Consider the following 93,036-nt stretch of genomic DNA (forward strand, 5'->3'; position numbering starts at 1 on the left):
TACCCCCCTTCGGATGCTCGCGTGCCCCCGCTAACCGGTCACTTGTCTTTTATGATGACCTTGGTGCCGAGCGGGATGTGCCGGTATAGCCATTCAACGTCCCTATTGTGCATGCGCACACAGCCGGAAGACGCGTGGCTGCCGATTGAGTAGGGCCTGTTTGTGCCGTGAATGCCGTAGGTATAGCCGCCCGTACCTGGGACACTGAGGCCGATCCACCTGGTGCCCAACGGATTTTTCGGATGCCCGCCGGGAATTTGCTTGCGTATATACCATGGCTTTACTATTTTTGCAATCACATGAAACTCGCCCACCGGCGTCAGCTCCACCCGGCGCCCGGTCGCAACCCTAAAACCGTATACCGGCACGCCGTTCGCGAACACGGTAAGTCGATTCGCCGTTTTGTTAATTTCTATGTACACTCCTTCTTCCTGCACCGCCTCGAGCGGCACTGGAGCGATGCTGGCAAGCGTCTGACTGCTGCCGGATAGACATAGTGCCACGCTGAGAACAAAGGTAATAAATATTGCACGCATAATTTTTATCTCATCCTTGTCGAGTTAATGGCAGCATTAGTGTTTGCATACACGCCTGTTCTATGTGCGGAGTACTCCGTATTAAATGAAAAAGCATAAGCGTCAAGAGAGCGTGCGATCCCCTGCAGCTTATGCCTTTGCCTCGTACCGGTCTAAATCGTGTCGCCAAAATGTATTAATTGTCCCGTGATCCCTGGCCGAGCCAGGGCCGCCAGCTGCACTATATCAGGCGCCACTAAATCCGGATCCGTCCCTGTCGCGTGCATCTCCGTTTTGATCGTGCCTGGGTCGAACATGCTTGCAAGGATCTGAGAATGGCTCTCTTCCTCGGCCACGGTGCGCGTGAGCGCCTCCAATCCCGCTTTGCTCACACCGTATGCCGCAAACCCTCCGGCACCATTCACGGCCAAGCCTGAAGTGATGTTGATAATCCGTCCATACCGCTGCGACCTCATGTGAGGCAGCACCTCTCTCGTCAGTAAAAACGCGCCCGTCAAGTTGTTCGCCAGCTGATAATTCCAGGATTCCAGCGTTGTATCTATCACGCCACCCGTCTCCAGCACCGCTGCGTTGTTCACCAAGATATCGATTTTCCCATGCAGCTCAATCGCCTGCTTCACCAACGCTTGCACCTGTGCCTCCTGTGAGACATCGGCCACAACGGCCTCCGCTGTGCCGCCGTTTCGGACAATGCCGCCGGCAACAGCATCAATTTTGTCTTTTCTGCGCCCCGCTAGAACAACGGCTGCTCCATCGTTCGCCATCGCTCTGGCAATGGCTTTGCCTAAACCCGTCCCGGCGCCTGTTATAATCGCTGTTTTGTCCGATAAAACGCCCATAGTCGACCCCCCCCGTTTCCGTTTGCCCCCATCATAACAGATACGGCAGCGCTCGGGAACGTGTGCAGTTATCAGACTTTTTTATGACGGATACTGCTGCTGCCAATGCAAACCACATCTGCTCCTGCGGCGTATTATCTGCCTTTTTCCTCGGTTCTCTTGCGTTCATGATAAATCACCAAGGCGAGCAGCCCGACCCCACAGCCTATCGTTCCAAGAAATCCAAATGTTTGCAGTCCGTTCGCCAACATCTGTTCGCGTTCAAACACATTCCCATACACCATACAACCAAGAGAAATTAAGAACAGAATGAACAGCACGACCATAGGCATTTTCATACTTTGCATGATTTCTTCACCTCCTATGAATTCTTAATACATTCCGCTGATTAAGAAACAACTTCCATTTGAGGTGAGTGCATGATCGAGTTTACTCGTGGAGCTCCTCATCCTGCCCGGTCCGACTGCCACAGCGTGAGCTGCTGTCACAGAAAAAAAACGAACCACAGGCAAGCTGCCCGCAGTCCGTCCTTCGCTTGAATTATACCACCGTGCATATTACACAGGGTGGCCTTCGTTGGTGCTCATCCCTTGAAAACCCGATAGCCCGCGAGGTCTACGGCTTTCGCCTCAGCAGCCCATTTCGCGCCCGCTTGCGCAGGCAGCTGCCATTTGTCATAACATAGCCAGAGCGTTTCCTCCAGACTCTCTACCCAGATCGCATCGGTGTCCTCGTCGTGGTGAACCAGATGCGGTTCAAATCCAGGCACCTCCGGTATGGCATCCATCACTGCGTTAACACAGAGCAGCTGCGGATAAGCCGCTTCAAGTCCGCAAGGAATTTCATCCGCCCCGGTTGCCGCCGCCGCAATGCACGTGCGCAGTTTGTCCGCTAGAGCCGAAGTGTTGGTGCTCGGGTACACCTTTTCCGTGCCGTCATGGAACACTGCAGTGATTTTGTTGTCGTCTTTGCCTTCATAGAACGTAATGACTGCCTTCTCGAACTCCAACGTGAAAACCGGGCCGGCATTGCCGAGAATCGTGTGCGACGCGTAGAAAAAGATATCAACGCCCTGATCCGTGTTCACTTTCAACGCGCATGTATCAAAGGTTTCGATGTCGTTGGCACGATACAGTTCTGCAGTCACTTCGACCGGCTTGGCGCTTTCATTAGGCCTTGGACCGATGAGATAAAACATGTTATGCAGAAAATGCGACGTAGCATTGTGCACCACGCTGTCCAAAATCCACTCGCCGTTAGCGCCTTTTTTGCGGCCCTTCCAGCCGCTGCCGAAATAATCGAGACCTCGCCTCCAAAGCACGAGCGTTTTCATCCGCTTCGGTCTGCCGAACAGCCCGGCTGCGATATGACGTTTCAGCTCCTGGATCTGGGCGTTGAACGACAGATTGTAGCCGACGGCAACGAACTTGCCGGTTTTCTTTTGCATCTCCATCATTTTTTGCGCGTCTTGCACCGTGGCTGCTATGGGTTTTTCGCACAGAACATGGCTGCCTTGGGAAAGAGCCAAACATACCTGCTCGCTGTGATACTGTATCGGGGTGGAAATGATCGCAAGGTCCGCACGAGAGGATTCATAAAAACTAGCCATATCCGTATAAAAAGGTATGCTTCGGTCTTTCAATTCCTGAACATAGCTGCATCGCTCAGGATTGATATCGACCACGCCGGCAATCTCGAATGTACTTCTATCCTGATGATACAGCAGCTCTTCCACGTATTTGTTCCCGTAGCCGCCAATACCAACCAGCAAAACGGAAATCTTGTTACCGCTCATTTCAGTCACCACCTCCATGACGATGTGTCGGGTCAGCCTTTACTCTGCTGCCGGAACATGTTAGGGGACATTTTCACAATATTTTTGAATGCCCGGTAAAATGTAGGCAGCGTCTCATAGCCGACTTCGAAGCAGACGGACGCGATGTCCTTATCCGTTTCCGCCAGCAGCTTTTTCGCTAACCCGATCCTAACCTCGGTCAAATATTGAATCGGTGTGATACGGTAATGTTCTTTGAAAATATTATTGACGTGTCTTGCGCCCATGCCCAGTCTGGCAGCGATATCCCCGGCAGTGAGCGGCGCGAAAAAATGTGTGTCAATGTAACTGCGTATGCGCTCGGCCCGGAGGCTGTTCGAATCCGTTATCGTGGCTGATTGACTCGTTCGTGCCAAGACGAGCAAAATTTCAAGGATATAGATCTGCTGAGCCCATCTGCCCAACGCATCCGGATGGGTTTGCTCGAACAGCATTTTTCGCAGAAGCTGCCTTAGGTCTGCGGCCGCAAACGGGCTGAGCTGCAAGAAAGCGGACGTCGGAAAGCTCGTGTGAAGCAGACCTGAGCGGGCGAACGAGTCGATCGCCGTGTCTTCAAAGGCGAGGACCAGTAATGTCAGCTTCGACTCCGAAAAAACGGAGTGATTCGAATGCGGTACGATTAACGCGGCTGTGTCCTGCTTGAACTCGTATTGCCTGCCGTCCAGCGTGATGCTGCCTTCGCCTTCCAGAGCATACAGAATCTGATGAATGGCATGATGATGGTCATCGATTATATCACCATCGAGATGCTTGCTCTCGTACAGATGTACGCCATGAAATAGCGAGTCCACTGTGTGCAATTTCATAAAAGGCCCCCAAATTGCCCGGAAATAACGGTTTTAAACCCATCTTACCGCTTTGGGAACCGGCTCGGCAAGCTATTTTGCCGACTGTATCCGACGTCATTGCAATGGTCCCGGATGCGGTCGGCTGCTGTTTTCTTCTTGTGGCCTGGCTCTTCTCACACGTGCTCGAGATAGCGCTCTTTCATCAGCGCGAGCACTTCGTCGCCCGGCGCATCCCATACGGCACGGTTAAATATTTCAACCTCAATCGGGCCGTTGTATCCTGCCGCTTCAACCGCTTCACGTATCCGGCGGATCTCTATCACCCCGTCGCCCATCATGCCGCGGCCCAGCACCATATCCGGCGTAGGCACGATCCAGTCCGACACGTGGAAACCCAGGATACGTTCGCCGGCACGGGCGATTTGACTGTATAGCTCGGGATCCCACCATACATGAAACACATCAACCACCACTCCTACATCCTGTGCTGCGAACTGTTCGGCCAGCGTGTTGGCCTGCCCCAATGTGACGACCACCGACCTTTCGGCCGCCTGCATCGGATGGAGCGGCTCAATGCCGAGCCTCACACCGTGTTCGCGAGCGAACGGCACCAGCTGATCGATGCCTTCCGCCACCCAGCCTCGTGCTCTGTCAATATCGCGATCCGGGGACGGTCCGCAGACGAGCACCAGCACCTGCGCGCCCAGCTCGGCAGCTTCTTCCACAGCACGACGGTTGTCGTCGATCCGCGCCTGCCGTTCCGCCGCAGTGGCCGCGGGAAACATACCGCCGCGGCATAGGCTCGACACTTGCAGGCCCGCGTCTTGGATCATCCGTCTGCTCTCGCTTAGTCCTGCTTCGGCAACCTTGTTCCGCCAAGGGGCGATCCAAGGCACACCTGCGCGCACACAGCCTTCCACCGCCTCGCGCAAACTCCACCGCTCCGTCGTAATCTGGTTCAGACTTAGACGGTCAAATGACCCAAGCCTTGCCATTTTTTTACCCCCTCTATGCGAATTGAATCAATATTCGCTCACTGCACACAACTTCGTACGGACTCCATGACTCCGCATTGAGTTGTCGCTCACCGTTCGTAAGCATCAGTGTTACCTCACTCCTGCCAGCTTCAGTACCAACTGCATACGCTCCACAGCCAGATCCGGATTGGTCAGTAAGCCCGCTTGGTCGGCCATGACGAACAGATCCGCCAAATGCACCGCCGAGCGTGCCCCTTCTGCGCCGCCGATCATACGGAAGTGGCTCTGATGTCCGTTTAGGTAGGCCATGAACACGATACCCGTTTTATACGCGTAAGTCGGCGTCTGGAAAATGTGCCGGGATAACGGAACCGTTTTGTCTAGGATTTCATGGAAGCGGTTTGTATCTCCCTCATCCAGCGCGTGAAGGCCCGCGGCGGCGGCCGGGGCTATCGCGTCGAAGATACCTAGCAAAGCATGACTGTAGCCCTGCTCATCGCCGCGGATCAACTCCGGATAGTTAAAATCATCGCCGGTGTACATTTTTACGCCTTCCGGCAGCAGACGGCGCATCTTGATTTCCTTGCTTGCGTCTAACAGTGAAATTTTGATGCCGTCTACTTTGGCAGCGCTTGCACGGATAATCCGCAAGCAAACCTCCATCGCAGCGTCCGGATCCCGATGTCCCCAATATCCGGCTAACGCGGGATCGAACATGTCCCCAAGCCAGTGTAAAATGACCGGCTGTGACACCTGGCTTAACATTTTTCCGTACACCCGCTCATAATCTTCCGGGCTCCTGGCGCACGCAGCCAGTGCACGGCTGGCCATCAGAATGATCCGCCCACCCTCGCCTTCGATAAAGGAACACTGCTCCTCGTAAGCGGCTTCAACCTGCTCGAGCGTCACGCTGCTGCCCGGAGCGAGATGGTCGGTGCCGGCGCCGGACGCCATATTGCCTCCGACGGACCGCGCCTCCACGATGGAGTGTCTGATCAGCTCTTTGGAGCTTTCCCAGTTGAGGCCCATCCCGCGCTGAGCCGTATCCATCGCTTCCGCAACGGATAGACCGAGAGACCACAGATAGTGGCGGTATTCCATCGTCGCTTTAAAGTCGATTTTCGAGTGCTGCAGAGGATCGCTGTCAGCGAATGGATCGGCCACTACGTGTGCGGCGGAAAATGCGATACGGCTTTTCAGCGGCCCCTTCGGAATCTCAAACGCTTGATTGCGTCCGGGCTCGTACGAATAAAGAGCGCCTCCGGCGCGCGGCAGTTGGATAGATTGAGCCACAATGATCTCCTCCTTACAATGTTAATTCCGGCACATCGACCCAGCGGCGTTCTTTCCAAGATTGCAGTCCGAGCTCCGACAACTGCGTGCCCTTGGCACCTTCAAGCAAATCCCACGGGAACGGTGTGTCGATCACCACATGCTTCAGGAACAGTTCCCACTGAATTTTGAAGCCGTTATCGAACACTTGGTTGTCCGGGACATTTTCCCATTGCTCAAGAAAGTTGAAGGGGTTTGGAATATCCGGATTCCATACCGGCTTCGGCGTGTTCACTCTATGCTGCGTCTTGCAGTCGCGAAGTCCGGCCACGGCACTGCCTTCCGTACCGTCCACGTGAATCGTTACCAAATCATCTCTGTTGACGCGTACCGCCCAAGACGAATTCACTTGTGCGATAATACCGCCCTCAATTTCGAAAGTCGCGTATGCCGCATCATCGGCTGTGCAATCGTAAGTATTGCCCTGCTCGTCGACACGCTGTGGAATGTGAGTTACGCCCAAGCAGGAGACGGATTTGACATCGCCGAACAAGTTGTCCAAAACATAACGCCAGTGCGCGAACATATCTACGATAATACCGCCGCCGTCCTCTTTGCGATAGTTCCACGAAGGACGCTGGCCCGGCTGCCAATCCCCCTCGAACACCCAGTAGCCGAACTCCATGCGGACTGCTAAAATACGGCCGAAGAAGCCGGAATCGACCAACCGTTTCAATTTGATAAGTCCGGGCAAGAACAATTTGTCCTGCACGACTCCGTTTTTGATGCCTTTGTCCCGCGCCAGCTTTGCCAGCTCTAACGACTCAGCCAAACTGCCCGCTGTCGGCTTTTCGCAATAGATATGCTTGCCGGCGGCGATGGCTTTTCGAACACCCGCAGCACGAAGCACAGTGGTCTGGGAATCGAAGTATATCTGGTTGTGGGCATCAGCTAATGCCTCATCTAGGTTGGTACTCCAGCGCCCAATACCATTAGCCTCGGCCAAAGCCTTTAGCTTACTCTCTTGGCGGCCGACCAGAATCGGGTCCGGCATAATGACGTCCCCATTAGGAAGCGCCACGCCTCCCTGCTTGCGGATAGCTGCAATGGAACGGATTAAGTGCTGATTTGTTCCCATCCTGCCTGTGACGCCATTCATGATAATGCCGACATTAATAGTTGCCATCGTTGTTACTCCTTTCGATTGTGCAATTGAGAAAATTGTCTCATTTACCCACATTGTAAACAGCGAGCCGCATAGTCGTCTTATAAATATCAGAAGTGAGTTATCAATTTTGGAACCGTTCGTTTGTTCAGCATGAATAAAAAAACCTCCCGATTGGGGAGGCATCCTGAGGGATCATCTGGAGCCAGCGAGCCCGCTACGGCTCGGACGCCACTCCTCAATCATTGCGCCACGCTGTTGGTCTCAGCCTGGGCGGCTGTGGATGCGGCGTAACGTTTCACATACCAGCTGAAAGCTAGCATTGCCACAGCGCAGAGGCCAGCGCACACGGCGAAGCCCGAGCCGATACCGAATACACTGGCGTAAGCGCCGCCTGCCAAGCCTCCAAAAATTCGGCTGATGCCGAGCGTCATGATGGAGTTCATCATCTGGCCGCTCGCCTTTAATTCCTTGCGCACGTGCCGATTGACGTACTCGGCCAGGCACAGGTAGAACAAAATAAACGTACCGCCGTGCAGTGCCCACGATAGAATCACGGTGAACTCCGTCACCGTGACAGCGTAGAGCAGCCATCGAAGCAGATGAATCAAGCCGGAGAACAGCAAAATTTTATATACTCCAAAACGCGCATACAGCCGGTCAAAAAAGATCATAAACGGAAACTGGCTGATGGACCCGATCATGACGCCGATGCCAAGCAAGCTGGTGCTGATGCCCTGCTCCTGGCAGTACACTGCATGGTAAGTGAAGAAGAAGCCGATGGTCGATTCAATGATGAATGTGTATATGTATATCACGGTCAAGGCTCTACTGTTGAATAGTTCCTTCAAGCGTACCTTCTGTTTCCTCTGGTGTCCCTCCACTCGCGGAATCGTACAGGCGCACACGAAGGCCAGCAGCATCATCGCTGAAAACAGAGGGAACATATAATTGATGTCACGGTCAAGTATCCAACCGGCGATAGCCGACATCCCTGCGAAGCCGACGGAACCGTAGGTGCGCACGCGTGAAAAATTAAACTGCGATTTGCCTGCGAGCTCCAGCGTTATCGTGTCGCTGAGCGGATTGACCACACACTGGAACACATAAAACAAAGCAGTCGATGCGAGCAGCAGCCAAAAATGCTCGCCGGAAGCCGGCATAAGCCAGATGGAGGCAGAAGTAAGCAGCAAGCTGAGCAGGAGCACGCTATTCTTCGATTTCGCCCGATCGGCGGCCAACCCCCACAACGGCTGTACGCATAGCGCGGTGATTAATCCTACCGAGGTAAGCAGACCGATAGTAAACGTATCCAAATTGATCTTGCTGTAATACAAGCCAATGTACGATGAGAACGCTCCATTGCCCATGAAAACAAGCGCGTAATAAATGCAAACGTATACATATGCAGCCGAGGCCGATTTGAACATGCCCGAATTCCCGCTTTCGGAAAAATAAATGTGTGCTGCCACGTTGCAAAAACCTTCCTTTGCTATGGTACTACATGACGCTGCGATTTGTCCCGCGTTTTTTCTCTTAACACTCACCCGATGAACTAACCCAAAGCTGATTTCCCGCAACCGTTGTCGCTCCTACTCTGTTGCACTGGTCCCTCCAGTGATTTCGCACGCAGCAGCGAAACCAAAAGGCAGGCTGCCTGCGCAGCTTGCCTTCTCTTCGGGATTTTGCGCAATATCTTTTCTCGGAAATTTTGGACGGACCTGCATCAGCAGGCCGACAAGCTGAATGATATATATTTTTACTGAGCCTGCTGCTGCTTTTTCTTTCTGCCCGCACGTTTTTTTTGCATCCACCCTGCGAGCAGTACGCCGCCGATCAGCACGAGAATAACACCCCATCGGATAAATGGATGTTCCACGAAAAATTCCTCAACCAGTGGTTCTTCGACGATCATTTTGCCTGCCGTCCACGCCAGCACACCGGATCCCACGAAAATAATGATCGGGAAGCGGTCCACCCAGCGCAGAATAATCGTGCTGCCCCACACAACGATAGGCACACTAATGATTAAGCCTAACACCACCATTAGAAAATTTCCATGTGCAGCTCCTGCCACAGCGAGAACGTTGTCCAATCCCATTGCCGTGTCCGCCACAATGATCGTCCAAATCGCCGCATACACGTTCGCAGCTGTCTTTACCTCGTGTTCCTTCTCCTCCGCTAGGAGCTTGTACGCGATCCAAATAAGCAACAGACCCCCGAGGATGAGGAGGCCCGGTATTCTGAGTAACCAGACTACCACCAGCGTTAAAATTGAGCGAATGACGATCGCGCCGAGCGTGCCCCAAAAAATGACCCTCTTTTGTTGGGCCTTCGGCAGATTTCGTGCGGCTAAACCAATGACGATGGCGTTGTCGCCGGCTAAAACCAAATCAATCACCACGATTGAGAATAACGTTGACCAAAATTCGGGTGTGAATAAATCCATCCGCTTCACTCCTTTATTCGAATCTTGGTATATTGTTCCCAATATTCCTTAAATGAATCTGCCCGTCGCAGAAATCTGTGTGAAGGCAAAAAAATAATCCCTGGCCGGAGTCGGCCAAAGATCTCGTTATTACACAACTAAAACATAGCTCTACATATGGCGAGATAAAAATTTCAGCGTGCAGTTCACCGCCTGTTCCAGCTGTAGTGTGGTCGCATCGAATGGATGTGCCGCCCCGAACGTATGTGTACCGCCTTCGATGGTCACGGTCTCATGCTGCGGCGCCGCCGCACTGAGCTGCCTGAAGCTTGCTTTCAAACGCGGAGCATCCTGGTCCCCCTGCACTTGAAGCACAGGTATGCGGAGCTCGGTCAAGCGTCGCACAATATCATACCGCTCCCGGTTTTGCTCCAAATCTTCATAGAATGCTGCGCTAATGGGCATATTCTGTTTGGTACGGGCGTTCGGCACATAAGCGACTCCCCGCTCCGCGACCTGCGCTCGGAACGCTTCGTCGAACAAATCCGCCCGGGCAATCCCGTTCCAGGTCACCACTCCGGCGATTTGCGGGTGCTCCGCGGCGAAAATGATACTGTTACCTCCGCCCCGGCTGTGTCCCAACAAGTAGACTCTGCCGGCATCCGCGCGTTCTGCAGCCGGCAGCGAGCGGTCATTGATCGCTTGCAGCACCAATGCCAGGTCCTGCTGCTCCCGCGAGTAGGTATTGTGAGCGAATCGATCCAATTCATCGAAATCCTCTACCCTAACCCCGTTACACGAAAAATTGAACGTAACCGCGTAAAAGCCCTGCTCGGCGAACCGCTCCGCCATGTATGGGAAGAATCCCCAATCCTTAAATCCCTTAAAGCCATGTACGAAAATAAGCACCGGCCGGGCCTCGACAGGTTCGGACGCATACCGGACGTCACCCCGGATGTACAACGGCTCACCGGTGCCGAGCTGCCCGGCGTCGAGCACAAACGTTTGGCTGGATATCGATGCGCTGCTCAATCAAAACACTCCCTTTTGAGTTGAAATGCAATGTCAAAAGCTCAGTGCGGACACGGTTATAATAGCATACAAAGTTGGTGCGGAATAGAGAAACACTGCCTGGTTTTGCCACATTGCGCGAACCTACCGCTCATGCCTCAGCTGCATGAACAAGCCCTTGCTGTCCGTCCATTCCGCATACACGACCTCCTCGCTGCTCCGCGCCCCTGCCTCGCGCAGCTCGCTCAACAGCCAATCCTCAGACCGGCCGATGTCTGTCAGCCGTTGATGTATGAGCCTGCCGTTTTCAATGAGGACGACGGGAAGCTCGTCCGGTTCGGCCGCCAGGGCCAGATCGCGGCGAGTGACACTCTCATCCGACGACTTCTTTTTCACACTGATGTTTCCGTTCGTCTCGAATACGGCGAATGCCACTTCACGCACACTGAAAATATTTTGTTCCCGCAGCAGCGTATGCAGCTGTTCGAAATCAAGATGATTTCGTTTCATCGCCTTTACATCTATATTCCCATTAACAATGATCAAGTCCGCAGAGCCGTTCAAAAACTTTGACAGCCCCGGTATCAGCTGCACCAGTTTTTCCAGCAAAAGCGAGAGCCCCGCCCATACGATCAATGCGTACAGCAGCTGTGTTAAAGAGACCTCTTTATCATAGAGTGTTTCGCCTACGATTTCACTCAGCATCAAGGAGGAAACGAAGTCAAAAGCGGTCAGCTGGGAAATTTCCTTTTTCCCCAGTACCCTCGTGATCAACCATAAACCCAGCATTGCGGTGACCAGCTTCACCGTAATGTAATAATAGTCCATGTGACCCCTCCTCCAAAATGTTGATTTTTTTTACCCTGCCGAGATTCCGGTGAAACCGGTATAGATTGGTAGTGCGGTAGTGCAATCCTGAAGTAAATTTTACTTCCGCGGTGGGGATGAAGCTGTGCCCATACCCGTGATTATTTAACAATTAGTTCAATGATCGTGCTATACTTTAGCGTATATATAAATGGAATGGGAGTGTTCAGATGATAACAAAAACCAGCGTTTCTCCCGCTCGTGCAGGAGGCACCTTGTTCAGCATCCTGTTCGCCGTCAGTTTGGTACACTTGCTGAATGACACCATTCAATCCGTGGTGCCTGCCATCTTTCCTATTGTAAAAGAGTCATTGCAGCTGTCGTATACCCAGCTTGGCTTGATCGCGTTTGCGTTAAACGCAACCGCTTCCATTTTGCAGCCGGCCATTGGCTTTTACAGCGACAGCAAGCCGAAGCCTTATCTGCTCCCGCTCGGGATGGCCGCCACGCTGGTTGGCGTACTCGGCTTGGCACTGGCCGGCAGCTTCTCGGTGATGCTGCTCTCGGTTGCACTAGTCGGCATCGGCTCCGCCGTGTTCCATCCGGAGTCGGCCAAGATCGCCTACATGGCCGCAGGCCAAAGAAGGGGCTTGGCTCAATCGATATTTCAGGTTGGCGGAAGCACAGGCCAAGCGTTGGCTCCTATCATGACTGCGTTGATCTTCGTGCCGTTAGGGCAGTTCGGCATCATATGGTTTACCATCGCTGCAGCGGCGGCGATCGCCATTCAAACATATACCGCCCGCTGGTACAGCAGTCAACTGCGGCTGCGGCCGGCCAAGAGAAAACTGCAGCAGACAGCTCCAACGACAACGGGGAGCCGCAGGCAAGTTCGCTTCGCAGTCTCCATCCTGCTGCTGTTGGTCTCCACCAAGATGGCGTATCTTGCGGCCATCACAAGCTTTTATTCTTTTTACCTCATTGAGCATTTTCAGCTGCCGATCGGGCAAGCGCAGTGGATCGTCTTCGGATTCCTGTTCGCCGGGGCTGTCGGTACATTTTTCGGCGGAGCGATCGCCGACTTGTGGGGACGCAGGAATATGATTTGGTTCTCGATTATAGCGGCACTGCCCTTTGCATTAGCTCTTCCATACGTTAACGTGCAGCTGAGTGTTTTATTTTCCATTATCATTGGACTCACTATTATGTCGAGCGGTTCTGTCACCGTAGTGTATGCGCAGGAGCTGCTGCCCGGCAAAGTGGGCACCGTGTCCGGTTTATTCTTCGGATTGTCCTTCGGCATGGGGGGCCTTAGCGCAGCTGCGCTAGGCATGCTGGCGGATGCCACCAGCATCGGCTTTGTTATTAAGCTGTGCGCGCTGCTGCCGCTGCTTGGATTGATGACCATCCTGCTTCCGTCGGACACAAAGCTCAAGCAGTGGTCATCTCAAGCGGAACAAAGCCAAGTTAATTTGTAACGAACACAAAAACCTGGTCTAGGCCAGGTTTTTTTCATAGATGGGGATAAAACAACCACTGTAAGAGTAAATAAACACATACTACGTTGAGAATGAAAACAAATGGAATGCCGACGAAAAACGATTCATGCTTGGTCTTATGCCGCCAAAACTGCATGCCCAGCCAGACGCCTGCGGCACCGCCGGCAAACGCTATCAGAAACAGCCGCCGCTCCGGCACCCGTCGGCTTCGCCTCTTGGATCTGCTTTTATCGGCACCCATGATAACGAAACCGATCAAATTAATGATAAGGATATAACTCAAAATGATGTTCAATAAACTCCCCTCCGATGCAGCCGTGGTCTCAGTGTCAATTACAAGCGGCTCACCGAAGCGGATTCACCTTAACGACGGCTTGTTTGCCGCTAAGCTGGATTCCGGACTCCTCCCGGCCGCAGCCGGACAAGTCTCTCAGCATCCGCTCCAGCAATTCTTTGGCCTTCTGCCCTTCTTTCGCCTGTAGGCGGACAACTAACCGTACGCTATGGCCTGCGGCGAGTGATTTCTCAGCTTGTGATTTCTTAGTGCCGTAGTCGTGATCTTCTATGTTCGCGCTGAGTCTGATCTCTTTCTCCTTTGCGGGGGCCTCTTTTTTTGCCTTCCGCTTTTCTTGCAGCAGTGTTTGACTGGCGGTGCCGCGCGCTACGAGCTTGCATGGAGGAGGGCTGCTCATCAGCGAGGTACATACCAAATCGGCCTTCATCCGCTTGGCAAGAGCCAGCGCCTCGTCTCGGGCTACCACCCCTAAATCCTCCTCCTGCAGACCTGTCAAATGCACCTCGGCCGCTTTTATCTTCTCATTGATTAACAACATCTGCCTGCCTCCATTCTCTGTGTGCCGGATACTTTTTTAATATTTTAGCACTCAGCCGGTGCATGCTTATCCTTCTCCTTAAGGAGTTCCATCATAGTTAAAAACACCTTGGACTGGCGCTCTTTCTCCTTCAACCCGAAACGGTGGTTGCGTATTGTCGAAGCACTGCCGATGCCGAGCTCCTTTTGCACTTCCGCGTCACTTTTCCCCTCGTAAAATGCGCGCAGCAGATTGTTCTGATGGTCTGTCAGACCGGTGAACTTTTTGTCAAGCTGGATGAGATAGTGAAAAACCGATTGATGACTCCTTTCAATATGGGCGCGAGTATACCTTTCCGCTTCATAGAAAATGTCCTCATCACGGTAGATTAGCCCTATTTCGAAGGTTTTCCCGCACAGCAGGCATATGTAATGTTCCCCTTCTCGGATATAGCCGCGTTTCAGCTCCTCCAGCGATGCATTCCAAAACGGTTCTGAGCTTATCATAGAGTAAACACATCCTAAACAAGTTTGTCTTATACCAAACAATGGTATTACACGTTTAGAATGAAGTCAAACAAAAACCTCCGGCCAGCTCACCGGAAGTTACCGTAATGCTGATAAATGTGTACCCGGCCTACGCCGGATTAGGCCACTCGTAATACAGGTGATAGTGGTTTTTGCAGCCTGGATTGAAGGCAGTGGAGCAAACAGGGCATTGGTAATCGCAATGCAAGTATTGTTGTATGGTGAGCTCTGTTGAGCAGTTTCCGCAGAGCACCGCTTTCGTGCTCCACTCAGCGTAGGGCCACACTTGTGGATCATGCCCCGCCGCTTCCGCATGGCAAAAATAGCAGCCGTAATACTCGCCGCAGCATTTGAACTTCATAGCCAAGACATCTTTTTCACTATGGTAGTGCTTGCATCTGGTGTGACTGTCAATCGCGCCGATTACCTTAATCAAGGGATCATCTCCTGCCGGTTGTTTAATCTTAGTGTAGCACAACTGACACGGCTAAGCCCACGTTGGTGCACCTATAGCGGTTGACACGCCGCCTTCTTATAAAAGTCTTTGACAGCCGGATACAACGTTTGAAATAAGTGGTACAAGTCATCGTACGCAGCTGCCGAACCTGCGTCAGGCGTAAACCTTCTTCTTTCCCCTCCGCGATTGCACAGGGCAATGTCTGCGGTGCTAAAGAGCCCTGCCGCGACACCGGCGAGGAAGCACGCGCCCAGCAATGCCGTTTCGCCAATCTGCCTTGTCTCGATACTGGTGCGCATCACGGTGGCTTTAATCCCGTTCCACACTACGTTCTGCGAACCGCCTCCGATCGCGGTAAGCACCGAAGGAGACAAGTGGTACTCCTCACGCAGTATATCCATCAATTGACGCATGCCGAAGGAGCACCCTTCCAGAATGGCTCTCGCCATGTCGGCCTTCCGTGTGCTCAAGGAAAGTCCGATAAACAATCCTCGCGCATCCGGATCCCAAATCGGGGACCGTTCACCATGCATGTATGGCAGAAAGAAAACACCGCCGGAACCAATCGGGCTTTGCTCGGGCAGCCTGACCAGCGCGTCCTGCATGGATCCCTCACCCTCCAAAAACTCGTTGTAGAACCATTGTACCGCCGCGCCGGGCGTGGACATCGCACCGTGAGACAACCACTGCCCCCTGATCACATGGCAGCGGTTTAGAAATCTGCGGTCAAACCGGTCCGTAGAGTCACTGACCAGGGTAAGCACATCAGATGTTCCGACAGATTCAAACACTTCGCCGCACGGAATTCCCAATGCATAAGCGGAACTGGCGGTATCAGCGGCACCCGCTATGACGGGGATATGCGACACACCGATCACTGCGGCTAATGACTCGAGCGTCTCCCCTACTGCCGCGGCCGGCTCCACGATATCAGGGAGCAATGATTGGTCGACACCGAGCGCACTGCACATGTCCGCCGACCACGTATAATTGGCGACATCAAACAAGCCGGTAAACGACGCGTGCGTCCAATCGATCGTGAAGCGGCCGGTCAGCTTGGCGACCAGATAAGTTGAAAGATGCCCCCATTTGAAGGCTTGGGCATAGAGCTGCGGCTGGTGTGTGCGTGCCCATAATAAGCTGGTGGCCGAAGTCATACCAGGCTCAACCCGGTTGCAGGTGATCGAAAAGATACGGTCCTCGGGGAGCTTGGACGCAATCCATTCGGCTTCTCGTTTGCTCCGTTTGTCCATATAAAGAATACCGTTCGCCAAGTGGTTCCCATCCTGATCCATCAGAATAGACGCATTGCAAAACGTGCTCAAGCTGATGGCTAAGACGGCTCCGCCAGCCGACCGTATCTCCATAGCCGTGCGGTGGATGAGCACACACACCTGATCCCAAATTTCGCCCGGGTCGATTTCCACTCCGCCTGGGAATGGATAGTGAAGCTTGTAAGACGCACGAGAGAGGAAACATAGTTTCCCCTCTTCGTTCATAGCTCCTGCTTTTATTCCGCTTGTGCCCACGTCAATGCCGATAACATATGACATTTTCATCCACCTGTGCTTTTAAGAGATTTTTGTTTTCGTCAAATCTTCATATAACTGTGCGGCTTCTTGCACGGAACCGTCTTTGTGAATAATGTGGCTTAACGCCCTTACCACCGCTGTTGGATTTTGATTGTTCCAAACGAAACGGCCGAAGGTGATTCCCGCCCCTCCAACATCCAGCACGTCTTTGGTCATTTGAAAGGCCGAAAGAATATCGTTGCCGGTGTCGCCGCCCGCCACAACCACTTTACAGGTGGTGGATGCGATGACCTTGCTGAAAGATTGCGGGTCTCCGGTATAATGTGTTTTCACGATATCTACACCTAACTCAGCGCCGAGCCGCACCGCATACGCATGATGACGCCAATCCATTTTTTCACTCTCCGGTATTTTATTACCCCGCGGATAAATGTGCGCAATAACAGGCATGCCGAACGTGTTCGCCTCCGCCACAAACTCTCCCAAATTGCGAATCTGTTCCGGCTGATCATCGCCTCCCACGATGCAGCCGAGGGAGACCGCATCAGCGCCCATCCGCACGCCCTCAAGAACGCTGGTCACCCACGCATCGTAGTTCGGCTGCCAGGGCGAGAAGGTGGAACATTTCAGCACGAGCGAGGTTTTGCCGGCAAACGGGGCGAAGCAGCTTTCTACCAGTCCCTTGTGGATGGTGATTCCATCGGGCCCCCCGCTCGCGATCTCATCCACCTTGCGCTGTATCGGCATTAACTCCTCGAAAATGCCCCTGGCCATCGCCTGGTCTACAGCGACCGACAGAAGTCTTCCATTGCCGCTCAACAAACGCTGTAAACGAATCTTTTTACCGAAAAATGACATTGTATACACTCTCCTCTGATATATGTTGACTAGCCCATCCGGATTACGGACTTCATCCCTTTGCCGGTCTTGACATCAAGAATGGCTTGTTGAATCGTGTCCAGCGTGTAGCCTTCCGTCGTGATCACTTGGGTGTTGATCAAACCTGCGGCAATGAGCGACATCGCTTTGTGGTAATCCGCCCGCGTGGATGCAGTGGTGCCGATAACGACCAGCTCGTTGTAGTGGATCAGATTTGGGTCCATCTCGGACATTACGCCATGGGTGAAACCTGCAAACAGATTCACGGTGCCGCCTTTTCTTGCCAGCTTTAAGCCGTCATTCACGATTTGCGGAATACCTATCGCCATAATGACTGCGTCCGCCCCAATGCCATCTGTTTCGCGCATCACGACATCGTACAGCGATTCTTTGCCGGAATGCACCACGGTTGTTGCACCGGCTTCCAGTGCCTTATCGAGACGATGCTCGAGCAATTCACTGACGATGATTTTACTGGCGCCGGATAACTTGGCCAGCTGGACGTGCATGAGCCCGATAGGACCGGCTCCGATCACGACCACTGTATCGTTCAACTGAATGTTGGATTTGCGATTGCCGTTGATGCAGCAGGCCAAAGGCTCCGCGATCACCGCTTGCTCAAAATCCACATGAGCAGGTATTTTGACAAGGTTGCCGGCGGCGAGCGCCGTACCGGGAATGCGCACATACTCGGCAAAGCCGCCGTCGAACTCGTAGCCGATCGCTGTGCGGTTCGCACAGGCGTTCTCCCGATTGCTTAAGCAATAGTGGCATTTACCGCATGGTATCACAGGAATTACACCGACCCGGTCTCCAGCCGCGAAACCAGCCACATTAGCGCCCACTTGCTGCACTGTGCCTGCCATCTCGTGGCCGATCACCGAGGGAACGCGCACTCCTTTCGTTTTTTTGCCGTCAAAGATACGCACATCCGTGCCGCACACCGCGCTGACGTTAATTTTCACAAGCACGGCATCTGCAGTGATCGGGGGCTGTTCGACCTCCTCCAATTGCATATTCCCTGGGCCATAAAACACTGCTGCTTTCATTCTCTTCACTCCCAATTGTGTCTGTTTAATATAATGAAGCGGGTCGGATGCGATATCGATAGTATCAATGGCGTTTGTGGGTAGTTGAATTTCTCGTCTTAAACAGGCTGTCCGAAGCCCGCTGCGGATGCTTCAACGCGACCGCCGTATAAATCGCGTCGATAATCATCAACTGCGCAATGCGCGAAGCCACGGCATCTGTTCGGAACATCGTCTCCGGAGCGGCTGTGAATAAGGTGATATGTGCGACTTTAGTGATAGGCGACTTCGAAAAGTTAGTGATGCAGATGACCGTTGCGCCTTGTTCTCTGGCGGTCTCAGCCGCATGGATGATATCCAGGTTTGTGCCGGAATGGGAAATCGCAATCAGCACGTCTTGCTCATTCAGCAGGCTTGCAGACATGGCTTGCATGAATACGTCCGTGTACGCCAACGTTTTGATGCCGATCTTAAGAAATTTGTGCTGAGCGTCAAAAGCGACCGAGCCCGAGGCCCCCGTACCGTAGATTTCAATCATTCTAGCCGCTGCGATCGCATCGATAGCCTTCTCCAGCTGATCGTCTTGCAGCACTTCCAGCGTGTCATGAAGCGCCTGTACACTGGATTCGTAAATTTTTTGCTTTATAGCGGTGACACTGTCATTCAATTCGATGCCTTCCTGGATCTGTTTCTCAGGCCGCATGACATCCTTTGCAACGTTGATTTTCAAATCTTGATACCCTTTGTATCCTAGACGTCTGCAAAATCTGATGATCGAGGAATCGCTTGAACCGCTGCGCTCAGCGAGCTCCGCAATCGATAAATGAATGATCTCTTCGGCGCCGGATGAGACGTAGTCGGCTACTTTTTTTTCACTCTGGCTCAATTGAGCGTACACGGAATCTATTCTCGTCAAATAGCCGGGTCTCCCAATGCTGTTTAAATGCTGTTCCATGAAAAACTCCTCCAAATGTCTATGTTGTCAGAGGAGTTAACTAGACCGGGTGAAGAATGCCTCCAAAAATTCCGCAGTCATGTTGATACCCCTCTTCACCGTTTCCTGGCTGCCACCTGCAATATGCGGGGTCCCCAATACGTTGGGCAATGCTAACAACTCGTTGTAGAAAGCAAACGGTTCGTCGCCAAACACATCCAATACAGCGCCGCGCAGACGCTTGGAGATCAACTGCTGTTTCAAAGCCGGGTAGTCAATTAGGTCCCCTCTGGCCGTGTTGATCAGCACAGCTTCCGGTTTCATCATAGCAAGCGTGGATGCGTTCAAAATCGGCGGCGCTCCCTTAGGCTGACGTGCGTGCAGACTAACGAAGTCGGATGCGGCGAGTACCTGTTCCAGGGTCTGCGGCTGCACTCCGAGCTCAGCGAACTCCGCGTCTTTCACGTACGGATCGTAGGCGATGACATTCATTTGAAATCCCTTCAATATGCGGGCGAGATGCCTTGCGATTCTACCGAAGCCGATCAAACCGAACGTTTTGGTGTACAGCTCGACACCCGTCCGCTCGTATTCGTAGTAGCCAGGCTTCCATATTCCTGATTTGAGGAACGCCGAGCTCTCGGGGATGCTCCGCAGAAACGAGAGCAGCAGCCCGACTGTAAATTCAGCCACCCCCTCGGCATTTTTGCCGTTTGTGTTAAAAATCGTTATGCCACGCTGCTCCAGATAAGCACGGTCGATATTGACGGGGCCGCCCCGTAAAATGACGACGGCTTGCAGTGCATCCGCCTGCTCGAGAACCTCGCGGGGCACTGCCGCCCCGTGGATAATCAGGATGTTCACGCCTTGGAGCCAGTTCAGCAGAGCAAACGGCTCGCCGTAAAATTCCCTCACGCCGCACGGCTCCTTAACCTCATTCGGGTCATCCCACGACATTCCGCTCGGGACACAAGTATCATCGTCCAATGTAAATTGTTCGATAGGAAAGTCATATTTGATGGTGTGAATTTCCAATTCAAATTTGTTCGACAGCCGACTTTGCAATTGCTCTCCAACCAACACAGGATCAAAAAACTTGTCTCCAACAATGAGTACTCGCGTCATGTTCGTCTCCCTTCTACTATTTACTGAGAAACTCTATCGGCTGAATGACGATTTGCGGGAATAGAATAAGCAGCAGCAGGATCAGGCAGTGGACGACCAAAAACGGCCACACACCCTTCATCACGCCCTGCATGCTCGTCTTACCGACGCCGCAAGCCACATTCAACACAGTTCCAACCGGCGGTGTGAGCAAGCCGATCACGTTGTTGATGATAAATAAAATCCCGAAATAAACCGGATCGATCCCAGCCTGTACAACAACCGGCATCAGGACCGGTGTGAGAATCAATATCGTCGGGGTCAAATCCATGGCGGTACCGACGAGAAACACCAACACATTGATCATGAGCAGCAGCACCAGCGGGTTGTCCATGACCGGCCCAAGAATGCCGACCAATTGAGAAGGGATATCGGCTGCCGTGATAAACCACGCAGACACCATGGCGGCCGCAGCCAGAAACATAACGGTGCTCGTTGTTTTCGCAGCAGATGTGAACAGATGGTACAGGTGCTGAATTTTCAAATCACGGTAAATAAACAGGCCGACGAACAGTGCGTAGAATACGGCCACGACGCCGGCTTCAGTTGGCGTGAACGCGCCACCGCGCATCCCCACAATGATGATCACCGGCAGCAGCAGCGCCCAAACAGCTTGCACCGTCGTGCTGACTACTTCTTTGAGTGATTTGCGGGGCACCGGTTCGATTTTCTTTTTGCGCATCAACAGCCACCAGACGGCGGCGAGACCAACAGCCATCATGATTCCGGGAACAATGCCGCCCAAGAACAGCTTGGTGATAGACACGTTCGCGGTGACGCCGAACACAATCATCGGGATGCTTGGCGGGATCACGGGTGCAATAATGCCGCTTGCGGCGACCAATCCCGTCGACTGGTTCCGGTCATACCCTGATTTCACCATCATCGGGATTAAAATCGCACCGAGTGCGGCCGTATCCGCGACAGCGGAACCGGAGAGACCCGCGAAAAATACGCTGCCGAGAATGACCACATAACCCATGCCTCCTTTGATATGCCCGACCAGCGCCATAACGAAGGCAACAATCCGCTTCGATATCCCGCCCGCATTCATCAGCTCACCGGCAAGAATGAAGAACAGAATGGCTGTCAGCGAAATGCTGTCCGCTCCGCCGATCAAGCTCTGAATGAGAACTTGTGTGTCGAACATTCCGAGATAAAACATTAAGGCCACACCGCTCAGCAGCAGAGCAAAAGCGATCGGCATGCCGAGCGCCATCGCACCGAGCAATGAACCAACAAACACGGTCAAAGTCATTTCGTTCCCTCCGCTGCTCTTCTCATTTAATGACCGGCTCCCAATTCTTCCGATTCTCTAACTGCGATCAAATCCGCCTCCGCCGTCGCTTTGAACATCACACGATAGAGGTTGCACATGAGGATAAGCAGCATGCTGATGCTCGTGATGATTCCAACCGCATAGATGAACGACATAGGCAGCCCTGTGGCTGGGGCATTGCTCTCATGTGCAACGATGGTCATTTTCCAGCTGCCGTCCAATACCAGCCAAAGACAAAAACCGACCGCGACATTGCTAAAAATAAATACCGCTTTTTTCATTCCGTGAGGCAGCTTCTTGACAAGCATGTCCACGCCCAGATGTTGGCTGTCTTTCAGCCCGGCAATGGCACCCAGAAAGGTCAGATAGATAAAAAGGAATCTGCAAACTTCTTCGGCCCATGGAATTCCGGAGTCAAACAGGTAGCGGAGGACTACGTTGCCAAAATAGAAGACACACATCAAGGCAACGATTAAAAACAGAAGCAAATTAAGCAAATGGTTAACAGCCTTCGATATTGTCTGCACTACGAGGTCCCCCTTTCTTGCAGGTACAGCTGATAGCGGGTCTCATAGTGGGATGCCACCTCTATATCCGGTTCCAGCAATATCTTTTTTTGATGGTGCAGCACCCGTGCCGCCGCCTGGTTCACATCACTGAACTTTTTCAGAGCCAGCCCGGACAAGATAAACCCTCCCAAGGAGGTCATGTCGACACCATGAATCACTTCTATCGGCTTATTCATGATGGTTGATTTCATCTGCAGAAAATTGACCGATTTCGATGATCCGCCAACCAAGCGCACCAGATCGGTTTGCAGGTTTAACTTGGTGTTCAAATGGTGCAGTAATGCGCGGGTTTCCAAAGCTATGCCCTCCAAAACGCCTAAAGAAAAATCCACTTCATTGTGCTGAGACTCAATATTGATGAAATGGCCCGTGCGGGACGGCTGCATACGCCTCCCCCAAGGGATGAACAGCGGCAGACGCCGCAGATGCTCTTTCCACAGTGCACCGAAATCGGAACGCTGCTCCCACTTGAACAAATGAAACAGCTGGTTTGCCCATTCCATGATTTTCCCGGTGCTCGCTACATACCCTACGATAAACAGTTCGTTGTCTATTACATGGCTCTCCAGATTGCACTCATCGTTGAAAAAGGATAGCGCCGGGTTGTTCAAATAAGGGACCACCAACGCTTCGGACGTACCTGTAGAGTTTAAAGCGCTGGATTTGTCGTGGGTGCCGCCGGCGAGCGCGGCAAACATATGGTCATGGCCACCCAAAATCAACTGCGTGTTGCTGTACGCTGCTCCCTGCCGATAGCGCTTGTCAAGCGGGCCGATGCGCGATCCGGACGGCCTTGGCGCTGGAAGCTGTTCTATTGATAGGTTGAAGTGATCGGTCAAAGCAGAGTTCCACTCTTTTGTCAAGCTGTTGAACAGCATCGTTCTCGACGCCTGCGAATAATCGGTGATAAACTTTTTTTGCTCGGACAGATGGTATAATACGTAGTCAGTTAAATTCAGCCATTTATATGTTTCCGACGCAATTTGCGGATTGTTTTCAAAAAACCATTGGATGCGGAACGGCAGATACATAGGCAGCGGATGCTGTTGAAATAAGTGATGCATGTCGTGAAAGTCAGACAGTTCCACCGTCCGCGCGCTTCTCTGGTCGTTCCAGCATACACAGGGATACAGCGGCTGCCCTTGCCGGTCTACCGGTATGAATGAGCAGGCCATACCCGAGATGACAATCGCATCAACTGCGGTGACCGTCGGGCCGCCATGCAGCAGCGCCTTCAGTATGGTGGAGATGCTGCTAAGCACTTGATCAGGGTCGATTTCAGATATACCGCATTCTTGCTTCAAATAAGATGTGGGACAAATGACTTGATTCAGCTTACGGCCATCCAGTTGGAACAAATAGCCTTTTATATGTGTGGTCCCCACATCCAGCGTGACTATACAATTCATTATCTTGTCTCCCACTTCAACAACTGTGATTAGCGGTCAGGGCCAACGCCCTGACCCACCGCCGCATATTTCGCAGCTTTTTATTTCGCCGCTTCCACAAGCTTATCAATCAGCTCTGCGATGTACTCGGATTCGACTTCCTTATACACGTCCGCCACCTTTGCGCGGAATGCTTGCTTCTGCTGATCGCTCAGTTGCGTTACCGTCATGCCGTCTTTCGCCAGTTTATCGATGAGATCCTTATCTCCTTGCGCCACCAGTCCTCTTTCATAAGTACCCGCTTCTTTCACAGCGTCCGTGATGATCTTCTTGGATTCATCGTCCAACCCGTCCCAGAACTTCTTGTTGAAGCCGACAATCAGCGCATCCCAGCTGTAGTCCCAAATTGTGACATGCTTCTGTACCTCTTGGAATTTCGCCGAATCGATCGTCACCAGAGGATTTTCCTGGCCGTCGACCACCTTTTGCTCCATAGCCGAGAATAATTCGCCGAACGCCATCGGAGTGGCGGTCGCGCCTAGTTTTTTGTATAAGCTCTGATACATTGTGATCTCAGGCACGCGAATTTTTAATCCTTGCAGGTCTTCGGGAGTTGCAATCGCTTTCTTGGAGTTGGTGATTTGGCGGAAGCCGCCTTCCCAGTAACCGACACCCTGAATGCCTTTTGCTTCAAGCGTACTAAGCAGCTCTGTGCCTACAGGCCCGTCCACCGCGTTATAGGCCTTCTGTCTGTCGTTAAACAGAAACGGTAGAGACAATGCTCCAAATTTCTTCTCAAAGTTCGAAAATACAAGATTTGAAACCGTTGCCATTTGTAGCGTGCCTGTCTGCAATTGCTCGATCATAGTCTGGTTGTTTCCGTTGGACAGCTGGCCGTTCGGATAAATCGTTACCTTGATACGTCCTTGACTTTTCTCGTCCACGGTCTTGGCGAACTGCGCCAGGCCTTTGTGACGTGGTGACGATTCCGGATCTCCGTGGGAAGCTTTGATCGTGATAGCAGGTTTACCGCTGTCGGTGACTGTGTTCTCCGGTTTTGTTGTGTTTGCCGTGTCTGTTTTTTGGCCCCCGTAATTTCCGCAACCTGTCATCGTAAGCGCTGCTATTAGTGCGACAGTGCCAAGCTTCATTCCTAAACTGTTCATCATGCTCGTCCTCTCTAAAAAAATGATGATTGGTGCTGAATCCCATTATATTCCTTATGAAGTTTAGTTTCAACTATGTTTTTGAAATGTGAAGTATAGCTTCATATTGACGACAGACCCGCATAAACCCCGCGCTTCCCCATGGTCTGCGTCTCCTGCGCCTCCACGTCCAGAATTCAGATTCATCTGATTCATTTGCGCCGGGTCTGCTAAGCAGTATCCGACTGGCTCTCAGAGGCGTAAGCGGGGGGCACAACGTTGCGCGCTCCGAGCCGCGAGTGACACAGAAAAACAAGGCGCCGATTGGCGCCTTGTTGTCGTTTTTATTGAACCGCAGCGGCGGTGTGCGCAGTTCAGCTATCACTCAGTTCACTGTTATCTGTTTGCCCACTTGCGCCACCAGAGCTTTTGCGTCCGTCATCAATGCCTGCTTAGCACTAGCACTGATTTGGATCGGTCTCGGCTCTTGGTGCGCGTGTTCCACAAAATTCATCAAATGCACCTTAGCCTGTTTGTACTTGCCCTGCTCTATTGCTTTCTGTGCTTGTTCAAGCGCGTTTTTCAGTTCATTCACGAGTGCTCCGGAGATATCCCCGCTGTCGATGTAGCGGTCGATCAGTGTGATCATAGATGGGATGCTGGTCTTCACATGGATCGTTACCGTTTGCGCCGCGGTGTTGCCCGCCTCGTCCGTGACCTCTGCCTGCAGCTTATGCACGCCCAGCTTGCCGGCGAAATCCACCGTCGACCCGTTCGCGTACGGCTCACCGTCCAACGTCAGTTTCTGGTTGGCGATGCCTGACAGGGCATCCTGAACTTGAACATCAAATTTAACAAGTTCGCTGTCCTGCAGAACAGCACCGTCAGCGTATACCGCCCCGTTCACCGTAAGCGTAAGCGTTGGCGCCGATTTGTCGATGCGAACCGTATGTTCTTTCGCTTGCTCCACGTTACCGGCCTTGTCCGCGGATCGGTACTGCAGCCGGTTCGTTCCCTCTTGCGTGATGGTGATCGGTCCGGTGTACGCCTGCCAGCTGCCGGCATCGGACAGATTGTACTCGGTCGAGGCGACACCAGATCCGTCGTCCTGTGCCGACAATTTGACCTGGGCATCAGATCTATACCAGCCATGCTGCTCTGTTCCGTCTACTTCAGCCTTTGTCACCGGTGCGACATCGTCAGTGATCTTTAAAAGCCGCACGCCGTGTGGTTCCACATTTTCAGCGTAGGAAGACATGGTCCCAATGGTAGAGTGCGACCACATATCACTCACCGTATAGCTGCCGCTCAATCCCAAATCCTTGGCAAAATCAATCGACCTCTCTTGAGGTGTGTCTTCCCTGTTGAACAATGCAACGATCCAAGTGTTATCGGACAGTTGGCCTTGCCAAATCTGGCTCAGCGGGCTGTTGACGTCCCTGCTCAACGGCTTGCCGACGAACCCTTTTTTGTTCATTTCAAGAATTTCGGGATTTGTGTAAAAAACGTCGTTGTCACCGATATTTGAGTAGCGGTCGCCAATGTTGATACTGCTGCCGGACATAGCCAACAGACTCATGCGCGTCTTCTTCTCCGCATCCGTCCCGCCTGAGCTCATCACGGAATAATCCCCGTCGATGACCACTTTCCCGCGACCTGATAAATCGGAGAACCAAATCAAGCCGTCGAAAAGATTGTAAGCCGGCGGCCAACTGTGATCCTTGACTTTCCCCCTCTCGCGGATGCTTGTGTGCCACCACACGCCGGGATAAGCAGAGTTGGTTCTCCAGTCTTCACTCGCCCGGAGAATATCAGCCGTCAGTACCTCATCCTCCGCATGATTCACATTGTTCGTATTGGCGTAGTACAGAATGATATCATCGCCCGCCGCTTCTCTGATCCAACCATACAGCTGTTTTACAGCTTCATGCCCGTACACGGTTTCATAGTATCTGAGAAAATCTATTTTAATTAAGTCGACTCCAACGCTGATGTAATATTTGATCATGCCTTGCACGTATTCCTTGGAGCCCGGCGCGTCGGGATTGACCATATAGCGGGTTTGATGCATATACTTGTTATTTGGATCCTCGATGACCAGTGATCTGAGAGGAATATCCGTGCCCACTACCTTCAGGCTGTCGTCCTTCACAAGATCCCGGTGCAGCCACGCTGGATTGTAATACATGCCAAGCTTCAAGCCTTTGGAATGGACGTAGTCCGCCCAATATTTCCAATCATGCTCCCAGTTGTTCTTATACGTAGTGATGTAGCCGTCGGCATTGTGCACGGTGGTATCGCCTACCCACCCGTCCACACATATGTACTCGTAGCCATACTGCTTAAAATTGTCTGCGATCCAATCTGTGTTCGCCTTCATGGCAGCTTCAGTGAAGCTGCCGCCGTAGGACGTGGCATGCCATCCCAATATGCCCGATCCTTTTTGTGTGAATTCGGATGGCGTTGCACTTGCTTTGTTTACATCTGCCAACGTGTTTCCTGCAAGCATGACAAAAGACACTGCCGCAACGATCATGCCCTTGCCGAACGCATGATGCTTTTTCCAACTCAAAGCGTATCAACTCCCTCGTTTTTACAATTTTTAAAGCGCTTACACAAATATAATAACAGTCTATGGTAAAAGATTCTATATACCTGATTATCGGCGCTAACATTTGCACCACCCGGTCGGTGTTATATAATAACCTTTAGCCCATCGCGTCGGTCGGCTAGTAATGGAAGATAGGAGAATCTAGGATGGACATTATCGAAATTCGTATTGATTTGATAGATGAAGATACCGCTCAGCCGAGATATCAGTTTGACGAAAACGCCCTTCAGGAATTAATGAAAAGCATAGAAGAGCTCGGCCTGCTCTCGCCTATCAAAGTGCGGCAAACGGATAGCGGCCGCTATAAAATCATATATGGAAACCGGCGGTTCAAAGCATGTAAAACGCTCGGCTTGGGAACGATCCCCTGCATCGTATCCGCCGTGACGGATGAAATGGAAATTTATTTGGAGCAGATAGCGGAGAATTTGACGAGAGAGGGGTTTTCCCCGATCGAAGAAGCGGAGGCGTTCGACAAACTGCTGCATGATCCGAAGTTCAGCAGCTCCACCAAATACCTGTCCAGCAAGCTCGGCAAATCGGAAACATACATAAAAAACAAGTGTGATCTTTTAAAATTTAGCAATGCAGTGAAAAAGCTCATCGTCGGCGGCACGGAGATAAAGAAAGATACACTGACCGAGGATCAGCTCATTCCCATAAAGGATCTGCCGATGGAGCACCGGGATTCGCTTGCCCTAATCATCGCCAGAGACGAGATGCCGGTGAGCGATGTGAAGAAAATCGCGCGTTTGTTCAAAGACAAGGAAATGTCGGACTCCACGAAAGATAAACTCCTATACAAGTCGGGACATGAGCTATTGGAAACCTGGTCCGTTTATCAGCAAAATAAGGCGGAACGGGCTAAGCGAGCTGAGTCTAAGGAAACGACAGCGGGCAGTGCAGCGGCAAAAAACGCCACTTCGCAGGCCAAAGCAACGCCGATCGAGCGCAGGCTGACGCGGCTGCTGGGCTCCTTGCCCGAGTACACTCCATTATCGGCCAAAGATCTGCAAGCTGTGCAGCATCAGAACGATCAATTTCAGGCTGACGTCGCCATGTTAATCGACACTTTGGAAAAGCATCTGAGCGAATGGAAAGGTGTCAGAGAGTCTCTGCAGACGCAGGCTGTCGGCGGAAGCACCGCCGACGACTAACAGGCCTCTGGTTCTGCTCGTGCATGCGCTGCCGAATTGTGGTAGCGGCTGATCTTGCTCGAAGCAGTGCTGCCGATATCTGGCAGGCGGCTGCCCGGCAGCGCACGCACAGCGGACGGGAGGGCAGTGGCCTCGCAGCTCGGCCGGCGGCCCAACACAGATCTGCTGTTGATTCACAGCTGTCGGCAGCGCCATTCATCCCGTGTGTTCGTCCAGCCTGTTTAACTTTGCGCCCTATTGGTTAATTTTGTTTAACCGGGTATTACATAGGAGGCGAATAATATGGCAGGAAACGATTATAAGAACGAAGATCTGGCGACGTCTGTGAAGGAGCACGAGAAGTTTTCACGAAATAAAGGGTCGGATAAGCCGATCGATAAGGTAATCAATGGCTCGATGGCTCCCGATATGGCAGAAATCAAACGTCTCGGTGATGATATGCAAGATATGAAGACCGAGCAGGAGCTGAGTAAACGGGGTATGGTGGACGACCCGAAGCAGAACGACTAACTGAAGTAGTCATGTATGGATGGCGGCAATGATATTGCGCTTCAATTGGGCGCAGTCATTGGCGCCATTTTTTCCACCGTCAAGGAGTTTGTTTCCGCTTGTACAACAGATAAGCTATCGCATTGATTTCCCCGCCGAGAATAATCAGAAAAGCACATACATAAAACCATGTGAGCAGCACCATCACGCCCCCCAGGCTGCCGTACAGTACATTATAATAATTCCAATGCTCGATGTAATAGGAAAAACCGGTGGAAGCGATGTGCCAGCCTAGGGTCGCGGTCACCGCACCCGGGAGGACGTCCTTGCATGTCAGGCAGGCATTGGGCGCGATGAAATAAATGGCGAGAAACACCAGGAATAAAATAATCATATTCAGTAGCCAGCTAAAAGCATCCCACCAATGAACCCGGTCCATCGGTATGTTCAGAGCCTCATGCATCCAGGCGCCGATCGTATGGCTGAACACGCTGAGCAGCAGTGCGGAAAAGAAAACTACCAGCATACCGACTGTGAGCGCCACCGCCAGCAGCCTCGAATGGATAAAACTTTCACGTGCAGGCAGGCCGTATGCTTTATTGACCGCCAGTATGATCGCGTCCATCGCGGCACTGGCGGTCAATAAAGAAGCGAACAGACCGAAAGACAGCGCTCCGCCCCGTTTGGCGTCAAGCACGTAATGCAAATTTTCCTCCATCCCGAGCGGCACGCCCTGTGGAACATATGCTTTCACCAGCTGCAGCACATCCCAAGCCGAGATAGGCAAATAGCCGAGCAAGCTCATTAGAAACATAAGAAACGGAAATAACGAGAACAGAAAATAATAAGCGCATTGCGCAGACAGCCCGAGAGCGTCGTCCTTCTTGAGCTGTTTGATCAATTCTTTGAGAAACGGCAGTATCAAGATTTGTGTCACCTCGGTTCGCTGGCAGCATATGCGAAGCATCGCCCGTGCAGCACAGGGCTTGCTACTAGCTTTGCCCTTTGTATATGTAACTCAAACGTCTTAGACTTCGCAACACTTTATTTCCCGCGCTCATCCTGCCGTTTGTCAGCGCGCGACACTCAAAAAGGAGCGGGTTTTTTCCCGCTCCGTTCCCTTTCACCTATCCGAGCAGCAGCACGCCATCTTGTCGGCCCACAGCACAGGTGCACCATGTCAGCAGCAGCGATTCACCTTGCCGCTCTCATAGCGCTCTTTGAGCGACCATTCATAAAACTCCTTTTCCGTCATCGGCGTGTCGTTCGGATGGTGCTCCTTCTGGTGCCGCAAATATTTGTCATAGTCCGGTATGCTGAATATGACTTTGATTGTCGCCTTCGCTCTTCTGGCAAAGCCTGCTATTGCCGCCATTGTCATCACGCTCCAAAACCAGATTTTACGACCGGCGATTCTTTGAGCGCAATCGGTCGTTTTTGAATGATAATGGTGTACCATACCCGCAGTGAATCGATGATCATCAGAATGACCACGATCCCGAATATAACGGTCAAAATTGCATCAACATAGTTGTTCGTGACGATTTGCTGCATGACATCCATATTTTTTGCCGGGGCGATCACCTGTCCTTGGTCGATGCCCGCCTGATATTTGCCGGCTGCAGCGAAAAATCCAATGCTCGGGTCAGGCGAAAATGCTTTCTGGAAGCCCGCCGTGAGCGTCGTGACCGCCAGAAATGCGAAGGGGATGATGCCCACCCACGCATAACGGGCTTTGCCCATTTTTATGATGATCGTCGTCGCGACGGCCAATGCGATAGCAGCCAGCATTTGATTTGCGATTCCAAACAACGCCCACAGCGAGTTGATACCGCCGAACGGATCCACCGCCCCTTGATACAGGAAGTATCCCCAAGCCGAGCATACCAGCAGCGAAGCGATAAAATTGTATTTGACGTCCTGTGTTTGGGCAAAAGGCTTGTAGAAGTTCCCCACCAAATCCTGGAGCATAAACCGGCCGACACGGGTCCCCGCGTCAACAGCGGTCAGAATGAACACAGCTTCAAACAGTATCGCAAAATGATACCAGAATGCCTTGGCCCCGCTCAAAAACGCGCTAAAAATCTCAGCCATGCCGACGGCAAGCGTCGGGGCGCCGCCGGTTCTGGACAAAATGGTTTTTTCGCCAATTTCTTTTGCGGTAATCGTAATTTGATCCGCTGTCACCGTGAAGCCCCACGATGAAATTTTGGCTGCCGCAGCCGCTGCGTCTGCACCGATAACGGCCGGAGAAGAGTTCATGGCAAAATAAATCCCTGGCTCCAAGGCACACGCTGCAATCAGTGCCATCACGGCAACCATCGATTCTGCGGCCATACCGGCGTAACCGATAAACGGAGCGTGGCTTTCGCGTTCGATCAGTTTCGGGGTAGTGCCTGACGAAATCAGAGCATGGAAGCCAGAGACCGCGCCGCACGCAATTGTAATAAACAGGAACGGGAATACATCGCCCGTAAAAACAGGCCCGGAGCCGTCGATGAAGCGGGTGACCGCTGGCATTTTCAGCTCAGGTAAAAGAATGAGGATGCCGCCGGCCAATAGGATAATCACTCCTATTTTCAGGAAAGAGCTTAAATAGTCCCGCGGCGCTAACAGCACCCACACCGGCAGGACTGAAGCAATCAGCCCATAGACCACCATCATGATGGCAATCTGCGGAGCAGTAAAAGTGAACATTGACGCCAAGGCAGCATTTTCCGCGACATACTGCCCGGCGAACAGGGTGATCATCAGCAGCACAAAACCGATCACTGAACCTTCGATTACCTTGCCGGGACGAATGTAGCGCATATAGAAGCCCATAAATACGGCGATGGGCATTGTCATCGTAATCGTAAACATTCCCCACGGTGACTCAGCCAATGCTTTGACTACGACGAGACCGAGCACGGCGACAATAATAACCAGAATGGCAAGCGTGGCAAGCGAAGCTAGCGTGCCTCCGAAACGGCCTACCTCGTCCTTGGCCATTTGTCCGAGCGACTTGCCGTCCCTTCGCATAGAGCCTATCAGCGTAACAAAATCCTGGACACAACCGGCGAGCACCGCGCCGATAATGATCCATAAAATGCTGGGCAGGTAACCCATTTGCGCCGCGAGAATAGGGCCCACCAGCGGACCGGCTCCGGCGATCGCCGCGAAGTGATGCCCAAACAACACATATTTGTTAGTTGGAACATAATCTTTGGAATCATTATGTATTTGCGCCGGCGTGGCCCTGCTGTCATCCAGTTCATAGATTTTCCTCGCGATAAACCTGCTGTAGAACCGGTATCCGAAAGCATATGTGCACACTGCGGCCACGATCAGCCATGCCGCCGAAATTTGCTCGCCATTCGACAGCGCTAGCGTCGCGAAGCCAGCCGCCCCCAATATGGCGATAACGGCCCAAACTACGTACGATACAAAGTTATTCTTCATCGTATCACTCCTCCGTCAGCATTGTTCTGATGCACAGCCAAACACAGCGCAGATGTGTGGGAACGCGCTTTTGATAGCGATTACAATAAGTATACACCGATAACTGTGCGGGCGAAACGCTCATTTCCGCGGTGTCAGTTTTATCCCATGGTATGACCTCCCATTAACGATATGTCACCTAATCCGTTTCCCACCTCACCCATTTAAGTATTATTTTTCCACACTTATTAGTGACGCCGCACCGGGATGGATGTTTCGCTGTGAGATGTGTTTTTCATAAAAAAATGCCGCAGCCCGCCCTGTCAGGCGAGTGCAGCATTGGACATTCATGTGTGCTGTTTAACGGTAATGCCTCTTTGTCATCTGATCCAGGCTTTTGAATGCATATCCCTGCGCACGGGCCTCGTCGATGATTCTGGCCAACGCGTCCGCGTTGTCGCTCGAGACGGAATGGAGCAGGATGACCGCACCGGGGTGCAGCTGCCCCATTACTTTTCGGAAGGCGTGGTCGGGGCCCTTCTGCTGTTTCGTATCCCAATCCTTGTACGCTACCGACCAGAACACATTGGTGTAACCGAGCTGTCGGCTATAAGCTAACATAGAATCGCTGAAGATTCCCCTGGGAGGCCGCATGTACGCCATCGTTTGTTGGCCGGTCACGTTCGCCACTTCTTGTTTGACTTTGTCCAGCTCTTCCTTCATGCGGCTTTCCGAAATCTGTGTCATATCCGGATGGTGCCAGGAATGATTGCCGACCAGGTGGCCCTCCTCCACCATGCGTTTGAGCAGATCAGGCCTCTCCTTGACATAATGGCCCGTGACGAAGAACGCGGCCGGCACCTTTTTATCCTTTAACACATCCAGAATTTTAGCGGTATAGCCGTTCTCATAGCCGTTGTCGAAAGTAAGGTACAGCTCTTTTTGTTCTGTGTCTCCGAGAAAAATAGCGTGATGCCGCTCAAGCATGGACATGAAACCTTCCTGCGCGATAGACGGCAGTTCACCCCCCTTGCTCTTTTTGAATCCGAAATGATAAGGTCCAGCAGTCTGGGCATACGCGGGGATGCATACCAACAGTGCAAGAAGCATCAGCCATGCGGTGGATTTCCATACACGCTTCATCATATTCCTCACTCCCTTTTGTTTAGGTCACGCCAACACCAGCGACCTTCTTCTGCTTTCCACCAAATGTTCCATCAAATAACTGACGTACACTTCATCCTTCGCCAGCCATGCGGCAAACTCTCTTTTTACAAAGCGCTCCGCGTCCTCAAAGGTGATAAAATGATCTGCCAGTTCGTGACCGTCCACTTGCACCTCCCAGCCCTCTCCGGCCATGAAGATGAAAATCTCCTGCTGCTTCCTGTTCTCATAGAGAGAGCCATAGATGGAATGCTTAAGGTTATACCTGTTTTTATGCGCATCCACGCGGATAGGCTCCATTGGAAATGTTTTCGCCACAAACAACGTGTATGCCTCCTCTGTCATCGGGCAGCCGGCAGCCTTGGCATGGCCTCCTCCGCCAAAATGGGCGGCTATTTCGGACACGTCCACTGCCTCATGAATCGTACGGAGACTGATTTTTTTACCGCCTACGTTTAATATTGCGATATAGTCTAGGTGCGGGAATTCTTTGCCGAGCTCATTGCCGAGCTCCGAATGGTAATTCTCGGCATGAACCACGCCCGCGCAATGGCTGTGAATGTTACTTTGGACGATCTCCCGCTTTTTCCTGCGCACGTAGCGTTCTATTTTTTCCTCTTCCATGTCCAGTATTTTCTCTTCAAACTCATCAAACGAGAACTGCGTCTCATGCTGCAGCCGTTCGACCATTTTTTCCTCAAACTCCTCAATCGACACCATGTAGAACAGATCGTTCAATCGTTTCGCCCGCAGCTCGTCGTGCCGCTCCCATTCCCATGTGTCGTACTGCCGAACCAGCTCGACGAACTCATCCAACGCGGGGGTGGTCGTTAACCAGCCGTGCTTGGTGAGGTGCTCGTAGAACAGCGATGTCGCCGACGCCAGCCTTCCATCATCATGCTCGACCTGCACGCTCCCCCAAGTGTGCTCATTCAGGTGGAGAGCCGTCTTGTGATGATCGATCAAATTGATTTTCCCGCCGCAGCCTGCAAACTCGTCAAGACCTTGCGCATTAGCTTCGTCAACGGATAAATCGGTGATGAACAAGTGGCGTTTTTTGTTCGCTTTCTCTAAAAATCGTTCCACCTGTATGTTGAGGCTGCCGACTGAGTTGTAACGGATTTCCACCTTGTCGCCAAACGCGATGCGTGCAGCAATTCCGCAGCCAACACCGTCCAAATCATTGTGCGTATATAACAGAAACATCCTGCGTTGCGCCCCCTGTTCCTTGGTCCCATCGAATTACAAGGATAAAATGCCCGCGGCAGGCGAAATTTATTCGACCGACGCACGCGCTCGTGACGAGCGGAACACGAGTCACACGCGCGCTGCGCAAGCTGTGCCTGCTGTGGGCGCAGCACGTTACTTCACTTTGTGAACGTCGCGCGATACTTCACTTTGAAAATGGAAATAGAATTGTATCATTCTGACAAAGCTCATACCCAGGCGGTGCTGTAAAGCAGGTCGCTTCAACCGGGAAGAGAGCCGTTGCACCGCGTATCTCCTGTCTTTTCTAATTGACGGAATCGGCATACCGAATTAAACTAGGATTAATTGTATTTTCATGCCTGTGTACCTATGTATTAAGAGAGGGGAAATCATTTTTGAAAAAGAGAGCTCTATTATCTCTCGTCGTAACAGCAGCCCTGTTCACGGCAGTCGGATGCGGACAACAAGCGAGCTCCGGCACAGGGACAACCACCGGCGGCTCCCAGTCAGAGCAAAAAGCTTACAAAGTCGCCATCTCGCAATACGTGGAGCATTCTTCGCTCGATGCTACTCGGGAAGGCTTCTTGGCTGCATTAAAGGATGCCGGCATCGCAGAAGGCAGCAACTTGGAAGTTGCGTACAACAACGCACAGCAGGATTCTACTAATAATCTCTCCATTGCGCAAAAGCTCGCTTCTGAAGACAGCGACCTGGTAGTCGGCATTTCTACTTCGTCAGCTCAAGCTTTGGTGCAGCAAGTAAAGGACAAACCTGTCTTGTTCGCAGCAGTGACCGATCCGGTCTCAGCGAAACTCGTCAACAGCCTTGATAAGCCCGGCGGCAACGTAACAGGAGCATCGGATACGAATCCTGAGGCGATCGCGCAGCTGATGGATTTTGTCGCAAGCAACCTGCCGCAGGTGAAAAGTGTAGGCTTGGTGCTGAACGAGGGTGAGCCAAATGCCGTCGTTATGGCTCAGACCGCTGAAGCCGCATTGGCCAAGCATGGCATCAAGCTGGTGAAGGCTCCTGTAACCAATACTTCCGAAGTGAAGCAGGCCGGAGAATCTCTAGTAGGCCGTGTGGACGCATTGTACATTACTTTAGACAATACAGTGGTAAGCGGCGTGGACACACTGCTGCAAATCGCTAAAGAAAAGGATCTCCCCTTCTTCTCAAGCGACCGCGACACGGTAGAAAAAGGCGCGTTCGCGACGGTGGGGTTCAAATACTATGATCACGGTTATCAGGCGGGCCAGATGGCTGTGGACATCCTGAAAAACGGCAAGAAACCTGCAGACATGAAGATCACAATGCCTGATAAACTGGACCTCATTCTCAACTTGAAGGCCGCTGAGGATCAAGGTATTCAAGTGACAGACGCTATGAAGGCTGCTGTCAAGGACCAGGCGAACAACATTATTAAGTAGCACATCAACATTCACAGGGGTGAACGTGCCTTCGTTCACTCCTTTTCTAATTAACAGGAGGTAGACCAAAAATGCTAGATTCATTGAACGGCGCTGTCGAGTCAGGCTTGCTGTACGCGCTTATGGCGCTCGGCGTGTACATCACGTTCCGCATCCTCGACTTTCCCGACCTGACTGTTGACGGGAGCTTCACGTCGGGTGGCGCCATCGCCGCCATCATGCTCACCAACGGGTTTTCCCCTGTGCTGTCGTGCGCCGCTGCATTCGTCGGCGGCGCTGCGGCCGGCGCCTGCACGGGACTGCTGCACACTAAAGGTAAAATAAACGGGCTTCTATCCGGTATCCTCATGATGATTGCGCTGCACTCAATCAACATGCGCATCTTGGACAAGCCCAATGTCTCACTGATCGGAGCAGACACGGTGTTCTCATGGGCGATATTCAACCAATCGATATATATTAATCTGCTCGTTTTGCTCGTCACCATCCTGGTCGTGAAGCTGTTGCTCGACGTATTTTTGCATACCGACTTGGGTATGGCGCTGCGTGCGACCGGCGACAATTCACGTATGATTCGCAGCCTCGGCGCGAATACCGACAACACGGTCATTCTCGGCGTCAGCTTGTCGAACGGCTTGGTGGCGCTGTCCGGCGCACTGATCGCCCAGCAATCCGGTTTCGCCGACATATCCATGGGGATAGGCATGATCGTTATCGGACTTGCGTCCGTCATTATCGGTGAAGCTATTTTCGGAGCCCGCACCGTTTTTCTCGCGACACTCGCGGCCGTGCTCGGCTCCATTGTGTATCGCATCGTTGTAGCACTTGCATTGCGTGTTGATTGGCTTGAAACTTCAGACCTAAAGCTTATTACCGCAGTCATTGTTATCGTGGCGCTGGTTCTGCCGGCCCTCCAACGCACCTTAAAGCAAAAGAGCTTTGCCAAGAGACGTACTGCCGAACTGATAGCTTCGGTCACACACCACAACTCGGGAGGTGACCGCTGATGCTTCAGCTCTCCAACGTATCTAAATTATTCAATCCCGGCACCGCAGATGAGAAAATCGCTCTGGTGGGCATCAATCTTGCAATGAATCCGGGCGATTTTATAACAGTGATAGGCAGTAACGGTGCAGGTAAGTCTACGCTGATGAATATCATTTCCGGCGTGATGACGCCTGATTCCGGACAAGTGCGGATCGACGGGCAAGAAATTCAACATCTGCCGGAATACCGCCGCAGCAAGTGGATCGGCCGCGTGTTCCAAGATCCGATGGCCGGCACGGCGCCACGCATGACCATCGAGGAGAATCTCGCGATGGCATACATGCGCGGGAGGCAGCGGGGCTTGAGCCTGGGCGTAACGGCGTCGAAGCGGGCCTTCTTTCATGAGCAGCTGCAGCGCCTTGGCATCGGCCTCGAGAATCGGCTGAAGGCCAAAGTGGGTCTCTTGTCCGGCGGTGAAAGGCAGGCGCTAAGCCTATTGATGGCTACATTCACCAAACCGGAGATTCTGCTTCTGGATGAACACACAGCTGCACTGGACCCGTCCCGCGCGGAGCTCATCACGAAGCTCACCCAAGAGATCGTACGTGAAATGCAATTGACAACACTGATGGTCACGCACAACATGGAACAAGCGATCCGCCTCGGCAACCGCCTGATCATGATGGACAAAGGCCGCATCATCCTGGATGTGAACGAGGAAAGAAAGAAGGATCTAACGATAGAACAGCTGCTGGGTGAGTTCGAAAAAATCAGCGGCAGTAAACTGGCCGACGACCGGGTTGTACTCGGCTGACAGAATAAAAAGCCTTTTGCGAAAATCAAATCGCAAAAGGCTTTTTTTGTTTCGTTAGATCCGCAGTTTACACCAACGTTAGCGAAATTTCCCGCTCTCTTAGCTGTTCCACAATCTCCGCGGATAGAGCACGATCCGTGATAATCGCATCTACTTCGCCCAGCTCCGTCACCTGCGTAAATGCTCTGACGCCGAACTTGCTTGCGTCGGCGAGCAGGATCACTTGATCCGCAATGTCGATCATTTTCTGCTTCACACGTGACTGCAGCTCGTTCGATTCGCTGATCCCACGGTCCAGATGGACTCCCTTGCATGAGAAAAACAGCTTGTCCACGTGATATGCCTCCAGCGACCGCTCCGCAAGCGGCCCGACAGAGGACAATGACCGTTTGGCAAGCTGGCCCCCGGTGGAAATCACCTCGACCTTCTCCTTGCCGCTCAGCTCTGCCGCCACTTTGATGGAATTGGTCAGCACAGTCAATGGTATGTCGGGTAAATACGAAGCCATGTACCAAGCAGTCGTGCTTGCATCGAGTATAATGCGGTCGTACGGCTCGATTCGTTTGACCGCTTCCTGCGCGATGCGTTTCTTCTCTTCCGAGCGGATGATTTCCCGTTCGAAATACGGGATTTCCGATTGCGGCTCCTTCACGCTAACCGCTCCGCCATGCGAACGCTTGAGACGCCCGGCCGATTCCAGCCGGTCCAAATCTCTCCGGATTGTCTCCTCCGTCACCTCGCACAATTCACTTAATTCGGAAACCCGAATGCTGCCTCTTTCGTTGACCAGCCGGACAATTTTTTCGTATCTCTCCGCTACCAGCATGAAAACCATCTCTCCAATCTTTATTGCCACAGCCCCGTGACTTGCAAGAATCTCCCGTAGGCCTGCTCCCAGGCCTCACGCTGTTCCGGTTCGTACACCGCCACTGGGAACGATTCTCGTATGACCTTCCGGGCTTCCCAAATGTCGGCGAACATCCCCTGAGCTATCCACTGTACCACCAGGTTGCCGATGGCACTCCCTTCCGCGGGGCCCGCCCAGATGGGCTTGCCGATAGCGTTCGCCGACCATTGGCACAGCAGCGCATTCTGTATGCCGCCGCCCACCATATGAAGTTTGTCGAACCGCTGTCCTGATAGGCCCTCGGTCATCTCAAATACATATCGGTATTTTAACGCCAGGCTCTCCAAAATACAACGGACCACCTCTCCCGGTTGGTCGGGCAGCGGCTGTCCTGTCCGGCCGCAATACTGCCTGATTCGTTCCCGCATGTCACCGGCATGCAGAAACAGCGGATCATCAGGATCGATGAACGCACCAAATGCCGGGGCTTGCTCTGCCAAGTGAATCAGATGCGCATAAGAGTAATTGAATCCTGCCCTGTCCCATTCCCGTTTCGTCTCCTGTAAAAGCCAAAGACCCATAATATTTTTAAGCAGCCGGTAGGTCCGTCCCACTCCGCCTTCATTCGTAAAATTGTATTGCAGCGCCAGGTCATTGATAACCGGGTGATCCACTTCCGTCCCCATGAGAGACCATGTTCCGCAGCTCAGATAGGCGAACGGTCTTTTAACCGCCGGTACAGCCGCCACAGCGGACCCTGTGTCGTGCTCCGCGGCCGCAATCACCGGGATCGAAGCGATCCCAAGTTCCGTGCCCACGGAAGAGAGCAGCTGCCCGGCCTGTGCGCCGGGTTCCACAATTCGACCAAACCAGGACGATGGGACGCCTATGCGGGAGATCAACTCGTGATCCCAGCCGCGTGCCGTGGGATTATATAATTGCGTCGTTGTCGCATTAGAAAACTCATTCAATTTTTCACCGGTTAAAAAGTAGCGCAGTAAATCCGGAATCATCAAAAAATGTTCCGCATGCCGCACAATCGGGGAATCTGCCTCGCACAATGCCGCCAATTGATAGATCGTGTTAAACGGCAGAAATTGAATGCCGGTGCGCTGAAAAATCTCTTCCCGGGGAATCCGGCTGCACAGCTTAGACATTGTTCCATCCGTATGCCGATCCCGGTAGTGGTATGGATTGCCTAACAGCTCACCGTGCTTGCCCAACAAGCCGAAGTCGACAGCCCACGAATCGATAGCTACGCTGCGCAGGGTATCCCCTTGTCGGGCTGCTTTTAGCAGTCCCTGCTTGATTTCATGGTACAGCCGAAGAATATCCCAATACATTCGCTCGCCTACAGTGACAGGATCATTGGAGAAACGGTGAATTTCCTCTACCGCAATGGCCCGGTCGGACAACCGGCCGAGCATCGCCCTGCCGCTGCTCGCCCCCAAGTCGAATGCGAGAATGCTCACCAGCTCGCACCGCCCTTACCTCTCGCCAGGATGTCCTTACCATAGCTGCTGTCCAGATATGCTTTCATCGGATCCACCGGCAGTCCCTGCTCCTCACGCACAGCATGGAGCAGCGGCGTGACATCGAACTCAAAAGCACGGCGCACGGCGTCTTCCGCACCCAATACGTCGCCCCTGCTCTGTGCTTGTTCCACCTGCGTATGGTCAATCAGCAGCGCCTTAGCGTATTGGGTTTGCACGTTCAGAACAGATCGGATCATCGCCGGTATTTTCTGCTCTATATTGTGCGACTGGTCGATCATGTAAGCAATGTTGTCCACGGTGCGGCGAATATTCTCATCAGGATCAGCGCCCGCGTTCAGAATTTGGTAAAAGATAAGGAAAAGTTCATATGGATTAATCGCGCCAACGATTAAATCGTCATCGGCGTATTTACGGCTATTGAAATGGAACCCGCCCAGACGCTGCTCATCAATCAGATAAGCCACTATGTGTTCAATGTTCGTCCCTTGCGCGTGGTGGCCGGTGTCAACCAACACTTGAGCTTGAGGGCCGAGCTTGAGTGCGTAGTTGTACGCCATGCCCCAATCCGCCAGATCCGTATGATAGAAACCAGGCTCGAAAAATTTGTACTCGATGAGCATGCGCATCTCAGGCGTCATAGCCTTATACATTTCGGCAAGCGCTTCCAACATCCACGCCTTTCGTCTGCGAATGTCCCCTTGTCCTGGATAATTGGTACCGTCGGCGAACCAGAGGCTGAGATCACGGGATCGGGTCTCCTTGGCGATGTCCACGCATTCCAACAGGTGATCGGCTGCTTTGCGGCGGATAGCCGGGTCTGCATTGGTCACGCTGCCGAGCATGTATTCTTCCTCCTGGAACAGATTCGGATTCACCGCCCCGATCGACAGGCCCAAGCTCTCTGCATGGCTTCGAAGCTTGCCATAATCATCGACCTTATCCCAAGGAATGTGGATGGCGACGGAAGGGCACAATCCGGTCACGCGGTGTACCTGGGCTGCATCCTCGAATTTTTCGTAAGGGTCTCGCGGGACGCCGACCTTTTGGAACACTTTGAACCTGGTGCCGGAGTCGCCGTAGCCCCAAGAAGGTGTTTCAATTTTCAACGCTTTGAGCTTTGTTTTCACCTGATTCAAGTCGATCCCTCTGGCCTGCTGCTGTTCTTCGAACAATGCGTAAGCACGATCTGTCATAGTGGACAACCTCCCTCTCGCGGATCCTTTTATTTAATCGGATAAGCCATAACGGACATGAGCGCGTTCGCCGCTTGTGTCGCATCCAAACGGCTGTACTGCACGATAACCGGAATGCTGCTTTCCAGTTCTATCGCATAAGGCACGCCCACCGGTATCGGCATTCCGTCCTTGCGGAGCGTAGCCGTGCGGATGTGTATTGTCCGCCTCGCCGGGACCGTGTATGCGATGTTCTCCATCGGCTCTCGATCCTCGAAGAAAATATGCAAGCTGAGCCGTGCTTCCCCGGAGGATGTGTTGAGAACGCAGATTGACTCATGGCTGGTCAGTTCTCCCGAGCTTTTCTCAGGGATGTATCCGTCCGGAATAACCCAATGTGTTTCACCTTTGGCGACGTGCATGGAAATATCCTCCTTTTTAACGTGTGAATGCTGCGGGGACCCCGCCGTCGATCGTCAGCATGCATCCGGTCGTTTTCTCGGATCTAGATGAAGCAAAAAAGGCGATGCCTTCTGCAATATCTTTTGGAAAAATGTTGACAAGCAGCGTAGTGCGCTTGCGGTAATACTCTTCCAGCTGGTCCGGCTCAATACCATACGCGGCTGCGCGCTCGTTGCGCCAGCTGGAGTTCCAGATCGCGGAGCCCTGCAGGATCGCGTCCGGCAGCACCGTGTTGACCCGAATGCCGAACTCGCCTCCTTCGGCCGCAATACATCTTGCCAAATGAGCCTCCAGCGCCTTGGCTGAGCTGTAGGCAGATGCATTCTTGCCCGCGTAAATAGAGTTTTTGGAGGCGATGAATACCATACTCCCGCCCACGCCCTGTTCCTTCATCAGCTTGAAGCCCTCACGGGCCACGAGAAAATAGCCGGTCCCGAGGACATTCATGTTCAGGTTCCACTCTTTCAAACTCGTTTCAGCGAACGGACTCGACGTAGCCAACCCCGCATTATTCACCAAAATGTCCAGTCCTCCGTAGGTCAGCGCCGTGACCTCGTATGCGGCTATCACTGCCTCTTCCTGCGTCACGTCCATCTTGACTGCGGTCGCTCGGTTCTCGCCATATTTCTCATTGATCTGTGCAGCTACCGCTTCAGCCCCATCCTGGTTCAGATCGGCCAACACCACATGCGCCCCTTCCGCAGCGAGGCGGCGGGCTGTTTCGCTCCCGATACCTCCGGCGCCGCCGGTGATAAAAGCCACCTTGCGGGAAAATTCTGCTTCCGGAGGAGCAAGTGTCAGCTTATACAGCTCCAGCGGCCAGTATTCCACGTTATAGGATTCGTTCTCACTGAGCGATACGAACTGCCCAAGCGCCGATGCCCCTCTGATCACGGCGATAGCCCGGTGATAGAGCGCGCCGCTTACTTTGGCCATGGCCCAGCTTTTTCCGGTGTTGATCATGCCTACGCCCGGAATGAGAATCACCCGCGGCGCCGCTTCAAACATAACGTCACCGTCATGCTTGTTGCGCTCAAAGTAGGCCTTGTATTGCTCCTTGTAAGCCGCGATGCCCTCCTTAAGCTTCGTCTTCAGCCCCTCCACGTCAGCTGCGTCCGGCGTCCAATCGACGAATAGCGGTACGACTTTGGTGTGGACCAAATGGTCCGGACACGCCGCTCCAACCTGAGACAGCTCGGCAGAATCTGTCCCGCCCACGTACTGCAAAGTATCGTTATCATCGTCGAAGGTGAGTATCATCCGCTTGGCATCGCTTACAGAACCGCGAACGGTCGGCATGACTTGCGCTGCAATACGACGGCGGACATCCGGAGCAAGCGGCTTATGCTTGATACCGCCAAACAGCTTCGCCTCTTGAACACGGGCTTCAATGTAACTTTCCGCCTCGTTGATGATGGCGATTGTTTTGGCGTAGCACTCTTCGGACGTCTCACCCCAGGTGACGAGACCGTGTTTTTCCATGAGTACAAGCTCCGCTTTTGGATTGGCGAAAACGCCTTCAGCGATCATCTTGGATAAAGTAAAGCCCGGCCGCACGTAAGGCACCCACACGAACCGCTCGCCGAAAATTTCTTCCGCGCAGGCCCGGCCGTTATCCGCACAGCATAAGCTTATGATCGCGTCCGGATGCGTATGATCCACATGTTTGAATGGCAGAAAAGCGTGAAGCAGCGTTTCTATCGAAGCGCGCGGATGCTTGGCGTTGGTCATGCAATTTGCCAAGTAAGCGACCATATCCTCGTCGGACATCTCGCTTCTGTCGAACAGAGGCCTGATGTCGTCCATACGAAGGCCTGTGAAATTACCCGCTCCCATCGTCGCCAAGTCTGAGCCGCTGCCCTTCACATACATCACTTCCACATCGCGTCCGCGAAAATCCTTGACCGCCATTTTGCTTGATGTGTTGCCTCCGCCCCAGTTGCAGACACGGCGGTCCGCTCCGATCAGGTTCGAACGGAAAACAAGCTCGTCGAGTCCGCTGCGCAGCTGCGACGCCCTCTCCTCATCCCACAAACTTTGTACCATAATGTACCTCCGCATGAATGCTTTTATTGTTTTGTTTTTGAATGTTTTTATTTTATCACGAACATTTTTGTTTGTATATAAAAACAATAACAAACGGATATATGGCTGCGAGCACAAGCATGTCGTCTAAGCTTTCTATCTTGCGAATATATGCAGCGGCCTAGTGACCAATGTCGGAAGACAACTTTCTGACTCCAATACTCTGTTCATTGAGGAATATTAAACGACCGAACTTCGTCATATTGTCGGGTTATCCAAAATTCACTGGAGGGCCTTTTTTTCTCGTCATACCTTAGATGCAGCATCATGCCAACAGGGAAAAAAGTACACATTGCGCACCGGAAAATTTTGGTTCATACTGGAAGCGGTCACCGTTTGTTCCGCTCAATTAATACATGTGCAGCGGCGGTACGATGTTGGATACTCGTCGAAAGCCAAGCGGCGTATCAAGCGGCGTACCTCACGCGTGCACGAGCCTGTATGGAAAGGATGAGGTGAAATCAGATGCTGTTCGGGAAAAATGATAAAATTGTGATGATAGGCGATTCTATCACCGACTGTGAGAGAAAAAGACCCATCGGTGAGGGCAAAGATGATGCATTGGGCAGAGGATATGTTTCTTTGGTTCACGCGCTACTGCAGGCCCGCCATCCGGAGTTGGGCGTGAGAGTAGTCAACATGGGAATCAGCGGTAACACGACCCGGCATTTGAAAGAGCGTTGGGAAACGGACGTGGTGCAGCTGCAGCCGGATTGGATTTCCATTATGATCGGCATCAACGATGTGTGGCGACAGTTTGACCGGCCGACGATTATGGAGGAACACGTATATTTCGAGGAATATCGCGCCAACTTGGAAGATTTGGTGAGAAGGGCGGTATCCGGCTCGAAAGGCGTTATACTGATGACTCCCTATTATCTGGAGCCGAATACCGATGACGCTATGCGCCGAATGATGGATAAGTATAGCAGCGCGGTGAGTGAGCTTGCGACGCAGTACGGTACACTGTTCGTTGATACTCAAGTAGCGTTCGCTCCACTACTCGAGCACATGTACCCCGCGGCGTTGGCGTGGGACCGGGTGCACCCGAACATGACGGGACATATGGCGATTGCCTGGGCATTTTTGAATGCAGTCGAGTTTTCTTGGTGACCTGGCGGAAAGCACACCCGTGCGCGCAGAAAAAAGCGCTGGTATCCGCTCCGGATTCAGCGCTTTTTCACAATGTGCCCTCCTACGCCAGATTGCTTTGGCAAATGCGGCTTGTGAAATGCTCCGTGAATCGCTCATGATCCACATCAATGGCAACGTTCATGTTAAACGGCAGCTTCTTAGGTATCGTGCGGAGGATATCGTTTCGAATGAGCAAGTCGCGCGGTACCAGCGTCTGGGAAAACTCGAGTGCGACATGCAGACGGGTTTCTGTGATGAAGGATCTGTCGAAAGCAACGGCGATCGTTAACGGGTCATGCAGCCACAGACCGGTGTGCTCGGTAGGGATGCCGACGCTTAGGTAAATTTGTTTCTCCTGCGGCGGCCACACCGCCAAAATGTCGCTAACCAGCCGAGCAATTGGCGTGTCCGTAGTGTTGATCCGATGCACCTGAGCAGGAGTAAGCGGCACTTTCAACGTGACGTCGATTGGCACCAGAGTAATGTTCATGCCGGAATCGAACACAATTTTTGCTGCTTTCGTGTCGTTGTTCAGGTTATATTCCTCGATTGGAGAACGGGTCACGCCCTTTTCATCCACAATAGGGACGATAACACCGCCCATAATGATCAATTCTTTTACTTTGCCCACGATTTTGGGTTCCTTAATAATGGCAGCAGCCACATTGGACACCGCACCAAGAGTGATCAGCGTCACTTCGTTAGGGTATTTCAGCACTTGTTCGATGATCATATCAACGGCATGGGTATCGCTCGCTTGAAGTGTCTCGTCCTGCATGTCCTCTTCCGTTAAAATGTTTTCGCCTTCGAAGCCGAACATGAGGGCGTATTCATCCATGGGCTGCCCCACGCCGCGGCATACGGGAATATCTTCACGCCCAGCTACCCGCAAGATCTTTTTCGCGATCCGCGCGCGCAAATCCACATCACCGTAGCACGTGGTCACCGCCAGCACATCCACTTCCGGGCTTTGCACTCCGTATAAAACAGCGAAAGCGTCATCATAGTAAGTGCCGATGTCTGTGTCGATAATAATTTTTTGCTTACCCATCACGATAATTCCTCCGTTTTCTAAAATAAAATTTAGTACTGCGAAGACTGGTGCATGGTAACGGTACCATATTTATAATGTAGTATACGCTTACATCCCTGTCAAATCATTTTTTTATAGATGATATTGCCTGATGGTAACGGTACCATATTGCTCTTTACAAGCCATCACCGGCATGCTATGTTAGCTGTGTGCGCAGGCGCTTCCCGCCCGGTGTTTGTTATCCGAATGGATGTGACCGGGTACGATACATACTACATAATAAAGCGCTTTTATGATTATTACCAAATGAGGATGAACTTTGCAATGGCCACGATTAGGGATGTCGCGAAGCTCGCGGATGTATCCGTGTCTACAGTTTCCCGAGTGCTGAACCAGACCGGTTACGTGAACGAAGAAACAAAAAAAAAGGTCAACCGGGCGATCCAACAGTTAAACTACAAACCCAGCCAAATCGCACGAGGCATGGTGAGCGGCAAAACAAACACGCTGGGACTGATTGTGCCGGACATCCGCAACCTATTTTTCCCCGAGCTGGCGCGAGCTATCGAAGACTTCGCACAAAAAATGGGGTACAGCGTCATCATTTGCAATTCGGACAACGATCGTGCGAAGGAAGACGCGTATTTTCAGCTGCTGCAGGAAAAGCACATCGATGGAGTTATATTGGCCAGTGAGGTGTCGCAGAGCCACATTCAGACGCTGCAAGAGCGGGGAATCGCGTTTTTGGTGATTGATGCTATCGTCCACTCCCCGCCTGTCTTATCTGTGCACACCGACCACATCCACGGCGCATATCTGGCCGCCGCTCATTTGATTGATCAGGGCTATCGGAAAATCGGCCATTTACGAGGGCCATTCACAAGCTCGACCGCCAACGACCGGTTCGAAGGATACTGCCTCGCGCTGCGTAAGGCCGGCATAGCCTATGACAGTAATCTAGTGCAAATCGGTGACTATCAAATTAAGAGCGGCCATGAAGCTATGGCTAAGCTGCTCGTTATGCGGGAGCCGCCGGAAGCCGTATTTGCAGCCAACGATCTGATGGCTCTGGGCGCTATGGAAGCCGTGGCGGAGCACGGTTTAAAAATTCCGGATGATGTTGCGATAGTCGGCTTCGACGGCTTGCCTTTCGCCGCCATCGCGACCCCTAAGCTCACTACCGTACAGCAGCCCATATATGAGATCGGCACCATCGCCGCTCAAATGCTGATAGAATCGATCCGTGAGCCACAAAAAGAAAAGCTTAGCGTAGTGCTGCAGCCGAGTCTCGTTATCCGTGATTCCAGTGTTAGGAAGGGAGGAAAATGAAAATGAAAATGAAAGCCAACATTGTCGTGGTGGGTAGTATCAACCAGGACATTGTCGTGAGATCCCCGAAGCTTCCCGTCAAAGGAGAAACCGTGCTTGGGGAGGATTACTTCATGGTGCCCGGAGGTAAAGGAGCCAACCAAGCTGTCGCTGCGAGCCGTTTGGGTACGAATGTGGCGATGATCGGTTGTTTGGGCAAGGATGTATTCGGTGAGCAGATGCTACAGCATCTGAAGGCTGAGGGCATCGATACCAGCCATATCACCATGCTGGCAGACCATGCCACCGGCATCGCGTTGATCCCTGTTACGAGTTCCGGAGACAACTTTATCGTTGTGTCGCCGGGGGCGAACATGCAGTTGAAGGCAAGCCATATCGAACAAGGCGAAGACGTGATAAAAAACGCACATGCGATGTTAGTGCAGCTGGAAATTCCGCTTGACGCCGTGCGGGCGGCTTTGGCTATAGCAAAAAAACACGATGTGCTGACAATCCTCAATCCCGCCCCGGCCGTGCAGTTGTCCGACGACATCTATGCGTTGACCGATATCATCACGCCGAATGAAACGGAAGGCAATCAGCTCGTGGCGGGTGATGCTGAAAAAGGTTTGGACGCTGATGAAATTATTACGAAGCTCATCGCCATGGGCGTGGGCAATGTGCTCCTGACGCGCGGTGGCGATGGCACAGCCTTCCGTGAGCCGCAGGGAATCCGGGAATTCCCGGCATACAAAGTCGATGTGGTTGACACGACCGCGGCGGGAGACGCCTGCAATGCGGCACTGGCCGTAGCTTTAGCCGAAGAGCGGAGCTTCGGCGAGGCCGTGGCGTTCGCCACAAAAGCCGCTGCGCTCACGGTGACCAAGCGCGGTGCGCAATCCTCTCTGCCTTCTCGCGATGAGGTTGACAGATTCGTGGGAAGCTAATTGCACGCCCCTCATACCAAATGCATCGGCGCAAGCGGCCGCGTTCCAAATAAAAAGGTCCCCGGTGAGGGGACCCTGCTGTGCTCCGAACGATTCCGGCGCCAAGTTATACGCGTGTGCGTTTGAGGCGTTTTGTGTGCGCGTAGGTGCCGCAACACATCAAGCTCTGCCGGCTGTGCTCGTAGGCGCCGCGACACACAAGCTCTGCCGGCTGTGCTCGTAGGCGCCGCGACACATCAAGCTCTGCCGGCTGTGCGCGTACTGCGGCGTAAACGGCTGAGGCCGTAGTCGGCCAGCAGCGCGAGCACCGCGGCTGGGATAGCTCCGGCATATAAGCGCGCCGGATTATCCATGTTAATGCCGGAGTAAATTTCCCGGCCCAAGCCCTGCCCTCCGATGAGAGGCGCGATGGTCGCGACCCCGATCGCTATGACTGCGGCGATCCGGATGCCGGTCAGGATAAACGGCAGCGCGAGCGGCAGCTGTACGCTTACGAGCAGCTGAAGCGGACTCATACCGACTCCGCGTCCCGCCTCCGTGATCGCCGGGTTAACCTGCGTCAAGCCTACATACGTATTCCGGATCACAGGGAGCAGCGAATAGAGAAACAGTCCTATAATGACCGTCCCGTTGCCCAATCCGAACAGTATCATCAGCAGAACCAGCAGCGCCATGCTCGGAAACACTTGGATGATATTAGCAGAGGTTAGAATGACGCCGGCCAGGCGCGGACCGCGCGCGGCCAGCGTCCCTAGAGGCACTCCAACAGCAAAGGCCAACGCCAACCCGGAGACAACCATCAGTATATGCTGGTAGGTCAAAACCAACAGATCCTGCCAGTTCTCCCCGACATATTGCAAAAACAACTCCATCCCTTCATCCCTCCTTGCACTTTATTGCAAAAGTCCGATCTTTGTCAGATATTCCTCCGCAACTCTCTTCTCGTTTCTCTTTTTCACATCGACCTCATAGTTCAAATCTATCATAGTCTGCACGTCAATTTTGCCAACCAATAATTTAACGATTTCATCCAGCTCCGGGTGTTTTTGCAGCGTCTCGTTGCTCAACACCGGTGAAGCGTCATATGGCGGGAAAAACTGTTTGTCATCCTTCAGCGTCTTCAGCTTGTACTCTTTCAAACGGGCGTCCGTGGAATAGGCAAGCACAATGTCCACCTTTTCCGTTGCGACCGCCCCGTACACAAGGGAAACCTCCATCGGCAGCGTCTCGCCGAACTCCATACCATATTGCTGTTTAAAGGCTCCATATCCGTCGCCGCCGCGCTCCAGCCAGGTGGTGTCCACCCCAAGCGTCATATTGCCTGCCTGATCTCGCACATCCGAAATTTTTTCCCAATGATGCTGCTGGGCCAAATCCTCTCGCACGGTGAAAGCGTAGGTGTTCTCGAAGCCCAACGGATCATAGTATTTGGCGTTCAGCAGGTTCTCGAATCCCTTTTGGGCTTGCTCGAACACCTTAGCGCGATCTTTCGTCTGTTCCATCGGAAAATAGTTGTCGAACGCCGTACCGGAATACAGCAGGCCCATGTCGATGTCTTTATTCTGCATAGCGCTCACCACGACGCCTGTTGACGCAAGATCGGGTAAAACGTCCACCTCTAAATCGGTCCTGTCCTCAATTAGCAGCTTATACATTTGCGCTATGATTTTGGGCTCGGAGAATGTCTGCGTCCCAATTAATATTTTGTTGTCACTGCCGCAGCCCGAGAGAATCATGACCAGCATGGCAGTCATCGAGAGCAGCAGCGCCTTTATCTTCCTTGTCTGAGTTGTTGTCTGTGTGTATGTTTTTTTCATTTTGTATATTCTCCCCCGTCCTACATAGGCTCCGAAACCGGCTGTGATTTGGCACGGGCCGTCACCCATTTTTCGGCAAGACCGAGAAGAAAGTCGGCAGCCAATGCTAAGAGAACAGCCAGGATGGCGCCGGTGAAAATTAATTCCTCACGGTTCACGCCCAAGCCTGCAAAAATAAGCTGTCCCAGTCCGCCTGCGCCTATGAGCGTAGCCAGGGTCGCCCAGCTGATGATATATACCGTGGTCACCCGTATGCCCGACATAATGTACGGAAACGCCAGAGGCAATTGAATGTTCACCAGCCGCTGGCCGGCGCTGTAGCCCATACCCTTGGCCGCCTCCAGCAGGTTCTGGTCTACCGCCTGGAAGCCGGAGTAGGTGTTTCGCAGAATCGGCATCAGCGAATATAAAAATAAAGCGAAGATGGCCGGAGTGCGGCCGATGCCGAGAAGCGGAATCAGGATGGCGAGCAGCGCCAGACTGGGAATCGTCTGCAGAACATTGGCAATGGCAAACACAGCGCTGTTCAGCCAGCGCACCCGGTTGCCGGCCAGCAGCACACCCACAGGGATCGCCACCAATGCTCCCAACACGACGGATACCAGCGATAACATAAGGTGCTCCTGCAGCGCCTTCACAATATCATCCTGACGGCTGGCGATAAACTCCCAGTATGCATACAAGCCGTTCATCGCCCGACGCCTCCGTCCGCTGCCACTTGCTCCGCGGCAAGTGTAATATCTCCGCCTGACAGCATGGCTGCATCCTCCTCGGGAGGTGTGTATACTTCAGCCAGATGCCGGACGATACTGCCTTTAGTGATCAACCCCACAAAGCGGTCGTCGCGTACGACGGGCACGTACGGCAGCCGGTGTTCATTCATCAGAGCCAACGCCGCAGACAGCGGGGTCCCGGATTGCACTACATGCTCGAACGGCTGAGTCACATCACCGAGCTGCGCGTTCTCTTCACGATATCGATCAAGCACCCGGAAAATCGAAGCATATCCTAGCAGCTGGTTGTTTCGTCCCACCACGATCAGGGAATCGACACGGCGTCTTTCCATGATTTTAATCGCCTCGGCCATCCCGCGGGTAGGATACGCCGTCACCGGGTTCTCCGACATCACCTCGTCGACGGTAAGATTAGCCTCCGGCATGCCGGTTTGCAGCCTGTTTTTACCGATAAAGCTCCGGACGAAGTCGTTCGCCGGATGTCGGAGGATATATTCGGGCTTGCCGCTTTGCACCACTTCCCCATCCTTCATCAGAACGATGGTATCGGCGATTTTGATCGCCTCATCCATATCATGGGTAACGAAGACGATCGTCTTCTTCAACTCCTGCTGCAGCCGCACAAGCTCATCCTGCAGCTGTTCACGGCTGATCGGATCGAGCGCGCTGAACGGCTCGTCGAGCAGGATAACGTCGGGTTCAGCCGCCAGCGCGCGGATGACGCCTATGCGCTGCTGCTGTCCGCCACTCAGCTCTGCGGGATAGCGGTCCCGGAAAGTATCCGGATCGAGGCTGACCATTCGCAGCAGCTCATCGACCCGGTGGTTGATCCTCTCCTTATCCCAGCCGAGCAAACGGGGAACGACCGCCACATTTTTGGCAATCGTCATGTGGGGAAATAAACCTACGTTCTGTATCACATATCCGACACGTCGCCGCAGCTGCACCGGATCCATAGTTGCAACATCTTTTCCACGGATCAGTACTTTCCCGGACGTTGGATTGTTGAGCCTGTTGATAAGCTTCATCAACGTCGTTTTACCGCATCCGCTTGGACCGATCAGTACGGTCAGTTCGCCCTCTTTAAATTCAATGTCCACTGATTTCAGAGCAACGTAACCATCATCATAACGTTTCTTTATTTTCTCAAACTTGATCATCCATTGACCACCCTTCTATAAGTATTATGATTTAAACTTATAATTGGGTTTTGAAACATAACTTTTTTTACCATATGATAAAGTTTGTTCGCCAGTGCACAATTTAGGCTCGTATGACGCGCGTATTACGGCTGGTCCTTGAGCCTACGGGCCCAGAAGCCGCCTCGAAATGTGCGGGGCTCATATGAAATAACAAACGCCTTCGGTGCAAGCTCCTGAATGATTCGCATCAAATGCTTTTCCTGATTTCGTCTCGCCAGAACCTGCATCACCAGCCGCGGGCCGTCCCGCCCTTCCGCCATCCAACTCGTGACGCCGAATCCATGATCCCGCAGCCGTGCAGGCAGGGATGTGGACTCATAATCGACAACGATCTGCAGGGTCGAATATCCCAACGCGATCCATTCCTCAATTTTGATGCCGAGCCATACACCACCGCCCCAACCGATACAATAAGCGGCCAAATTCCAAGGATCGTCAATATTGTTCAGCACGATGTTAAGGGCCATCAAGTACACAAACACTTCGAACATACTGATAAAAGTAGCAAGCGCCCGTCTAGCCTTCATAACAAGAATAATCCTGATTGTAAACAGCGTCACATACACCACGTTCATAACTATGATGGTTGCAATCATTTCCAAGCCATTCATTCCTCCGTCACCTCTCTTCTCTTGTTGCGCCGCTCTGTTGTGTCGCTCAATGTAACTACCTAATATTGCGACAGTTCAAGCTTGGTGTCTAGTCTAACTTGTTGGTGTCACGCTGCCCGCCCACGTGTTCATGGCCTTTTCATAGAGTTTCTCCACTTGTACGATCGTGCAAACCAAACCGGTGCTCGGTGAAATGTCACACAGCTGTCCCCGCCTCCTTCAGCACCAGACAAAAAAAGTATGGCTGGCCGCCACCTATGACACGGCTTACAACGAAAACAGGGAACCACTGCTGTGGCTCCCGAAATATTGCTTGCTCTATTTCGTCCAGGATAGTATTTTCAACAACCGGGTAAACGGTCATGTTCAACGCACACCGCGCTGCCTGGCTGTGCCCTTACCAGTTTACACCTTGCGTTTGACAAACGCCAGTCCTACCGAGGCTCTGTTGATATCCGCCTTGACGGCCTCTGCTCTTCTATATCATAAAGATCGCGAGATGCCTTGCGGAAACCCTGAGCGGTCCGCCTCAACCCTTAGTGCCGGCAGTCAAATTCATGCCGCTGATAAAATATTTTTGGAACAGGAAAAACAGCACGATCACCGGCAGCAGCACCAGAACGGAGCCGGCCATCAGGTAGTTCCACTGCGTCGTGTTCGAGCCGCGGAATGATTGCAAGCCGATCTGCAGCGTGTACATTGATTCTTCATTCAGGTACAGCAGCGGTCCGAGGAAATCGTTCCACGCCCCATTGAATGCCAGAATGCCCACGGCTGCGATAATCGGTTTAGATATGGGCATCATAATTTTCCACCAGATGTACAGATGGTTCGCGCCGTCGATTTTGGCGGCCTCAATCAGCTCATTCGGCACAGACATGTAAAACTGCCGGATCATGAAGATCATAAACGCGCTGCCGAAGAAGCCCGGAACTACCAACGGGAGATAGGTACCCACCCAATGCAGCTTCGAAAATAAAATATATTGTGGAACCATGACTACGAATCCCGGGATCATCATGGTGGCCAGTACCACCGAGAACAGAACATTTTTTCCCTTGAATCGGATCTTCGCGAATCCATAGGCAACGAAAGTATTGGACAAAATGTGGCTGATGACGGCCAGCACCGCTATCACCAAGGAGTTGACGGTGTATCGAGTAAAAGGCGCGGCCCGCCATGCTTCGACGTAGTTACGCCAGTGCAGCGTGTCGGGGAAAAAGGCCGGAGGAAAGCGCATGATGTCCTCCATCGATTTCAGTGAAATGGATACCATCCAGCCAAGCGGCAGCAGCACCACAAAAGCGCCGGCAGCTAACAGCATCGTGAGTATCGTTCGTCCTACCAGTGCTTTGGCCTTCCTTCGCCGATACCATGGTACTGCGGCTGCCGCACGTCTTTCGACCGTTTGCTCCGTCCCGCCGTCAGTTAACTGGCCCCCCTGCGCCGTTGAACTGTTCAGTGCAGCATCCGTTCTCATCTGCCGTCACCCCCCTCGTAGTACACCCAACGCCGAGACAATTTTAGATTGAGGACGGTCAAAATGATCACGATAACGAACAAAATCCATGCCATCGCCGAGGCATACCCCATATCAAACACGGTGAACGCTTTGTGCCACATATGAAGGTTATAAAACAACAGTGAATTCTGTGGCCCCCCTGTCCCGTTTTCCGTCATGACATAGCCTTCCTGAAAAATCTGAAATCCGCCAATAATACCGGTAACCAGTTCAAAGAAGATGACGGGCGAAATCATCGGCAATGTCACATGATAAAACCGCTGTAATACCGACGCGCCGTCCAACTCCGCCGCCTCATATAGCTGCTCGGGCACTGCCTGCAGACTTGCCAAATATAGCAGCATGCCGCCGCCCACCGCCCACAGCTTCATGAAAATAACAGCGGGCTTGGTCCACTGCGGGTCGGTCAACCAAGCGGGCCCCTCGATATGAAACCAGCTGAGGACCAGATTGACAATCCCGGAACCTGGGTTAAGCAGCTGCATCCAGAGAAAGTACACACCCACACCAGACAGGACCGCCGGCAAATAATAAATGGTCCGGAACAGCCGCATGCCGGGAATCTTTTGGTTTAAAGCAACTGCAACAAGCAGCGCGCACGCAGTCGACAGCGGCACGCTCACAGCCACGTAATACAGCGTGTTTCCAAGCGATTTCCAGAACAACGCGTCATGGAAAAACATCCGTTCATAGTTGCCAAGCCCAATGAAATTCATACGTGAGGTGATATCGTAATTGGTGAAGCTGGCGTACAGCGAAAACAGCAGGGGGAACAAGGTAAAGAGGAGGAAACCGACCACCCACGGAGAAACGAAAAGGTAACCCCAAACGGATTCCTTTTTATCGAGGGACAACCCCTTGCGGGGCTGTGCGGTACGTGCGCTCATCTCACTCACCTCCCGTATTTTGCTTAATCAGATTTTCCACATCCGCCTGAGCTTGGTCTAAGGCTGCTTTGGGATCCATTTCGCCGTTTATGGCGGCGTCAACCTGAGGCTGAATCAGATTTTTGTAATCCGGCGCGTGCAGCGGAGTAGGATATAGCTTGGTCACCTTCAGATTTTCCACGGCCGCTTGATACACCGGGTCGCTCTGCAGCTGCGGGTCGTTCGACGCTGCTTTGTTGGCGACATTATCGAAATTTTTCTGCGCCCAATGCGTTTGCGGACCGGTGTCAGTGAGGTATTTCATAAATTCGAAAGCCTCCGCCGGGTGCTTCGCGCCTCTCGGAATTTCCAATACAAAGCCCCCTCCTACGGACAGATGCCCAGCGCCCGGCGCCTTCTCCGGAATCGGAGCGATTCCGTAGTCCAGGCCTTTGCCATAATCACGCAGCTGTGTCTGGAATGTTACTGCTTCCGGCCAGATCGCTACTTTGCCTGTGATGAAAGGGTTGGATTGGTTATTTCCGAAGCCGGCTTTGAACTGGTCCAGATTCTTCGCGCCGATCCGGTCGGCATAGCTTTTCACATATTGCAGCGCCTCAAGCTTAGCCGGAGTATTCACCGCAGGCTGGCCATTTTTGTCGAAGAAGCCTGTACCGCCATCAAAATTCGTCATCAGTACATCCCACTGGAATCCGCCGTACTGTGGAGCATACCCGATGCGCTCATATTGATCTCCGTTCTTTTTGTCCAGCTTCTCGGCTACCTCAGCCAGCTCGGCCCAAGTTTGCGGAAACTTCTCCGGATCAAGTCCGGCTTCCCGGAAAGCCTGCTTGTTGTAGAACATCATGCGTGTATCGGTATTGAAAGGGAGAGCGTAGGGCTCGTCTTTATACATCACTGACTTCCAAAGCTCTGGATAAAAGCGGTCTTTCAGCGAGGGGTCTTGCTGTAAAAACTGCGACAAATTGAGGTTTTGGTTCTTGTGCGCACGAAGCGCCGTGCCGTTAATGTCGTTGACGATAACGTCCGGTGGGTTTCCCGCTGCGATCGCAGCAAGGTTTTTCGTCCAGATATCGCTGAATGGTACGTATGTGTGTTTCACCACGATTCGATCTTGTGATGCGTTGAAATCCGCGATCATTTTTTCGATCACCGGCCGCCTGGTCTCGGATCCCCAAAACGTCCAAAAATTGAGCGTCACCTTGCCATCCGCATCGCCGGTCCCAGGAGCGGCGCCCGCGCCGTTGTTCGCGCAGCCCGTCAGCATCAAAACAGCACTCATTGCCGCTGCGGCCAGAGCGGATGATTTTATTCTCTTTGTTTGCATTACCGGTGTGTCCTCCCTTTTTCGCTTGTCGGTATCGTATCCATCTTTTTAAACCAAGCGCGGGGAAAAGAAACACCTCACCGGAGGCCGGCCATATTTTATCGAAGAAGCCTGTACCGCCATCAAAAAATCGACACATCCCACGGAGGAATAGAAAAGGACACAGACGAACCATCGCCGCGTCCAACCCTCTACCCCGTAATGCACGCCCGCTGTGGCATTAAGAATTTGTATATTTGTCTAGTCAACATCGTGTGTTATCGCGAAAAAAAAGCAAAACCCAACGTCACATATGACATCGGGTTTTGCTTTTTCGCCCATCACTTATTTAACAATTTATCGGCCTTCTCTCCGGCTTCCGCAATCGTCTGCTCGGCGGTCACGGAGGAATCGACAACAGACAGTGCGATTTGATCTTTGATGATCTTCGCAATCTCCGGATACGGCTTTAGCATGGGACGCGGTCTGGCATGCTGCAGCTGGTCCACAGCCACTTTAAACAACGGCTTTTCTGCATACAGCTTTTTCATCTCTTCACTATCCACGGCGCTGATACGGCTAGGGAGGTAACCTGTATAGGAACTGGCATAAATGGTTTGCTGCTTGGACGTCATCCAGTTGATGAATTTCCACGCGGCTTCCTGTTTCTCTTTAGGCAGCTTAGCGGACATCACCAGATTGCAGCCGCCTGTCGGCACTCCGAAGCTCTTGTTGGCGGGCATCAAGCTTGCGCCGAGCTCAAAGCCCGAATCTTTGGCCACCTGCATCAGCTTGGTCAAATCTGCCGTCGAAGAGAACAACATGGCCGATCGCTGATTCTGAAAATCCGTTTTTGCCTGAGTGCCTGCATCATCGGCTGTCGGGATTTTCATGATACCTTCTTCCTTCATCTTGAGCATGAACTTCACCGACTCAATGCCGGCAGGGGAATTGAATTCCGCCTTTTTACCGTCGTCGCTGATCATCTTGCCCCCGCTTTGCGCAACCATCGCCTCGTAGAACCAGATGTCGATCGGCATGGTCATGCCGACACGTTGTCCGGGTACGGTCAGCTTGCGTGCATATTCCTCCAATTCCTGCCAATTTTTCGGGCCGTTCGGATCAAGCCCCGCCTGCTGGAGCAGCGTTTTGTTCAAATACAACAGCGGCGTGCTGCGAAGATATGGCAGGCCGTACAACTTTCCGTCCACATAAGAGTTGCCCATCAAGCCCGGAACAAAATCTTTCATATCCACCTGATCTTTTTGGACAAACGGCGTTAGATCCTCTGTCATTCCCGCCTTGGCAAAGACGCCGATCGAGGCGATTTCATTCTGCCACACTTCCGGCGCATTGCCTGCCGCGAATGCTGCTTGGGCCTTGGCGTGCTGCTCATCATAAGTTCCTTGGTAATGGGCTTTTACCACGATCTCGTCCTGGGATTCGTTGAATTGTTTTACCAGGTTTTCATTATTTTCACCAATCTTATCTCCCCATGAATACCAATAATTGATCTCGATCTTCTTCTTTGCTCCACCCGCTGCGCCATCCTGTCCGGCAGAGGCACTCCCAATGGCTGCCGGCGCGGTTTCAGAACCGCAAGCCGTCATTGAAAGTGCAAGCGATCCTGCAGTCACTATAGTCAACAATTTTTTCATATGAGAACCCTCCGCCTATCGATATGATTTTTATTTGACTCCCGAATACACGAATGCTTTAATGATCTGACGCTGCGCCACAAAGAACACAGCCAGAATAGGCAGAACCAGAATCATGTTGCCGGCCATCAGTATGTGCCACGCGGTCCCTCCGTCAACTTCACGGATTTTGGCGATACCTATGGGCAATGTTCTTGCTACGTCCGTGGTGGTCATAACCAGTGGCCAGAAGTAGTCGTTCCAATGGGCAATGAAACTGAATAAGGCGAATGTCACCAAAGTCGGACGGGCCATGGGCACCATGATTTTGGTAATGATTTTCCATTCTGACGCATCATCCAGTCGTGCCGCTTCAATCAATTCCTCCTGCACCTGTTTGAACGACTGCCTTAACAGAAAGATGCCGAACGCACTTGAAGAGAACGGTAAAATCAAAGCGAGCAGCGTGTTCAACATGCCCCATTTGCTGAGCAGCAGGTACACCGGTAAAAAAATGAGCTGGCTTGGAATCATAAGGGTAATCATAGTGACGCCGAACAGGAAGCGGTCTCCCTTAAAGCGATATCTCGCGAAAGCATAAGCGGCAAAAATAATGGTAATAAACTGTAAAACGAGAATGCCCACCGACACCAGCACGCTGTTCATGAAATATTTCAAGAAGGGGCCGGAGTTCCACGCGACCGCAAAATTTTCCCATTGGATGTCCGTTGGAATCCATTTGGGCGGAAAGATAACCGTTTCGGTATAAGATTTCAGCGAAGTCGAAATCATCCACACGAACGGGGTTGCAAACACGGCGACCAGGATGATTAAAGCCATGAAATTCAATGTTTTCATGACAGGTTTAGCGATTGGCATGTTTCCCGCGCCCTCCTAGCGATAATGCACTTTTCTGCTTAACAGTTTGAAATATACGAGCGTAAGCACCCCGACCACTACCAGCAGCACCACGCCTGCCGCGGAAGCATAACCTATTTTGAAAAACCTGAAGCCATATTGATAAATGTAAAATACCAATGTATTGGTTGAGTTCACGGGTCCGCCCTGGGTCATGATGGCAATGGTTTCAAATACCTGAAATGAGCCGATCATACTAATAATGACTAAGAAAAACAGAGTCGGTGACAGCATGGGCAGCGTGATTTTGTAAAACGTTCTAAGCGGCCCCGACTCATCCAATGCTGCAGCCTCATACATGTCCTTCGGTATGCTTTGCAGGCCGGCGATGAACACGAGTGTGTTGAAACCGATGCCTTTCCACACGGCGACGATCACGAGTGACAGGAGTGAGCTTTTCGGATTGCTGAGCCATTCCAGCTTCGGCAGTCCCAACAATTCGAGGATCCAGTTGAGCAAGCCGAATTGCGGATCCATAAGCCACATCCACACCAACGAGACAGAGACCAGTGAAATGATGTGCGGACTGAAAATGGCCCCCTGTACTATTCCGTAGAACATGCCTTTCCGATTAAGCCAGATCGCAAGAAACAACGACAGCACGATGGTCAAAGATACGGTGAGCAGCGTGTAGTTCAAGGAGTTGCCCAGAACCTGACGAAACTCCCTGCTGTCGAACAGCTCCACGAAATTATCTATGCCCACGAAATCCTTCTCCGGGCTGACGAAATCCCAGGAATACAAGCTGAGATAGATCATGTAAAAGATAGGATAGATGAAAAATATCGTGAAAGTGATAATAGCGGGCCCCACCATGACGTACGGACGGAGACGGTTCCAGACAGGCATCAATTAGGTGCCCCCCGCAACCAGTCTTCGCGCCTCATAATGCTCCGCTTCACGATTTCGCACACCGTGACTGTCAAAATAGAACAGATCGGAATGAGGCACCGACACAATGACCTCGGTCGCGTTTTCGAGCGGCTGCAAAAAGCTTTTCACATGAAATGTGCCGGCATGCGACTGCATTTGATAAATGATCTCCGCTCCCAAAGTTTCCCTAGTAACGATTGAAGCTGGAATATGCAGCCGGTCCGGTTTACGATCATGGGCATGGTTGATCACTGCTTTTTCCGGTCTGAATCCGACGTAGTGCAGCTCGCCTCCGCTTGATTCCGCCGTCCCGAGCTCGGAGACGCGCAGCACGTTCATCGGCGGAGTGCCTATGAATTGAGCGGTGAACACGTTGGCCGGATCGTTGTAAATGGTCATCGGGGTGTCCGCCTGCTGCACACGGCCCTTGTCCATGATGATGATTTGATCTCCCATCGACATCGCTTCCACTTGATCGTGAGTCACATACACAAATGTCGCGCCAAGCCGTTTATGCAGCTGGATGAGCTCAGTTCGCATCTGGCTTCGCAGCTTCGCATCCAGATTGGACAGCGGTTCGTCCATCAAGAACACTGCAGGGCTTTTCACCATCGCCCGGGCCAGGGCGACACGCTGTCTTTGCCCGCCGGAGAGGGACTGGGGCTTCTTGTTCAAATATTCAGACAGACCTACGATCTCCGTAATCTCTTTAATCAACCTTTCCCTTTCCGGCTTTGGCACTTTGCGATTCACCAGACCGAATTCAATGTTCTCTTTCACCGTCATCATCGGATAGAGCGCATAATTTTGGAATACCATCGCAACGTTGCGTTTGCCCGGCTCCACATTGTTGACACATCGGTCGCCGATCCAAATCTCGCCGCTCGTCTGCTGCTCCAAACCGGCTATCATCCTCAGTGTGGTGGATTTTCCGCAGCCCGACGGACCGACCAGTACCGTGAACGAGCCGTCTTTGATTGTCAGATCCAGGTCTTTGACGACACTCTCCTGCCCAAAGCTCTTCTCAACATGGTTTAATCTGATTTGAGCCACTGATCTTCGCCTCTGCTTTCTGTTACAATCTTGGATAATACGTCTTAACGGCGTGGCGTTATCGTCTCACACGGACGCCAGTATATTTACCTGCATGCTGCAATCCGTATCCGCTCCACGGGCTTCTGCGAAAGGGCCGAATCCCGGCATTTTCGTGTTGAACCGGATAATGTGATCGGCAAGATTCATCTCGTCGATTGTGACGAGCTCCGTTTTCACCAGACCGTCCTTCAGCTCTACAATACGGAAGGCGGGAATGTCCAAGCATGCGGCGGTCTGGATGTAATGCCATCCGTCCTGCTGTACGATCGAATTAACATGATTGTGTCCGCAGAAGAAAAATCCCGGGCCTTTTTTGGTATTGAGCACTGCTTTCATATCAATGTCCGGATGGATCGAGAGTTTATCCATATCGGAACGCGTGGTTGTCGCGTAAACAGGATGGTGGGAGAACACAAAAACCGGTTTCACGCCCGACTTGTCAAGCTGCTGCTGGAGCCACTCCAACTGCTGATCGTCCATCTCCCCGCCCCAATCGTTGTGATCCATTTCTTTGGTAGAATCGAGGAAAATCAGCGTGGCCTCCTGTGTGTCAATCGCGCTGTATCTTTGCTGTCCGGTAATAGCCAAAATGTCCGCTTTAGGGATCGAGTAGGCATCGTGGTTGCCAAGCACGTGGATGAAATTGCGGCCGCTGCCGTTGATCCGGTCGAATACATAGCGGAACTCCTCCGGAAAACCTTCATGGGTAAGATCGCCTAACGAGATGTGGAAATCACCCTCCATAGTCAAGAAAGTGCTCAACATAACGTTATACGCTTGATCTCTCGCCTCGATCATTTCCTGTGTGCCGGCAGCCATCCTCGAATAATGAAAATCTCCCATAAGAACCAGACGCATTTGTACATACCTCCCACGTTTTTGGTTATGCCGTGTTCATCGTTGTTCTGTCGGTTGTTGCCGTTTGCTGTGTATTTCCCGTGTTTGCAACCAGTTCACCTAACGTCGCAATCACATAATCGGGAAAGATGTTTAATCTTTCGATATCGTCTGCGGAGGCGATACCTGCCAGAACGAGCGCGGTTCTCATATCGCTGTTGGCGCCGAGCAGAATGTCGGTTTCCAGTCTGTCCCCGACCATCAAACATCTGCCGGCGGGTATCCCCAGCCGCTGCAGCGCTTTGCTTGCAAAGTAAGCTGACGGCTTGCCGATAACGACATCGGCTTCGGATTGGCTGGCAGCCTCCAATGCCTTGACCAACGATCATGTGTCGGGGATGACATCGCCGGCTACGGGACAGCAGGGATCCGGGTTCACCGCAATCAGCTTCGCCCCGCGGCGAATCGCCTTCATTCCGAAATTGAGCTTGTCGTAGGAAAACTTCCTGTCCAGCCCGACCAATACATGTGTCGCGGCCAACGGATCGACCGTGGTCCGCAGGCCGCACTGGCGCAATTCCTCCCCCAGCGCCGGTTCGCCCAGTAAATAAATGACGGCATCGGGCGCATACTCCTGAAAATACAGCGCTGATACATAGGTCGCTGTAATAATCTCATCCAGCCCGCATGGCAGCTCAAGCCGTTCAAGCCGTCTGCGGCAGTCCTCACGGGTTTGGACGGAAGTGTTGCTTAAAAACATAATTTTCTTGTTTCTCTCACGGAGCTCTGCAATCGTGGCTTGCACGTTAGGCAGCAGCTTGTCGCCGAGAAATATGGTACCATCCAAGTCAAAACAGTAAGCCTCATATGAGCCTAACGCTTCCATATGACCGTTCTCCCCGTTTAGTTCACAGCAGCCGCTGAAGCTGTTCCGGCCACCGTGTTGATCCATTTTTCCAGCTCATCTGTGCATACCAGAACCGACGGATACTTTAACATCTCTTGCATCTGTTCCTCTTGGTTAACAGTCCAAGCAATCAGCTGGATATCGTTCTGCAGACAGAGATCCACATACCGGTCCATGATAAAACCATGATGCATCGATAAATAGCGAGCATTCATTTCCTGAGCCATGCTGAGGAAAGCCGGCGAGCCGCCAAAAGTGATCAGCCCGAGCGCCAGTTCCGACGACAGCGCGCGCATTCTTATCACAGCGTCATGGTCGAAGGAAGACACGATGACATCGTTCACAGCAGCAGTCTGTTCAATCACTTGGTACACCTGTTCTTCCAAACCGGGATACAAGCTGCCCATTTGTTTCAGTTCAATGTTCACGCGAATGCGGTCTTTGCATAGGAGCAGGGCTTCCTCTAACGTTGGTATGCGTTCATTTCCAGCTATGACGAACCGCTGAAGCTCAGCCGCCGTATAATCCTTCACCCGGCCCCGGCCGTTGGTCGTACGGTCAATCGTATCATCATGAATCACGACCGGAACGCCGTCTTTGCTCAGGTGTACATCCAGCTCAAGATGCGAGAAATTCAATTTGCAAGCCACCGCGAACGACGACAGCGTGTTTTCCGGCAATTTACCGGGATATCCTCGATGCGCAACCCCTCTAACAGACATACCAAAAAACCTCCTTGGATAATGGTGATGCCAAACGCAACACATCTGCTCATGTGAAGCTAACGCTAATTTGGGCACAAAAAAACCAGCAGCAGAAATCCCCCCTTTTGTTTTACCAAAGGATCGTTGATTCAGTGGCCACTGGGTTTTCTCATCGTCTCCACCCGCAGGCTCGATATTTTGTTGTTGTTTTACCAAAACCTGCTGTCGCCGATAGAAACAAAGTCTGCACCGTTTTCCAGAGCAAGCCTTATTTCCTCATCATGCCGGATTAATCCCCCTACGATTAGGGGCTGTGTAATTTTCCCCTTCACTTCCCGAATGACGCGCGGCATCAAACCGGGCATAAGCTCCACTTCGTCCGGGCCGCACTTATTAATCATGCGAACGGCCGTTTCTACGGCGGCTGAATCAATCGCGAAACAGCGCTGAATGCTTCGAATCCCCGCTTGTTTGGCGGCAGCGACAGCATTGCTCTTCGTTGTCACTATGCCATCCGCCTTAAAAACCTCAGCCAAATATTGAATGGAGGAAGCATCCCTGCCGATGCCGCCTACCATCTCGATGTGTACGAATACTTGCTTGCCGACGTCATGCAGCCGCTCAATGATAGGTTTTAAGTTATTGATTGTACCGGCCATCAAATTGACCCTTCGAACACCGCTTGCCAACGCATCGGTTATTTGATCCGCCTCGGTGATCGACGCAATAACGGGATAAGTTTGCAAGTCGCACGTCCTCATTTTCTCCATATCTTGATCATCAGGTGCTACAAACAGAATAAGCGACATTTATTATCGCGGTATCAGACGGATGTAAAGCTGCCATTAATTTTGTAATATCACCAAAAAATGCACTGGGGCACATTCGCGCAGTTTAAGGATGCGGATGGCAACACTTTTGTGCTAAAAGGGTAACAAAAAAGCTTCCATGGCGGATGCCATGGAAGCTTTTTTACGTATCAGCCAGCCCGCACAGATTCCCCGGCTAACTTAAATCCCAGGCAGAATGGATTTTCGGTACATCGGCAATGAGCTGCTGCGTGTAACGATGCTGCGGATTCAGTATAATCTCGTCGGCCCGGCCGCTTTCTATCACGTTGCCCTTCTCCATGATATATAACGTGTCACTGACGTAGTAAGCCAAACCGACATCATGCGTGATGAAAATAATGGTCATGTTATTCTCGTCGCGCAGCTTTAACAGCATATCCAGTATCGTCGATCTGGAACAGGCATCCACCATCGAGGTCGGCTCATCTGCGATTAACACCTTCGGATGCAGCATGAAGATTCTAGCGATCATCAGCCTCTGCATCTGCCCTCCGGACAGCTCGAACGGATACTTGTTGTACAGTTCCTCGAACTTCAGATTGACGAAGGTGCAGGCTTCTTGCATCTTGCGAAACTGCTCGTCGGCGCTCAGCTTCAGCCCCTGCAGCCGGATGCAATCCTTCAGCAGCTTCTCGACTTTGTGAAACATATTAAAGGATGAGAATGGATCCTGGAAAATGGCCTGTATATCTTTCCAATACTCGCGTCTCTGTGAATGGTTTTTCAACAGCCGCGGTTTCCCCTTGTATTCGATGGTCCCCGCGGTTTCTTTGAGCAGCCCCATAATAATCTTTGCCAGCGTGGTCTTGCCGCTGCCGCTCTCGCCAACGATCGAAACGATCTCCCCTTCATGGAAAACGAAATTGACATCGTCGAGGGCTGTTGTTTTGTTTTTGCCATAGCCGAAAACCTTCGTTATATCCCTGCCGGTAATCAACGCCTTACTGCTGCTCATGCCTATACCACTCCTTCAATGTGCCGGTATCAAAACGACACCGGTAAATGCGCCCATCTACCGTTTTGCTGTCCACTTTGCCCGCCCTGCACTCATCTGCAGCGAAGGCGCAGCGCGGCGCGAATCTGCAGCCCGGCGGCACATGCTTAAGATTCGGCGGCGCCCCGGGAATGGCGGCAAGCTTATGTCCTTTCATGCCTTCCTCCGGCACGATTATCGAACCCATCAGCCGTTTTGTATATGGGTGGAGAGGATCGAACACCATCTGATGAGCAGTACCGCGCTCGACGATTTCTCCTGCGTACATAACAACGATATCGTCAGTCACATGGTACAACAGCGGAAGCTCATGTGTGATGAACACCAATGCCTTGATGAATTGCTTGTCAAGCAGGTTCTTCAACAGCTTGATGACCGCCTTCTGCGAGGTCACGTCCAGTGCGGAGGTAGGTTCGTCGGCAATGAGCACTTTCGGGTTGAGAATAGTGGAAATGGCGATCACGGTCCGCTGCTTCATGCCGCCTGACAGCTCGTTCGGATACGAGCTCAGCACGTTTTGCGACAGGTTCAACGTTTCGAATCGTTCGGCCGCCAGCTGCCATACCTGCTGCTTGCTCAATTCTGGCCGGTGTTCTTTCATAATATCTTGAATGAAGCTAATGATTTTCATGGTTGGATTGAGCGCATTCATTGCCGCCTGCGGGATATAGGCGATCTCTTTACCCGACACCTTCCGTCTGAGCTGCTCCTTGCTCAGCTTCATAATGTCCGTACCGTCCACATGGATCGAGCCGCCGCCATAGTGCAGCGGAGGAAAATAAAAACCCATCAGACTTAACGCCAGCGTGGACTTACCGCAGCCGGATTCACCGGCGATCCCGAGTGTTTTCCCCTGCTCAAGAGCAAAGTCCACCCCATCTACAGCGTAAACCTTCTCGTTCAACCGGGTACGATAGTAAGTTTTTAAGCCGTTCACTTCGAGGATATTTGTGCCCATAGCTAGCTCCTTATTTTCGGATTGAAAATTTCGTCCATCCCCGCATTCATCATATACAGCGAGAAAGTGATGACCGCAATGGATAGCGCTGCCGGAATAAAGGCCCACCATGCACCCGCCACCGGAGCTTCGAACACCAATGCCCAGTTCATCAGAATGCCAAGCGAGATCGTGTTATACGGCCCCAGGCCAAGCATGGAAATGGACGCCTCGGACAAAATCCCTGACGCCGTTTGCAGTACGAAAGCCATTACAACATAGGAAGCGATGTACGGCAAAATTTCAAAAACAATAATTCTGGGCGTGCTGTGGCCGGAAATTTTGGCTATATTTACATGATCCCGGTTTCTAAGCGATGTCGTTTGCGCGCGCACCGCCCTCGCGGTCCACGGCCAGCTTGTAAGTCCGATGATCAGCGCAGTGATGAGCGAACTCCGGGAATTAATGCTCACAGAGACGAGGATCAGAATGATAAAGGACGGAATCACGATAAAAATATTAGTCACCGCAGTCAGAATGTTATCCCACAAGCCGCCGATGTAACCCGACGCAAGCCCGATCGCCAGCCCGATAACGGTCGCACAGATGCCGGCAATCAAACCGACTTTGACTGAAGTCTTTATCCCGTACATTAACTCCAAAAATATATCCCGGCCGAAGTTATCCGTACCCAGCAGCATGTCGCCATCAGGCGGTTGGAACGCCAGTCCCACCATTTCCAGCGGGTCCTGCGGGTGAATTAGCGGATAAGTAAGCACCAATGCCATCATCAGCAGAAAAGCCGACGCACCTATAACAAATTTGGGTGATTTTATCAGGATGTTGAGCGAATTCTTCATTTTAATGTTCCTCCGCTTGTGCAGCCTTGATCCTCGGATCGACGATGCCATATATGATTTCAATCGTGAAGTTAGCCAAGAGCACGGTGACCGCTATGAGCAGCGTACAGCCTGATATCAACGGATAATCCAACTGCCTGATCGCCGTGAACAGCCAAGTGCCGATGCCGGGATAGCTGAACACGATTTCACAAATCAAGGACCCGCCGACCATGGTGCCTATGGATAGGGCCAGTCCGGTTATTTGCGGAAGCATCGCATTTTTGAACACATATTTCGCTATGGTCGAATCACGGATACCGAGCAGCTTGCTGTACAATACATAGTCCGAATTCAGCTCATAAATGGACATCTCTCTCATACCGATCGCTTGACCGCCGATTGTGACCAAAACGATCGAGAGAAATGGCAGCGTGTGGTGCCTGATTACCGAACCAATGAATTCGAGGCTGAGATTCGGCATCATCTGATAATCGTAGCCCCCGGAGAGCGGGAACCAATGTAACGTAAGCCCGAAAATGTAGAGCATAATGATAGCCAACGTGAAAAACGGTATGGAGTTGACGAACAATGCCGCAGGGAAAATGACTTTGTCCAGTACGCCCTTCCTGTATGCCGCGACAGCGCCGAGAATGTTGCCGAGAATCCAGCCGGTGAGTATCGCCGGAAGCTGAAGACCCACGGTCCATGGCACGGCGGAAGCCAGAATATCCGTGACCTTTTTCGGGTACAAACCAAATGATGTGCCGAGATTGCCTGTCAGCAGGTTTTTCACATAAATCAAAAATTGGGTGCCAATCGGTTTATCGATGCCGAACTCGACCATGAACGTTTCGTATACTTTTTTGATACTATCGCTGTCCGTCATCCCTTGCGTCACCTGGGAAGCAATCATGCTGACCGGGTTGCCCTGAATAAGTCGCGGCAGCATGAAATTCAGACTCACAGCGATCAGCAGAGTGAGGAAATACCAGAGGAATTTTTTCACAAAATATTTTGTGTAGGCATTCAACAGATGCACACCCCCGTGAAAATAGTGGTGATGCCGAGTTGTGGAAAGAGGCCTATGTGCGGGCTCGTGTGTAGATACCGCCTTGATCATAGGCCTCCGTTCACGGCCGCTCGTGCCGGCTCATGACGCACGCCGATACCGGCCCGTGCTCGGCTGGTGCAGACACCGGCGCCTCGCGCTGGTACGGAGCGCGCCCAGTCACCGCCGTGGACCCCTCGCGGCGTCGTGGTTAGTTATATGAATCTGATACAAAGCTCGCACGCCGGCGCCATCGATGGCTATCTGTGGAGGAATGTTAGTTTCGTCGCCCTCCACCGGGAACCCCTTCCACACGGCTTCACTCACGGTGTAAAATTTCCACGGTCTGTACATAAGAGGAATGGATGGAACATCTTTCAGCCAAATTTGGGTCAGCTCGGTGTACAGGCTTTTCAGCTGTGCTTCATCTGAGATCATCGGGATTTGATCTATAATTTCATCCGCCCGTGCATTCTTGTACCGGCCCCAGTTCCAGAAAGCCATCTCCCCGGCCGCAGGTACGCCCTTCGAGTACATGATTGTCCTTGCGCGGCTCCAAGGCTGGCTGGGGCTTACGCCGCCGGCGGGCGTGTTCATAATGATGTCGAATTTGCCTGTCTGCAGATTGTTGTTCCACACGGGCTGCTCAGGAAACTTCGTTCTGATTTCGATGCCGATCGCTTTGCTGCTTTGGGCGGCGATTTCGAGCGCAGCGTTCCAATCGGACCAACCGTAAGGGCATTCAATCTCAAAAGGTCCGAGCCGTGTGCCGTTCAACACCCGGATTCCGTCAGGCCCTTTGGCGGCCCCGATCTTGTCGAGCAGCTCATTCGCCGCCTTCACGTCAGTTGCCCACTGCAGCGGCTTGAGCGCCGCTTGATCGACGTACTTGGCTTCCGTGCCCGACGGGAGCGTCAGAGCCGGCTGCATTGCAGGTGAGTAACCGCTCATCGCGAGGTCAGCGATCTTTTTATAGTCGATGCTCATAGCGATCGCTCTGCGCACATCCGGGTTGTCGAGACCTTTTTCCGCCACATTAAAGAAGATGGACGGCATTGAGCCTGGCAGATAATATGGGGCGTCCTTGAGATATGTTTTCACCGGCTTGCCGTCCTTCCACATATTCCACACCTGTGGGGTAAACTGCTGTGATACGTCCACTTGTCCGCTCTTGAAGGCGAGGTCTCCGGCAGCGTTATCCTTGTAAATGATATGGGTGATATATTTGGGGGCCGGCAGCTTGCCGAACAGCGATTTGCCCCAATAGTTATCGTCTCTTGCGACGATGATTTTCTGGTCATTGTAGAAATACATTTTGTAAGGGCCGGTGCCCACTGGATCTGCGTTTATGTCTTTGCGCAATGTCGCCAGGTCGTTCCCTGCCTGCTTTTCTTTTTCCTCCCAAATATGCTTCGGCAGCATTGGGATGAGTTCGATACTATCCAGCACAGTCAGCTTATTCGGATTCGTCTTGCTCAGCTTGATGTTCACCGCATGCGGTCCGTCCGCCACCACATCTTCCACGTATGCCCAAAAACTGCTCCAATTGATCTGATACTTCTGCCCAAGCTTGTAGGTGTATGCCACATCGTCAGAAGTGAATGGCTTGCCGTCGCTCCACTTGGCATCCTTATTCAACTCTACGCGCAGCGTCACGTCATCGGTCCAGGTGTAGCTCGTGCCGAGCAAAGGTTCCAGCTTGCCGTCCAACTGGTTGATCATAAACAACGTTTCATAGATCAATTCCCGGGAGTCCCCGTAGTTCACAGGGAACGCCGAATTGCCGCTTAGCACGTTAAAATTTGTGGGTGCACCCCACTGTATACCGTTAATGTAAAGCGTTTCGTTTCTGGGCGTTTCCTTGGGTCCGCCTGCTTGCCCGGTTTGCCCGGCAGTTGGAGGCGCGGCACCGGGTGCACCCGCCTCCTGCTTGCCGGTGGATGGCTGGCTGTTGCCGACCGCCGGCGGAGGCGTGGACTCACAGCCTGCGAGCAACACCCCGGCGAAGGCAAGCGCAAAGATCGGGCTGGTCAGTAATCTCAATTTCATCAGCTGCACTCCCCTTTCGATGTATACAACAGTTCTAAGGCAATGGGCACGGGCGCGGCGCAGCTTTGCAGCGGGCCGCGGCAAACGTGCTTCTGGCTGTGTAATACTATTGCTGGGCCATGATTATGTGCCAAGGCCCGCCGCCCCGAACACTTTATCGAACCCTGCTCGGGACCGCTGCATCAGACTCTCAGTCGCGTCAGTCGGCTGTGTGGCGGTGAGTATCTCTTGGGCAACGACCCCTTCGTAACCAATCGAATGCAGCCCTTGCAAAAAGCCGGCGAGATCAATTACACCCTCCCCCGGGTAGACACGACCGTTATCCAACACCTCATGCACCGGCACCGCCGGGGCGTCATTGATATGCACGTGCACGATTTGATCTGCACGGAGCTGCCGGATGTCGGAGATGGTCAAACCGTTCGTGTACCAATGATATGCGTCATACAGCAAGCCCACGTTGCGTTCTGCGATGGCGGCCATCCAGTCCAGCGTTTGCGCCGGCGTCCAGATGAACGGATGCTTCCAGCGGCTGCGCAAGTGATGCGGACCGACGAACTCCAGTGCCAGCCGAATATTATATGCGCCGAGCACCTGGGCACAGATGCGAAGCCGCCGCGTTGCCACCGCCATGAAATGGGCCGGATTATGGTCCGTGGACGGCAGTATGTAGGTACAGCAAGCTGTGCATCCCAACACCGATGCCGCTGCCGCTAATTTGGTCAGTTTCACGAGCCCTGCACGAAATTCTTCATCCGTGGTACGCCATTCAACAGGCAGACCTATAGCGCCTAGCACAATACCGTTTTGCTGCAGCAGCTCATTTGTGCCTTCCAACCCCAGCCGTTCGACCAGGTTCGATGGGTCCAAATCCACCGCTTGAAATCCGTATTTTGCCGCTAGTTGGATGAACTGCTCATCACTCTCGACAGCGCCGACACCGGCATACGTTAAACCTCGCAGCATACGATCACCTCCATGGGTTAATTGAGACTCCAAGTTCAATAATTTGATTTTGCCTCCTTCACGCATATGAATGCCTGTCACCTTATATAGTAAAGTAAGCAGAAACGGTTTGTGCTCCCAAGACTTCGATAAATGTCTCAAGTTTTCGGAGGAGAGAATACGATGACCTACTTTCCTGAATATTTGAAAACGTATCCAAACATGAATACCGCCTCTCCGCTGCATCTAAGCGTCAATCGCTTGGACAGAGGATACCACCCGCACCGGCACGACTTTTTGGAGTTTTCTTATGTGGTCGAAGGCAGCGGTTCGGAAATTATTAACGGGGTGCGCCATTCGATGGTGCCAGGCACATTCACGTTCGTGCTGCCTTATCAGATCCATGAGATCCTCACCGCCCCCGGCAGTACGTTAATCCTGTATAACTGTATGTTCAGTATGGACATGCTGATGGAGCCAGGCGGTCAAGATGGCTTGTCCGGGTTGATCAACGCCGCGAACCCGCTGCCGGCGTACGCCCATTTCATCGGCGGGGAGCAGGACAAAATGTGTGCGCTGATAGAGGACATGTTCAGGGAATACAATGGGGATGACCGATGGCGGAAAACTCTGCTGCAAGTCAGGCTGAAGGAAGTTTTGGTCCGTTTCGACCGCTGGCGAAGAAAAGAACGGAGCGGGGAGGGAGACGTGCAGTGTGCATGCAAATCAAGCCCATCAGTGTGGCGGATCATTCAGTATATTCACCGCAATTATCAGGAAGATCTGACCTTGACCGAGCTGGCAAGCCTGTTCGCGATGAGTGCGTCGCGCATTAGCGAGGTCATCAAACAGACCACGGGTCAGACCTTTGTACACTTCCTGCACGATCTGCGCCTCAGACACGCCTGCAGCCTGCTGGTGTCGACCGACATGAGGGTGACAGAAATTGCCCATGAAGTCGGCTACGGCTCGTATAAGACTTTCTCCCGCATGTTTCGCGAAAGCAAAGGCATAGCGCCAAAGGATTACCGCAAGCTGAAGCTGCAGGCGTGAGCGTGAGCCATGATGTTGTGAACTGGGTGCGCATCCCACACCCACACAAAGCCCGCGGGGCACTCCCGCGGGCCTAGCCGTCATCTCAACATTCAGCGTTCGTCAACTCGTTAGTGAACATGCGCTTATATTCCTGAGGTGTCAGCTTGCGCGCGGATTCGGGTGCGTAGTGAATTTGCAGCGCGCGTCTCCGTTTGTCGGAGAAGTTCGGCGGTGTCCCGTGATGCAGCAAGCCGGAGAAAAACAGAGCTCCGCCCGGCTTTAGCGGCACCGCCACATCCCGCTCCACGTCGACGCTGCTGTCGCACAGCTGCCAATCCCTTTCAGCATAATGCGGCACCGCTCCCTGCCTGTGGGAATAAGGAATGACGTGCATACATCCGTTGTCCAGGCCGGCCGGGTCCAGCGCGGTCCACATACCGATCACCGACCTGTCGTATGCCAGCGCCCCATAGGCCATGTCTTGGTGCCAGGGCTTTTCAGCACCGCCCGACGGCGGCTTTAGCAGAGCCTGATCCTGCACGACAACCGCTTTTTCGCCGGCAAACAATCTCGCGATCAAATCCAGGGTGCCCTGATGATGAGCGACAGCGTTCAGCCGCGCGTCATGCTGGATGAAGTCATATATTTTCCGCACAGCCAGCTCCCTTTCATCATCGGTTTTTAACCGGGCCTCGGATTTCACAAACTGGACTTTGACTCCAGCCGTTTTACCGTGCACCGCATCCATTACTGCCGCGATCGCCGTACGCACCTCCTCCGCGTTCAACACTTCGTCCACCACTAGATACCCCTGCTGCCAAAACAGCCGCACATGCTCATCCGTTACTTCATTCAGCTTGGCAGCGCGGACCTCCGGAAAATGATCGTACCGGTACAACGTGTCGGCGACGGCCTTCGCCAGCTGCTGCTCCTCAGCGTTCTCATAGGAGATAAGAGTGCGTTTTCCCGGCAATTTCTGTGGTTCCATCTTGAAGCTTCCTCCTTTTCGGCGCTCCGCTTATTTCTTCTTCATTTCCATGTATGCTTTTTTCTGCTCCTCCATGACCTCTTTCCCGCCAATCGTCAAATATTCCGCCACCATGTCATCGTACAGCTTGTCAAAATCGGCAGGCTTGGCCGTAACCGTTTTCACATAGATTTCTACCGCTTTATCGGTGAGCGTCTGATTGTATTTGATCTGCGCCTCGATGGGCCGGTCAAACCGGGGCGGCAGCTGTCCGTCCTGCTCCCCTATCCTAATGCTGTCCATGGTGAAGTCTTTGTATTTCGGGTCCGCGGCGTTCGCTTTCAGCGTTTTGTCGGGATCACCCATGTCTTTGCCGTTAATCAGCATGCTGTAATCCAGATAATTGTACATGATCTTTTTGGCCTCGTCCGTGTCGAGGAATTCCGGAATACCGTCGGCGCCCATTTTGTAGGTTACGCCTTCCGTGCCGTTTTGGAGATCGAAAATCACTTTATAATCAGACATCCAATCCAAAAATTTGATCGCCTCCACCGCCCGTTTGCTCGATTTCGGTATCATCAGGTGGGCGGACAGCTTATGGTAAATGCCCTTGACGTGTTTACCCTCATAATTTGTGAACGGGTCGATGGGCAGCAGCTTGGCATCCGGCACATTTTTCTGCAGCGTTGAGTAGTACGCCATGTACACGGGCTCGTTCGTGTTCGTTACGGTGAAGCCGACCAAACCGTTAACGAAATCCGCCTGAAACTTTTTGCCATCCTTATCCAATGCAAAGTCCGGGCTGATCAGGTTTTCATTATACAGCTTGTTCAGGAACCGGTAGCCGTCTTTATGGCCTGGCTTGAGCAAATCCGGTAAAGTGTGATACTCTTCTTCCGTCATCGGCTTCCAGAAGGTTCGCACCAGCGGGTCGAGATTGTTGTTATACTTGATGCCGTAGGGGATCACTTTGCCCCCTGTGTTCCCCGGGTCCTTCTCCTTGAACGCCTTCAGCACCTCGTAAAACTCTTCGGTCGTCTCCGGGGGCTCCATGCCCAGCTTATCGAGCCAATCCTTCCTGATAATCGGGGTCTGTGACGCTAGAATAATCCGTTTGGACGGGATCGTGTACTGTTTGCCGTTGATTCTGCCGTAGCCCAGGAGCTCTTCGCCAAGATATTTTTTCAAATTCGGCCCGTGCTGGTTAAGCAGTTCGTCGAGTTCGGTCAATCCCCCCTGCTTCACCCAGTTTTGTACGGCGGCATCATTGTAGGTGAAAATAAGATCCGGCGCCTCGTTAGCCGCCATCAGCACGTTCAATTTCGGCACTTCCTCCGTCCTTGGCACGGTGACGAATTCCAGCCTAATGTTGTTGGGATCACCGAATTTCTCCTGGATGTACTTTACAAAATAGCTCTCCGTGAGCGGCGGAGCTCCCGGCGGCGTGTTGCCGCGGTCGAACAGCTCAATCTTTAATGTCACCTGTTCGCCATTGGCACCACCCTGATCGGCCGAGCTCCCCCCGTCGGAGCAGCCGGCCAGCATGCCGGTCAGCAGCACCGTCACCAATGAGAATCCGGCCAATCTGGCGGCTTTGTTCTTCACGTGCATCGCGATCACTCCCTTTTTTCGTATTTCCTTGGCTTCGACAAGGCTAAATGTAAAGCGCTCAGCACCTCTCGATGGGCTTTATCCGCTGGGTCGTTTTGCACTATTGCTGGACGCCGGCTTGTAAGCATGCCTAGCCCTTCACCGCCCCGATCATAATGCCTGACATAAAGTACCGTTGCAGCCACGGATACACCAGCAATATCGGAATAGTCGCGAACATGATGCTGGCCGCTTTCATACTCTCCGGTATGGGAGCGACTGCGCTCATGCCTTCGGTGGCGGTGGCGTCGTTCATCTGGTTGCTTATTACGAGTTGATAGAGCTTAAGCTGAATCGGATACAAGTCCTGATTAGTGATATAAAACAGCGCATCCATAAATCCGTTCCATCTTCCGACCGCGTAAAACAGGCTGAGTGTCGCCAGCACAGGCAGAGACAGCGGCAGCACAATCCGTATCAAGGTACTAAAATGAGAGCTTCCGTCCATTCGGGCCGATTCTTCCAATTCTTCGGGAATGGATGAGAAAAATGATTTCAGAATGATCAGATAGAACGCGTTGATCATACCCGGCAGCACCAGCGCCCAGATCGTGTTGGTTAATGACAGTGATTTGACAAGAAGATACTCCGGAATCAAGCCGCCGCTGAAAAACATCGTGAATAAAATCATGAGCAGGAAAAAATCACGGCCCTTGAGCTTTTTTTTGGTGAGCGGATAAGCGGCGCAGATCGTCATCACCATGCAGATCACCGTGAAAAGGCAGACCAGCACGATAGTAAACAGCAGCGAATTGAGCATCTTCGCATCCTGCAGGACCGTCTGATATGCGAGCGTGCTCCATTCCACCGGAAACACGGTCACTTTATTCGATAAGATGGCTGCATTCGAGCTGAGGGAAACCGCGGCCAAATGGAGAATCGGCACAAGGCACAGAAATGACGTAATCGCAACGACGGTTAGAACGAAAATGTCAATCACTTTGTCTTTTACACCCGTTACCATCCATATCCCCCCATTACCAGATTCCTTGGTCGGTGACTTTTTTGGAAATATAGTTCGCCGAGAGCAAGAACACTAAGCCCACCACCGCCTGAAACAGTCCGATGGCCGTTGCAATTGTAAATCTGGCGGATTGCACGCCTACTTTATACACGAACGTGCTGATTACATCGGACACGTCGGTAACCAACGGGTTAGCCAACACGAACGGGCGCTCGAAGCCGATGCTTGCCATGTGCCCAATATTGATGATAAGCAGAATGATAATTGTAGGCTTAATGCCGGGCAGCGTGATGTTCCAGATCTTCCTCAGCCGTCCGGCCCCGTCGACGTCGGCCGCCTCGTACAGCTCCCTATTAATGCCTGTTAACGCGGCCAGATAAATAATCGTTCCCCAGCCAGCATTCTGCCACACGCCTGTGCCGACATATGTGATAATCCAATACAAAGGGTCCGTGAGAAATGGCACAGTCCCCAGCCCCATTGCGGTCAGCAGATGGTTGACTAACCCCGTGTTCGTAGACAACAGCTGATACACCATACCGCCGATGATCACCCAAGAGATAAAATGCGGCAGGTAAAGAACGGTCTGCGCACCTTTTTTAAACCAATGAATCCGGATTTCATTCAGCAGCAGCGCCAAAATAATCGGGGCCGGAAACGAAATCACCAAATCCAACAAGTTTAGCAGCATGGTGTTCCGCAACACTTTGTAGAAGTCCTTCATCTGAAAAATTTCACGGAAGGCGTCCAATCCGATCCAGGGGCTGTTCCAGACGCCCTGAAACATATTGAACTCTTTGAACGCGATCGTAACGCCATACATTGGAACATACTTGAACACCAAAAAGTACACCATGGGCACGAACAACAGCGCGTACAACTGCCAATCCTGGCCCACGGACAACCTGCTTCTTTTGCGTACCGAAGTCCGCAGTGCTGCCGCAGAAGCAGGGACAGTCTCAGCCATCCGTTTATTGCCGGGCATATGATTCCTCCTTTTCTTGTGGCGGTAAGGTAACATTACTGGAATCGTCGAAAGGCGGTCAATTTACATAAATCTTCGCATATCAAATTGTAAGAAAGCGCTTGCAAAAATCAGCTTAACATTTTCTCACACTTAACATTTTCGCTAAAAACCGGGTGTCAGCGCACCAAATGGAGGTCATCATGTGAACTCTCCCCGCTTCCGGTAGTCACCGGGCGGTGCGCCGAACATGTTCTTAAATGCACGATGAAAAGAGATGACATGGACGTATCCCACCCGCTCCGCGATTGCCTGTACCGTTAACGTTGTGTTCAACAGCAGCTTCTCAGCTTCCTCCAATCTTACTTTTATCATGTAATCGATGAATTTTTCGCCGAATTCCTCCTTAAACAGCTTGCTCAAATAACGCGGGTTGAGCCCAAAATGTTCACTAACCTGATTGAGAGACAGATTCGGGTCCGCATAGTGCGTCCCAATATAATCTTTTACACTGCACATGAGCGAGTAGTGATTCTTAATCGATCGCATTTCGTTCATCGTATGCTCCAACGATGCCAGCGCGCTGCCGAGACGCTCACGCCACTCATCCAAGGTTTCCGCAGCACTGGCCGCTGCTTGGAATTGGGGCGCACATTCTTGTTCCACCACGCGGCTTAGCCCATCGATGAGCCCTGCCGTTTCTTTGCGCAGCTGATGCAGCAAGTAGTTCGTTATCGTTTCGATGTCAGCTTTCGTATAGCGCCCCTGTTGGAGCACTTGGCACAACTCGGCGAAATGTGCCTGCCACGCACCGGCATTCAAACGGAACGACGCTGCAACCAATCGGGCCAATTTCATATGTACGTACACCGGCCCCTCCGCTTTCGTCTCAGTCTCGCGCCTGCCGATAATAGCACCCATGCCAAACACCGGCTTGTACGACAAAAATTGTCCGGCCTCCGCAAAGGAATGCGCCGCCTCGCAAGGGAATGGCACTTCCGCGCCGATGCCGGCGGACACCGTTATTTCCAGATTGTTCGCTGTCCAGTCCCGCATTTTCTGCATCACAGCCAGCAACTGCTCTTCTCCGAGCTCCACATTAGGCTGCACGTAGAAAATAACCGCCATCCGCTGCGGCTCGGTCCATTCGCTCCAAGTGACGAGTCCGTCATTTTGGGTGATTTCCTGGAGCACATTGCCGAGCACGAATTTAATCAAATATTGATCTCTGGAATTATAAGCCTTGGTAAAATCAGCGAACCGGTCGATCTCCAGCACAGCCACCGTCATTCTTGCACAAGCGGTTGGCATATGGAGCTTTGCCATCTCCTGTTTCCACTCGGCCTCGCCCATAACCTTGTGGCCTGCCAGCCACTCGAACGTCAACTGGCGCTGCCGCATCGGCAAATCGTCCCTGTGCAGCTGCTCATATTGCCCTGCCCGTTCCAGCAGGTTGTCAATGGCTGCTTCGATATATTTCAGCTCATTGCTGCCGGAATGCTTGACCAATTCCCCGCTCAGCCTTTTCGCATACAGCTGCATACGCACCGCTAGCGCCTGAATCGGCTTATAACCGCGATGGGTAATGTAGGTGAACCAAACCAGACCGGACACAATAGCGAGAAGGCCGATCATCATCCAAAAATCGTTGAACATCGTGACCAGCGACAGCCGCTCGTTCGCCCGGGCACCCGACAAGTATGTCCAGCCCGTGTATTCAGACCGTGTGTGCAGCCACTCATTTTGCTGGTCAGCATTGGGTGGAGCAGGCATGGCCCCGTTGACGTCGAAAGGCTGCTCGTTGGAGGCAAGAAGCATGATCGGACCCGGATCCGACCGGGTTAAGTCCTTCACGAAACCCATCAGGGCCTGCACGCGGATGTTAACCACGATCACACCCTGCTTTTCTCCGGCGTCGGGAAAAAACTTCACCAGCGACACGACGCGCTCGTCGTTCGATTCATGGACGAACTCCTTAAATGTTCGCGGGTCGCTCCACACGCTGTGTGGCGATTCCGACTGATAGGCGGCGAGCAGGAAGTCACGATCACCGAATTGCTCCACGGCGGAGATGCCGCTCCTCGACAATACTTGACCGGAATCGGCTTTGTGCAGGTAGATGGAGTTGGAAAAAGGGAGTGTGGACGAAATTTCATCAATTTGCTGGGAAATGAGAAAGTAGTCGTATAACGCTTTATTGTCCCTGTCCGCGAAAAAATGTTTCAACGCATTGTTCGTGTACATCTCCTTGATCACGATACGCTCGGCCGACTTCAGGTTCGCATCGATGGCCTGCAGGATTTTTGCAGCGACAGCCTGGTTTGTAGTGACGATCTGCTGTTCTGCCGTTTTGCTCAGCACTGCGAAAAAAGAGAAGATCAAAATCGAGATGACGACGAAAAATATCGGTGTGTACGACAGCAGCATACGGTAGTACCAGCTCAATTTCATCACACACGCCTCCCGCGCAATTTTGAGGATTGAGGTTCACAGCTTAAACCGTGCAGTATCCGTGCGGTTTGCTCAATACAGCTCGTCCTTTTTGGCTGCGCGCCGGAATACTGACTGGTTATACTTATGTTCCTATGATTGATTATATTTCTTCCAGGCCGCCGCCGGAACCCCGCAATGTCACGCGGTCTGGTATCATGCGCGGCCGTACACAGCCAGCAGGCTGAAGCGCAAGTACTGCGCACGCAAAACGGCAGCTCAAGCGAGCTGCCGACAGTGACGGGGAAAGTTCCAACCGGAATGCGCGCAGCCCAGCGGGAGCGCTGAGAAGTAGCCCGAGAGCGCACGAGGGTGGCATCCTCGGCGAGGAAGAGCTATGTTAAAACGGATGCTGCGCTGTGCCATACGGATAAGGCTCGCCTGGATCCCCTTGGAACGGCGGAAACGCTTCTCCATCCTCCCACGATTCCACTATGTGATGAGCAGTTGGGAAATCGAACCCTCTACCCATCAAAAAACTGATAGCTGACACTTGATACAGAGCGTGCTCGGGTGATGTTCTCGGTAATTCATACAGGCCATGCAGCACAGCCGGCGCCACTGCCGATAAAACGTATTCTCTGATTATCATTCTAATCATCCTTTCGTGTCGTGACTTAACTCATCGTATGCAACCAGTTGTGCGCATGACCTGGTGTGATTCGCCCATTTTTTAGGTAGCCGCACAGACAACTTCTGACCGGACCATGCCCAACAACGTAGTCTCTCACATGTGTTTAGCGTAGCTGGAAGTGTTATTTTCGACCGCCCACAAGAGGCAAACACACCGCGCTGCACCTGCAACTAATTTACATTTGGCCGCGTGGCTGGCTGGATTTGCAAGGGCCCCGGCGGCTCCACGCAGCATCACGCCAGAACGCAACGAAGGAGCTGTGCGGACAGCTCCTTCGTTGTACAATTGGATGCAGCGAAAGTCTCATTAATAACCATAATCATAGCCATAGCCATAACCATAGTCATACCCGGGATAGTATGGCGGGTAGGGGTACTGCTGTGGATACGGAGGATAGTAATACGGGTATGGAGTAAAATACGGGAATGCAAAAAAATAAAACGGGAACCGGCGCCGGCGATGGCGGCGAAATCTTCTGCGGCCGTAGCCAAATTGTCTGTCTTCGTCGGCGTCGACCTCTTCGGGCAGAAGCATAGTCACACCGTCCTCATCCATGCCCTCCACAATTCCATCGAACTGTGATCCGTCTCTCGCATGTGCGATCACATGATAGTTCATATACCTTTGACACATGACTTTCGCGTCGCTGGCCATAGGGTCAACCTCCCTTGCTTGCTCAGGCTGTGTTGCAGTGTTAGTATCCATTCGCCTATCCCTCCTTGTGATACGCTAGTGTATTCGCCCACTGCGAAAAATGTGAACGGAGAACTGCGCGTACATTTCTGGTGCAATTATAAAAAAACACCCAGGGATATTCCCTGAGTGCAGCAGCGCCGGCAACGGATGTTGAGCAGCGAAAATTTTTACCGGTTCGGTCATGGCGCTATGTGTTGCCAGAACTGTAAAACCTGCCCGAATCAAAGACGATTGTGCGGGCTTCTTCCCCTTGCGCAGCAGCATAAGTAGCATTCTCTTCAAAGAAATAAAACTCCCGCGGATAAGCTGCATAGCTGGTCACCAGATAGCGGTCGCCCTGTTTGACGATTTCGCCATTCACACAGTGCACTTCTCCATCCCGGTAATAAAGGAAGCACTTGGTCCCAAAGCCGGAAAGATACGCCACCAATTCCTCTCCCATATCCCAATCGTCCCCGGACGCATTGCTGAACAACGCTTGGAACAGTCCGCCATCCTGTGCGAACACGGATTGGCCGAACCTGTTTCTGGACAAATCCGGCCGGTTCAAATTTGGCCCGGCGACACTGTAGGTTGAAGCGGCCTGACCTCGATCCAGTTGCTTAGCCGTCGCGGTCGCATGCCAATCGTAACAGTAGAACATAGCTACAGTCGCCCTGTAAGAGGCGAGCAAATATTCATTTTCACGCAGATGCTCATACGCTGACAGAGCTGCAGCTGCCACCAGGCCGCCCCACAGTGAATGTATCATGTAAGATAAGGCTTCCCACCACCGGTCCGGGTTCTGCGCCCGAAAGTCATTGCTGCAACCTATATTTGCCAGCAGCAGTTCTCCGTACAGCTTTGCTTCGTTGGTATAGTTCAATATACAAAGAGCCTGACAGCTTGGCCCGAACCCGGCGTTATCGTAGAAATGCTCGGTGACCGCGCCCTTATAACCTGCGCTCTCCCTGCGCATCCGGTTCCCAGCCGACTGCCAGAGCTGGTTTAACCGATTGTGCTTATCGGCCACGCCACACTGCGCAAGATCGCGAAGCAGATCCTCGATAAACAAAATATAAGTGCCAAGCAGCTGTGTTTCTTTGCTCTCGCGTTCGTCCGCATGAAGATGTTCGTCCAATCTAACAATCATCACATCGGCCGCCCACTGCAAATATTCAACCGGCTGTTGATGCGCCAACTGCTGCGGCTGAAACTTGGACAGCAAATAGAACACATGTGCGATATAATCCAGATCAAATATCCGGTAGAAGTCACCATACAGCTTCACCGGCTGCGAGAAATTGCCCTCTTTGAACCATTTTGGCAGGACGTAGCACACCGCGCTGTTTTCCACCTGCCGCACTTGTTCCTGATCGAAGGTGCCCATAATATTTTTCATCAAAACGAGGGTCAGCTTGCCGAGCGATTCGCCTTGGTTGGATAGCGGCAGAAAGGAATGCCGGACCTCGGCGCCATCGCCCTGATACAATCGGCGGCATATGTAATCCACGCGAGTTTCAATCAACTGCTTAATGGGCTCCATCACGTTGAACACCACGATGTCTGTTTTGCCGCGAGTCAGCGCGATCTCGAGCTTTCTTTCACCGGGACCGGTTACCCTCACTTCCAATGTAAAGCTGCCTGCCTCAGAAGGCCGCAGCAGATGTGTTACATCCGACCGCTTACGTCGGCCTGCTTCTACATGCTCCAGCCACACTTCGACCGGCTGCCGCCCTTCCGGCAATCGCAATGCCGCTTGAAACATGCCGCCGGTGACAACTGCCGGGGTGTAGTCTATTACGGGATGTCCAAGCTTGTATGCATGCTCATAAAACTCTTGCGGATGCTGGTAAGGCATGAGCACGTACTCCCACTCCAACAACTTTCCTGCCGCGAGACGGACCGGCTCCACGTTATGCATATATATCCAATCGGAAGCCGTATATGAAGGATTCTGCGTGCCGCTCCCCACCAGTACAAGTGTGTGATACAGTATGCCGTCTAACGAAGGAGAAACGTTGTGAAAAAAATTATTTTCAAAACGGCAGTAAGTGCCGACCGATTGGGTTCTCCCTTTTGCCGCGTAAACCCCGAGGTGGGGCCCCCGGTTACTCCTTCTGACACACGCTAATTTGCTGAAGTCTGGTGACAGCGACGGAAACACGGCACACGATTGGCTAATGTTCCGATGCACGTCGGCATCCCGGTACATAATGTACGCCAGAGACGCCCAGACGTTAAAATCATGCAGCGTCAGTTCTTCGCCGCTCGTGTTGTGCACAGCAATTTTCCAGTGTAGAGCATGATCATTGGTGTCAAGATCGTATGTGAGATGCACTTCGAAGCCGTCAAACGGATGAACAAGCATCAGCACTCCCCGAGAAAGCCGCAAGCAGCCCGGTGAATCCGGGCGGCTGCTGCTGTAGAGCGTGCCGTTCACATTTATACTGAAATGTCCGAACAGCTTATCTTCATCTTGATATCCAACTTCTGCGATATATGCCGGATCGAGCACCCAGTTCATCCGTTCACTGTCCGCGTTGATCATGAGTTTATCAACGCAGCCCTTGTCGGACACCTGCAGGCTGAACGCGGCATTGTTGATGGATTCCAATGGTCTCACTCCCACCCTTATTTCTTTGTAATCAGTCTTAAGCCGGGTTATGCCATCGCGCTCTGCGGCAGTGATAATTGTTCTCTGATCCGGGTAAAATCCGCTGTGCCGAACTGGTCGTATAATTTCCAATAGCAGTGTACCGCCACCGCGGGAATCCATGGGAAGCAAGTTTTGTTGCCTTCCCCCTTCCAACGGCGGCCAAACCCTGTGTCTCCGAACATTGGATCATCCCAAGCCCACCAGCTGATGAGATATCCTTCCTCCTGCAGGCCGGTATATCGATAGCCCCAGTCCTTCTCCGGCGTGGCGACGGTCTGGTTGCAGCCATGCCAGAGCAACTCCGCCACACGGAACAACTCGCTGTCGCCGGTGAGCTTGGCGATATCCACCATTTCCGCCACGCCCGACAGCTCAAACGGATGCACATAGCCCGCTCCAGGCGTGTCGCAGGCGCCGATGCCGGTGCTTCGGAAGCCGAACTTGGCCAGTGTGCTGCCAGGCGGAAGAGGAACGTCCCACAGTACTGTCCACGACGCATTGAGCTTAGACGCATCGTGCGCGCCTTGCAGGAAATACGGATCTTGAGTCGCCTTGTACAGCGCGAGCAGACCGATCATCGGAAAATAGATGCTTTCGTTATCGATCAGCTGCCCTTTGGCGTAGATGCTGTCATGAATGCCGCCATTGAACTTTATCCCGGCGACGATGCTTTCGCGAACAAAGCGTCCCGCTCGTTGGGCGGCCTCCAAATAACGCCGGTCCTGCGTAATCTCATACAGCTCTACGAGAAGTGGAATGGATGTCGCGGTGGATGATTTTTGTTCGTAGACGGTGGTACCAAACCAGATTGGCGGATCCGTGATCGGGCTGCCCTGGATGTCGTATGCCCGGTACCAAGTGCCGTCCGCCTCCTGGGTGCGGAGCAGAAACTCAGCGTATTTTCTAGCCGCATCCAACCAGTTCGCGTTTTCTCTACCCTTTGATGTCTCAAATTGATATATTAGCAGCAATGCGTGCACATCCTCGTTCATGCAGCGCAGATATGAGCCTTGCTTCTCCCGCAGGGCGTTGATCACAAACTCACGGTGCTCATACAGCGGTCCCATCAGTGCCGCCAGACGTTCGCCTTCCGCATACGCGAGCGGCAGCAGCAGGCCGGTCCACCAAAAATCAAAGCTCCTCTTCTCCACGTTATACAAGTTATAGAACATTCCGGTGTTGGAGAGTTGAGCCTTGTTCACAAAGAAATCGACAACCCGCTGCGCTTTCTCTATGTAATCCGGCATGCCATGCTCCAAACCGTAGCGCAACACGTTATAGGCGCTGAGCACGTTTTGTCCGGTAAAACCAAACTGAATAATGTTGCTTAGCTGTACCCCGTCCTGCGGATGGCAGTTCAGCACATAGCCGGCAGGCATGTTCGGGTCTTCCGCCGTCTCCTTTTGTATGTAGTAGCGGTCCAGAGCCGCCAAACGGTATTCGTTCAGCTTCTCCGCCGACGCAGGCAGCGGCACCGGTGCAGATCGTAGGTCTTTCATTCGTCTGGTGTAGGCGTGCCATATGGCGTCGATGAAAGCCGGCTTCAATTCTACGCGAATGCCATACGACACCTGGAAGGACTCCCCGGTCACGGCGGGCCAAAATGAGCCCCAGTCCGGCCGTTCTTTCATATAAAGCGCATGGCAACGCTCACCCTCGTAGAATGGGTACGCGGCCCGGAGTGCCATTTGATTGGCGCTGCCTGGCGTCTTCCAGACCCCTAGGCTCCCGATAGCGGTCTTTTGCAAAAACAGTCTCTCTTTGTTCGGACGCGCTGGAACATCGTCGTATGCCGGTCGGTCGGCTCTGAGCAGGGTCATGCTGATCTTACGTTTCTCGTCGTACGCCAACACAGCGAGCATATTCAACCTGTCTTCCCGGTACATCACATTTTGAGTGCTCAGGTAATCCTCGACGCCATCCTCATCCAAATCGTTTTTGTCATACAGCGCGGGCGGGGCGAAATAGCGTAAATCCGTGAACTCGGTTTTCTCCGCGAAATCTGTGACCGCGTCCAGTCGCAGCCGGAATCCGGCGGACTCCCTCCCGTGCAAGACTGTTACTGTTCTATTCACCTGCCACGTATCTGCTTCGACACCCACCCACTCATCGGTAATTCGGTAACGGCTGCCGTCGGCCTGCAGTTCCGCTGTGCACAGGAATCCGTCTTCCTGTTCGCTAACCGAGCTATAGCCAGCGGTGTGTTCGGCTATCGACTCCTGGTCGTCTCCTACGTTCCACGTCTCCACACATACCGGATTCGGAATGCTTAATACCCGCTGTGCTCCGGTCTCACTAAGCAGTTCGAAATTTAGGCTTTTCGCGGCAGTGCCTTGCCATTTCATCAACAGTTGTTTTTTCAACAGAGATCTCCCTTTCTATTCTTTGGTAGCTCCCGCCGTCAACCCTTTTATCATCCCTTTTTGGGCGACGATGGTGAAAAGTATGACAGGAACGATGTAGAGAATGCCGGTAGCCGACATTTTGCCCCAGAACGTTTGGAACGTCGTGACATAGCCTGCTATGCCGATGGGCATTGTTTGTGCAGTCTCGGTTCGGGTAAGCGTAAGCGCAAACATAAACTCGTTCCACGCGGCAAGAAAGCTAAAAATCGCTGCCACGCCTACCGCCGGCATAGATAGTGGAATAGCGATTTGGATAAACTTCCCGAAGGTGCCGAGGCCGTCAATTTCGGCAGCCTCTTCAATCTCATTAGGAAGCTGACGGAAAAAGCCCTCCAGGATCCAGATGATAAGAGTGAGCTCAAGCGGCAAATAGGTGATGATTAACGCCAGCTCCGTGTTGATTAGACCAAGTGAGCGCATCATCAGGAAGAACGGCACGCCAAGTATGATGGGCGGGAACATTCGGATCGCCACCAGGGACGCAAACAGTACGCCACTGAATTTGTAGCGGTATTTGGCAAACCCGTAAGCCGCCGGAATACCCACGATTAGGGCTGCAAACGTGCTGACCAGTGAGACCGTCAAGCTGTTGGTCATGAAAGACTGAAACTTACCCTCTTCCATGATCGCCTTATAATGCTCGCCGGTGGCAGGCTCAGGCACCCATACGGGAGGCACGGAAAACATCTCGACCTGCGTTTTGACCGATGTAAGAAAAGTCCAGACGAAAGGAAAAAGCACAAACACGGACATCGCAAGCAGTATGAGATATGAAACGATGTTGCTGAAACGCAGTGTTTTCATCAGGCTCTATCCTCCTTCGGCCGTAGAATGCGGAACAAACCGAAGCTGACAAGCATGATCAGCAGCATCACAACGAACGAAGCGGCGGCGCCCTGGCCAAAATGAAGACCGGTAAATGTATTTTTGTAGATGTATGTGCTTAATACTTCCGTCGCGCCTCCCGGTCCGCTCTGTGTGAGAATATAGACGATGTCGAATACCCTGAACGCATCTGATAGGCGAACAACCAGGATCATGAGTAACGCCGGCTTAAGCAGCGGAAGGGTAATGCTGTGAAAAATCTGCACCGCATTCGCGCCGTCCAATCGGGCTGCTTCATATAAATCCTCCGACAGTGAGGACATTGCTGCAAGCAGAATCAAGATCACGAAAGGTGTGGCTAACCAGATATTGGCGATGAGCACGGCAGCTCTTGCCCCCCACACGCTGCCCATCCACAGCGGGCCATCTATGCCGACTAAACCGAGCACATAATTTACCACGCCGTATTGATCTGCGAACAACCATCTCCACTGCAGACCCGACACGACCGGCGCTATCATGAGCGGAAGCGTGAATATAACCCTGAAAAGCGCCGTCCCCGGCAAGCTTCGATTCAACACTAGCGCCACCGCAAAGCCGATAATGAGCTCCATGATGATCGTCGCGGCCACGAAACCCAGCGTATTCCATAACGCACTCTGAAATTGGCTTGACTGCAGCACCTTAGCATAGTTGTCGAATCCGACAAATGAACCTGACGACATCATCCCTTCCGACTTGTACAAACTAATCTTCAACGACCACAGAATGGGATAAAGGACTGTTGCAGCCATAATAAGCAAGGCCGGTAAAGTCAGAACGATGCCTGCGACTCGGCGGGACCGGTCATGCGTCCTAACTTTTCTCATTGCGGATACTGCCATAATGTATCCTCCTGCTAGTTTTATTGAGACACAATGGATTCGATGTCTTGTGATGCTGCTTTTAATTCTTCCGCCGGCGTGCTTTGCTTCGTCATAATTTTGGAGAGGGATAGCGCGAGCCGCTCCTGGATGGCGGGAAATACCGGAGTGGTCGTGACATTTTTGCCGTATTCCACCGCCTTAGACATGACGACTATCGCATTCTTCTTATCCGCGGACAACGCGATATCTGAGTTCAGCGCGTCAATCGAGGCCTTTTTCACCACCGGATTAGTAAAATGTTTCCCGAGCTCCTCCATCATCTCTGCACTGGTCGCCCATTTCAGGAATTGCATTGCCGAATCCTTGTTCTTAGAGCTGGCGGAGATGCCGAAACCCCAGCTCCATATGGCACTCGCCTGCTGCTTTCCCCTCGGCTGCGGAGCAACTGCGAATTGGCCCGCCACCTTCGATTGAGCCGGATCGTTCGCCATAGCGTACATATAAGGCCAGTTAATGACCATCGCGGCCTTACCCTGCATGAACATGTTGTGCGCATCCGCGTTATCGTAACTCACAGCTCCTTCGGGACTGCTTTGATCCTGCTGTTGGATGGCAAGCATGTAGTTCAACGCATCGACGTTTTCCTGGCTGTCCAACACTACCTTATCGTCTTCCAGTACCGATCCGCCGGCCTGGAGAAATCTGTCCAGCAGATGTGTCACAGGTTCACCGCTTTGTTTGCCTTCCACAATGGTGCCGTAGACTCCGGCTTGTTTGTCAGTGAGCCGTTTGGCATACTCACGGAATTCGTCCCAAGTTTCCGGCGCTTTGGTGATGCCGGCCTGCTTGAACAAATCGGTACGGTAGTACAGAATCGGGGTATGTACCAGGTAAGGCAGGCCATAGATCTTGTTCTCGTATGTGACCGCTTCCAAGGCGGCCGGCAGGAGCTCACCCTTCTCTTCGGCAGTCAAACGCTCATCCAGCGGCTCGAGAAAGCCTTGCTTGGCGAATTCCGCGATCCACGGCTGGTCCGTCTGATAAATATCCATCGACCCGGTGCCCGCTGCAGCTTCCGTAATAAATCTTTCGTGCATGTTGTCATGCGGCACTTCCTGGAACTCCACCTGAATTCCAGTCTTCTCGGTGAACTGCGGAGTCCTTGCTTTGTAAAACTCGGTATATGGCCCTCCGGTTTCGACACCGATGGTTAAAGTTGTACCGTTGGCTGCGGAACCACCGGAAGAAGCGCTTTCACTATTGCCTGCAGCGTCTCCGCTGGAGCATGCACCAAGCACGCTTATAACGAGAACGGAAGCTGCAGCAGCCACACCTGCCTGGGCAGAACGACTAACCTGTCTTCTCATTTGCCATTTCAAATCATTCGACCCCTCTCAACGTAAAGAATGAGTTCCATCGCGCTAACAGAAACCTTGCTTCGGTATACAGTTGTCTCGCTTGGATATCCACCTCCCATTAGAATTTAGCAGGTTAATCGATTAATCTATTGCTTAAAAAAAAATTGGTTAGCAAGATTTCGCCGGCGCCACTGAATTCCGTTCAATTAGTGTGCATTGCAGCTTTTTGTCTTTCTCCACATCGCCGCTCTGGCTAAGCAGATCAGTCAGCGAGCGCATCGCCTCGACTCCCATCTCGTGCAGGGGCAGTCTCATGGTGGTTAATTTCGGATTCAGATACGAGCTGAATTCCCGGTCATCGAACCCTACGATCGAAATATCGTCCGGCACCCGCACCCCTTGCTCCGCACACGCGCTCATTGCGCCGGCCGCCATAATATCGTTCATTGCAAGAATTGCCGTGGGGGGCTCGTCCGCGCCAAGCAGCTCCGCAGTGAAGCGGCGTCCGGATTCGAACTCCCAATCTCCCGTTTTGATTATGGTCGGATCGAAGACCAGCTGGTTGTCCATGATCGCCTGATAATAACCGTTAAACCTTTCACGCGAAGGATTCGAGTTAAAAAGACCGCTGATTACCGCTATATTGCGATGTCCCTTGCGGATCAAATAGGTTGTGGCCTCATAAGCAGCCAGGTGGTCGTTGTAATTAACGAAAAAATCCCGCTCATTGGTGGTATAACAATACGTATACACAGTTGGAAGAGCATTATCGGGAATGATACCGGTGACATCCCGGGTGTGGATGCCGATATAAATCAACCCGTCCACCTTTTTGCTAAGAATCTCCTTGATCGCAGATGGAGCCAACTGCCGCACATGTTCGGTGTCGATGCGTTCATTACCAAGCCGCTTCAGCACCCGCATATTCGTTAATAGTAACGAGAAGCCGTGATCTTCCGCGTATTCATTAATTCCGTCTATAATCTCAGCAGAATTAAATGAAGTCACATCTTCCACCACCACGCCGATCGTTTTGGTCTTTTTCAGCTTTAAGCTCTTGGCAATGTGGTTCGGCTGATAATTCATCGCCTCAATAACTTGCAGTATTCTCGCCCTCGTCTTCTCACTGATGTTACCGGTTCCATTCAAGACGTAAGATACGGTTGCGGTGGAAACGTTTGCCCTTTGGGCGATATCTTTAATGCTGGTCATGCCTTCTCCTTTGCAAACGATGTGAATGATGATACTGAGAGTTAATCGTTTAACTTATACTACCATGCTATTTTCTCCCGTGCAAGCGTTTACTGTGGAAAAAATGTATTTTGTGTCAGGGTGTGTCGACGGATCACAGGTATCCGTGATAACTAGATTTTTTCTGGGGAATATGCTCCCTATCGTGTATAATGTAAGCGTAAACAACATATGCATAATCTTTTTAGCTAAGGCAAAGTCAAAGTTCATACGTATCAACAGGCCGCTGTAGTGCAGTCACTGGTTCAACACATGCAAGTCATAATCATATTCGGAGGTCATTATGCTAAAAATTGCGATGATAGGCGCAGGCAGCGTGGGCTTTACAAGACGATTGATGATGGACCTGTTGGCGGTGCCGGAATTCCAGGACACGGAGTTTCGCCTGATGGACATTAACGAAGAAAATTTAGAAATGATCGCCAACCTATGTACAGCAATGATTCACACGAACGGACTGGCGGCGACGGTAATCCCCACCACCGTGCAGCGCGAAGCAGTGAAAGATGCGGATTATGTGTTTTGCATGGCCCGGGTTGGCGGGTTGGAAGCATTTCAGCACGACGTGGAAATCCCCTTGAGGTACGGGGTGGATCAGTGTGTGGGCGATACCTTAGGTCCTGGCGGCGTATTTTTCGGACTGCGAACGATCCCCGTACTGCTCGACCTCGCCAAGGATATGCGTGAACTGGCGCCAAATGCGTTACTGTTGAACTATTCTAATCCCATGGCGATGAACACGTGGGCGCTGCGGCGTGCAGGCGGTATCAAAGTGGTTGGACTTTGCCACGGTGTACAAGGAGGACATAAGCAGATCGCGACGGCTTTGGGCCTGCCGCAGGAGGAAATGGATTTCATCTGCGCAGGCATCAATCATCAAACGTGGTACATACAAGTCACACACAAAGGTAATGACATGCTCCCCTATCTGTTGGAGGCGTTCGAACGACATCCAGCGCTTTCGAAAAGCGAGCCATGCCGCATAGATGTGCTGAGACGATTCGGTTATTATTCAACCGAATCCAATGGTCATCTCAGTGAATATCTTCCGTGGTACCGCAAACGTAAAGAGGAAATCGACAAATGGATTTATCCGGATGTTTGGATCGGAGGCAGCACTGCCGGTTATCTAAACCATTGCAAAGATAAAACAGAGGAATACAGAGAAATGTATCCGAAGTGGCTAAACGGTGAAGCAGAATACATCAGGTTGGGGGAACGTTCCAACGAGCACGGATCTTATATTATAGAAGCATTGGAAACCGGCCGCACTTACCGTGGACATTTTAACGTTGAAAATCGCGGAAACATATCTAACCTTCCTGACGGCTGTACGATAGAAATTCCGGGGTATGTCGATGCCAACGGAATTAGTATGACCGTCATAGGCGATCTCCCGCTGCAGTGCGCCGCCACATGCCGTGCAAGCATCAGCGTGCAGGAAATGGCTGTGCACGCAGCGTTGACCGGAGACCGTGAGCTGGTGAAACTGGCTGTTCTGCACGATCCGCTTACCGCTGCTGTATGTTCCACCGATGAAGTCTGGAGCATGTGCGATGAGATGTTCGAAGCGCTCGCACAATGGATGCCGCAATTCAACGGCGAAGGCAGAAGGTGGTCCGATATTCCGCAACCGGACGGCGGTAACTACAGATTTGCACGGAGCAAGCGGCATCACTCCCTTCCGACTTACACGGAGGGTTATAACAATCAGCAGCCGGATGAAAGACTGATTGTGGGACACAGCGATAATTAGTGTGAATGACACGAGACACTTCCCAATCGGCAGAGCAAAACAAAGACCTGGCCAATGCCAGGTCTTTATTTGCCGGAAAATGCGGAATGAAACATAGCGAGAAAATGTGGCGGCGGCGCGTGCAATTGGCTTTGGTGACCCAATCAAAGCTATTCTCCTCCAGGAACGAGAAGAAAAGCTTGCAAAAGTACCACCGATCCATAGCCACCCAGAAGCCGCATGAAACAGATTCACGCAACTTGAGTAGCATTTGCTTGGCCAAATCGGAGTGGTCATAAAGCCAGCTCAGAAACGGAAGCTGCTTGGCAAAGGGATGCGCGCTGTGGGTGTCATCGAGATTTACGACATCTCCATCGGTAAGCGCATCAGGATCTTGCTGCAAACGCTCGACACGTTTTTTCCAAACGTCGTCCAAGCAAAGTCTTTCGTAAAGAAGCGACTTAAAGTGTACTGTGCAAGCTTCAAGGCTGAAACATTTGCTTCAGCAGAGCGTCTTTGTCGGCCAATTGCGCTTTCTGGGCGACGGAAGAGCGTAACGAGGCCGACGACGTAGAGGCAGCAAATTAACCAGGACGGAGTCCCATTGCGTTTCATGATGCCAGATTGCGCGAGTAACAAAGAGAAGTCAAAACGCTCCCACAGACTGTTCAGAATGGGGGCTGCAGCACATTCGCTGTGATTCAAATCTTTGATCTTTGGCTTTTGTAACGTTGACATTGGAATATCACCTACAATCGAGAAGATATACCCGTTAAAAAGGTATCCTTCGCGATTATTGGGGTGTTTCTGGAAAGTCAAGTGATTTTTATGGACTTTTATGGGTTTAGAGTAAAATTATATGAAATCTATGCATTTCCCCTCAATTGGGGTGAACTGCATAGGTCATGGAATAAATTAATACCGGAAGTTGGTTCCAAAGCAGTACCCCATTATCAAGTTATCCTTACTACAGGTATTAATAAATATCCTCCAGAATTTAAGCCATACGTTAGAGATACTTTTAGCTGATGTATAATGCTCCCATAGGTTGAGACACGGGAGAGTGATAAATAAGTTATAATAAGATTATGGAAAAACGGAACCGATATACCTCAGATTTTAAGACGAAGGTCGTGCTGGAGGTCCTCCGCGAGGAGCAGACCGTCAACGAGATCGCAGCCAAATATGAATTGAGCCCGGTGATGAT

85 protein-coding genes and 1 pseudogene are annotated in these 93,036 nt (G+C 52.3%); 12 read left to right on the top strand and 74 right to left on the bottom strand.

Going from position 1 to position 93,036, the window contains the following annotated elements; genetic code table 11:
• Positions 1-38: 38 nt before the first annotated feature.
• The 12 genes from CBW46_RS03135 to CBW46_RS03190 all read right to left on the bottom strand — a co-directional run bounded on the left by CBW46_RS03135 (position 39) and on the right by CBW46_RS03190 (position 11,678).
• Positions 39-536, bottom strand: coding sequence for a L,D-transpeptidase (locus CBW46_RS03135; protein WP_089198538.1), 498 nt, complete (start codon positions 534-536; stop codon positions 39-41).
• Positions 537-688: 152 nt separating this feature from the next.
• A complete protein-coding gene (locus CBW46_RS03140; RefSeq protein ID WP_089198539.1) occupies positions 689-1,375 on the bottom strand; it encodes an SDR family NAD(P)-dependent oxidoreductase in 687 nt (228 codons plus the stop codon).
• Positions 1,376-1,509: 134 nt separating this feature from the next.
• The gene (locus CBW46_RS03145; RefSeq protein WP_089198540.1) at positions 1,510-1,722 is read right to left on the bottom strand and encodes a hypothetical protein; all 213 of its coding nucleotides are present in this window, start codon (positions 1,720-1,722) and stop codon (positions 1,510-1,512) included.
• A gap of 236 nt (positions 1,723-1,958) precedes the next feature.
• On the bottom strand, positions 1,959-3,170 hold the full coding sequence (locus CBW46_RS03150) for a Gfo/Idh/MocA family protein (RefSeq protein ID WP_165842179.1): 1,212 nt from the start codon (positions 3,168-3,170) through the stop codon (positions 1,959-1,961).
• Between the two features lie 32 nt (positions 3,171-3,202).
• Complete coding sequence (locus CBW46_RS03155) at positions 3,203-4,015, bottom strand: AraC family transcriptional regulator (RefSeq protein ID WP_089198542.1); 813 nt, start codon at positions 4,013-4,015, stop codon at positions 3,203-3,205.
• 155 nt (positions 4,016-4,170) lie between these two features.
• Entirely contained in the window at positions 4,171-4,992 is an 822-nt protein-coding gene (locus tag CBW46_RS03160) for a sugar phosphate isomerase/epimerase family protein (RefSeq protein ID WP_089198543.1), read from the bottom strand.
• Positions 4,993-5,103: 111 nt separating this feature from the next.
• Positions 5,104-6,267 (bottom strand): dihydrodipicolinate synthase family protein, encoded by a 1,164-nt coding sequence (locus CBW46_RS03165; RefSeq protein WP_089198544.1) that lies wholly within the window; start codon positions 6,265-6,267, stop codon positions 5,104-5,106.
• A gap of 13 nt (positions 6,268-6,280) precedes the next feature.
• Positions 6,281-7,432 (bottom strand): Gfo/Idh/MocA family protein, encoded by a 1,152-nt coding sequence (locus tag CBW46_RS03170; RefSeq protein WP_089198545.1) that lies wholly within the window; start codon positions 7,430-7,432, stop codon positions 6,281-6,283.
• A gap of 221 nt (positions 7,433-7,653) precedes the next feature.
• On the bottom strand, positions 7,654-8,883 hold the full coding sequence (locus tag CBW46_RS03175; RefSeq protein ID WP_133253922.1) for an MFS transporter: 1,230 nt from the start codon (positions 8,881-8,883) through the stop codon (positions 7,654-7,656).
• A 287-nt stretch (positions 8,884-9,170) separates the two neighbouring features.
• Positions 9,171-9,860 carry a TerC family protein gene (locus tag CBW46_RS03180; protein ID WP_089198547.1) on the bottom strand — a complete coding sequence of 230 codons (690 nt, stop codon included), beginning with the start codon at positions 9,858-9,860 and terminating at the stop codon, positions 9,171-9,173.
• 150 nt (positions 9,861-10,010) lie between these two features.
• Positions 10,011-10,871 carry an alpha/beta hydrolase gene (locus CBW46_RS03185; RefSeq protein ID WP_243633139.1) on the bottom strand — a complete coding sequence of 287 codons (861 nt, stop codon included), beginning with the start codon at positions 10,869-10,871 and terminating at the stop codon, positions 10,011-10,013.
• A gap of 123 nt (positions 10,872-10,994) precedes the next feature.
• On the bottom strand, positions 10,995-11,678 hold the full coding sequence (locus CBW46_RS03190; RefSeq protein WP_089198548.1) for a DUF421 domain-containing protein: 684 nt from the start codon (positions 11,676-11,678) through the stop codon (positions 10,995-10,997).
• A 209-nt stretch (positions 11,679-11,887) separates the two neighbouring features.
• Here CBW46_RS03190 and CBW46_RS03195 point away from each other — a divergent pair, with 209 nt between their 5' ends.
• Complete coding sequence (locus tag CBW46_RS03195) at positions 11,888-13,135, top strand: MFS transporter (RefSeq protein WP_089198549.1); 1,248 nt, start codon at positions 11,888-11,890, stop codon at positions 13,133-13,135.
• A 34-nt stretch (positions 13,136-13,169) separates the two neighbouring features.
• Here CBW46_RS03195 and CBW46_RS03200 read toward each other — a convergent pair whose 3' ends face one another.
• From CBW46_RS03200 to CBW46_RS03265, 14 genes and pseudogenes are all read right to left on the bottom strand, one after another.
• On the bottom strand, positions 13,170-13,451 hold the full coding sequence (locus tag CBW46_RS03200; protein WP_089198550.1) for a DUF1294 domain-containing protein: 282 nt from the start codon (positions 13,449-13,451) through the stop codon (positions 13,170-13,172).
• Between the two features lie 49 nt (positions 13,452-13,500).
• Positions 13,501-13,989, bottom strand: coding sequence for a translation initiation factor IF-3 (infC, locus tag CBW46_RS03205; RefSeq protein WP_089198551.1), 489 nt, complete (start codon positions 13,987-13,989; stop codon positions 13,501-13,503).
• A 53-nt stretch (positions 13,990-14,042) separates the two neighbouring features.
• Positions 14,043-14,474 (bottom strand): annotated as a pseudogene (locus tag CBW46_RS03210) (helix-turn-helix transcriptional regulator); the annotation flags it as partial.
• A 130-nt stretch (positions 14,475-14,604) separates the two neighbouring features.
• A complete protein-coding gene (locus CBW46_RS03215) occupies positions 14,605-14,931 on the bottom strand; it encodes a CHY zinc finger protein (protein WP_089198552.1) in 327 nt (108 codons plus the stop codon).
• A gap of 71 nt (positions 14,932-15,002) precedes the next feature.
• Complete coding sequence (locus CBW46_RS03220) at positions 15,003-16,505, bottom strand: xylulokinase (protein WP_165842180.1); 1,503 nt, start codon at positions 16,503-16,505, stop codon at positions 15,003-15,005.
• A gap of 18 nt (positions 16,506-16,523) precedes the next feature.
• Complete coding sequence (locus CBW46_RS03225; RefSeq protein ID WP_089198554.1) at positions 16,524-17,342, bottom strand: class I fructose-bisphosphate aldolase; 819 nt, start codon at positions 17,340-17,342, stop codon at positions 16,524-16,526.
• Between the two features lie 29 nt (positions 17,343-17,371).
• Positions 17,372-18,412, bottom strand: coding sequence for a zinc-dependent dehydrogenase (locus CBW46_RS03230; protein WP_089198555.1), 1,041 nt, complete (start codon positions 18,410-18,412; stop codon positions 17,372-17,374).
• 64 nt (positions 18,413-18,476) lie between these two features.
• Entirely contained in the window at positions 18,477-19,346 is an 870-nt protein-coding gene (locus CBW46_RS03235; RefSeq protein WP_089198556.1) for a MurR/RpiR family transcriptional regulator, read from the bottom strand.
• 36 nt (positions 19,347-19,382) lie between these two features.
• Positions 19,383-20,450, bottom strand: coding sequence for an NAD(P)-dependent oxidoreductase (locus tag CBW46_RS03240; RefSeq protein ID WP_089198557.1), 1,068 nt, complete (start codon positions 20,448-20,450; stop codon positions 19,383-19,385).
• Positions 20,451-20,466: 16 nt separating this feature from the next.
• A complete protein-coding gene (locus CBW46_RS03245) occupies positions 20,467-21,747 on the bottom strand; it encodes a TRAP transporter large permease (RefSeq protein ID WP_089198558.1) in 1,281 nt (426 codons plus the stop codon).
• Positions 21,748-21,773: 26 nt separating this feature from the next.
• The gene (locus CBW46_RS03250; RefSeq protein ID WP_089198559.1) at positions 21,774-22,295 is read right to left on the bottom strand and encodes a TRAP transporter small permease; all 522 of its coding nucleotides are present in this window, start codon (positions 22,293-22,295) and stop codon (positions 21,774-21,776) included.
• Positions 22,295-23,746: an FGGY-family carbohydrate kinase gene (locus tag CBW46_RS03255; protein WP_089198560.1), complete on the bottom strand. Its 1,452-nt coding sequence runs from the start codon at positions 23,744-23,746 to the stop codon at positions 22,295-22,297. Before CBW46_RS03255 ends, CBW46_RS03250 begins: the two co-directional genes overlap by 1 nt.
• An 80-nt stretch (positions 23,747-23,826) precedes the next feature.
• On the bottom strand, positions 23,827-24,894 hold the full coding sequence (locus CBW46_RS03260) for a TRAP transporter substrate-binding protein (RefSeq protein WP_089198561.1): 1,068 nt from the start codon (positions 24,892-24,894) through the stop codon (positions 23,827-23,829).
• Positions 24,895-25,255: 361 nt separating this feature from the next.
• Entirely contained in the window at positions 25,256-27,442 is a 2,187-nt protein-coding gene (locus CBW46_RS03265) for an alpha-galactosidase (RefSeq protein ID WP_089198562.1), read from the bottom strand.
• A gap of 185 nt (positions 27,443-27,627) precedes the next feature.
• Here CBW46_RS03265 and CBW46_RS03270 point away from each other — a divergent pair, with 185 nt between their 5' ends.
• Together CBW46_RS03270 and CBW46_RS03275 are read left to right on the top strand one after the other, a co-directional pair.
• On the top strand, positions 27,628-28,638 hold the full coding sequence (locus CBW46_RS03270) for a ParB/RepB/Spo0J family partition protein (RefSeq protein WP_089198563.1): 1,011 nt from the start codon (positions 27,628-27,630) through the stop codon (positions 28,636-28,638).
• A gap of 282 nt (positions 28,639-28,920) precedes the next feature.
• A complete protein-coding gene (locus CBW46_RS03275; protein WP_089198564.1) occupies positions 28,921-29,148 on the top strand; it encodes a hypothetical protein in 228 nt (75 codons plus the stop codon).
• A gap of 79 nt (positions 29,149-29,227) precedes the next feature.
• Here the strand turns inward: CBW46_RS03275 and CBW46_RS03280 are convergent, their stop codons facing one another.
• The 5 genes from CBW46_RS03280 to CBW46_RS03300 form a co-directional block, all read right to left on the bottom strand.
• Positions 29,228-30,052 (bottom strand): YihY/virulence factor BrkB family protein, encoded by an 825-nt coding sequence (locus CBW46_RS03280; RefSeq protein ID WP_243633140.1) that lies wholly within the window; start codon positions 30,050-30,052, stop codon positions 29,228-29,230.
• Between the two features lie 255 nt (positions 30,053-30,307).
• Entirely contained in the window at positions 30,308-30,502 is a 195-nt protein-coding gene (locus CBW46_RS03285; protein ID WP_089198565.1) for a YbdD/YjiX family protein, read from the bottom strand.
• Between the two features lie 5 nt (positions 30,503-30,507).
• Positions 30,508-32,568, bottom strand: coding sequence for a carbon starvation CstA family protein (locus CBW46_RS03290; protein WP_089198566.1), 2,061 nt, complete (start codon positions 32,566-32,568; stop codon positions 30,508-30,510).
• Positions 32,569-32,907: 339 nt separating this feature from the next.
• A complete protein-coding gene (pdaA, locus tag CBW46_RS03295) occupies positions 32,908-33,690 on the bottom strand; it encodes a delta-lactam-biosynthetic de-N-acetylase (RefSeq protein WP_089198680.1) in 783 nt (260 codons plus the stop codon).
• 27 nt (positions 33,691-33,717) lie between these two features.
• Positions 33,718-34,917 carry a DHH family phosphoesterase gene (locus CBW46_RS03300; RefSeq protein ID WP_089198567.1) on the bottom strand — a complete coding sequence of 400 codons (1,200 nt, stop codon included), beginning with the start codon at positions 34,915-34,917 and terminating at the stop codon, positions 33,718-33,720.
• A 398-nt stretch (positions 34,918-35,315) separates the two neighbouring features.
• Here CBW46_RS03300 and CBW46_RS03305 point away from each other — a divergent pair, with 398 nt between their 5' ends.
• The 3 genes from CBW46_RS03305 (at position 35,316) to CBW46_RS03315 (ending at position 38,151) form a co-directional block, all read left to right on the top strand.
• Entirely contained in the window at positions 35,316-36,350 is a 1,035-nt protein-coding gene (locus tag CBW46_RS03305) for an ABC transporter substrate-binding protein (protein ID WP_089198568.1), read from the top strand.
• A gap of 71 nt (positions 36,351-36,421) precedes the next feature.
• The gene (locus CBW46_RS03310; protein WP_089198569.1) at positions 36,422-37,357 is read left to right on the top strand and encodes an ABC transporter permease; all 936 of its coding nucleotides are present in this window, start codon (positions 36,422-36,424) and stop codon (positions 37,355-37,357) included.
• Positions 37,357-38,151: an ABC transporter ATP-binding protein gene (locus CBW46_RS03315; RefSeq protein WP_089198570.1), complete on the top strand. Its 795-nt coding sequence runs from the start codon at positions 37,357-37,359 to the stop codon at positions 38,149-38,151. The genes CBW46_RS03310 and CBW46_RS03315 overlap by 1 nt, the downstream gene beginning before the upstream one ends.
• 67 nt (positions 38,152-38,218) lie before the next feature.
• On the opposite strand, the gene CBW46_RS03320 is transcribed toward CBW46_RS03315, so the two are convergent.
• From CBW46_RS03320 to CBW46_RS03340, 5 genes are read right to left on the bottom strand one after another with little or no spacing between them, the layout of a single operon-like run.
• On the bottom strand, positions 38,219-38,977 hold the full coding sequence (locus CBW46_RS03320; RefSeq protein ID WP_089198571.1) for a DeoR/GlpR family DNA-binding transcription regulator: 759 nt from the start codon (positions 38,975-38,977) through the stop codon (positions 38,219-38,221).
• Between the two features lie 20 nt (positions 38,978-38,997).
• Positions 38,998-40,470 (bottom strand): rhamnulokinase, encoded by a 1,473-nt coding sequence (locus CBW46_RS03325; protein ID WP_089198572.1) that lies wholly within the window; start codon positions 40,468-40,470, stop codon positions 38,998-39,000.
• A complete protein-coding gene (rhaI, locus tag CBW46_RS03330; protein ID WP_089198573.1) occupies positions 40,467-41,687 on the bottom strand; it encodes an L-rhamnose isomerase in 1,221 nt (406 codons plus the stop codon). Before rhaI ends, CBW46_RS03325 begins: the two co-directional genes overlap by 4 nt.
• 29 nt (positions 41,688-41,716) lie before the next feature.
• The gene (locus CBW46_RS03335; protein WP_089198574.1) at positions 41,717-42,088 is read right to left on the bottom strand and encodes a sensory rhodopsin transducer; all 372 of its coding nucleotides are present in this window, start codon (positions 42,086-42,088) and stop codon (positions 41,717-41,719) included.
• A 16-nt stretch (positions 42,089-42,104) separates the two neighbouring features.
• Positions 42,105-44,174 (bottom strand): bifunctional aldolase/short-chain dehydrogenase, encoded by a 2,070-nt coding sequence (locus CBW46_RS03340; RefSeq protein WP_089198575.1) that lies wholly within the window; start codon positions 44,172-44,174, stop codon positions 42,105-42,107.
• A gap of 504 nt (positions 44,175-44,678) precedes the next feature.
• Here CBW46_RS03340 and CBW46_RS03345 point away from each other — a divergent pair.
• On the top strand, positions 44,679-45,326 hold the full coding sequence (locus CBW46_RS03345) for an SGNH/GDSL hydrolase family protein (protein WP_089198576.1): 648 nt from the start codon (positions 44,679-44,681) through the stop codon (positions 45,324-45,326).
• An 82-nt stretch (positions 45,327-45,408) separates the two neighbouring features.
• Here the strand turns inward: CBW46_RS03345 and CBW46_RS03350 are convergent, their stop codons facing one another.
• Positions 45,409-46,398: a nucleoside hydrolase gene (locus CBW46_RS03350; RefSeq protein WP_089198577.1), complete on the bottom strand. Its 990-nt coding sequence runs from the start codon at positions 46,396-46,398 to the stop codon at positions 45,409-45,411.
• Positions 46,399-46,704: 306 nt separating this feature from the next.
• On the opposite strand from CBW46_RS03350, the gene CBW46_RS03355 reads away from it, so the two are divergent.
• Both CBW46_RS03355 and rbsK read left to right on the top strand, forming a co-directional pair.
• The gene (locus CBW46_RS03355) at positions 46,705-47,709 is read left to right on the top strand and encodes a LacI family DNA-binding transcriptional regulator (protein ID WP_089198681.1); all 1,005 of its coding nucleotides are present in this window, start codon (positions 46,705-46,707) and stop codon (positions 47,707-47,709) included.
• A gap of 2 nt (positions 47,710-47,711) precedes the next feature.
• The gene (gene rbsK, locus CBW46_RS03360) at positions 47,712-48,635 is read left to right on the top strand and encodes a ribokinase (RefSeq protein WP_089198578.1); all 924 of its coding nucleotides are present in this window, start codon (positions 47,712-47,714) and stop codon (positions 48,633-48,635) included.
• Between the two features lie 236 nt (positions 48,636-48,871).
• Here the strand turns inward: rbsK and CBW46_RS03365 are convergent, their stop codons facing one another.
• From CBW46_RS03365 to CBW46_RS03470, 23 genes are all read right to left on the bottom strand, one after another.
• Positions 48,872-49,507: an ABC transporter permease gene (locus CBW46_RS03365; RefSeq protein ID WP_089198579.1), complete on the bottom strand. Its 636-nt coding sequence runs from the start codon at positions 49,505-49,507 to the stop codon at positions 48,872-48,874.
• A 21-nt stretch (positions 49,508-49,528) separates the two neighbouring features.
• A complete protein-coding gene (locus CBW46_RS03370; protein ID WP_089198580.1) occupies positions 49,529-50,452 on the bottom strand; it encodes a glycine betaine ABC transporter substrate-binding protein in 924 nt (307 codons plus the stop codon).
• A 20-nt stretch (positions 50,453-50,472) separates the two neighbouring features.
• Positions 50,473-51,144 (bottom strand): ABC transporter permease, encoded by a 672-nt coding sequence (locus tag CBW46_RS03375; protein WP_089198581.1) that lies wholly within the window; start codon positions 51,142-51,144, stop codon positions 50,473-50,475.
• Positions 51,141-52,346, bottom strand: a complete 1,206-nt coding sequence (locus tag CBW46_RS03380; RefSeq protein ID WP_089198582.1) for an ABC transporter ATP-binding protein — start codon at positions 52,344-52,346, stop codon at positions 51,141-51,143. The genes CBW46_RS03375 and CBW46_RS03380 overlap by 4 nt, the downstream gene beginning before the upstream one ends.
• Positions 52,347-52,471: 125 nt before the next feature.
• On the bottom strand, positions 52,472-52,999 hold the full coding sequence (locus tag CBW46_RS03385) for a DUF2179 domain-containing protein (RefSeq protein ID WP_089198583.1): 528 nt from the start codon (positions 52,997-52,999) through the stop codon (positions 52,472-52,474).
• Between the two features lie 529 nt (positions 53,000-53,528).
• A complete protein-coding gene (locus tag CBW46_RS03390) occupies positions 53,529-54,479 on the bottom strand; it encodes a carbohydrate ABC transporter permease (protein WP_089198584.1) in 951 nt (316 codons plus the stop codon).
• Positions 54,476-55,408, bottom strand: coding sequence for a carbohydrate ABC transporter permease (locus CBW46_RS03395; RefSeq protein WP_089198585.1), 933 nt, complete (start codon positions 55,406-55,408; stop codon positions 54,476-54,478). Before CBW46_RS03395 ends, CBW46_RS03390 begins: the two co-directional genes overlap by 4 nt.
• Position 55,409: 1 nt before the next feature.
• Complete coding sequence (locus CBW46_RS03400) at positions 55,410-56,735, bottom strand: ABC transporter substrate-binding protein (protein WP_243633141.1); 1,326 nt, start codon at positions 56,733-56,735, stop codon at positions 55,410-55,412.
• Between the two features lie 320 nt (positions 56,736-57,055).
• Positions 57,056-58,372 (bottom strand): ABC transporter substrate-binding protein, encoded by a 1,317-nt coding sequence (locus CBW46_RS03405; protein ID WP_089198586.1) that lies wholly within the window; start codon positions 58,370-58,372, stop codon positions 57,056-57,058.
• A 30-nt stretch (positions 58,373-58,402) separates the two neighbouring features.
• Positions 58,403-59,209, bottom strand: a complete 807-nt coding sequence (locus tag CBW46_RS03410) for a carbohydrate ABC transporter permease (RefSeq protein WP_424445860.1) — start codon at positions 59,207-59,209, stop codon at positions 58,403-58,405.
• 36 nt (positions 59,210-59,245) lie between these two features.
• Complete coding sequence (locus CBW46_RS03415) at positions 59,246-60,118, bottom strand: carbohydrate ABC transporter permease (protein WP_089198683.1); 873 nt, start codon at positions 60,116-60,118, stop codon at positions 59,246-59,248.
• Positions 60,119-60,121: 3 nt separating this feature from the next.
• A complete protein-coding gene (locus CBW46_RS03420) occupies positions 60,122-61,195 on the bottom strand; it encodes an ABC transporter ATP-binding protein (protein ID WP_089198588.1) in 1,074 nt (357 codons plus the stop codon).
• 66 nt (positions 61,196-61,261) lie between these two features.
• Positions 61,262-62,095, bottom strand: a complete 834-nt coding sequence (locus tag CBW46_RS03425) for a metallophosphoesterase family protein (RefSeq protein ID WP_089198589.1) — start codon at positions 62,093-62,095, stop codon at positions 61,262-61,264.
• 25 nt (positions 62,096-62,120) lie between these two features.
• Positions 62,121-62,456 (bottom strand): HAD hydrolase-like protein, encoded by a 336-nt coding sequence (locus CBW46_RS22125; protein WP_341538161.1) that lies wholly within the window; start codon positions 62,454-62,456, stop codon positions 62,121-62,123.
• A 3-nt stretch (positions 62,457-62,459) separates the two neighbouring features.
• Positions 62,460-63,026 carry an HAD-IIA family hydrolase gene (locus CBW46_RS22130; RefSeq protein ID WP_341538162.1) on the bottom strand — a complete coding sequence of 189 codons (567 nt, stop codon included), beginning with the start codon at positions 63,024-63,026 and terminating at the stop codon, positions 62,460-62,462.
• On the bottom strand, positions 62,978-63,703 hold the full coding sequence (locus CBW46_RS03435; RefSeq protein ID WP_089198590.1) for a glycerophosphodiester phosphodiesterase: 726 nt from the start codon (positions 63,701-63,703) through the stop codon (positions 62,978-62,980). Before CBW46_RS03435 ends, CBW46_RS22130 begins: the two co-directional genes overlap by 49 nt.
• 191 nt (positions 63,704-63,894) lie before the next feature.
• The gene (locus CBW46_RS03440) at positions 63,895-64,431 is read right to left on the bottom strand and encodes a glycerol-3-phosphate responsive antiterminator (protein WP_243633142.1); all 537 of its coding nucleotides are present in this window, start codon (positions 64,429-64,431) and stop codon (positions 63,895-63,897) included.
• Positions 64,432-64,690: 259 nt separating this feature from the next.
• Positions 64,691-65,491, bottom strand: coding sequence for an ABC transporter ATP-binding protein (locus CBW46_RS03445; protein WP_089198591.1), 801 nt, complete (start codon positions 65,489-65,491; stop codon positions 64,691-64,693).
• On the bottom strand, positions 65,478-66,488 hold the full coding sequence (locus CBW46_RS03450) for an ABC transporter ATP-binding protein (protein ID WP_089198592.1): 1,011 nt from the start codon (positions 66,486-66,488) through the stop codon (positions 65,478-65,480). The genes CBW46_RS03445 and CBW46_RS03450 overlap by 14 nt, the downstream gene beginning before the upstream one ends.
• Before the next feature lie 2 nt (positions 66,489-66,490).
• The gene (locus CBW46_RS03455; RefSeq protein ID WP_089198593.1) at positions 66,491-67,327 is read right to left on the bottom strand and encodes an ABC transporter permease; all 837 of its coding nucleotides are present in this window, start codon (positions 67,325-67,327) and stop codon (positions 66,491-66,493) included.
• Between the two features lies 1 nt (position 67,328).
• On the bottom strand, positions 67,329-68,339 hold the full coding sequence (locus tag CBW46_RS03460) for an ABC transporter permease (RefSeq protein WP_089198594.1): 1,011 nt from the start codon (positions 68,337-68,339) through the stop codon (positions 67,329-67,331).
• 198 nt (positions 68,340-68,537) lie between these two features.
• Entirely contained in the window at positions 68,538-70,406 is a 1,869-nt protein-coding gene (locus tag CBW46_RS03465; RefSeq protein ID WP_089198595.1) for an ABC transporter substrate-binding protein, read from the bottom strand.
• A gap of 123 nt (positions 70,407-70,529) precedes the next feature.
• Complete coding sequence (locus tag CBW46_RS03470; protein ID WP_089198685.1) at positions 70,530-71,372, bottom strand: sugar phosphate isomerase/epimerase family protein; 843 nt, start codon at positions 71,370-71,372, stop codon at positions 70,530-70,532.
• Positions 71,373-71,534: 162 nt separating this feature from the next.
• On the opposite strand from CBW46_RS03470, the gene CBW46_RS03475 reads away from it, so the two are divergent.
• Positions 71,535-72,404, top strand: coding sequence for an AraC family transcriptional regulator (locus CBW46_RS03475; protein WP_165842181.1), 870 nt, complete (start codon positions 71,535-71,537; stop codon positions 72,402-72,404).
• An 85-nt stretch (positions 72,405-72,489) separates the two neighbouring features.
• On the opposite strand, the gene CBW46_RS03480 is transcribed toward CBW46_RS03475, so the two are convergent.
• The 13 genes from CBW46_RS03480 to CBW46_RS03540 form a co-directional block, all read right to left on the bottom strand.
• Positions 72,490-73,374, bottom strand: a complete 885-nt coding sequence (locus CBW46_RS03480) for a phytanoyl-CoA dioxygenase family protein (protein WP_089198597.1) — start codon at positions 73,372-73,374, stop codon at positions 72,490-72,492.
• 30 nt (positions 73,375-73,404) lie between these two features.
• Positions 73,405-74,964, bottom strand: a complete 1,560-nt coding sequence (locus tag CBW46_RS03485) for an extracellular solute-binding protein (RefSeq protein ID WP_089198598.1) — start codon at positions 74,962-74,964, stop codon at positions 73,405-73,407.
• A 130-nt stretch (positions 74,965-75,094) separates the two neighbouring features.
• Complete coding sequence (locus CBW46_RS03490) at positions 75,095-75,967, bottom strand: carbohydrate ABC transporter permease (RefSeq protein ID WP_089198599.1); 873 nt, start codon at positions 75,965-75,967, stop codon at positions 75,095-75,097.
• A gap of 13 nt (positions 75,968-75,980) precedes the next feature.
• Positions 75,981-76,952 (bottom strand): ABC transporter permease, encoded by a 972-nt coding sequence (locus tag CBW46_RS03495; RefSeq protein WP_089198600.1) that lies wholly within the window; start codon positions 76,950-76,952, stop codon positions 75,981-75,983.
• Between the two features lie 180 nt (positions 76,953-77,132).
• The gene (locus tag CBW46_RS03500; RefSeq protein WP_089198601.1) at positions 77,133-79,382 is read right to left on the bottom strand and encodes an AraC family transcriptional regulator; all 2,250 of its coding nucleotides are present in this window, start codon (positions 79,380-79,382) and stop codon (positions 77,133-77,135) included.
• Between the two features lie 379 nt (positions 79,383-79,761).
• Positions 79,762-80,013 (bottom strand): hypothetical protein, encoded by a 252-nt coding sequence (locus tag CBW46_RS03505; RefSeq protein ID WP_089198602.1) that lies wholly within the window; start codon positions 80,011-80,013, stop codon positions 79,762-79,764.
• Between the two features lie 348 nt (positions 80,014-80,361).
• A complete protein-coding gene (locus CBW46_RS03510; protein ID WP_243633143.1) occupies positions 80,362-80,760 on the bottom strand; it encodes a hypothetical protein in 399 nt (132 codons plus the stop codon).
• 178 nt (positions 80,761-80,938) lie between these two features.
• Positions 80,939-83,347 carry a hypothetical protein gene (locus CBW46_RS03515; protein WP_089198603.1) on the bottom strand — a complete coding sequence of 803 codons (2,409 nt, stop codon included), beginning with the start codon at positions 83,345-83,347 and terminating at the stop codon, positions 80,939-80,941.
• Positions 83,348-83,394: 47 nt separating this feature from the next.
• On the bottom strand, positions 83,395-85,752 hold the full coding sequence (locus CBW46_RS03520) for a hypothetical protein (RefSeq protein ID WP_089198604.1): 2,358 nt from the start codon (positions 85,750-85,752) through the stop codon (positions 83,395-83,397).
• Positions 85,753-85,767: 15 nt separating this feature from the next.
• Positions 85,768-86,598, bottom strand: coding sequence for a carbohydrate ABC transporter permease (locus CBW46_RS03525; protein ID WP_089198605.1), 831 nt, complete (start codon positions 86,596-86,598; stop codon positions 85,768-85,770).
• The gene (locus tag CBW46_RS03530) at positions 86,598-87,503 is read right to left on the bottom strand and encodes a carbohydrate ABC transporter permease (RefSeq protein ID WP_089198606.1); all 906 of its coding nucleotides are present in this window, start codon (positions 87,501-87,503) and stop codon (positions 86,598-86,600) included. Before CBW46_RS03530 ends, CBW46_RS03525 begins: the two co-directional genes overlap by 1 nt.
• 20 nt (positions 87,504-87,523) lie before the next feature.
• A complete protein-coding gene (locus CBW46_RS03535; RefSeq protein ID WP_089198607.1) occupies positions 87,524-88,864 on the bottom strand; it encodes an ABC transporter substrate-binding protein in 1,341 nt (446 codons plus the stop codon).
• Positions 88,865-89,011: 147 nt separating this feature from the next.
• Positions 89,012-90,055: a LacI family DNA-binding transcriptional regulator gene (locus CBW46_RS03540; RefSeq protein ID WP_089198608.1), complete on the bottom strand. Its 1,044-nt coding sequence runs from the start codon at positions 90,053-90,055 to the stop codon at positions 89,012-89,014.
• Between the two features lie 322 nt (positions 90,056-90,377).
• On the opposite strand from CBW46_RS03540, the gene melA reads away from it, so the two are divergent.
• Positions 90,378-91,850, top strand: a complete 1,473-nt coding sequence (melA, locus tag CBW46_RS03545) for an alpha-glucosidase/alpha-galactosidase (protein WP_089198609.1) — start codon at positions 90,378-90,380, stop codon at positions 91,848-91,850.
• Positions 91,851-92,189: 339 nt separating this feature from the next.
• On the opposite strand, the gene CBW46_RS03550 is transcribed toward melA, so the two are convergent.
• Complete coding sequence (locus tag CBW46_RS03550; RefSeq protein WP_089198610.1) at positions 92,190-92,567, bottom strand: hypothetical protein; 378 nt, start codon at positions 92,565-92,567, stop codon at positions 92,190-92,192.
• Between the two features lie 350 nt (positions 92,568-92,917).
• On the opposite strand from CBW46_RS03550, the gene CBW46_RS22225 reads away from it, so the two are divergent.
• Positions 92,918-93,036: transposase (locus tag CBW46_RS22225; protein ID WP_165842182.1), on the top strand; the 119-nt coding region annotated here is incomplete at its 3' end.

Source organism: Paenibacillus xerothermodurans (genome assembly GCF_002220865.2).
Lineage (GTDB): Bacteria > Bacillota > Bacilli > Paenibacillales > NBRC-103111 > Paenibacillus_S > Paenibacillus_S xerothermodurans.

Excerpts from the sequence above, each read along its gene's own strand:
- CBW46_RS03135 (WP_089198538.1), bottom strand. The coding sequence starts at position 536 with ATGCGTGCAATATTTATTACCTTTGTTCTCAGCGTGGCACTATGTCTA.
- CBW46_RS03140 (WP_089198539.1), bottom strand. The coding sequence starts at position 1,375 with ATGGGCGTTTTATCGGACAAAACAGCGATTATAACAGGCGCCGGGACG.
- CBW46_RS03145 (WP_089198540.1), bottom strand. The coding sequence starts at position 1,722 with ATGCAAAGTATGAAAATGCCTATGGTCGTGCTGTTCATTCTGTTCTTA.
- CBW46_RS03150 (WP_165842179.1), bottom strand. The coding sequence starts at position 3,170 with ATGAGCGGTAACAAGATTTCCGTTTTGCTGGTTGGTATTGGCGGCTAC.
- CBW46_RS03155 (WP_089198542.1), bottom strand. The coding sequence starts at position 4,015 with ATGAAATTGCACACAGTGGACTCGCTATTTCATGGCGTACATCTGTAC.
- CBW46_RS03160 (WP_089198543.1), bottom strand. The coding sequence starts at position 4,992 with ATGGCAAGGCTTGGGTCATTTGACCGTCTAAGTCTGAACCAGATTACG.
- CBW46_RS03170 (WP_089198545.1), bottom strand. The coding sequence starts at position 7,432 with ATGGCAACTATTAATGTCGGCATTATCATGAATGGCGTCACAGGCAGG.
- CBW46_RS03180 (WP_089198547.1), bottom strand. The coding sequence starts at position 9,860 with ATGGATTTATTCACACCCGAATTTTGGTCAACGTTATTCTCAATCGTG.
- CBW46_RS03190 (WP_089198548.1), bottom strand. The coding sequence starts at position 11,678 with ATGGACTATTATTACATTACGGTGAAGCTGGTCACCGCAATGCTGGGT.
- CBW46_RS03195 (WP_089198549.1), top strand. The coding sequence starts at position 11,888 with ATGATAACAAAAACCAGCGTTTCTCCCGCTCGTGCAGGAGGCACCTTG.
- infC (WP_089198551.1), bottom strand. The coding sequence starts at position 13,989 with ATGTTGTTAATCAATGAGAAGATAAAAGCGGCCGAGGTGCATTTGACA.
- CBW46_RS03220 (WP_165842180.1), bottom strand. The coding sequence starts at position 16,505 with ATGTCATATGTTATCGGCATTGACGTGGGCACAAGCGGAATAAAAGCA.
- CBW46_RS03225 (WP_089198554.1), bottom strand. The coding sequence starts at position 17,342 with ATGTCATTTTTCGGTAAAAAGATTCGTTTACAGCGTTTGTTGAGCGGC.
- CBW46_RS03230 (WP_089198555.1), bottom strand. The coding sequence starts at position 18,412 with ATGAAAGCAGCAGTGTTTTATGGCCCAGGGAATATGCAATTGGAGGAG.
- CBW46_RS03235 (WP_089198556.1), bottom strand. The coding sequence starts at position 19,346 with ATGGAACAGCATTTAAACAGCATTGGGAGACCCGGCTATTTGACGAGA.
- CBW46_RS03240 (WP_089198557.1), bottom strand. The coding sequence starts at position 20,450 with ATGACGCGAGTACTCATTGTTGGAGACAAGTTTTTTGATCCTGTGTTG.
- CBW46_RS03245 (WP_089198558.1), bottom strand. The coding sequence starts at position 21,747 with ATGACTTTGACCGTGTTTGTTGGTTCATTGCTCGGTGCGATGGCGCTC.
- CBW46_RS03255 (WP_089198560.1), bottom strand. The coding sequence starts at position 23,746 with ATGAATTGTATAGTCACGCTGGATGTGGGGACCACACATATAAAAGGC.
- CBW46_RS03260 (WP_089198561.1), bottom strand. The coding sequence starts at position 24,894 with ATGATGAACAGTTTAGGAATGAAGCTTGGCACTGTCGCACTAATAGCA.
- CBW46_RS03270 (WP_089198563.1), top strand. The coding sequence starts at position 27,628 with ATGGACATTATCGAAATTCGTATTGATTTGATAGATGAAGATACCGCT.
- CBW46_RS03275 (WP_089198564.1), top strand. The coding sequence starts at position 28,921 with ATGGCAGGAAACGATTATAAGAACGAAGATCTGGCGACGTCTGTGAAG.
- CBW46_RS03285 (WP_089198565.1), bottom strand. The coding sequence starts at position 30,502 with ATGGCGGCAATAGCAGGCTTTGCCAGAAGAGCGAAGGCGACAATCAAA.
- CBW46_RS03290 (WP_089198566.1), bottom strand. The coding sequence starts at position 32,568 with ATGAAGAATAACTTTGTATCGTACGTAGTTTGGGCCGTTATCGCCATA.
- pdaA (WP_089198680.1), bottom strand. The coding sequence starts at position 33,690 with ATGAAGCGTGTATGGAAATCCACCGCATGGCTGATGCTTCTTGCACTG.
- CBW46_RS03300 (WP_089198567.1), bottom strand. The coding sequence starts at position 34,917 with ATGTTTCTGTTATATACGCACAATGATTTGGACGGTGTTGGCTGCGGA.
- CBW46_RS03310 (WP_089198569.1), top strand. The coding sequence starts at position 36,422 with ATGCTAGATTCATTGAACGGCGCTGTCGAGTCAGGCTTGCTGTACGCG.
- CBW46_RS03315 (WP_089198570.1), top strand. The coding sequence starts at position 37,357 with ATGCTTCAGCTCTCCAACGTATCTAAATTATTCAATCCCGGCACCGCA.
- CBW46_RS03320 (WP_089198571.1), bottom strand. The coding sequence starts at position 38,977 with ATGCTGGTAGCGGAGAGATACGAAAAAATTGTCCGGCTGGTCAACGAA.
- rhaI (WP_089198573.1), bottom strand. The coding sequence starts at position 41,687 with ATGACAGATCGTGCTTACGCATTGTTCGAAGAACAGCAGCAGGCCAGA.
- CBW46_RS03335 (WP_089198574.1), bottom strand. The coding sequence starts at position 42,088 with ATGCACGTCGCCAAAGGTGAAACACATTGGGTTATTCCGGACGGATAC.
- CBW46_RS03340 (WP_089198575.1), bottom strand. The coding sequence starts at position 44,174 with ATGGTACAAAGTTTGTGGGATGAGGAGAGGGCGTCGCAGCTGCGCAGC.
- CBW46_RS03345 (WP_089198576.1), top strand. The coding sequence starts at position 44,679 with ATGCTGTTCGGGAAAAATGATAAAATTGTGATGATAGGCGATTCTATC.
- CBW46_RS03350 (WP_089198577.1), bottom strand. The coding sequence starts at position 46,398 with ATGGGTAAGCAAAAAATTATTATCGACACAGACATCGGCACTTACTAT.
- CBW46_RS03355 (WP_089198681.1), top strand. The coding sequence starts at position 46,705 with ATGGCCACGATTAGGGATGTCGCGAAGCTCGCGGATGTATCCGTGTCT.
- rbsK (WP_089198578.1), top strand. The coding sequence starts at position 47,712 with ATGAAAATGAAAGCCAACATTGTCGTGGTGGGTAGTATCAACCAGGAC.
- CBW46_RS03365 (WP_089198579.1), bottom strand. The coding sequence starts at position 49,507 with ATGGAGTTGTTTTTGCAATATGTCGGGGAGAACTGGCAGGATCTGTTG.
- CBW46_RS03370 (WP_089198580.1), bottom strand. The coding sequence starts at position 50,452 with ATGAAAAAAACATACACACAGACAACAACTCAGACAAGGAAGATAAAG.
- CBW46_RS03375 (WP_089198581.1), bottom strand. The coding sequence starts at position 51,144 with ATGAACGGCTTGTATGCATACTGGGAGTTTATCGCCAGCCGTCAGGAT.
- CBW46_RS03380 (WP_089198582.1), bottom strand. The coding sequence starts at position 52,346 with ATGATCAAGTTTGAGAAAATAAAGAAACGTTATGATGATGGTTACGTT.
- CBW46_RS03385 (WP_089198583.1), bottom strand. The coding sequence starts at position 52,999 with ATGAATGGCTTGGAAATGATTGCAACCATCATAGTTATGAACGTGGTG.
- CBW46_RS03390 (WP_089198584.1), bottom strand. The coding sequence starts at position 54,479 with ATGAGAACGGATGCTGCACTGAACAGTTCAACGGCGCAGGGGGGCCAG.
- CBW46_RS03395 (WP_089198585.1), bottom strand. The coding sequence starts at position 55,408 with ATGAGCGCACGTACCGCACAGCCCCGCAAGGGGTTGTCCCTCGATAAA.
- CBW46_RS03400 (WP_243633141.1), bottom strand. The coding sequence starts at position 56,735 with ATGCAAACAAAGAGAATAAAATCATCCGCTCTGGCCGCAGCGGCAATG.
- CBW46_RS03405 (WP_089198586.1), bottom strand. The coding sequence starts at position 58,372 with ATGAAAAAATTGTTGACTATAGTGACTGCAGGATCGCTTGCACTTTCA.
- CBW46_RS03410 (WP_424445860.1), bottom strand. The coding sequence starts at position 59,209 with ATGAAAACATTGAATTTCATGGCTTTAATCATCCTGGTCGCCGTGTTT.
- CBW46_RS03415 (WP_089198683.1), bottom strand. The coding sequence starts at position 60,118 with ATGCCTGTCTGGAACCGTCTCCGTCCGTACGTCATGGTGGGGCCCGCT.
- CBW46_RS03425 (WP_089198589.1), bottom strand. The coding sequence starts at position 62,095 with ATGCGTCTGGTTCTTATGGGAGATTTTCATTATTCGAGGATGGCTGCC.
- CBW46_RS22130 (WP_341538162.1), bottom strand. The coding sequence starts at position 63,026 with ATGGATCAACACGGTGGCCGGAACAGCTTCAGCGGCTGCTGTGAACTA.
- CBW46_RS03435 (WP_089198590.1), bottom strand. The coding sequence starts at position 63,703 with ATGTCTGTTAGAGGGGTTGCGCATCGAGGATATCCCGGTAAATTGCCG.
- CBW46_RS03445 (WP_089198591.1), bottom strand. The coding sequence starts at position 65,491 with ATGAGCAGCAGTAAGGCGTTGATTACCGGCAGGGATATAACGAAGGTT.
- CBW46_RS03450 (WP_089198592.1), bottom strand. The coding sequence starts at position 66,488 with ATGGGCACAAATATCCTCGAAGTGAACGGCTTAAAAACTTACTATCGT.
- CBW46_RS03455 (WP_089198593.1), bottom strand. The coding sequence starts at position 67,327 with ATGAAGAATTCGCTCAACATCCTGATAAAATCACCCAAATTTGTTATA.
- CBW46_RS03465 (WP_089198595.1), bottom strand. The coding sequence starts at position 70,406 with ATGAAATTGAGATTACTGACCAGCCCGATCTTTGCGCTTGCCTTCGCC.
- CBW46_RS03470 (WP_089198685.1), bottom strand. The coding sequence starts at position 71,372 with ATGCTGCGAGGTTTAACGTATGCCGGTGTCGGCGCTGTCGAGAGTGAT.
- CBW46_RS03475 (WP_165842181.1), top strand. The coding sequence starts at position 71,535 with ATGACCTACTTTCCTGAATATTTGAAAACGTATCCAAACATGAATACC.
- CBW46_RS03480 (WP_089198597.1), bottom strand. The coding sequence starts at position 73,374 with ATGGAACCACAGAAATTGCCGGGAAAACGCACTCTTATCTCCTATGAG.
- CBW46_RS03485 (WP_089198598.1), bottom strand. The coding sequence starts at position 74,964 with ATGCACGTGAAGAACAAAGCCGCCAGATTGGCCGGATTCTCATTGGTG.
- CBW46_RS03490 (WP_089198599.1), bottom strand. The coding sequence starts at position 75,967 with ATGGTAACGGGTGTAAAAGACAAAGTGATTGACATTTTCGTTCTAACC.
- CBW46_RS03495 (WP_089198600.1), bottom strand. The coding sequence starts at position 76,952 with ATGCCCGGCAATAAACGGATGGCTGAGACTGTCCCTGCTTCTGCGGCA.
- CBW46_RS03500 (WP_089198601.1), bottom strand. The coding sequence starts at position 79,382 with ATGAAATTGAGCTGGTACTACCGTATGCTGCTGTCGTACACACCGATA.
- CBW46_RS03505 (WP_089198602.1), bottom strand. The coding sequence starts at position 80,013 with ATGATAATCAGAGAATACGTTTTATCGGCAGTGGCGCCGGCTGTGCTG.
- CBW46_RS03510 (WP_243633143.1), bottom strand. The coding sequence starts at position 80,760 with ATGGATACTAACACTGCAACACAGCCTGAGCAAGCAAGGGAGGTTGAC.
- CBW46_RS03525 (WP_089198605.1), bottom strand. The coding sequence starts at position 86,598 with ATGAAAACACTGCGTTTCAGCAACATCGTTTCATATCTCATACTGCTT.
- CBW46_RS03530 (WP_089198606.1), bottom strand. The coding sequence starts at position 87,503 with ATGGCAGTATCCGCAATGAGAAAAGTTAGGACGCATGACCGGTCCCGC.
- CBW46_RS03540 (WP_089198608.1), bottom strand. The coding sequence starts at position 90,055 with ATGACCAGCATTAAAGATATCGCCCAAAGGGCAAACGTTTCCACCGCA.
- melA (WP_089198609.1), top strand. The coding sequence starts at position 90,378 with ATGCTAAAAATTGCGATGATAGGCGCAGGCAGCGTGGGCTTTACAAGA.
- CBW46_RS03550 (WP_089198610.1), bottom strand. The coding sequence starts at position 92,567 with ATGTCAACGTTACAAAAGCCAAAGATCAAAGATTTGAATCACAGCGAA.